This is a genomic window from Eubacterium sp. Marseille-QA0814 (assembly GCF_965119675.1).
In the GTDB taxonomy this organism is placed as follows: Bacteria; Bacillota; Clostridia; order Lachnospirales; family Lachnospiraceae; genus Eubacterium_G.
The window spans coordinates 2241029-2356371 of the sequence record NZ_CBCPMG010000001.1 but is presented as its reverse complement, the minus strand read 5'-3'; the positions used below and the strand labels follow the sequence as shown (position 1 = coordinate 2356371).

General features: G+C 33.8%; 100 protein-coding genes, 2 pseudogenes, 2 riboswitches and 1 other annotated feature (2 of these 105 running past the window's edge). Of the genes and pseudogenes, 23 read left to right on the top strand and 79 right to left on the bottom strand.

What is annotated here, in order from left to right:
• Together ACQY63_RS10870 and ACQY63_RS10865 are read right to left on the bottom strand one after the other, a co-directional pair.
• Positions 1-2, bottom strand: partial view of a MurR/RpiR family transcriptional regulator gene (locus ACQY63_RS10870; protein WP_022164874.1) — a 2-nt sliver only. 715 nt of this gene lie to the left of the window's left edge; just 2 of its 717 coding nucleotides fall inside the window; its start codon straddles the left edge of the window (only 2 of its three bases are visible, at positions 1-2); the stop codon falls past the left edge of the window.
• Positions 3-385: 383 nt separating this feature from the next.
• Entirely contained in the window at positions 386-868 is a 483-nt protein-coding gene (locus ACQY63_RS10865; RefSeq protein WP_022164873.1) for a hypothetical protein, read from the bottom strand.
• A 349-nt stretch (positions 869-1217) separates the two neighbouring features.
• Between ACQY63_RS10865 and ACQY63_RS10860 the strand changes: the two genes are divergently transcribed.
• From ACQY63_RS10860 to ACQY63_RS10845, 4 genes are all read left to right on the top strand, one after another.
• A complete protein-coding gene (locus ACQY63_RS10860; RefSeq protein ID WP_022164872.1) occupies positions 1218-2186 on the top strand; it encodes a TAXI family TRAP transporter solute-binding subunit in 969 nt (322 codons plus the stop codon).
• A gap of 67 nt (positions 2187-2253) precedes the next feature.
• Positions 2254-3441, top strand: coding sequence for a sodium/glutamate symporter (gltS, locus tag ACQY63_RS10855; protein ID WP_428245225.1), 1188 nt, complete (start codon positions 2254-2256; stop codon positions 3439-3441).
• A 20-nt stretch (positions 3442-3461) separates the two neighbouring features.
• A complete protein-coding gene (locus ACQY63_RS10850; protein WP_022164870.1) occupies positions 3462-3710 on the top strand; it encodes a hypothetical protein in 249 nt (82 codons plus the stop codon).
• Between the two features lie 43 nt (positions 3711-3753).
• A riboswitch (purine riboswitch) is annotated at positions 3754-3851 on the top strand.
• 188 nt (positions 3852-4039) lie between these two features.
• A complete protein-coding gene (locus ACQY63_RS10845) occupies positions 4040-5419 on the top strand; it encodes an NAD(P)/FAD-dependent oxidoreductase (RefSeq protein WP_022164869.1) in 1380 nt (459 codons plus the stop codon).
• A 170-nt stretch (positions 5420-5589) separates the two neighbouring features.
• On the opposite strand, the gene hcp is transcribed toward ACQY63_RS10845, so the two are convergent.
• Together hcp and ACQY63_RS10835 are read right to left on the bottom strand one after the other, a co-directional pair.
• Complete coding sequence (gene hcp, locus ACQY63_RS10840; protein ID WP_022164868.1) at positions 5590-7209, bottom strand: hydroxylamine reductase; 1620 nt, start codon at positions 7207-7209, stop codon at positions 5590-5592.
• A 276-nt stretch (positions 7210-7485) separates the two neighbouring features.
• On the bottom strand, positions 7486-8268 hold the full coding sequence (locus tag ACQY63_RS10835) for an ATP-binding protein (RefSeq protein WP_022164867.1): 783 nt from the start codon (positions 8266-8268) through the stop codon (positions 7486-7488).
• Between the two features lie 220 nt (positions 8269-8488).
• Here ACQY63_RS10835 and ACQY63_RS10830 point away from each other — a divergent pair, with 220 nt between their 5' ends.
• A complete protein-coding gene (locus tag ACQY63_RS10830; RefSeq protein ID WP_022164606.1) occupies positions 8489-9160 on the top strand; it encodes a Crp/Fnr family transcriptional regulator in 672 nt (223 codons plus the stop codon).
• A 109-nt stretch (positions 9161-9269) separates the two neighbouring features.
• Here the strand turns inward: ACQY63_RS10830 and ACQY63_RS10825 are convergent, their stop codons facing one another.
• Both ACQY63_RS10825 and ACQY63_RS10820 read right to left on the bottom strand, forming a co-directional pair.
• Positions 9270-9401, bottom strand: coding sequence for a hypothetical protein (locus ACQY63_RS10825; protein WP_412336336.1), 132 nt, complete (start codon positions 9399-9401; stop codon positions 9270-9272).
• A gap of 16 nt (positions 9402-9417) precedes the next feature.
• The gene (locus tag ACQY63_RS10820; protein WP_428245224.1) at positions 9418-11673 is read right to left on the bottom strand and encodes a glycogen/starch/alpha-glucan phosphorylase; all 2256 of its coding nucleotides are present in this window, start codon (positions 11671-11673) and stop codon (positions 9418-9420) included.
• Positions 11674-11952: 279 nt separating this feature from the next.
• Here ACQY63_RS10820 and ACQY63_RS10815 point away from each other — a divergent pair, with 279 nt between their 5' ends.
• A complete protein-coding gene (locus tag ACQY63_RS10815; protein WP_022164604.1) occupies positions 11953-12819 on the top strand; it encodes a helix-turn-helix transcriptional regulator in 867 nt (288 codons plus the stop codon).
• Between the two features lie 180 nt (positions 12820-12999).
• On the opposite strand, the gene ACQY63_RS10810 is transcribed toward ACQY63_RS10815, so the two are convergent.
• The 3 genes and pseudogenes from ACQY63_RS10810 to ACQY63_RS10800 form a co-directional block, all read right to left on the bottom strand.
• Positions 13000-13713, bottom strand: coding sequence for a hypothetical protein (locus tag ACQY63_RS10810; protein ID WP_412622654.1), 714 nt, complete (start codon positions 13711-13713; stop codon positions 13000-13002).
• A 122-nt stretch (positions 13714-13835) separates the two neighbouring features.
• Positions 13836-14003: pseudogene (locus ACQY63_RS10805) on the bottom strand (AAA family ATPase); the annotation flags it as partial.
• Positions 14004-14105: 102 nt separating this feature from the next.
• Positions 14106-14441, bottom strand: coding sequence for an HIRAN domain-containing protein (locus ACQY63_RS10800; protein WP_022164601.1), 336 nt, complete (start codon positions 14439-14441; stop codon positions 14106-14108).
• Positions 14442-14690: 249 nt separating this feature from the next.
• Here ACQY63_RS10800 and ACQY63_RS10795 point away from each other — a divergent pair, with 249 nt between their 5' ends.
• The gene (locus tag ACQY63_RS10795) at positions 14691-15998 is read left to right on the top strand and encodes an IS30 family transposase (protein ID WP_428245137.1); all 1308 of its coding nucleotides are present in this window, start codon (positions 14691-14693) and stop codon (positions 15996-15998) included.
• A 384-nt stretch (positions 15999-16382) separates the two neighbouring features.
• Here the strand turns inward: ACQY63_RS10795 and ACQY63_RS10790 are convergent, their stop codons facing one another.
• From ACQY63_RS10790 to ACQY63_RS10685, 22 genes are all read right to left on the bottom strand, one after another.
• Entirely contained in the window at positions 16383-17357 is a 975-nt protein-coding gene (locus ACQY63_RS10790) for an ATP-dependent 6-phosphofructokinase (RefSeq protein WP_022164575.1), read from the bottom strand.
• Positions 17358-17498: 141 nt separating this feature from the next.
• A complete protein-coding gene (locus tag ACQY63_RS10785) occupies positions 17499-18296 on the bottom strand; it encodes a nucleotidyl transferase AbiEii/AbiGii toxin family protein (RefSeq protein WP_412336329.1) in 798 nt (265 codons plus the stop codon).
• Positions 18296-18838: a type IV toxin-antitoxin system AbiEi family antitoxin domain-containing protein gene (locus ACQY63_RS10780; protein ID WP_022164576.1), complete on the bottom strand. Its 543-nt coding sequence runs from the start codon at positions 18836-18838 to the stop codon at positions 18296-18298. The genes ACQY63_RS10785 and ACQY63_RS10780 overlap by 1 nt, the downstream gene beginning before the upstream one ends.
• A 266-nt stretch (positions 18839-19104) precedes the next feature.
• Positions 19105-20805, bottom strand: coding sequence for a carbon starvation CstA family protein (locus ACQY63_RS10775; protein ID WP_022164577.1), 1701 nt, complete (start codon positions 20803-20805; stop codon positions 19105-19107).
• A 450-nt stretch (positions 20806-21255) separates the two neighbouring features.
• Positions 21256-21508, bottom strand: a binding site (T-box leader).
• Between the two features lie 122 nt (positions 21509-21630).
• Positions 21631-23802 (bottom strand): ATP-dependent helicase, encoded by a 2172-nt coding sequence (locus tag ACQY63_RS10770; RefSeq protein ID WP_022164578.1) that lies wholly within the window; start codon positions 23800-23802, stop codon positions 21631-21633.
• A gap of 189 nt (positions 23803-23991) precedes the next feature.
• A complete protein-coding gene (locus ACQY63_RS10765; RefSeq protein WP_022164579.1) occupies positions 23992-24552 on the bottom strand; it encodes an AAA family ATPase in 561 nt (186 codons plus the stop codon).
• Between the two features lie 191 nt (positions 24553-24743).
• Positions 24744-25436, bottom strand: coding sequence for an LrgB family protein (locus ACQY63_RS10760; protein WP_022164580.1), 693 nt, complete (start codon positions 25434-25436; stop codon positions 24744-24746).
• Positions 25417-25788, bottom strand: coding sequence for a CidA/LrgA family protein (locus tag ACQY63_RS10755; protein WP_022164581.1), 372 nt, complete (start codon positions 25786-25788; stop codon positions 25417-25419). The genes ACQY63_RS10760 and ACQY63_RS10755 overlap by 20 nt, the downstream gene beginning before the upstream one ends.
• Positions 25789-26021: 233 nt before the next feature.
• The gene (locus ACQY63_RS10750) at positions 26022-29867 is read right to left on the bottom strand and encodes a leucine-rich repeat protein (protein ID WP_428245223.1); all 3846 of its coding nucleotides are present in this window, start codon (positions 29865-29867) and stop codon (positions 26022-26024) included.
• 393 nt (positions 29868-30260) lie between these two features.
• Positions 30261-31037, bottom strand: a complete 777-nt coding sequence (locus ACQY63_RS10745) for an MFS transporter (RefSeq protein ID WP_428245222.1) — start codon at positions 31035-31037, stop codon at positions 30261-30263.
• A gap of 798 nt (positions 31038-31835) precedes the next feature.
• Positions 31836-32822 carry a diaminopimelate dehydrogenase gene (locus ACQY63_RS10740; RefSeq protein ID WP_022165339.1) on the bottom strand — a complete coding sequence of 329 codons (987 nt, stop codon included), beginning with the start codon at positions 32820-32822 and terminating at the stop codon, positions 31836-31838.
• Between the two features lie 433 nt (positions 32823-33255).
• Positions 33256-35433 carry a YhgE/Pip domain-containing protein gene (locus ACQY63_RS10735; protein WP_022165338.1) on the bottom strand — a complete coding sequence of 726 codons (2178 nt, stop codon included), beginning with the start codon at positions 35431-35433 and terminating at the stop codon, positions 33256-33258.
• A complete protein-coding gene (locus ACQY63_RS10730) occupies positions 35430-37967 on the bottom strand; it encodes a YhgE/Pip family protein (protein WP_428245221.1) in 2538 nt (845 codons plus the stop codon). The genes ACQY63_RS10735 and ACQY63_RS10730 overlap by 4 nt, the downstream gene beginning before the upstream one ends.
• Before the next feature lie 141 nt (positions 37968-38108).
• Positions 38109-39077 (bottom strand): hypothetical protein, encoded by a 969-nt coding sequence (locus ACQY63_RS10725; RefSeq protein WP_302689595.1) that lies wholly within the window; start codon positions 39075-39077, stop codon positions 38109-38111.
• 280 nt (positions 39078-39357) lie between these two features.
• On the bottom strand, positions 39358-39771 hold the full coding sequence (gene atpC, locus ACQY63_RS10720) for an ATP synthase F1 subunit epsilon (RefSeq protein ID WP_022165335.1): 414 nt from the start codon (positions 39769-39771) through the stop codon (positions 39358-39360).
• A gap of 30 nt (positions 39772-39801) precedes the next feature.
• On the bottom strand, positions 39802-41193 hold the full coding sequence (gene atpD, locus ACQY63_RS10715) for a F0F1 ATP synthase subunit beta (RefSeq protein WP_412336315.1): 1392 nt from the start codon (positions 41191-41193) through the stop codon (positions 39802-39804).
• A 16-nt stretch (positions 41194-41209) separates the two neighbouring features.
• Complete coding sequence (gene atpG / locus ACQY63_RS10710) at positions 41210-42094, bottom strand: ATP synthase F1 subunit gamma (protein ID WP_412623034.1); 885 nt, start codon at positions 42092-42094, stop codon at positions 41210-41212.
• A 21-nt stretch (positions 42095-42115) separates the two neighbouring features.
• Positions 42116-43633, bottom strand: coding sequence for a F0F1 ATP synthase subunit alpha (gene atpA / locus ACQY63_RS10705; protein WP_368074867.1), 1518 nt, complete (start codon positions 43631-43633; stop codon positions 42116-42118).
• Positions 43630-44148 (bottom strand): ATP synthase F1 subunit delta, encoded by a 519-nt coding sequence (gene atpH / locus ACQY63_RS10700; protein WP_412623032.1) that lies wholly within the window; start codon positions 44146-44148, stop codon positions 43630-43632. The genes atpA and atpH overlap by 4 nt, the downstream gene beginning before the upstream one ends.
• A complete protein-coding gene (gene atpF / locus ACQY63_RS10695; protein WP_302689599.1) occupies positions 44126-44578 on the bottom strand; it encodes a F0F1 ATP synthase subunit B in 453 nt (150 codons plus the stop codon). Before atpF ends, atpH begins: the two co-directional genes overlap by 23 nt.
• A 26-nt stretch (positions 44579-44604) precedes the next feature.
• Complete coding sequence (atpE, locus tag ACQY63_RS10690; protein ID WP_022165329.1) at positions 44605-44835, bottom strand: ATP synthase F0 subunit C; 231 nt, start codon at positions 44833-44835, stop codon at positions 44605-44607.
• A 46-nt stretch (positions 44836-44881) separates the two neighbouring features.
• Positions 44882-45568: a F0F1 ATP synthase subunit A gene (locus ACQY63_RS10685; protein ID WP_022165328.1), complete on the bottom strand. Its 687-nt coding sequence runs from the start codon at positions 45566-45568 to the stop codon at positions 44882-44884.
• A gap of 384 nt (positions 45569-45952) precedes the next feature.
• Between ACQY63_RS10685 and ACQY63_RS10680 the strand changes: the two genes are divergently transcribed.
• A complete protein-coding gene (locus ACQY63_RS10680; protein WP_412336314.1) occupies positions 45953-46843 on the top strand; it encodes a LysR family transcriptional regulator in 891 nt (296 codons plus the stop codon).
• Positions 46844-47017: 174 nt separating this feature from the next.
• On the opposite strand, the gene ACQY63_RS10675 is transcribed toward ACQY63_RS10680, so the two are convergent.
• The 3 genes from ACQY63_RS10675 to ACQY63_RS10665 form a co-directional block, all read right to left on the bottom strand.
• The gene (locus ACQY63_RS10675; RefSeq protein ID WP_428245220.1) at positions 47018-48901 is read right to left on the bottom strand and encodes a sensor histidine kinase; all 1884 of its coding nucleotides are present in this window, start codon (positions 48899-48901) and stop codon (positions 47018-47020) included.
• Positions 48902-48962: 61 nt separating this feature from the next.
• Entirely contained in the window at positions 48963-50483 is a 1521-nt protein-coding gene (locus tag ACQY63_RS10670) for a response regulator transcription factor (RefSeq protein WP_428245219.1), read from the bottom strand.
• Between the two features lie 16 nt (positions 50484-50499).
• Positions 50500-50961, bottom strand: coding sequence for a beta-galactosidase small subunit (locus ACQY63_RS10665; protein WP_428245218.1), 462 nt, complete (start codon positions 50959-50961; stop codon positions 50500-50502).
• Positions 50962-51014: 53 nt separating this feature from the next.
• Here ACQY63_RS10665 and ACQY63_RS10660 point away from each other — a divergent pair, with 53 nt between their 5' ends.
• On the top strand, positions 51015-52373 hold the full coding sequence (locus ACQY63_RS10660) for an IS3 family transposase (RefSeq protein WP_412622787.1): 1359 nt from the start codon (positions 51015-51017) through the stop codon (positions 52371-52373).
• Here the strand turns inward: ACQY63_RS10660 and ACQY63_RS10655 are convergent.
• The 5 genes from ACQY63_RS10655 to ACQY63_RS10635 form a co-directional block, all read right to left on the bottom strand.
• The gene (locus tag ACQY63_RS10655) at positions 52338-54959 is read right to left on the bottom strand and encodes a glycoside hydrolase family 2 TIM barrel-domain containing protein (RefSeq protein ID WP_428245217.1); all 2622 of its coding nucleotides are present in this window, start codon (positions 54957-54959) and stop codon (positions 52338-52340) included. The genes ACQY63_RS10660 and ACQY63_RS10655 overlap by 36 nt on opposite strands.
• 100 nt (positions 54960-55059) lie before the next feature.
• A complete protein-coding gene (locus ACQY63_RS10650) occupies positions 55060-55902 on the bottom strand; it encodes a carbohydrate ABC transporter permease (protein ID WP_022165324.1) in 843 nt (280 codons plus the stop codon).
• On the bottom strand, positions 55895-56761 hold the full coding sequence (locus tag ACQY63_RS10645; protein WP_412336437.1) for a carbohydrate ABC transporter permease: 867 nt from the start codon (positions 56759-56761) through the stop codon (positions 55895-55897). Before ACQY63_RS10645 ends, ACQY63_RS10650 begins: the two co-directional genes overlap by 8 nt.
• A 232-nt stretch (positions 56762-56993) precedes the next feature.
• A complete protein-coding gene (locus ACQY63_RS10640; RefSeq protein ID WP_428245215.1) occupies positions 56994-58289 on the bottom strand; it encodes an ABC transporter substrate-binding protein in 1296 nt (431 codons plus the stop codon).
• Between the two features lie 204 nt (positions 58290-58493).
• The gene (locus ACQY63_RS10635) at positions 58494-60857 is read right to left on the bottom strand and encodes an alpha-galactosidase (RefSeq protein WP_428245214.1); all 2364 of its coding nucleotides are present in this window, start codon (positions 60855-60857) and stop codon (positions 58494-58496) included.
• 330 nt (positions 60858-61187) lie between these two features.
• Between ACQY63_RS10635 and ACQY63_RS10630 the strand changes: the two genes are divergently transcribed.
• Together ACQY63_RS10630 and ACQY63_RS10625 are read left to right on the top strand one after the other, a co-directional pair.
• Positions 61188-61670, top strand: a complete 483-nt coding sequence (locus ACQY63_RS10630; RefSeq protein WP_022165320.1) for an RNA polymerase sigma factor — start codon at positions 61188-61190, stop codon at positions 61668-61670.
• A 1-nt stretch (position 61671) separates the two neighbouring features.
• Positions 61672-62781 carry a hypothetical protein gene (locus tag ACQY63_RS10625; RefSeq protein ID WP_022165319.1) on the top strand — a complete coding sequence of 370 codons (1110 nt, stop codon included), beginning with the start codon at positions 61672-61674 and terminating at the stop codon, positions 62779-62781.
• A 133-nt stretch (positions 62782-62914) separates the two neighbouring features.
• Here the strand turns inward: ACQY63_RS10625 and ACQY63_RS10620 are convergent, their stop codons facing one another.
• The 6 genes from ACQY63_RS10620 to ACQY63_RS10595 all read right to left on the bottom strand — a co-directional run bounded on the left by ACQY63_RS10620 (position 62915) and on the right by ACQY63_RS10595 (position 72498).
• Entirely contained in the window at positions 62915-67069 is a 4155-nt protein-coding gene (locus tag ACQY63_RS10620; protein ID WP_428245213.1) for a lectin-like protein, read from the bottom strand.
• 299 nt (positions 67070-67368) lie between these two features.
• On the bottom strand, positions 67369-68688 hold the full coding sequence (locus ACQY63_RS10615) for a sensor histidine kinase (protein WP_428245212.1): 1320 nt from the start codon (positions 68686-68688) through the stop codon (positions 67369-67371).
• Positions 68689-68693: 5 nt separating this feature from the next.
• Positions 68694-69425 (bottom strand): LytR/AlgR family response regulator transcription factor, encoded by a 732-nt coding sequence (locus ACQY63_RS10610; RefSeq protein ID WP_418261694.1) that lies wholly within the window; start codon positions 69423-69425, stop codon positions 68694-68696.
• 56 nt (positions 69426-69481) lie between these two features.
• On the bottom strand, positions 69482-69955 hold the full coding sequence (locus tag ACQY63_RS10605) for a GNAT family N-acetyltransferase (protein WP_005362851.1): 474 nt from the start codon (positions 69953-69955) through the stop codon (positions 69482-69484).
• 145 nt (positions 69956-70100) lie between these two features.
• Positions 70101-71432 carry a sodium-dependent transporter gene (locus tag ACQY63_RS10600; RefSeq protein WP_302689610.1) on the bottom strand — a complete coding sequence of 444 codons (1332 nt, stop codon included), beginning with the start codon at positions 71430-71432 and terminating at the stop codon, positions 70101-70103.
• Positions 71433-71610: 178 nt separating this feature from the next.
• On the bottom strand, positions 71611-72498 hold the full coding sequence (locus ACQY63_RS10595; RefSeq protein WP_428245210.1) for a LysR family transcriptional regulator: 888 nt from the start codon (positions 72496-72498) through the stop codon (positions 71611-71613).
• A gap of 119 nt (positions 72499-72617) precedes the next feature.
• Between ACQY63_RS10595 and ACQY63_RS10590 the strand changes: the two genes are divergently transcribed.
• The 3 genes from ACQY63_RS10590 (at position 72618) to ACQY63_RS10580 (ending at position 75492) form a co-directional block, all read left to right on the top strand.
• Positions 72618-73379, top strand: a complete 762-nt coding sequence (locus ACQY63_RS10590; protein WP_022165312.1) for a DUF4866 domain-containing protein — start codon at positions 72618-72620, stop codon at positions 73377-73379.
• A complete protein-coding gene (locus ACQY63_RS10585) occupies positions 73366-74706 on the top strand; it encodes a threonine/serine ThrE exporter family protein (RefSeq protein WP_428245208.1) in 1341 nt (446 codons plus the stop codon). Before ACQY63_RS10590 ends, ACQY63_RS10585 begins: the two co-directional genes overlap by 14 nt.
• A 105-nt stretch (positions 74707-74811) precedes the next feature.
• Complete coding sequence (locus ACQY63_RS10580; RefSeq protein WP_428245206.1) at positions 74812-75492, top strand: YoaK family protein; 681 nt, start codon at positions 74812-74814, stop codon at positions 75490-75492.
• 287 nt (positions 75493-75779) lie between these two features.
• Here the strand turns inward: ACQY63_RS10580 and ACQY63_RS10575 are convergent, their stop codons facing one another.
• Positions 75780-77108 carry a M18 family aminopeptidase gene (locus ACQY63_RS10575; protein ID WP_428245205.1) on the bottom strand — a complete coding sequence of 443 codons (1329 nt, stop codon included), beginning with the start codon at positions 77106-77108 and terminating at the stop codon, positions 75780-75782.
• A 237-nt stretch (positions 77109-77345) separates the two neighbouring features.
• Between ACQY63_RS10575 and ACQY63_RS10570 the strand changes: the two genes are divergently transcribed.
• A complete protein-coding gene (locus ACQY63_RS10570) occupies positions 77346-78176 on the top strand; it encodes a histidinol-phosphatase HisJ family protein (protein WP_428245203.1) in 831 nt (276 codons plus the stop codon).
• A gap of 39 nt (positions 78177-78215) precedes the next feature.
• Here ACQY63_RS10570 and ACQY63_RS10565 read toward each other — a convergent pair whose 3' ends face one another.
• Positions 78216-79610, bottom strand: a complete 1395-nt coding sequence (locus ACQY63_RS10565) for an IS3 family transposase (RefSeq protein ID WP_428245199.1) — start codon at positions 79608-79610, stop codon at positions 78216-78218.
• Between the two features lie 142 nt (positions 79611-79752).
• On the opposite strand from ACQY63_RS10565, the gene ACQY63_RS10560 reads away from it, so the two are divergent.
• Complete coding sequence (locus tag ACQY63_RS10560; protein ID WP_428245201.1) at positions 79753-80994, top strand: IS256 family transposase; 1242 nt, start codon at positions 79753-79755, stop codon at positions 80992-80994.
• A gap of 226 nt (positions 80995-81220) precedes the next feature.
• Positions 81221-82615 (top strand): IS3 family transposase, encoded by a 1395-nt coding sequence (locus ACQY63_RS10555; protein ID WP_428245199.1) that lies wholly within the window; start codon positions 81221-81223, stop codon positions 82613-82615.
• Between the two features lie 84 nt (positions 82616-82699).
• On the opposite strand, the gene ACQY63_RS10550 is transcribed toward ACQY63_RS10555, so the two are convergent.
• Positions 82700-82912 (bottom strand): N-acetyltransferase family protein, encoded by a 213-nt coding sequence (locus ACQY63_RS10550; RefSeq protein WP_428245197.1) that lies wholly within the window; start codon positions 82910-82912, stop codon positions 82700-82702.
• Positions 82913-82961: 49 nt separating this feature from the next.
• The gene (locus ACQY63_RS10545; RefSeq protein WP_428245195.1) at positions 82962-83546 is read right to left on the bottom strand and encodes an HD domain-containing protein; all 585 of its coding nucleotides are present in this window, start codon (positions 83544-83546) and stop codon (positions 82962-82964) included.
• Between the two features lie 296 nt (positions 83547-83842).
• Here ACQY63_RS10545 and ACQY63_RS10540 point away from each other — a divergent pair, with 296 nt between their 5' ends.
• Positions 83843-84613, top strand: a complete 771-nt coding sequence (locus tag ACQY63_RS10540) for a sulfite exporter TauE/SafE family protein (protein ID WP_022165189.1) — start codon at positions 83843-83845, stop codon at positions 84611-84613.
• Between the two features lie 327 nt (positions 84614-84940).
• Here the strand turns inward: ACQY63_RS10540 and ACQY63_RS10535 are convergent, their stop codons facing one another.
• From ACQY63_RS10535 to ACQY63_RS10455, 17 genes are all read right to left on the bottom strand, one after another.
• A complete protein-coding gene (locus ACQY63_RS10535; RefSeq protein WP_367113887.1) occupies positions 84941-85066 on the bottom strand; it encodes a hypothetical protein in 126 nt (41 codons plus the stop codon).
• Positions 85067-85092: 26 nt separating this feature from the next.
• On the bottom strand, positions 85093-86577 hold the full coding sequence (locus ACQY63_RS10530) for an AAA family ATPase (protein ID WP_428245194.1): 1485 nt from the start codon (positions 86575-86577) through the stop codon (positions 85093-85095).
• A 110-nt stretch (positions 86578-86687) separates the two neighbouring features.
• Positions 86688-86894, bottom strand: coding sequence for a hypothetical protein (locus ACQY63_RS10525; RefSeq protein ID WP_412336294.1), 207 nt, complete (start codon positions 86892-86894; stop codon positions 86688-86690).
• A 252-nt stretch (positions 86895-87146) separates the two neighbouring features.
• Positions 87147-89567, bottom strand: a complete 2421-nt coding sequence (locus ACQY63_RS10520; protein ID WP_302689620.1) for a glycoside hydrolase family 64 protein — start codon at positions 89565-89567, stop codon at positions 87147-87149.
• A gap of 63 nt (positions 89568-89630) precedes the next feature.
• Positions 89631-91940, bottom strand: a complete 2310-nt coding sequence (locus tag ACQY63_RS10515) for a glycoside hydrolase family 16 protein (protein ID WP_428245192.1) — start codon at positions 91938-91940, stop codon at positions 89631-89633.
• A 230-nt stretch (positions 91941-92170) separates the two neighbouring features.
• Positions 92171-93373 (bottom strand): deoxyguanosinetriphosphate triphosphohydrolase family protein, encoded by a 1203-nt coding sequence (locus tag ACQY63_RS10510; protein ID WP_022165061.1) that lies wholly within the window; start codon positions 93371-93373, stop codon positions 92171-92173.
• Between the two features lie 16 nt (positions 93374-93389).
• The gene (locus ACQY63_RS10505; RefSeq protein WP_412336290.1) at positions 93390-93941 is read right to left on the bottom strand and encodes a hypothetical protein; all 552 of its coding nucleotides are present in this window, start codon (positions 93939-93941) and stop codon (positions 93390-93392) included.
• A 13-nt stretch (positions 93942-93954) separates the two neighbouring features.
• Positions 93955-94245, bottom strand: a complete 291-nt coding sequence (locus tag ACQY63_RS10500; RefSeq protein ID WP_302689623.1) for a penicillin-binding Tp47 domain A-containing protein — start codon at positions 94243-94245, stop codon at positions 93955-93957.
• A gap of 65 nt (positions 94246-94310) precedes the next feature.
• Complete coding sequence (locus ACQY63_RS10495) at positions 94311-94796, bottom strand: Gx transporter family protein (RefSeq protein WP_022165392.1); 486 nt, start codon at positions 94794-94796, stop codon at positions 94311-94313.
• Positions 94797-94925: 129 nt separating this feature from the next.
• Positions 94926-95321 carry a NusG domain II-containing protein gene (locus ACQY63_RS10490; protein ID WP_022165393.1) on the bottom strand — a complete coding sequence of 132 codons (396 nt, stop codon included), beginning with the start codon at positions 95319-95321 and terminating at the stop codon, positions 94926-94928.
• A gap of 24 nt (positions 95322-95345) precedes the next feature.
• Entirely contained in the window at positions 95346-95477 is a 132-nt protein-coding gene (locus ACQY63_RS10485; protein ID WP_022165394.1) for a hypothetical protein, read from the bottom strand.
• Between the two features lie 44 nt (positions 95478-95521).
• A complete protein-coding gene (locus ACQY63_RS10480) occupies positions 95522-95788 on the bottom strand; it encodes a 4Fe-4S binding protein (RefSeq protein ID WP_022165395.1) in 267 nt (88 codons plus the stop codon).
• 160 nt (positions 95789-95948) lie between these two features.
• A complete protein-coding gene (locus ACQY63_RS10475) occupies positions 95949-97013 on the bottom strand; it encodes an FAD:protein FMN transferase (protein ID WP_022165396.1) in 1065 nt (354 codons plus the stop codon).
• A gap of 120 nt (positions 97014-97133) precedes the next feature.
• Entirely contained in the window at positions 97134-97886 is a 753-nt protein-coding gene (locus ACQY63_RS10470; RefSeq protein WP_412336436.1) for a leucine-rich repeat domain-containing protein, read from the bottom strand.
• Positions 97887-98138 carry a leucine-rich repeat protein gene (locus tag ACQY63_RS10465; RefSeq protein WP_022165398.1) on the bottom strand — a complete coding sequence of 84 codons (252 nt, stop codon included), beginning with the start codon at positions 98136-98138 and terminating at the stop codon, positions 97887-97889.
• A 105-nt stretch (positions 98139-98243) separates the two neighbouring features.
• Complete coding sequence (locus tag ACQY63_RS10460) at positions 98244-99470, bottom strand: chloride channel protein (RefSeq protein WP_412336288.1); 1227 nt, start codon at positions 99468-99470, stop codon at positions 98244-98246.
• Between the two features lie 58 nt (positions 99471-99528).
• Positions 99529-99601, bottom strand: a riboswitch (Fluoride riboswitch).
• Between the two features lie 55 nt (positions 99602-99656).
• Entirely contained in the window at positions 99657-100301 is a 645-nt protein-coding gene (locus ACQY63_RS10455) for a GDSL-type esterase/lipase family protein (protein ID WP_302689631.1), read from the bottom strand.
• A gap of 315 nt (positions 100302-100616) precedes the next feature.
• On the opposite strand from ACQY63_RS10455, the gene ACQY63_RS10450 reads away from it, so the two are divergent.
• A complete protein-coding gene (locus ACQY63_RS10450) occupies positions 100617-101462 on the top strand; it encodes a MurR/RpiR family transcriptional regulator (RefSeq protein WP_022165402.1) in 846 nt (281 codons plus the stop codon).
• Positions 101463-101632: 170 nt separating this feature from the next.
• Complete coding sequence (locus ACQY63_RS10445; RefSeq protein ID WP_022165403.1) at positions 101633-102610, top strand: Gfo/Idh/MocA family protein; 978 nt, start codon at positions 101633-101635, stop codon at positions 102608-102610.
• A gap of 46 nt (positions 102611-102656) precedes the next feature.
• Here ACQY63_RS10445 and ACQY63_RS10440 read toward each other — a convergent pair whose 3' ends face one another.
• The 4 genes from ACQY63_RS10440 to ACQY63_RS10425 all read right to left on the bottom strand — a co-directional run bounded on the left by ACQY63_RS10440 (position 102657) and on the right by ACQY63_RS10425 (position 106968).
• Positions 102657-102896, bottom strand: coding sequence for a hypothetical protein (locus ACQY63_RS10440; RefSeq protein ID WP_022165404.1), 240 nt, complete (start codon positions 102894-102896; stop codon positions 102657-102659).
• Positions 102880-103155 carry a sugar nucleotide-binding protein gene (locus tag ACQY63_RS10435; RefSeq protein WP_022165405.1) on the bottom strand — a complete coding sequence of 92 codons (276 nt, stop codon included), beginning with the start codon at positions 103153-103155 and terminating at the stop codon, positions 102880-102882. The genes ACQY63_RS10440 and ACQY63_RS10435 overlap by 17 nt, the downstream gene beginning before the upstream one ends.
• A gap of 29 nt (positions 103156-103184) precedes the next feature.
• Positions 103185-103316 (bottom strand): hypothetical protein, encoded by a 132-nt coding sequence (locus tag ACQY63_RS10430; RefSeq protein ID WP_302689635.1) that lies wholly within the window; start codon positions 103314-103316, stop codon positions 103185-103187.
• Positions 103317-103551: 235 nt separating this feature from the next.
• Positions 103552-106968, bottom strand: a complete 3417-nt coding sequence (locus ACQY63_RS10425; RefSeq protein ID WP_428245189.1) for a lectin like domain-containing protein — start codon at positions 106966-106968, stop codon at positions 103552-103554.
• Positions 106969-107114: 146 nt separating this feature from the next.
• On the opposite strand from ACQY63_RS10425, the gene ACQY63_RS10420 reads away from it, so the two are divergent.
• Complete coding sequence (locus ACQY63_RS10420) at positions 107115-108473, top strand: IS3 family transposase (RefSeq protein WP_412622787.1); 1359 nt, start codon at positions 107115-107117, stop codon at positions 108471-108473.
• An 877-nt stretch (positions 108474-109350) separates the two neighbouring features.
• On the opposite strand, the gene ACQY63_RS10415 is transcribed toward ACQY63_RS10420, so the two are convergent.
• From ACQY63_RS10415 to ACQY63_RS10390, 6 genes are all read right to left on the bottom strand, one after another.
• The gene (locus ACQY63_RS10415) at positions 109351-109593 is read right to left on the bottom strand and encodes a GrpB family protein (RefSeq protein WP_412623043.1); all 243 of its coding nucleotides are present in this window, start codon (positions 109591-109593) and stop codon (positions 109351-109353) included.
• 148 nt (positions 109594-109741) lie between these two features.
• Positions 109742-110146, bottom strand: a complete 405-nt coding sequence (locus tag ACQY63_RS10410; RefSeq protein ID WP_412336283.1) for an IS200/IS605 family transposase — start codon at positions 110144-110146, stop codon at positions 109742-109744.
• A gap of 298 nt (positions 110147-110444) precedes the next feature.
• A complete protein-coding gene (locus tag ACQY63_RS10405) occupies positions 110445-110870 on the bottom strand; it encodes a GNAT family N-acetyltransferase (RefSeq protein ID WP_428245187.1) in 426 nt (141 codons plus the stop codon).
• A gap of 33 nt (positions 110871-110903) precedes the next feature.
• Entirely contained in the window at positions 110904-111086 is a 183-nt protein-coding gene (locus ACQY63_RS10400; RefSeq protein WP_428245186.1) for a hypothetical protein, read from the bottom strand.
• Between the two features lie 45 nt (positions 111087-111131).
• Positions 111132-111737, bottom strand: coding sequence for a YczE/YyaS/YitT family protein (locus tag ACQY63_RS10395; RefSeq protein ID WP_428245185.1), 606 nt, complete (start codon positions 111735-111737; stop codon positions 111132-111134).
• Positions 111727-112041, bottom strand: coding sequence for a nitrilase-related carbon-nitrogen hydrolase (locus tag ACQY63_RS10390; protein WP_370750383.1), 315 nt, complete (start codon positions 112039-112041; stop codon positions 111727-111729). The genes ACQY63_RS10395 and ACQY63_RS10390 overlap by 11 nt, the downstream gene beginning before the upstream one ends.
• A 438-nt stretch (positions 112042-112479) precedes the next feature.
• Between ACQY63_RS10390 and ACQY63_RS10385 the strand changes: the two are divergent.
• A pseudogene (locus tag ACQY63_RS10385) lies at positions 112480-112593 on the top strand (DUF6061 family protein); the annotation flags it as partial.
• A gap of 56 nt (positions 112594-112649) precedes the next feature.
• Here the strand turns inward: ACQY63_RS10385 and ACQY63_RS10380 are convergent.
• The 3 genes from ACQY63_RS10380 to ACQY63_RS10370 are packed head-to-tail and all read right to left on the bottom strand — an operon-like array spanning position 112650 to position 114617.
• Positions 112650-113552: a TlpA family protein disulfide reductase gene (locus ACQY63_RS10380; protein ID WP_428245184.1), complete on the bottom strand. Its 903-nt coding sequence runs from the start codon at positions 113550-113552 to the stop codon at positions 112650-112652.
• A gap of 41 nt (positions 113553-113593) precedes the next feature.
• A complete protein-coding gene (locus ACQY63_RS10375; RefSeq protein ID WP_428245183.1) occupies positions 113594-114481 on the bottom strand; it encodes a 4Fe-4S binding protein in 888 nt (295 codons plus the stop codon).
• On the bottom strand, positions 114474-114617 hold the full coding sequence (locus ACQY63_RS10370) for a CD1871A family CXXC motif-containing protein (RefSeq protein ID WP_009263530.1): 144 nt from the start codon (positions 114615-114617) through the stop codon (positions 114474-114476). Before ACQY63_RS10370 ends, ACQY63_RS10375 begins: the two co-directional genes overlap by 8 nt.
• A 93-nt stretch (positions 114618-114710) precedes the next feature.
• Between ACQY63_RS10370 and ACQY63_RS10365 the strand changes: the two genes are divergently transcribed.
• Positions 114711-115343: the 5' portion of a response regulator transcription factor gene (locus tag ACQY63_RS10365; RefSeq protein WP_428245182.1), read on the top strand. 48 nt of this gene lie beyond the right edge of the window; only the first 633 of its 681 coding nucleotides appear in the window; the start codon lies at positions 114711-114713; its stop codon lies beyond the right edge, outside the window.

The window sequence follows — 115343 nt, the reverse complement described above, 5'->3', positions numbered from 1 at the left end:
ATATTGTACCTCTTTACAATCTAATTAATCGCATTTACTCTTGTATTATATCATAAACACCACTTATAAGGGATGTTTTACTCATCTAAAATTAAAAAAAAGAAAGCACCTGACCTTTTACAATCAAATGCTTTCCCTGTATGATTAAAACTTAATCTAAAGGAGATTAACTATTTTATGACTGTTCTTCCTTTCTCGTTAGTGTTCATCTATAGTGAAAAGCTATTTATATGACAAAAAATTCCATAGAAATTTTCCATAACACAAAGAAAAGAAGTTGTAGCTAAACAACTACATCATGTTTAACTACAACTTCTTCATATAAATACTAAATTATAAAATTTTAATTTGAATATTATTTTTTAATTGGATGCTTTTTTTACGTTTATGCCAGAACTTTTCCTTCAGGGAAAACTGTTCTGAAAACTTTTCTTACTAATGGTCCTGCTACGATTAACTGTAATGGCAATGCCATTATAAAGTTAAATGGTATGTTATGTAACCATATAAATAATACATTTGACCACTGACCTGTAGTAACTGAAACCTCTACAGCTCCGTATAATGACATGATGATTACCATAGGTACGACCATTGAAACTGACACACAAATTGCTGTTTTTAATGGGCCATCACCCGGCTTTACAAGAAACTTAAAGGCAAAACCCTTTGCTAATCCTGAAACAACAAACCAGTCACAACACATTGCAAAAATATAAGCAATTGGAAATCCCAACCAGGCTTCCTTTATCGACTCTGCTGACAAGCCTCCCATATTAAGTGATACGTTATAAATACTCATAACAAACACCATTGTAAAACACATCATGACTGTAAAAATCAAACTTTCTCTCTTATTATGTGGCATATTTTCCTCCTTAAACTCTGTAGCTTATTTCAGGAGCCGTTTCAGGCTTCGGGGGGGATTTTCCACAGTTTAATTATTTGTAATTACCTGCCTTGATTTCACTACTTTTCAATTATTTTTTTACCGCAAAAATGTTAGCATAATAATTTTTTGTTGTCAACTGACTTTTTTTGAATTTTTTCCTATTATAGTGTAAAATATTAATGTACTTATATGATTCAGAAACTTCTATATAATAAACGATTATATTCAGTAAGTATTTTAAACAAACACGAATATGTTTTCTTGCTTTATGTTAAATATTTCTGATGATTTTTAAGTCACTACTAAAGAACAAGGAGTAACGATTTTGAAAAAATTATTATGCATTATTTTAACCCTTGTAACCATAACGCTTACAGGTTGTGGTTTCGGGGATAGCACTATTCGTTTTGGTGCTGCAGGACTTGGTGGCATGTACTATTCTTTCAGTACGGCTTTTACGGAGCTTGCAACAAAAGAAAACAACAAGCTAAAATTTGACATTAAGACTACTGCCGGTTCAGCAGCTAACTTACGTCTTTTGTCAAAGAACTATATTGATGTAGGTATTTCACAGATGGATTTAATTGATGATGCCTACTATGGAACACCAGAATTTAACGGCAAGAAATACAACGGCTATTCAGCAATTGCCGGTCTGTACAAGGAAGCCTGCCAGATTGTAGTCCTTGATAAGTCTTCAATTAAAACCCTTGATGATTTACAAGACAAAACAGTAAGTATCGGTGCTTCTGAGTCAGGTACGGAATTAAATGCCACACAGATTCTTAAAGCCAGCGGTTTGTGGGATAATAATTTAGTAAAAACAAAAAATCTTGATTACACAGATGCGGCAAAACAATTAGAAGATGGTGAGATAGATGCTTTCTTCTGTACTTCAGGTGTGCAGACAACTGTTATTGAGGAGCTTGCAAAACATGCCAATATCCGCTTTATTGATATTGACAGCAAGTGTGCCAAGAAGCTAAAAGCATCTTACAAATTTTATGATTCATTTACTATTCCAGCCAATACATATACAGGCCAAACCAAAGATGTTTCAACACTTTGTGTTAAGTCAGTATTGTTAGCCAGAGATGACATGTCAGAAGACACTGTAAAAGAATTAACAGCCCTTCTTTTTAAGCACGCAAAAGATTTCCAGTATTCACTACAGGCTGATTTGAATTTCAACGAAAGCGATGCTACAAAGGGTATAACAATTCCTTTCCATCCGGGAGCCTGTGCTTACTATAAGGAAAAAGGAATTACAGTTTCTTCAGAAGACAAGAATTAAAAAGAAAGGAAAATTATATTGATAAATAACTTTCATAATGAATGTTATTACAGTATATGGGAATAAAATGAATATACAGTTAGATATGTATCAGACACTTGCCATAGCAGTTGTAGTGTTGATACTTGGACAATTTTTAAAAAGCAAAATTGATTTTCTTGAAAAATTTTGTATTCCTGCACCGGTTGTAGGTGGTTTACTTTTTGCAATATTCACCTGCATCTGTTATGCAACAGGTTTAGCAGAATTTTCATTTGACGATACTTTAAGAGAAGTTTGCATGGTATTTTTCTTTACGTCTGTAGGTTTTCAGGCAAACTTAAAAGTTTTAAAAAGTGGCGGAAAGTCTTTAATAATTTTCCTGGCACTTGTTGTTTTACTTATTATTTTTCAGAACGGTTTAGCCGTTGGGGTATCAAAATTATTAGGACTTGATCCATTAATTGGTTTGTGTACAGGTTCTATACCAATGGTTGGTGGTCATGGTACTGCCGGTGCCTTTGGACCGGTTCTTGAAGATTTCAACATTTCAGGTGCCACAACAATTTGTACAGCTGCTGCCACATTCGGTCTTATTGCCGGAAGTTTGGTTGGTGGTCCAATTGGTAGAAAACTTATTGAAAAGAAAAACCTTATGGATACAGTTACAACAGAAGATGACAGCCTGTTAGTTGAAGACGAAATCAAGCATGAGAGACATACAAACATGTATGCCGCAGCAGTTTTCCAAACTATTTTAGCTGTTGGTCTTGGAACTATTTTCTCTTGGTTACTTACAAAAACAGGTATGACATTCCCAATTTATATTGGTGCAATGCTTGCTGCCGCTCTTATTAGAAACTTAAGCGAATACTCAGGAAAATTCACAATTCACATGGGTGAAATTAATGACCTTGGTGGTATTTGTCTTTCATTATTTTTAGGTATAGCAATGATTACTTTGAAGTTATGGCAATTAGCTGACCTTGCGCTACCTTTAATTATTCTTTTAGGTGCACAGCTTGTACTTATTTTCTTTTTCACATACTTTGTTATTTTCAATGTTATGGGAAGAGATTACGATGCAGCAGTTTTATCTGCCGGTACATGTGGGTTCGGTATGGGTGCCACACCTAATGCCATGGCAAATATGCAGGCTATTTGCGACAGATATGCTCCATCAATTAAGGCATACCTTTTAATTCCTTTAGTAGGAAGTTTATTTGCAGACTTTATTAACAGTTTAGTTATTACATTCTTTATTAATTTTGTTTAATTTTATCGGAGGAAAAAGTCATGAAAAAAGATAACGACAAAAAAAGAAAGATTAACCTGTCATTTGATAATTTAGCAATTCCTGAAGTTCACTTACCCAGAACTCACAAGGACAATGCAAATGCAGATACAAATAACGAAAACACTGTAGAAAAATCAGTGGATTCACAATCAGTTGAAGGAAATGAGTCAACAGATTCAAAAAAGGAAAAACCATCAATTAGTTTTGATTCAGTTGCAATTCCTGAAATTCATATAAAAAAGAAATAAAGATAAATCTTATTTCGTAAAACTGTTGATTTAATAGTAGTATTTTGCTATTATATCACAGGATTATATAAGTTCATAATACGGTTGAACGTTTCTACTAACTGCCTCAAATAGTTTGCTATAATCTCTTTATTAGTGTAACTATTTGTAGCAGTTTTTTTGTGCCCTGTACTAAGGAGGGACCCGGATGCTTGCATCCGGGAGGATACCTTAGTGCTTGTACTAAGGAGGGACCCGTTCTTTTAGAATGGGAGGATACCTTAGTGCCTGTGCGCAAGTAGGTAATCAATTCTCTTCGAGAATTGGTTACATTATAAGGAGGATTTTTAATGAAGAAATATGATGTAATTATTATTGGTGCTGGTCCTGGCGGTATTTTTGCAACTTACGAGTTGTCAAAGAAAATGCCCAACCTATCCATAGCAGTTTTTGAAGCAGGTCACAAGCTCTCCGGCAGAAAATGCCCTATCGACGGAGACAAAATACCTAACTGTATTCAGTGTAAAAGCTGTTCAATTATGAGTGGTTTCGGTGGTGCCGGTGCTTTCTCTGATGGTAAGTATAATATTACCAACGATTTTGGTGGTACACTTTACGAGCACATTGGTAAAAAACACGCCATTGAATTAATGGAATATGTAGATGAAATTAATATGAAATATGGCGGTGAAGGTACTAAGTTATACTCAACTGCCGGCACAGGTTTCAAGAAAATCTGCATGCAGAATAAATTAAAACTTCTTGATGCATCAGTGCGTCATCTAGGAACTGATATTAATTATATTGTTTTGGAAAATATTTATAAAGAACTTGAAGATAAAGCAGATTTCTATTTTGATACTCCTGTTACTTCTATTGAGCATTTAGATGATGGATATTTAGTTCATACAAAAGACGAAACTTTCCACAGTGAAAAATGTGTTGTTTCCGTAGGTCGTAGCGGAAGTAAATGGATGGAACATGTTTGTAATAAAATGGATATTCCAACTAAGTCAAATCGTGTAGATATAGGTGTTCGTGTGGAACTTCCTGCTGTTATTTTCTCTCATTTAACAGACGAATTATACGAAAGCAAAATTGTTTACCGTACACAGCAGTTTGAAGATAATGTTCGTACATTCTGCATGAATCCACATGGTATTGTTGTAAACGAAAACACTAATGGTATTGTAACTGTAAATGGTCACAGCTATGAAGGTGAAGAAATGCAAACAGAAAACACTAACTTTGCCTTACTTGTAGCTAAGCATTTTTCCGAACCATTTAAGGACAGTAACGGATATGGTGAAAGCATTGCCCGCCTTTCCAACATGCTTGGTGGCGGTGTCATTGTACAGCGTTTTGGAGATTTAGTCAGAGGCCGTAGAAGTACCGAAAACAGAATTGAAGAAGGTCTTGTAACTCCTACTCTTGCTGCAACTCCAGGGGACCTTAGCTTGGTTTTACCAAAGCGTATTTTAGATGGTATTATTGAAATGATTTATGCCCTTGATAAAATTGCTCCGGGTACAGCAAATGATGATACTTTATTGTACGGTGTGGAAGTTAAATTCTACAACATGGAAGTAGACATCAACGACCATCTTGAAAGTAAATATGACGGCTTATACATTATTGGCGATGGCAGCGGTGTTACACATTCTCTTTCACATGCCTCAGCAAGCGGTGTATTTGTTGCAAGAGATATTTGCGATAAAGTACAGGCTTAATAAACAAAAAGTACAACTATTTATGAGTTTAGCCATTCCTTGGCAAATCATGTTTCATAAATAGTTGTACTTTTATTTTTAATTATCTTTCAATTATTACAAATTTATTTTTTAACCATTTTCCGGCTCTGTCTGATTTTGATTTTCAACATTTACGATTTAACTTACTTTTATCCCAAAATTTTCTTTAAGTCTTCTTCCGGTGTGCTAATTGGTGATATATTGTAATTGTCTACAAGTATTTTCAACACGTTAGGAGAAATAAATGCCGGCAATGTTGGTCCCAGGAAAATATCTTTTATGCCCAAATGAAGCAATGTTAGTAAGATACAAACTGCCTTTTGCTCATACCATGACAATACCATTGACAATGGCAATTCATTAACATCACATTCAAAAGCTTCTGCTAATGCTATTGCTACCTTGATTGCAGAATAGGCATCATTACACTGACCCATATCCATTATTCTTGGTAGCCCATCTATGTCACCTAAATCTAAATCGTTAAATCTGTATTTTCCACAAGCTAATGTCAAAATAATTGAATCCTTAGGTGTTTGTTTTACAAAATCTGTATAATAATTTCTACCAACTTTTGCACCATCACAACCACCTACCAAGAAAAAGTGACTGATTTTACCCTGCTTAACACCGTCAATTACCTTGTCAGCAACTGATAAAACAGTGTTGTGAGCAAATCCTGTTGTTACGAATTCACCGCCATTTATACCTGTCATTTTGTGGTCTTCACTATAGCCACCCAGTTCCAGAGCCTTCTCAATTACAGGTGTAAAATCTTTATCTTCACCAACGTGTACCATTTCTGGATATGACACAACCTCTGTTGTAAACACTCTGTCCCTGTAGCTTTCCTTAACAGGCATAAGGCAGTTGGTTGTAAATAAAATTGGTCCCGGTACATTATCAAACTCTTTCTGCTGGTTCTGCCATGCTGTACCAAAGTTTCCTTTTAAGTGGCTGTACTTTTTAAGTTCAGGATAACCATGTGCCGGTAACATTTCGCCATGAGTATAAATATTGATTCCCTTGCCTTCAGTCTGCTTAAGCAATAATTCTAAGTCTTTTAAATCGTGACCTGAAATTATTATAAATGGACCGGCTTCAATTGTTAGCGGTACCTTTGTAGGAACCGGAGAACCGTATGCACTTGTATTTGCCTTGTCCAAAAGTTCCATACATTTTAAATTGACTTCTCCAACTTTCAATACTGTTTCTAACAACTTGTCCCCTTCTAAGTCATAGCTTATTACTGATAAAGCTCTGTAGAAAAAGTCGTTTACTTCCTTATCTTCCATCCCAAACATTAATGCATGATATGCGTATGCTGCCATACCTCTAATTCCAAACAATATAAGGGATTTTAATGAGCGAATGTCTTCATCTGCATTCCATAATTCTTCCATATTGTAATCATCTGTATTTCCACATCTGGCTACACAGGCAACACAGCCCGGTACAATTCTGTCTTTTTCCTGATGAACTTTTTCAATCATTTCCTCTAAAGTATTGTCATTAAAGTTTACGTTTGTAACTGTTGTAAATAAACCTTCGATAATAATTCTGTCTGTATTTTGTGTTTTCTGATTATTGCCGCATGCCTTTGCCAAGCCAATCAAAGAACCTGTCAATTGGTCCTGCAAGTTGGCTGTGTTGGCTGTTTTACCGCAAACACCAATACTCTTTGTACAACCACTACAACCTGCTGTCTGCTCACACTGAAAGCAAAACATGCTATTTAAGTTTTCTAAATTTGTTTTTGTATTACTCATTTTTCTCATTCTCCTGTTTTTAATTTTATTTTTATTATTTTCTTTTTTTGTTATTATTTCTTTAGTTAAACAAATTGTGTATTCAACTTATTACACAATTTGAAATTTATCTGTTTTTATTTCTTATACGCAATTTAAGATTTTCCTGTTTTTATTACTTATATGCAATTTAGGATTTTCCTATTTTTATTTCTTATACGCAATTTAAGATTTTCCTATTTTTATTTCTTACATATAATTTTATATTCAGCTAATCAAAGTTTTCATTAATAAGTCTTAATCAAGGATTTCTCCATTAATTGATACTGTTACAACTCTCCATGGAATGAATTTTCCACTGTTTTGAAGAGCATTTTTTGCAGCCATTTCCAAGCCACCACAACATGGAACCTCCATTCTAATAATGGTTACCTCCTGAATATTGTTTTGCTTAATTATCTCTGTCAGCTTTTCGCTGTAATCCCCTTCATCAAGTTTTGGACAACCTATAAGAGTTATTTTTCCTTTCATAAATTCTTCATGGATATTAGCGTAAGCATAAGCTGTACAATCTGCTGCAATTAAAAGTTTTGCACCGTCAAAATATGGGGCATTAATAGGCACAAGCTTTATCTGGCATGGCCACTGTCCTAATCTTGACTGTGGCTTTCCGTAAGAAGTTGCAACTTCTTCATTATTTTCATTATTGTTCAATTTTCTCATTCTGCTTCCCGGACAGCCACTGTGTTTCTCAGATTGAACTTTTTCTGTATTACTATGATTCAAAACTTTCATTCTACTACCAGGGCAACCACCTTGGTTTCCAGACTGTTCTGTTTTTTTCTTCTTCATATTTTCCATAACTGCCTCATGGTCATAAGCCTTTGCCTCCCGCTCTACAAATGTTATGGCACCTGTTGGACATGATGGTAGGCAATCCCCCAATCCGTCACAATAATCATCTCTAAGCAGTTTTGCCTTTCCATTAACCATTCCAATTGCACCTTCATGGCAGGCTGTAGCACAGGCTCCGCATCCATTACATTTTTCCTCATCAATGTGTATAATCTTCCTAATCATTACGACCTCCTAATATAATTTCTGATCCTTGTTTTGTAATTAAACTTTTCTTACAAGCTCCTACACAATTTTGAATTTCCATAAGCAATTCTGTTTTGCGTTCTTTTCATTTTTGTTTTTAATGTATTTGTTGCTTTACAATGGTTATTATATTAGAATAAAATTATTATTTACGTTGTTATAACCACGTTTTTTGATTTTTTTTGAAAGGATTTATTATATGAAATTATCTAATTTAAAATTTTTAAACGATATATCAAAATTAAAATTTTTCAAAAATGTCACTATGGACGAGTTGCAGGAATTAAATAATCTTGGGGCTTTTTCTGAAAAGAATTTTCCTAAAGGCGATATTATTTTTCACACCGGTGATGTTGTTTCAAAAATGGGCATTGTAATCAAAGGACAGGTTTTTATTGAAAGTAATGATTTATGGGGCAATCGAAGTATTCTTAGTGTTGTTGAAAAAGGACAGGCTTTTGGGGAATCCTATGGTTACACTAAATCACCTATGTTGGTAGATGCGGTAGCTGCGGAAAATTCTACTGTGGTATTTTTTAATTTGAACGTTTTGCTGGGGGAAATTTATCAGTCACATTCATGGCAATTCAAAATTCAAAAAAATCTTCTTTTAATTACAACAAACAAAAATATTATTTTATCAAATAGAAGTTTTTGCACTGCACCTAAAACCATACGGGAACGGCTTTCAATCTACTTTTCCCAACAGGTTATGATTAACAAAAGTAACGAATTTTCAATTCCTTTTAACAGGCAACAGCTTGCTGATTTTCTTAATTTGGATAGAAGTGCCTTGTCTAAGGAGCTTTGCAAGATGAGAGATGAGGGTATGATTGAATTTCATAAAAATTATTTCAAGCTAAAAGAATAGGCTGTCGCTAACGCGACAGCCTATTCTTTGAATTATATCAAAAAAGATAGTCGTAGCTCCACACTACAACTATCCTTTATATTTTCTCTTATATATTCCCTGTATATTTTTACACTTCAATTACTGCTGTAGCAATTGCGTTTGGTTCCACTGCCACTTCTGCGCAATGACCATTCAGTCTTAAGTATGCAGGAATTTTTTCTTCTGTTCTGTTAAGCATTACTACTGCAATCATTTTCATTGCTTATACTCATTGTTTATTTCAACTTCCATATGTCTTCATTGTACTGTTCGATAGTTCTGTCTGATGAGAAGAAACCTGCATTTGCAATATTTACAAGCATTTTCTTAGCCCATTCCATTCTATTGTTGTAATCTGCATAAGCTTTTTCTTTTGTTTCAACGTACTGGTCAAAATCAGGGAATGTCATGAACCAGTCTTTATTTAAGAGTTCATTTTTCAATCTTTCAAGATTTTCCTGATTGCCAACCTTTAGCATCTCATCACTTGTAATGAAATCAACAGCCTCTTTTATGTTAGCATTATTTTCGTAATAATTTCTTGAAACATAATCTGCTTTTGCATAATGTTCAATAACTTCATCACTTGACTCACCGAAAATATAAATATTATCGTCTCCAACAAACTGATGAATTTCTACATTTGCCCCGTCCTCAGTTCCAAGTGTTACTGCTCCATTAAGCATAAACTTCATGTTTCCTGTACCGCTTGCTTCTTTTGATGCTAATGAAATCTGTTCTGAAATATCACAGGCAGGAATAAGTTTTTCTGCTAATGTTACATTATAATTTTCAACCATTACTACATTTAAGTAAGGGCTAACTTCCGGATCATTGTTTACGATTTTCTGTAAACATAAAATCAAATGAATAATATCCTTAGCAATAATGTAAGCAGGGGCAGCCTTCGCGCCAAAAATTACTGTAATTGGAGTTTCAGGTTTGTTACCTTTCTTTATTTCTAAATATTTGTGAATAACATATAACGCATTCATCTGCTGACGTTTGTATTCGTGTAATCTCTTAATCTGAATATCAAAAATTGAATTTTCATTTAAATTAATTCCCTGTGTGTCAGCTAAATATTTTTTCAACTGATTCTTATTATCAGCCTTAATTTCAAGCAATTTGTTTAAAGCATCCTGATTATCCATAAGGCTTTCAAGTTTCTTAAGTTCCATTGCATCCTTCTTAAATCCATCACCTATCCATGCCTGAATCTGGTCTGATAATTCACTGTTACAATGAAGAAGCCATCTTCTAAATGTAATTCCGTTTGTTTTGTTATTAAACTTCTCAGGATAAATTTTGTAGAAGTTATTAAGTTCTGAATTCTTTAAAATTTCAGTGTGAAGTGCTGCCACACCATTTACACTAAATCCATAATGAATATCGATGTGAGCCATGTGTACAGTATCATTTTTATCTATAATAACAACACTTTCATCATCAAACTGTCTTCTTACTTTATCATCTAAAATTTCAATAATTGGTACTAACTGCGGAACAACTTCCTGTAAATAACTAATTGGCCACTTTTCCAAAGCTTCTGACAAAATAGTATGGTTTGTGTATGCACATGTTTTCTTTACCACATTAATTGCATCATCTATTGACATACCTTCCTGAACTAACAAACGAATTAATTCAGGAATTACCATTGTTGGATGAGTATCATTTATTTGGATTACTGCATAATCATAAAGGTCATATAAATTGCTTCCTTTTGCCTTGCACTCATCAATTATAAGTCTTGCTCCATTACTTACCATAAAATACTGCTGGTAAATTCTTAATTTTCTTCCTGCCTCGTCGCTGTCATCAGGATATAAAAATAATGTAAGGTTCTTAGCTATGTCATTTTTATCAAAGTCAATTCCATCACCTACAATATTTTCATCTACTGTATCAATGTCAAATAATTCTAACTTGTTAGTTCTATTCTCATAACCTGTAACTGAGATTTCGTACATTCTTGATGTAACTGTAAAATCCTTAAACTGAACTGGATATGTTACGTCTGTCTTCTTGAGCCATGTATTTTCACCAATCCAAGGATTAGGTGTTTCTTTCTGCATATTGTTTTCAAAAACCTGTTTAAACAATCCTAAATGATAATTAATTCCAATACCTGAGCCCGGAAGGCCTAATGTTGCAATTGAATCTAAGAAGCAGGCTGCAAGTCTTCCAAGACCACCATTACCAAGTGATGGCTCAACTTCTATTTCTTCAATTTCTGAAATATTCTTTCCTGCCTGTGCTAACATTTCTTTTACTTCATTGTAAATGCCAAGATTAATCATGTTGTTTGAAAGCAATTTTCCAATAAGAAATTCTGCTGAAATATAGTAAACTTTTTTCTTTCCTTCGTTGCTTTCTTTTTCATCTGCTAACTGCTGTGTAATGTTTAAAAGTCCATTATAAATTTCGCTGTTACTACTTTGTGAAATATCTTTTCCTAACTGCTGCTGTAATCTTTCTTTAATATTCATATATAAAACCCTTTCCTTAAAAAGCCTTTTAATTAAAATGCATTATAAGATGTGTTTATGCACTACCATAAAAGGTGTCAATAGTTACGTTGTTGTTTTACCTACCGGCGTTAATAGTTACGTTATTGTTTTACCTGCTGGCTTTACTGTACCAGTCTTTTGTTATTAGTAATATATCATCATTTTTTAGTGTATTCTTGCAATATTATCTCATTTTATTGTACAATACTATCATCAATATATTATTTCCGTAAATACTGGTTTCAATTAGGAGTTTTTATGAATACAATAGAGTTTCAAACTTATAAAGAGCAAAAATCACATACCACAGATGAGTTTCCATACAACACTTACCTTTGTACAATTCCGCTTGATTTTCCATCTGTGCCAATTCACTGGCATGAAGAAATTGAGTTAATTGTTATCCAAAAAGGAAAGGGACTTGTCACTTTAGATTTTATTGAATATGAAGTTGAAGCCGGCAATACCATTATTGTACTCCCGGGGCACCTACACTCTATACGTGAAATTTCAGGAGAACGTATGGAATATGAGAATATTATTTTTAAGAAAGAACTTCTGTTTTCTGCAAAAGAAGATATTATAAATTCAAAATTTTTTGAGCCTTTATTTAGAGGTGAAATTAATATCCAAAATTTTATTACACCGAAACTTTCTTTTTATGATGATTTTTCTAACATTATAAAAAATATGGATTCATTAAGTGAAAAAAGAGATTTTGGTTTTCAGATTATGATAAAAAGCAATTTATTTAAACTTTTTTATATTCTTATTCAAAATATGAAAGCTGCCCAATCCAAAGATAATAAGAAATCTGAAGAGAAGGTTAAGGAAATTATTTCTTATATTCATGAACATTATTATGAAGATATTAAACTTAAAGAAGTTGCTGATTTTTGTAATTACAGCACATCTCACTTTATGCGTTTTTTTAAGGAGCATCTGCACACAAGCTTCACTAAATACTTAAATGACTATCGATTAATTCAGGCAAAGAAACTTTTAAGTGAAAGTGATTTAAGCATTCTGGAAGTAGCCGGAAGATGTGGGTTTAATAATATTTCATATTTTAATAGGCTCTTTAAGAAAAAGTATAGCTTAACGCCTAGAGAGTTGCGGAGTTAAAATAAAATCAGTTAGAGATAAGGGGAATAAGCCCATTATCTCTAACTGATTTTATTTCAAAGTTGTCATTTATCGTTTCTCAAAAATAATTTATGTTAGTTGTTAATATATTTATATTCACTAAATATTGGTTTTAACTTTTTCTCCTCACAGCATGTTGGATTATCTAACTGTTCATTGTTATTCCTTATCACTATTTTTTCCGTAAGTTCCACCTAGGATGTCGTAAACATCGTCAACTGAAAGCTCCCCAATTGTCTTATCATCATATGGAAGATTATTTTCCTTCAAATATTCGATTATTGTATCGTTAAAGGAGTAGACCTTTCCTGTTTCCTTATGTTCTTCAATAACATACGGTTTTCCATAATCTGGTGTATCATCAATATATACTGCTCTATCCGTATATGTACAAGTATTACGTCTATTTTTATTAAAAGAATCCTCACTAACGTATTCTCTAACGTAGTCACCAATTTTTTCACAAAATTCCTCATAATCTTCAAAGTCATCCAACCACACCTCATGGAAACCTTCAGTTCGTCTTACAATAATCTTCTTATCTTTCTTTTCTATATTAAATTTAGCCATCTCACCACAGTTAAAATACTCTGTTATTCCGTCAATATCATAAGATACCTTTTCACATATTTCTCTTCGTTTATCATCCTCCCCTGCCACTTCAAGAAGTTGATCCCTCACTACTTTTGCAAGTTCAATAACATCATCCACGCTGGCAAGCCAATCTTCAACAACTATCGATAAACTTTCCTTATTATAACCTACTTCCTGCCATGGCTCTGCATCAAATATGCTTTTAACTATAATCTCCACCAACTCATAGTCTGTTTTTGTTGACATACACATGATAAAATTTGTGCTTACCTCACCCATAACTTATCCTCCTTTGTTGTTTTTATGGTTTCTTTATCATTACAATAATGACAGCATAGTTCTTGTTATGCTCTAATTCTCTGATATTCTCTTGTGTTAATTATATTAAGAGAGCTCTTTTGTCATTCGAAATATCTCTCATATTTTTTGAAAAACTCGTAATAAGTCCTTGTGTTTTCAAGTTCCCACCAATTCTTTATATCTACCGGTGTTTCATCTAAATCATATATTCTTGCCCCCTGTAAAGCCGGAATAAATGGGGAATGTGTCGCAATTATAAACTGACAGCCACAATAGTGAGATAAAGTTTCAAGATACATAATAACCTCCTTCTTACATTTATCACCGCTTATTATCTTCCGTTCTCTTTAGTTTTAACTTTAAAAAATTTCTTACAAGTTGTTTTCTTTTATATTTGTGTCATCTTTGCCTGTGTCAATTATGTTGCAAACAATTCCATCATCCAATATAAATACAACTTTTCCTTTTGCCTTATCACTAATTTTGTCATATAGTCTTCCGGCACTCATAGACTCCCCTTTAACTGTAAAAGGACTGTTTGCTACATACCCTATTTTGCCAAGTCCTTTCATCTTCACCAGAATTGCTTCCTTGTCGTACTCATTATCCGGCTCTTTTTCAAGTTCTACTTCCATCGCTTTTTCCATAAAATCACTACCACAATAATGACTGCAGCCTGCTATTGTAAAATACATCTCATCTCTCATTGTTATACCTCCTCGTTTTTCTATTAAATTTAATTTTTGTTAAATGTTGGAATGTTTGTCTCTTCCTGCTTCTGTTACCATTATACTAAAAAGGGTGTCCTATAAATGGGACTTATAACTACAAATTTCAAAATTTAATTGCAATTTAAACTGCTAGTTTTTCCATGCTACTACTTTTGCAAACTAGCAGTTACCTTTGCAAAAGTGTATATTTTAAGTAGTCTTTGTTTGATCAGAAAGGAGGCTTTTATGCCAAAACAATTATCCTTATCTGAACGAATAATTATTGAACGTATGATTAGTAAAGACTACTCTTTTGCCTCTATTGGTAGAAATCTTGAACGTTCAGCTTCTACCATTTCTAGAGAAGTAATTAAATATCGATGCTTTGTTGATAGAATTCCTCTCCCTGGCGAGAATGATTGTACTCACAAAAACTCTTGCCTAAAGAATTCTATCTGCGATGATGTTGGAGTACATGGATGTTATGGATATCGTTGTAAGCGATGTCCTGAAGATCGTATATGCACAAATATTTGCGCTTCTTATGAATCTTCTCAATGTCCTCTTTTAGATAAACCTCCTTATGTCTGCACTAATTGTTCTATGCTTAAACAATGTAAACGTAACAAGGCTTACTATACAGCTCACAGAGCTGATGCTGCTCATCACAAAAGCATTCGCAATGCTCATTCCGGTGTCAGAAAAACTCCATCTGAATTAAGAGCAATTGCTGATATAATTGAACCTCTTATTGCTAAAGGTCAATCTCTAAATCACATTTGTGCTACGCACTTAGATGAATTAGGTATATCAGAGAGAACTCTCTATAATTACATTGACCAGGGTGTTTTTAAGGTTCGTAATATTGACCTTCCTAAAAAGGTTGTTTACAGGCAACGTAGGCCTAAAAAGGTTCTTACCAAGCTTGAATACCAATATAGACAAGGTCGCACCTATGAAGATTTCAAATCCTTCATGGAAGCAAACCCAGATCTACCTGTTGTAGAAATGGATACTGTAAAGGGTGGTCGTAATAAGGGAAAAGTATTTCTTACTATGATTTTTAGAAGGACAAGTTTTATGCTTATCTTTCTAATGAACGATGGAACTCAGGATAGTGTAATTCAGATTTTTGATTCCTTAACTGAGATTCTTGGAGTGTCTCTATTCAAGAGATTATTTCCTGTTATCTTGACCGATAACGGCGTTGAATTCAAAAATCCTCAAGCACTTGAACACACAAGAACAGGGCTTTCCAGAACTCGTGTATTCTTTTGTGATCCTCAAGCTTCGTGGCAAAAACCACAGGTCGAAAACAACCATCGTTTAATACGAAGAATACTTCCTAAAGGTGTTAGTTTTTCACCCCGCACTGTTGCTGACGTAACGTTAATCTGTTGTCATATAAACAGTGTTCTTCGTGAAAATTTAGATAACAAAACACCTTTTGATTTAATGGACTCCAAAGACGGGAAAAAGTTATTGTCTTTGCTACAACTTTCACCTATTCCACCCGATGAAGTTACTTTGAGTCCAAAGCTACTTAAGCGTTAATTAACATTTTAATTGATCAAACAATGACTCCCATATCTTTTAAAGAAGCGGGGTTGCAGTTATTTTTTCAAAACTAATGTTATGCCGCTTATTAACTATGCACGAAAATATAGCAAAACAATAACTTTTTTATTATTATACACCATTTAAAGCTCAATTTTCACCCCATTTAAGGTTTAAAAAATTTGGTGTCAATATGTTCGTGCAGTTACTTTTTCATTTAAAGTACAAATTTCAAAATTTAATTGCAATTTAAACTGTTAGCTTTTCCCTGCTACTATTTTCACAAACTAGTAATTATTTTTGCAAGGTACATATTTAATTACAAAATAAAAAATCTACATTTCTTTATCAGAAACGTAGATTTTTTCATTTTTTATCTTTTTAATCTGACAGCATCAAGCTCAATTCGTATTGGAATGAATCTAACATATTATTATGAATATTTATCGCTTCTGCTGTATCATAGTCGATAAGCTTGTCATTTTTAATTGCAACAATTCGGTTTTGTTTTCCCTGAGTTAAAATTTCAACAGCATAAGCACCCATTAATGAACCATACATTCTGTCCTTTGCTGTTGGATTGCCACCACGCTGTATGTAGCCTAACACAGATACTCTTGATTCTATGCCTGTTTTCTCGCAAATTATTTCTGCCAGTTTTGGTGCATCTGTAACGCCCTCTGCAACTACTACCAAGTAACTGTTTCTTCCCTCTGCGTGTCGCTGTTTTATTGCATCAGTAATTGTGTCATAATTACCATTCCATTTTTCAGGAAGTACGATAGCCTCTGCAGATGTTGCCATCCCTGCCCATAAAGCAATGTAACCTCTTTTTCTACCCATTACCTCAACAACACTACATCTTCCATGGGAAATTGAAGAATCTCTTATCTTATCAATTGCCTCTGTAGCAGTATTTGCAGCTGTATCAAAACCTAATGTGTATTCGCTACATGAAATGTCTCTGTCGATTGTTCCAGGGATGCACACAACATTGACACCCTGTTCTTTAAAATCAATTGCGCCTCTAAGAGTTCCATCCCCGCCGATTGCAACTAACGCATCTACATTGTTTGCTCTAAGATTTTCTGCTGCCTGTTCTCTATATTTTGTTTCAAGAAATCTTTCACTTCTACTTGTTAAAAGAAAAGTTCCGCCCTGACTATTAATATTTCTCACATCATCTAATGTAAGGTCTTTTGTCTCCCAATCAATTAACCCTTCATATCCTCTGTAAATTCCCACAACTTCTATATTATGATGAAATGCACTAAACACAACTGCCCTAACAGCTGAGTTCATTCCCGGTGCGTCTCCACCACTTGTTAAAACTGCAATTTTTTTAATATCTTTCATGTTTTTTCTCCTGTATCTTTTTGATTTTTAGGCTTGTTTTCATAAATCATTACATACAATTATTTTCTCCGATAATTATTCTAACAACGAGTATTTTTCATGTCAATAAATTAAAAGTATAAGCCAGATTATCCAGATTATTTATAAATTCTTAAATAATTCTATATCCGCCTCTAATACTTTCCCTGTTTCAGCTTCCAACCAATTTTTTCGAGATTTGTTTAATTCACTAATATATATTTTATCACTAAAAATAATTTCAAGACGATTAACTATGTCTTCGATATTATTTACAGCTAATGTTTCATCATCATATATGTATTTTTTTATGCATTCCTTTAACTTTTTCTTATTGATATTGCTTTTCAAAAAATATATATCAAATACATCCTTATATCGTGTACTTCTTGTCATAAATCTAACTAATGATTTTAATTTTTCAGTTATTATCTGTTCCCTTGAATTCATTAAAAGACTTGCTCCGTCTTCTTGAAAACAAATGTCAAAACAATAATCTTCTTGCTCTACATCTAAATCCTTATGAATCCCAATATCAATTTTCCCCTCTATTTGATATCCGTAAACATCTCTTATATCAACCAACACTCTTTTTCCCTTATAATCCTGATGTTTTAATTCTTTAATTGGCTTCTTTAATTCAATTACAACACCATCCACATTATTCAATTTTTGTATAAATGCATTTATAGAATCATTCGAAATGGAATATCTTATAAAATCTAAATCAATATCTTGAGTCGCTCTTCTCACACTCTTTGACAAATTTCTCATTACAACTCCACCTTTGATTGTGACATTTCTATTTAAGCTACTTTCAGATATTGCTTTTAAAATTATATCCTGACAAAGTCGTGCTTCTGCATTATTTTCACTATATCCTTCGTTTTTCATTTTCTCTATCTCTTTTTGTAAATTCACTACATTACCTCCAACTGTATAGCGTTCATTATAGATCTTTTATTTCTAAACTTGCCAGCATATGTTTCAATAGTATAAAAATCTAATTTATGAATAATATCTCTATAATTGCCTATTATCTCCTTATAAAAGTCAAATGGTAGCTTTTTTTTCATGCGAATCAAATCAACCAGCACTCTCTCTAAACTGTAAATATTTATTGTACTTCCTCTATATTGCATTGTTGATTTTCCCATATCGAAAATATCATCCTTAACAAATATCTGATGTATTTTTTCATTTTTTATTCTACTATCTGAGCGTCTTGTTGCTAAAACATATTCATCCGGAATAGTATCTGTCAAACCATAATAATAGTAAGCGCTTGCTCCTGCAAAAACTGCTCTGGGATACTTAACAGTAATGATTTCCAATTCCGAACAATTTTCTTCTTCAGAATAAACTCCTTTACTTTTTTGAAAAAGTTTTCCTTGCTCTAATTCTTTTTTTATCATGTAATCTGATCCATATTTCTTTATACAATCTTTATATGTTAATATCATTTTATCCCTCCATATTGTAGTAATTATCCACTCTATTTATTATAGTGTGTACTTTTACTTTAATTATATGTATATAAATGTATTTTGTAAAGTAAAAATACACACATTAGAATATTATGTGTATTTTTACTTTTGCATCTATTTTCCAAAAAGAAAGAAAAGCGTAAATTCTTTATACCTTTCCAAAATCAAACTATTTTAAAATTTTGAAATTGGTATAGAATTTACGCTTTCGCTTATTATTTTATTTAATTATAACTGTTGCCCTATGCAACTGCTTTTTCTGTATTCTTTTGGAATAATTTCTTAACACCCTGTACTGCAACGATTACACCAAGGATTAAAAGTAAAATTGCGAAGATTAACTGCAATGTGTTTCCAAGTGTTAATCCTGTTGAAAGGAATGCGCCACCTAATTTGTAAATTGTCATTCCAAGAGCTGTAAATGTTACTGCCATCATGAAGAACATAGGTACCCATAACATCCAACCCTGACGTTTTGTTTTCTTCAAGAATACTGCACATGCTACTAAAGCAAGAACTGATAATAACTGGTTTGCTGAACCAAATAATGGCCAAATTTCTGCGTAACCAACTTTTGCAAGTAAGAATGAAAGTACCAATGTAATGATTGTTGCAAAATATTTGTTTGTTACTACCTTCTGGAATGGTGTCATATTTTCTTCTGTTACTCCTTCATCTAAGAAGAATTCCTGGAATGAAAGACGACCAACTCTTGCTACTGAGTCAAGTGATGTTAAAGCAAATGCTGAAACTGCTAAGTTAATTAATGTAAATACTAAGCTATGTGGCAAACCAATAACTGATAAGAAGTTTGCGATTGCACCTGCAAAAATCTGAGGCTGTGTTGTTAACCCCTGTGCTGCTGCTTCGCCTTTTGCAAATGAAGCAACTGCGATTAATGCGATTACTGCAAGCATACTTTCCATAAGCATTGCACCAAATGATACTGGTAACATGTTCTTTTCATTTTTAATCTGCTTCGAAGCTGTACCTGATGAAACAAGTGAATGGAAACCTGATACAGCACCACATGCGATTGTTACAAATAAAATTGGGAACATATACTGTCCATCTACATTAAAGCTTGTAAATGCCTGTAAGTTACATGATGGATTTGAAACAAATACACCAATAACAGCACCTACAATCATAAATATTAACAAATAACTGTTTAAGTAATCTCTAGGCTGTAATAATGCCCAAACAGGAACTACGCTGGCAACAAAAATGTAAGCAAAAATTAAAATGTGCCATGTTTCTCTTGTTAAGTAAATTGGGAAGTTTAAGCCAATTACAACTGCTGCTACTAACATAACAATTGCTATTGCTGTGTTAATCCATTTATGTAATTTTCCATATTTTAAAATCATACCTAATGCAACAGCTTCAAAAATAAATAAAATTGATGTTGTTGCTACTGCACCGTTTGCTGCAACTTTCTTTACAGCTTCACCTGCTACTGTAGGTACTGTAAAGCCGTTAAATGTTCCAGCTACAACGTCTGCGAATGCTGCAACTACTAAAATACAGAATAACCAGCAGAATAATAAGAATAATTTCTTTCCTAATTTTCCAATATATTCTTCGATAATATAACCAATTGTACGACCTTTATTTTTTACTGATGCGTACATTGATGCAAAATCCTGAACAGCTCCAAAGAATACACCACCTATAAGTATCCATAATAAAACCGGTAACCATCCGAAAATTGCTGCCTGAATAGGACCGTTAATTGGGCCTGCACCTGCGATAGATGCAAACTGATGTCCAAATACTACGTTTGTATCAGCTGGCACATAGTCAACTCCATCTTCCATTTCATACGCTGGAGTTTTTGCGTTAGGATCAATTCCCCACTTTTTCTGAAGATAGCGACCGTAGAGAAGATATGCTCCTCCAAGAACTACGATTGCAATCACCATCATTAAGATTCCATTCATTTGTATTACCTCTCTTCTTTTTTATTATTTAGATTGCTTTGTGCAATCTAATATTTTTTATTACTTGGATTGCTACGTACTTCGTACTCCCGCAATCCAAATAACATACTTACATTATTTTTTATTACCTTGGATTGCTACGTACTTTGTACTCCCGCAATCCAAATAACATACTTACATTATTTTTTATTACCTTGGATTGCTACGTACTTCGTACTCCCGCAATCCAAATAACATACTTACATTATTTTTATTACCTTGGATTGCTACGTACTTCGTACTCCCGCAATCCAACCCACACATTCGCATATCGCCCGACTTCGTCGTGCTTTTATGCTCATTTGTGGGGCGTGTTGTCAATAGGTAAATGCACCTTTGTGCAAGCACAGGTGCATTTACCTATTGCAACACTGTAATAAAAAAATAAAAACGCCTTTGTTGTCCTAGGACAACAAAGGCGGATAAATCATTTCCGTGGTACCACTTTGTTTGAGATAACTATTGCTAATTATCACCACTTAATACTGTCTGTATAAACAGCTTCTTCTGTAACGTGAAGAACACGTCCCTGCCTACTAACTAAAAGCTTTAGGAGAGATGCTCCAGGGTGATGTTACAACAAGGCTTTTCTTCCGATTCTCAGCTACCTCGGTTCTCTGTAATCAAGCTACTCTTTGCAATGTATCCCTTTCAACGCAACTTGTTATTTGTTTGTCTTTTTATGTTTTATCACTTATTGTCGAATCTTGCAAGGTTAAATTTTGCACAGATTTTTTTGATATTTCTTAATATTTTTGTGACAATTTTTAAATAATGTCCCTTTATTTATCGTAGTAAATCCTTTTCCATTAAAAATTTCAGTTTCATTTTGCTTGTTTTATTTTCAAATTCAACTTCAATTGTATCCCCTGAAATCCTTTTAACTACACCTTTTCCCAAAGTTTTATGCTCTATTTTTCCTGTATTTTTTATTTCTTCATACTTATCCCAGTATTCTGACTCTGTAATAATTTTACTTGATGTTTTATAACATTTTTTTGAATTATTGTAGGCATAAGGTTTGGTTTTTCCTATATTATTCGTCCTTTTTCTTTCCGTTTTTGTAACTATTGGTGTGCTTTCGCCTTTACCAATTGGAGCTATTGGTGCTTTTGTCCCTAACAATTCACAAATAAAAGTATTACTGCCTTTTTTTGAAAAAATACAAAGATTATTTTTTGCCCTTGTTACGGCAACATAAAATAAACGTCTTTCTTCCTCATATATTTTTATTTCTTCATCTGTCGCTTTTTTCCCTGGTATATATTCAGGAAAAACACCATCTATCGCATCCATTATGTACACATTATCAAATTCCAGACCTTTGCTGGAATGCATTGTGGAGAAAATCAGATTACAGCTAGCGTCATTTTCTTTATTTCTTATAAGTTGTTCCAATTCCTTCAAACGAGCTACAAAATCAAATACTGACGTTTGATTCTGTGCTATTGTCTGCAATATTTCCAGCTTACCATCTTTTATATGATTTTTTTCAAGGTAATCTTTATAACCCATTGCATTTATAATTCTAAAAAGACCGCTGGCACCATTTTCGTTTGCGAGATTTTTCATGTGCAACTTAATCTCTTTTACGCTTTTCACCGTTCCTTTAGGTGTCTGTGGACACTGAAGAACTGCATCTAGTACGGAAATATTTTTTTCTTTGCTAATTACGCAAGCTTTTTCAGCAACGACTTTTCCCACGTAAGTATTTATTTTAAAATAAATCTGCATAAACATCTCTGTATTTGTCTGGTCTTTTGAAAAATTAATTATGTTTTCAATATCCATTACAACTTTGTTAGTAAAAAAAGTTAAATCTTTATTTTTGATTTTGTATGGTATGTTATTCTGCTCTAGCAAATCTATTACCGGCAAAATACTTTCATTATCCCTGTACAACACAGCTGTTTCATTTTCACAATCTGTTACTACTTTCTCTAAATATTTGTACTGCCCTTTTCTTGTTTTTATGTCGATTAATCTAATTTTATTATTGTTTGGTCTAAAAGCCTTCATTTTCTTTTTATGTCGCAGAGTATTTTTTTGAATAAACCTGTCTGCTGCCACAACAATTTCACCATTAGATCTAAAGTTTTCTTCCATTAAGAGAATCTTTCCGTTAGGATATGTTTTTTCAAATTCCAACAACGCTTCGGGATATGCAGCTCTGAAACCGTAAATACTTTGATCCTCATCTCCTACCATAAAGATGTTTTTGTATTTGCCACCAAGTATTCTAATGATTTTATGTTGAACTTTTGAAGTGTCCTGTGCTTCGTCAACAGAAATAAACTGATATTTTTCCTGAAAATATTCAAGAATTTCAGGTATTGATTTAAGAAGATTCAGGGCGTAAACCATTTGGTCATCATAGTCCATTAATGATTTTCTGCTTAACTCCCTGTTATACATTTCATAAATTTCTAATAATTTTATCTTCTCCTGATTTCCTAATTTCTCTATCTCTTTTTTTGATAACATCATGTTTTTTGCATAAGTAATCAGTGTTATAAGATTCTGAACATCACTTTCAAGAGGATAGCTATCCTGTATATGTTGATAGATTGCTGTTAAAAGCTTCACTTTAAAACCTTCATCTGGAATTAAATTATATGGCTTAATTCCCAGTCTTACTCCACAATAATGTATTATTTTGGCACATACACCGTTAATGGTCCTAAATTCAAGTCTTGATGCCATTTCTTCGCCAAAAATTCCAGCAAATCTTTTTCTCATTTCAATTGTAGCTGCCACTGTATATGTAAGTGTGAGAATTTTTTTCGGCATTATGTTTTTGCAATATATCATATAGCCCAATCTGTATACTAAAACAGTGGTTTTCCCACTTCCCGGCACAGCTAAAAGAAGGGTTGGCATCTCAATTGATGTAACCCCTTCAAGTTGTTGTTTTGTTAAATTTATTTGATACTTCCCGATAAATTCTTCTAATATCATATTTTCCTCTATTTATTATTAGTAAATATAAATGCCTAAAATATAATTTGGTTATCAATGCAGATTTCCTTATTTGCAATCACTTAATTGTCTATAGAAATTTTGTTATACGAACAGTCTTAATTGTCTATAGAAATTTGGTTATACAAACAAACTTAATTTCCATACCAATTGACTATACATCTGAATTTAATTATCCATATAACTTAAAATAATTTCTGCCGCTTTCTCGATTCCAATTGTGGCTGTGTCAATTGAAAGGTTGTAATCTCTTGCATCTCCCCACACTGCATCTGTACAATATTTGTGGAAAGATGCTCTTTTTTCGTCCACTTCCTTGATGTTTTTAAGTGCCTCTCTTCTGCTAACACTATCACGCTCTGCCACATAATCAACTCTCCAAGCCTCGTTTCCATGGAGAAAAACCTTCATAACTTCAGGATTATCTTTGTAAATAATGTTTGCACAGCGTCCAATTATAACTGCGTTTTTATCCTTGGTTACTTCTTTTATAAAATCAAGTGCCTTAGACATTGGCTTTTCGTTTCCAAAACTCATGGCTATTCCATACAAAAGACTGTTTACCGGTCTTTCATTAAAAAAGTCGCTAAACTCATCTTCCTTCCCAAGTTTTCTTGCTTCTTCTAATAATCTATTTTTATCAAAAAGTTCCAGACCTAATTTGTCAGCTAAAATCTGTGCCACTTCGTGACCGCCACTTCCACATTGTCTTGCTATTGTAATAATCATGTTTTACCTCCCAGAATTTGATTTTTGCATATAAATATTTTCATTTTTTTAACGTTATGTTTAGTATGTCCTGTTTTAATTTTCAAGATATTCATGCATATATTATTATTTTTTTAATATTAACATATAAATTATTGCGTAACTTTTGAGATATTCACGTATTTATTTTAATTTTAGAAATAGTCGTATGTTTACAGAAAATTAGCGAAAACTGATGCTCCTATCATTGTTAAAATTCCTGCTATTACTATGGACAAACTACTCATTGCCCCTTCTATTTCTCCCATTTCCATTGCCTTTGCTGTGCCGATGGCATGTGAGGCTGTCCCAATTCCAATTCCTTTTGCCACTGGATTAGTTATTCTGAAAATTTTACAAACCACATCTGCAAGCATGTTTCCAAGAACTCCTGTTATGATTATAACTGCCACTGTAATTGTTACATAGCCACCAAGTTCCTCTGAAACACCCATACCAATTGCTGTTGTAATTGACTTTGGAAGTAGTGTAACATACTCTTTATGGTTGAAACCAAACAATAACGCAAAAGCCAAAATACATCCCAGACTTGTTAATACCCCTGATAAAATACCAAGAAATATAGCCCAAATATTTTCTTTTAAAAGTCTAATCTGCTGATATAACGGTATAGCAAGGCATACTGTTGCCGGTGTTAATAAGTAGCCTAAATATTGGGCACTTTTATTATAACTCTCATAATCTACGTTAAATATCCCCAAACATATAATTACAAAAATAATAGAAATAAGTAGTGGGTTAAAAACGGCAAGCTTAAATTTTCTTTTTAGAAGCATACCTAATTCATAACCTAAAACACTTATAACTATCCCAATTGTTGTTGAATTAATTACTACCTGATCCATTTTTTTTGCTCCTTTTTTTAATTACAAACTGTGTAACTTTTCCAGCTACCACTATTACCAGAATTGTTGAGATAATGGTGATTACAATTAACGGAATTAACATGCCTTTTAACTGATTCCAGTAAACAACAATTCCCACACCGGAACCAATAAACATAATGGGCATGATTTCTATTAAAAATGAACCTGATTCTTTTACGCTGTCAACTTTTACAATTCCTGTTACAAGAAATAACATCATCAGACAAAGACCATATATACTTGATGGAATTGCCAATGGAATCAAATATTTTAAAACCTCTCCCAAACAGGTAACAAACATGATGATTCCAAACTGTCTCATGTACTTCATAATTTTGCTTGTCTCCTTTATTCTTTTATTTTATTATTAGCATATTTGTAGAAAATAAATTTTATGGTGAAACAGAAAAAGCCTGCATCATTGTAAAATTCTAAACTCTATTGGCAAATTGCAGATATTGCTCTGCAAAGCCACATACAATGATACAGACTTTTTTTAATTTTATCTAGTACTTAATGCAATTTGTAAATTTAATTTTTGCATTATCGAAAATAACATTACCTTTAAAATGCTCTAGCTGGGAACTTTTTTTTCAGTTTTTTACACCCTGCAAAAGCTTTTCTTCCCACTTTAATTTTTTTGTTCTTATAATACTTAACAGTCTTAAGATTGCTACATTTATAAAATGCCTTTGTGCCAATTTTTGTTAAATACTTTGATTTAATAGCAACGGTTTTTAGTTTTTTGTAACCCTTAAAGCCACTTGCATTAATTTCAGTAACTCTACATTTTTTGCCTTTAATATTTACAAATGAAGGTATAACAAGTTTCTTAATTTTCTTGTTTTTACCAGAAATTGCTACCTTTGTAATGCCCTTCTTTGTAGATTTTACTTTGTATTTAAACTTACCAACAGTATATGTTTTTCCTACTTTTATTGTCGGTTGTGCTTTTACCTTTAATGTTTTTAATGTTTTAAAGGTATTAGCATTTGTATAAAATTCTTCACCATCACTGTTAGTTACTTTTCCATACCAACTATATTCGCTATCCGCTTTCAAGCCTGAGTATGTACATGAAACTTTGCCTGTTTTCCCATTTACACTCTTAATTACGTCAGCTGTCTCCACAAAGCCATTAATTGAATTTGTTATCAGGCTTTGTTTTTTATCAACATAATTATAATTTAATTCTACAATATCCTGCTTATAAACAACTGTTCCCTGGTTGTAATTTTCCAACTTAGGATTGTCATAATAATTGAAATCCTTCTTATATGGAGAATATGAATTAACATAAATCTTGTTGTTTTTCAAATCAAAATATAACAGTTTAACGTATTCGGCTCCGCCCTGGTCGTTCGATTGATAGTCGGTACAAATTTCGTAAACAGTTCTTTCTTTTACGCCATCCTTGTCGTCATCAAATCCCATTACATTCATGCTGGCACCACTGTAATGTCCGTTTAACACTGCTATTACGTTAGGGTTCTTAGCAACAACATTAGTCTGAATCAACTTTCCTGCATAGTCTGTAATCGGTGTGTTTGCTTTTTCAGAACCTCTTGTGTAACGGTGAAGGGCAATGATTGCTTTTCTGTTAGGATATTTTTTCAACACCTTATTCATCCAGTTAATTTCATTTGTGTAAATATCCCAGCTCATATATAAAATAATAAAATCCTGTCCATTCTCAGTAATTAAATCATAATGACCTAAGTTATTCTTATATGAACCACCGTAATAATCTTTGTTTTTAAATCTGTCTGCACCAAAGTATTTTTGATAATTTGTGTAATTTTCCAAACCGGCGCCAACATCGTGATTTCCAGCCAAAACACCATATGGCATGCCTGCATCATCAAAAATCTTCATTGCAGTGTCGGCATTTTTCCACTGAGTCTCCATGTCATAATCATCGGTAATATCACCTGTATGTAGGACATACTTGATTTTCCAATCTTTCTTATTGTCCACAATCCACTGATTCATGTTTTTATAATGATATGGAAAACTTTCTGCATATATCTGTGTGTCTGTTTCCCATGCAAATGCAAAATCATAATTTTCAGGTTTTCCTGTTCCATCCCATGACGTCTGGTTAGCAACTTTTGTGACTTCACTTTGCTCTATTTCAGGATTGCCGTCTTTAGCAATTACCTGTACTGCAACTATTGCCTTACCGTCTTTTACATAGTCCTTGGCTACAAATTTACCTGTTATTTTTCCTGATTTTTCCTCGCCAATAGCTTTCCACTTGCCTGTATTTATATTTTGAACAAACATTGTAAGCTTATGGTCACTGTCAGTTCCTGTGGTTTTTCCACTCCAATTAACAACAACTTTCTCCTGAGCTTTAACACTTCCTGTGTTCACCTTAAAAATTTCATAGGGAGCTTTGCCATTGTTACCTGAAACAACCTGTCCTTTCACTATACCGTTGTTTGCCACATTTAAGGCTTTGCCCTTGTAAAAAGTTACATTAGTTTTTTTACTGCCCACATTCACTGATAATGTAGCAGTATTTTTTGTAATCTTTTCTGTTGTACTTGTAATTGCAGAGTTTTTAACATTAAAAGTTACTGTTTTTTCAGTGATATTACCTGCCACATCTTTTGCCACAACTGCCAGCTGATGTGAACCTTCTTTTAGGTCGTCAGGAGAAATCACCCCTGGAAGTTCCACGTCTTTTCCATCTAATGTTACTGCAACGCTGTCTATGCCATTTGCATCTTTTGCCACATCACCTTCAATGATTACAAGCTGTTTATTTAAAGTTGCTTTATCTTTTATGTCTATATTAATTGTAGGTTTTGTGTTATCAACTACGAAATCTACTTTTGTACTTTCCGGAATGCTGTTTGCTTCCTCCGACTGGTCATTGCTGTTTGCGATATTCGCTGTAGTTGTCTGCTGGCTACTATCCTGTGCATTCGCTGTAGTTGCCTGCTCGCTGCTTTCCTGTGCATTCGCTGTAGTTGTCTGCTGGCTGCTTTCCTGTGCATTCGCTGTAGTTGCCTGCTGGTTGCTTTCCTGTGCATTTACTGTAGTTGTTTGATTGTTGCTACTCTGATTCTCCTGGGCAACTATTGTGTACTTGCCGTCTTTTAGTTTAGTTGTATCAAGTAACCAGCCAACTGCGTCAACTTCTTTTTCAGGAATTGAAAATGAGACTGTCATTTTGCTTTCCATGCCCTTTGAGTCACCGATTGCATGAACTGCTGAAAGTTCAGTTCTTGTATTTATTTTTGAATTATCCGGTACAATCTTTGTTGGCAAATATACCGAACCATTTGGCAATTTCATCTGTAGTTGAGACACCTTGTAATCGTCCCTGTTTTCGCCAAAGACTTCCGGATACAATGTTTCTTCAAAAGAAGTTCCTGTGTTTCCTGCCCAAAGAGTAAGGTCAACATCGTAAGCCTTTGTCTGCTCATTATATTTAAAATATTTATTATCCACCCTGATTACTTTCGTCATTGTGGAATCTCGCCAAGGATTAAGCAAGGCCAAAATATCTTTTTGTCCATTACTTGTTGCTGTAACTGCATTTTTGTAGCCATTTGCTGTGTCTGCTGTCTGTACAATAAAATAGGCCCCATTTTCCAACATAGCTTTAGTGTTTTGTTCCTGATTATTTAATTTAACAGATATGTTGTTTTCTTTTCCGTCATTTACGGTAACAGTTTTGCTGCCTGAAATAACTTCTCCGTCATTAACATTTAGTCTTATTTTTCCTATATCATTTTTTAATCTGTTAATTTTTACAGTCTTTGCCGCCGACTTGCTAACGCCATAATATGTATAAGCTCTAACTTTAAAAGTAACCTGATCATGTCCAAACAAAATATCTGCCGGGATTTGCATAAAATAATGTCCCAGTCTTTTTTGAGTTTTTTCAGGAACCTTTGTCCACTTGATTGCATCATCCAACTTGTACCATATTTCAGTTCCAATTAAATATGGTCTTTTTTTAAGTCTTGCCCCACCACTTGGTGTGTTGTGTGGGTTGCTTTCGTCTACATAATCTTTAAAAGCCTTGACTCTGTTTGCTGAAGTTGCGCCCACCAGCAAATCCACGTCATACATAACCTGAAGAGTTTCTCCCTCATTAATTGCCTCTGGTATTGTGTAATTTTCATCAGGACAAATTTTGAGTGTTGGCTTCTTGCCATCATCAGCAGGATAATTTGCATTGCCATTTGCCAAGATTTCCTCGTCAATTTTGTTCCACGCATTTTTAATTTCTGCTGTTACTCCCGTAAAGCCTTCCGGTAAAACTTTTTCCACCGTTCCGGGACTTGCCTGAATTTGTATATCATTTTCCTTTGCCGGGATTTGATTTGGTGCGGTAGCTACCATTGCTACTGCCAAGGTTATTGATAAGATTCTTTTCGTTTTTAGTACCATAATAAACTTCCCCTTTTCTTTAAATATTTTCACTACCTGTCTATTATAGCACTAAAAACAATACATTTTACTTTAAATTTTTATCTCTGGAAAATCGTTCAAAAAAAATCAAACGTAAAATTTTGCGTTTGATTTTACGTTTGATTTTTAGTCGTATTTTCAGTTTTCGTTTGGTTTTACGTTTGGTTTTCTGTCGTATTCTCAGTTTTTGTTTTGCGTTTGATTTTCGGTCGTATTCTCAGTTTTTGTTTTACGTTTGATTTTCAGTCGTATTTTCAGTTTTCATTTGGTTTTGTGTTTGGTTTTCGGTCGTATTTATAATTTTTTGTTCCATATTTACTTTCAGTTACTTTACTTTTTTCTGTTTTAATATTTCCAATTTATCGTTTTACTTTACATAATCTTATTTCTTTCGTTTACACTTTTCATTTTATTAAGTCTCTCTGTACTTAACAGCATTAGTAATGTAAAAATTAAAATATACACAGGGAATAACGCTATTGTTATGTGTTGCGAAATTATACCAAATAGTGGTGGCATAAAAGTTGTTCCCACATATGCAAATGCCATTTGTATTCCAATAACCGACTGCGAATTTTCTTTTCCAAAATTGAACGGCGTTGAATGTATAATTGATGGATAAATTGGTGCGCATCCAAGTCCTACAATTATTAATGCAATAAGGGGTATCGTATCTAATCCTGTAGGAATAAACATAAGTGCTAAGCCAACTACAATTACAACAATTCCCATTCGAATCATTTTTCTGTCACCTAGTCGGTCTGCTACAAATCCGCATAAAAATCTGCCTATAGTAATTCCTATGTATACAAATGAAGCGAACTTCGCCGCCGTCTCATTGCTTATTCCACGATTGATTACAAGATAACTTACACACCACAAAAATGTTGTCTGCTCATAAGGGTGGAAATTTGACTTATTTTCTTTTTCTTGCTTTACTACTTTCCCAGGATTTACACCCCTTTGCTTGTTTCTCTGCTCATAGGGGTGGAAATTTGACTTATTTTCTTTTTCTTGTTTTACTACTTTCCCAGAATTTCCACCCCTTTGCTTGTTTCTATGCTCATAAGGGTGGAATTTTGACTTATTTTCTTTTCTTGCTTTACTACTTTCCAGGATTTCCACCCCTTTGCTTGTTTCTATGCTCATAAGGGTGGAAATTTGACTTATTTTCTTTTTCTTGCTTTACTACTTTCCCAGAATTTCCACCCCTTTGCTTGTTTCTATGCTCATAAGGGTGGAAATTTGACTTATTTTCTTTTTCTTGCTTTACTACTTTCCAAGATTTCCACCCCTTTGCTTGTTTCTATGCTCATAAGGGTGGAATTTTGACTTATTTTCTTTTTCTTGCTTTACTGCTTTCCAGGATTTCCACCCCTTTGCTTGTTTCTCTTCTCATAAGGGTGGAATTTTGACTTATTTTCTTTTCTTGCTTTACTACTTTCCCAGAATTTCCACCCCTTTGCTTGTTTCTCTTCTCATAGGGGTGGATATTTGACTTATTTTCTTTTTCTTACTTTACTACTTTCCCAGGATTTCCACCCCTTTGCTTGCTTCTCTGCTCATAGGGGTGGAATTTTGACTTATTTTCTTTTTCTTGCTTTACTACTTTCCCAGGATTTCCACCCCTTTGCTTGTTTCTCTTCTCATAGGGGTGGAATTTTGACTTGTTTTCTTTTTCTTGCTTTACTACTTTCCCAGGATTTCCACCCCTTTGCTTGTTTCTCTTCTCATAGGGGTGGAATTTTGACTTATTTTCTTGTTCTTGCTTTACTTCTTTCCAGGATTCCCACCCCTTTGCTTGTTTCTCTGCTCATAGGGGTGGAATTTTACTAAAAAGGGCATCCCCTTCGGCTTCTTACTTGCCTTTTGGGATGCCCTTTTTCTATTTTCTAATTTTTCAATTTCTATAAATGTGTGGCAGTAGCCACAAACACGCCTTACTTCTTACAATAAGTGTGCTCTTAAATCTTCATCGCTTGCTTCGCAAAGGTATGCTGGTGCAATGTCTAATACTGTCTTGCAACCTTTCTGACCTTCGTCATAAAGACGTTTAACTGCTCTTGCGTATGCGATTAAAACGCTTGTTGTAAATTCTGGATTTGAATCCAACTTTAAGCTATATTCGATAATGTGATTATGTTCTTTGTTCATTCCTGTCTTTCCTGAACGGATTACAAAACCACCATGAGCCATACCGCTGTGGTTCTTTTCTAATTCTTCTTCAGAAATGAAATGAACTGTTGTATTGTAATCTGAGAAATAGTTTGGCATTTCTTTGATTTCTTTTTCTACAGCTGCTGCGTCAGCACCTTCTTCTAATACAACAAAACATTCTCTCTCATGTTTTTCTCTTGTTGTAAGGTCTGGATTTTCTCCTGATCTAACTCTTTCTAATGCACTTTCAATTGGGATTGTGTACTGTTTAGCATTCTTAACACCTTTGATTCTACGAATAGCATCTGAATGTCCCTGGCTTACGCCCTTACCCCAGAATGTGTAATCTTTTCCATCTGGAAGAATTGCATTTGCATATACTCTGTTAAGTGAGAACATTCCAGGATCCCAACCTACTGAAATAACTGCAACTTTTCCTGCTTCTTTTGCAGCCTTGTCAACTGCTGCGAAATGTTCAGGAATTCTTGCATGTGTATCAAAACTATCAATTACATTAAACATTGATGCGAACTGTGGTGTCTGAACAGGAAGATCTGTAGCACTACCTCCACATAAAATCATAACATCAATTTTTTCTTTCCAATCTTCTACGTCTTTAACGTTACATACAGGAACATTTTCTGTAAGGATTGTTACATCCTTAGGATCTCTTCTTGTAAAAACTGCAACTAATTCCATGTCAGTGGCTTCTTTTACAGCACACTCAACACCTCTTCCAAGGTTACCATAACCTAAAATACCAATTCTTGTTTTCATTTTCAGTCTCCTTCGTTTATATATTTACCTAATCTCCTAATAAGTACATGCCACATTTACCATACAAAATTACTATCCCAAAATAAACACAACGCGTTAAATATTATATCCTGAAGCTTATAATTCTATAGATATCAAACGCTTTCTTCAATGGATATTTATTTCTGCCTTGTAAATGTATTATACTCATTGCCGATGCTCTCAAACACCAACTCTAAAAGTATATCACAATTTATTCTATTTGTTTATTACAGATTTTAATCTTTACATTCCATTTACTTATTACAGATTTTAATCTTTACATTGTATTTGACTTTTCAAACTTTTAGCCTTTACACATCTTTGATTTTTCCATTTTTTCTGCACTATGTTTTCTTTGATTTTTCCAGCTTTTTAGCACTACATTATCTTTGTCTCTTCCAGCCTTTCAGCACTACATTATCTTTGTCTCTTCCAGCTTTTCAGTGAATGCGTCATTCATCTTTATTATTGGTCTTCGCAAAACCAAACCTACAAATAAAGAAATCACAAGGAATATTCCAAGCTTTCCAAGTTCAATCCAATATGTCATTTCGTACATGCCGCCAACTGCTTCTCTTAAAGCTGTCATACTGTATGTAAATGGAAGTAGTGGATATACTGCCCTGAAAAATCCCGGTGCCACTTCAATTGGGAAGGTGCCGCCTGCGCCAGCTACCTGAACAACAAGTAAAATAACGCTTATGGCTTTTCCTATGTCCCCAAAAGATACTGTTAATGTGTAAATAATATTTACATAAACAATACTTGAAAACCAGCACGCAAATACAAATAAAAATGGATGTTCGCACTGTATTCCTAAATAATACAAATCGCCTAAAGCAATTAACGTGCTTTGCATCAAGCCAACAATTAAGAAAATAATGTATCTTCCACAGTATGCCTGATAATTCTGTAAGTTCCTAAGAGATTTTTTCATTTTTTCAGAAATATTTACTTTTAACATTGCTACCAATACAATTCCGCCTATCCATATTGATAAGGTTGAGTAAAATGGTGCCATTGAAGAACCATAGTTATCTATTGGATACAACTTGGTCGTTTTTAACTGTACAGGTGTTGCCAAAAATGAAGTTAAATCTTCTTTGTTACCCATGATTAGTGATTTCAAATCTGAATTGTCGCCATCTTTTGCATTTTTCAACTTGCCTGTTGTTTTTCTGATTTTCTTTGCTGCTTTTGATAAAAGTTTACCTGAGTCTGACAATGTTTTCTTTATCTGTGATAAATCTGAATCAACAGAATCTGATAACTTATAAATTCCTTTTGCGCTGTTATCAATTTTTGTTAAAAGACCTGAAATGTCATTTTCAACATTACCTGCTGAATCTGAAATTTTCTTTAAAGCCTCTTCCACGTCTTTTGAGTAATCTGTTTTTACTGATGATACAGATGTTTTACTTTTATCAACTAATTTCAAAATATCTGCTTTGTCCTTGTTTAACTGACTTTTCCCTGTAGTAAGATTTTTTTCAGCTTCACCTAATTTGTCATTTAATTTCTCCTGTGTTTCTAATGATGCATCTATTTTTGAAATTAAAAACTGAGTGTACTTACTTAACTCAGGGTGACGACTTTCAATTGATTCTAATGAAGACTTCAACTTGGAGTAGTCGCTAATCATTGAATTAACTTTTGATGATGTCTTGTTAAGTGTGGTCTTAACGTCTGTAGTATTCTGACTTTGACTGCTTAGTGCATCTTCAATAACATCACCCATTTCTCCGTAAAATTTCTTTCCTGAAGAAAGTGCGCTGTTAATGGCATCTGTTGTAGCAGTTAGTGTGTCTTTAATGCCACTAAACTGTTTTTTAATTCCGCTAAATTCTTTTTCGCTACTTTTTGTGTTGCTTTTTGTATCCTTAAAAAAGTCTGTAGTTGTGCTTAACATGCTTTGTGAAGCATCTGCCATGTTGCCAAAAGTTTCCAGCGTGCTTTGTGTAGCTTCAAGATCATCTGCGATTTTATCCAGATTGTTCCACAAATTATTAACAATATCGTCTGCATCTCCTGCCTGCGCAAGATTTGATACACTTTGAAGAGCTGTTAAGGCTGTATCAGATACTGTCTCAATAAATACCTGATTTACCTGCTTTTGAATTGCCGAAGCACCCTTGTCAGTAACCTTAGGTGCAATGGCATTTTCTTTAGCATTTGAATAATATATAATATTAGGCTTCTTTACATTTTTTGAAAAAATGCTCATCATTCGGTTACTAAAATTCTCAGGTATTACAATTGCTGCATAATATTTTCCGGATTTCACACCGTCAACCGCTTTTTTCTTTGACGTAAAAACCCAATCCATTTGAGTGTTTTCTCTTAATGCTGACAAAACCTGATTACCCACATTTAGTTTAATAGGAATCAAAGTTCCCTCATAACCGTCATCTACACTTGCCACAGCCACCTTAAGATTTCCAGTGTTGCTGTATGGATCCCAACTTCCTGCAATGTTAAACCATGCGTACAGGCAAGGTACAATCGTAATACCCATGATTACAATAAGGGCTATTACGTTTTTATGGATGCGAATGACATCTTTTTTGAAAATTCTTAAAATATTCTTCATGTGTCCTTCTCCTCCTTTAATACTTTTACAAAATCTTCTGAAGTGAATCCACTTACCTTAATTTGCTTTTGTATTTTGTTGTGAATATATTCCACGCAAATCAAGTAAACCGCAAGAATTATTATTGATAAAATCCACAATATTAAAAATACCAATTTGGATTCTAAACTAAACATTAATATTAAAAATACTAAAGGAATTATAATTATATTAATAAATCCGATTTTAATTTTCTTCTGATAATTCTTTTCAAACTTAGCAGACTTTTCCAGGAATTGCTTTCTTCCATATTCATCCTGCAAAATTGCTCTCGCTATCATTTGAAGTTGTTTGTTTTTATTTGTAGCTGTTGCAGTTTCACATAACATCAAATCTGTTTTTGCCAACTCTTTATCAAACATATTGTTCAAATTAAGAATTAACGGTCTGATTACCAAGCCTACAAACAAAGCTAAAATTATAAACACAACCAACGCTATCATGTTTTCCAAATAAATATGACCGTAATAGCCTGCCACACACTCACGCATAGCATTAATGCCGTATGTAAATGGCATTAACGGATGTAGCTTTTGGAAAAATTCCGGCATCATTTCAATAGGATATGTTCCTGACGAACCTGGTATCTGCAAAATAACAAGTAATACCGCAACCGCTTTTCCTATGTGCTTAAATGTTATTGACAGTGCAAAAATAATATTTACATAAACGAATGATAAAAACATACCTGTTAAAATAAATACAAAAGGATGTACGCACTGTGTTCTAAGTATTACTAAATCTCCAACGCACACTATGAATCCCTGCACAACGGCTGTGCACACATACAAAAGCCATCTTCCGAAATAGCCCTGTGTTGCTGAGAATTTTTCTTTTATTCCTTCTCTGTCAACTTCCTGTTTTAAAATAGAAACTAAAATCAAACCACCTACCCACAAAGCAAGGTTTGTGTAAAATGGTGTCATGCCAGAGCCATAATTTTTTACTTCATATAGCACTTCTGATTCCATATCAACAGGTGATGCCATAAAATCTGATATTTTTTCAGTGTCAATTCCCTTTAATGAAATTAACTCTTCGTATGTTCCCGTACTACTAATTGCCTGAAGGTCTGTTACAATTCCTTCTAACTTTTCATCAACTTTTGCTAATGTTTCTTTTGCATTATCCATTGTTGTTGAAATGTTGTTGAGACTTTTACCAAACTGTTTTAATATTTTCTTTGCTTCTTTGACTGTTGGTTTTATCCCTTTCAGAGTTGAGCTTAAATTGCCGTTAATGGTAACCATGCCATCCAAAGATGCGTATACATTAGGCAATGTTTTCTTCTGAAAATCACTTTGGTAACCGTCTAAGGATTTCTTGCCATTTGTAGCCACTGAACCAATTTGTTCTCTTGTGGATTTTGACTTAGCTATAGTCTTATCAAGTGTAGAATTACCGCTGTTTAGGGATGATTGTATTTTTCCTAAAGCTGTATCTACGTCATTAATTTCACTAATCTGCTTTTCGATTTTTGTTGTGGCACTGTCATTTCCAAGCTTACGGTTAAGCTGTGCAAGCTCCTCTAATATTTTTGAATTTCTTTTAACCAAAGAATTAACCTGGTCAATTCCTACCTCCAACTCTTCTTTTGCACTTGTCCCTTTGTTTTCAAAATTTGTTAATTTTGTTGAAGTTGCTATTGCAATATCATTAAAATCACTCTCTATATTCTGTAGTTTATTTGAAAATGTGCCGTTAAAAGTTCTTAGCTTTTCTCTTGAATTTGTAATTCGTGAAGATACACCTGCAACAGAATCTGATGTAGAATCAGCCACCTTATTAACTTCATTTAAAATATCGATTGTATCATCAATTATTTTTTCCGAACTCTTTGCTGTTTTCTTAAAATTCTTAAGAACTTTATTATATTCTTCAATATTTTTATGAACTAAAGAAATGTCATTAATGATTGTTTCGTTTGCATCATCAACATCACCCTTTATCTTTTTCGCCGCCTCACTTACCATTTTTGATATTGCTTCTGAAGCTGTTGACGAAAAAGTGTCATTTATCTGTTGCTGTATTGTTGTAGCGCCTGAATCTGTAATCTTTGGTGCAATTGCATTTTTCTTTTCATTTAGATAATAATCCAGCTCCGGCTGTTTAAGCTTGCCGGACAAAATACTAAGTAGGGATTCACTGAAATCTTTCGGAATTACTATTGCCGCATAATATTTTCCGGATTTCACCCCTTCCTTTGCCTGACTTTCACTTACAAAAGTCCAACCCAGCTTGTCATTTTTCTTTAGACTCTCTACAATATTTTCTCCCGCATTCATTGACAGAAGCTCTGTTTCTTTTCCCACATCACAATTTGCTATTGCAACTTTTACGCCCTGAGTATTTGCATAGGGATCTATGTTAGCTGCAATATTGAACCAGGCATATAATGAAGGAAGAAGACTTACTCCCACCATAATAAGAGCCGCCGCTCTGTTGCTAAACGCCCTGCGAAAATCTCTTTTAAAAATCTTTAAAACTGTTCTCATTCAACTCTCCTATTTGCCACTTTTTACTATTTTCATAATAAAATACCATAACATAATCATAGGTAAAAAACTACGTCAGATTGCACAAAAAAAGGTAATTATTTTTATTTCAATAATTACCTTTTTTCCCTACATATATATTTACTTTCTTATAATTTTTGACCATTCACTGTAGTATTTTTTTCCACCTATTTCAACATAAGATTTTATTTTCAGAAAATACTTTCCTTTTTTTATCTTTTTAATAAGCTTACTTTTCTGTTTGCCATTTACTTTTATTGTTTTTACATTCTTCTTGAACTTTTTATCTTTGCTAATCTTTATTACATAACCGGTAACATTTTTCTGTTTCTTCCAACTAATCTTCATACCTGATTTTTTTCTAGTAGCTTTAAAACCTGTTACTTTTTTAGGTCCTTTAGTTACCTTTAAACCAATTTGAACATTATAGAAATCAGCATAGTAATATGTTGTTCCCACTGGTATTTTGTTTGCATAAGCTTTGCTAAATGTAACAGTTATGATTTTCCCTTTCTGAACTATTTTATAATCTTTTGTATTAATGATTTTTCCATTGTTAAAAATATTTTTGAACAGATTCATATCAACGTTTGTCCCTAAAACTGTTGTATCAATTTGGGCTACAATTTCACCATTTTTTTCAGGCTTACTAAAATCAAAATACAAGTCCTTTATTTGCGTTTTGTTATTTACCACATATAATCTTGTTGGCACAACAACCTTTTCAAAAACAATATCAAAATTATAAGCTCCATCTTTTAATAACTTCAGATACTTTTCTTTCAATGAAACCTTAACTATTTCATTTTTTTCATTTTCTGATGTTATATCATAATTCTCTTTGTTTAAGCTTTTTCCATCTAATAGGATATCTTCAAATTCATTATAATTAACAAGATTTCTATCTTTAGTTAAGAAATCCTCTCCTATTTCAATGGTTGCATCACCTTGTCCTTCCCAAATTGAAAATAGCAAGTATGCGTCTTTAAAATTTACTTTTGTTTCACTTGCCCCTACATTGTTTGCAGATGAAAACAACACTGTCGCCATTAATAAAGCTCCTACAATTTTACATATTTTGTGTTTCATAAAATTACCTCCTAACAAAAAAAGTCCTCTTGTGAAGTATGCAAGAGAACTTTATATTTATTTTTTGTTTTTTCTTTTATTTTCTTCATACCACATTTTTATTGTATACCGTAAACTGACTTTATGCAACATTTTTTATTTTTTTTCAATTTATTCAAACTTTTTAAAATTATTTTTAAAAATCACACACGATTTTATGTAAGTTATTTTCTCCCCCAAGCTTAACAAAGAGCAAAAAAAGCAATAGTACCTCATTACAAATACTACTGCTTTTTCTTATTTATTTTCCGCTTGTAGCCTTCAGTCGAACCATTGCTCTTGCAAGAGATGCTCTTGAATGATGATATTCACGCATACTTTGCTTTTGTCGCAATTGTTCTTCGGCTCTTTCTTTTGCCTCTAAAGCTCTGGCTTTATCGATTTCCTCAGGCAACTCGGCTGTTTCTACTAAAACAGTTACTCGGTTGTTGATTATCTGGGCAAAGCCTGTACCTACAACTACTGTTGTATATTTGTCTGCGCCTTCAGGTTTAAATTTCAATTCACCATTTTCTACTGCATTGACCATGTTTTCATGGTGTGCAAGAATTTCTTCCTGCCCATCTGCAACAGGTACTATAATTGAAACACATCTTCCTGAAAAGAAAATCTTCTTAGCAGACGCTATTCTTAGATAAAATGTATTAGTCGCCATATATTACTCCAATCCTTGCAATACATGATTTTATTCCTTCATCTTGCTTGCTTTTTTAATAACATCGTCAATTGTTCCTACATTAAAGAATGCATTTTCAGGATATTCATCCATTTCACCTGAAATAATAGCCTTGAAACCTTTTATAGTTTCGCTAAGTGGAACATATTCACCCTTTACACCTGTAAAGTTCTCAGCTACATGGAATGGCTGTGATAAGAATTTCTGAATTTTTCTTGCTCTGTATACAAGTGTCTTATCTTCTTCTGATAATTCTTCCATACCAAGAATTGCGATAATATCCTGTAATTCTTTGTACTTCTGAAGAATTTCCTGAACCTTACGTGCTACTTCATAATGTTCTTTACCAACAATGTCTTCCTCAAGGATACGTGATGATGATTCAAGAGGATCTACAGCAGGATAAATACCCTGCTCAACAATCTTTCTTGATAATACTGTTGTGGCATCCAAGTGAGCAAATGTTGTTGCAGGTGCCGGGTCAGTTAAGTCATCGGCTGGTACATATACAGCCTGAACTGATGTAATTGAACCGTTCTTTGTAGATGCAATTCTTTCCTGAAGTTCACCCATTTCATTTGCAAGTGTTGGCTGATAACCTACGGCTGATGGCATACGTCCTAAAAGGGCTGATACTTCAGAACCTGCCTGTGTAAATCTGAAAATATTATCAATGAATAACAATACGTTCTGATGTTCTACATCTCTGAAATATTCTGCCATTGTAAGTCCTGTTTCAGCAACACGCATACGTGCTCCAGGTGGCTCGTTCATCTGTCCAAACACTAGGGCTGTTTTTTCAAGAACACCTGATTCTTTCATTTCAGTCCATAAGTCATTACCTTCTCTTGATCTTTCACCTACACCTGTAAATATTGAATATCCACCATGCTCAGTTGCAACGTTGCTGATAAGTTCCTGAATTAATACAGTTTTACCAACGCCGGCACCACCGAACAAACCGATTTTACCACCTTTAGCGTATGGTGCTAAAAGGTCGATTACCTTAATACCTGTTTCCAATATTTCCTGGGCTGGATTCTGCTGGTCAAAGCTTGGTGCTTCTCTGTGGATTTCCCATTTGTCTGCATCATCTAATGCTTTGCCACCATCTATTGCTTCACCTAAAACGTTAAATAAACGTCCTAATGTTTCTTTTCCTACCGGAGTTTTTATACCACTTCCTGTAGCAACAACTTCCATGTCTCTTGAAAGTCCTTCACTTGACGCAAGCATAACGCAACGAACAACGTCGTTTCCAATATGCTGTGCAACTTCCATTACGCACTTTTTATCACCATTTTGTACTTCAAGTGCGTCTTTAATTGCGGGAAGTTCACCATTTTCAAATGCAACGTCTACAACAGGACCTAAAACCTGTACTATTTTACCTGTTTTCATTTGAACTGTTCCTCCATTACTTCTTATTTTTCTGTGACTTGGCTCCAGCGATTACCTCGGTAATTTCCTGAGTAATTGCTGCCTGTCTTGCGCGGTTGTAAAGCACGCTTAACTCCTGAAGCATGTCTTTTGCACTTTTTGTTGCCGCTTCCATTGCCATCATTCTTGCATTTTGTTCACAGGAATAACTTTCTACTAAAGCACCGAAAACAAAACCTTCAATGTAGGCAGGTACAATCTTGTTCATTACCTCTTCAGGTGATGGTCTGAATGTTACCTGTTCCAATGGAATGTCTGCAGGAATTTTCATCTGAAAATCTGTTTTATAAAGTGGTAACAACTGCTTTATTTCTGCTTCTTCCTTAATTGGATTAATCATTTTTGTATATATAATATGAATTTCATCTAACTCATTGTTTATATACAATTCCAACAATTCTTCTGTAATATTTCTAGCTCTGTTTAATGTTGGATTTTGTATTGTGTAATGAAATTGTTTATCTATGTGTACTCCTCTTTTTTCAAAATAATGTCGTCCAACTTCACCTAAAACAAACAATTTATTATCTTTGTGAGCTTTAATTTCTTCTTCCGCAATTTTTAAAATATTGTGGTTATAAGAACCTGCAAGACCTTTATCTGCGGTAATTACTATGTAACCTACCTTTGGGTCTTTTTTCTCATCTCTTGATTTTTCAAAATATTTGCTTTCAATGTCAGGTACATGTCTTAGAATTCTGCTCATCTGTGTCTGCAACTCATAGAAATAAGGCTCTGTATCCTGCAACATCTTTTTGGACTTTTTTAATTTTGATGAGGATATCATGTACATTGCATTTGTAATTTTCAATGTATCATTAATACTACTCATTCTTTCCTGAATTTCTTTTGCATTTGCCATATTATTCGCTCCTGCTTAATTTTAATTCTTTGTTTCCATAAATTCATGTGCTGCATCAATTATTGCCTTTGAAATTTCTTCTGTAAGAACTTTTTCAGTTTCAATCTTTTCTGTAATTTCACCATGTTTTAAATCTATATAATTTAAAACTTCTCTACAACAATCTCTTACTTCTTTAGTTGGAACTTCATCGAATATTCCGTTATTTGCCATTGTAAGAATCATAACCTGTTCATGTAATGAATATGGATGGCATAACTTCTGTTTTAAAAGTTCCATTAATGCTTTACCATGATTTAACTGTTTCTTTGTGTTGTCATCCAAGTCTGAAGAAAACTGTGTGAATACTTCCATTTCTCTGTACTGTGCAAGGTCAATTCTTACACTACCTGCTGCCTTCTTCATGGCTTTTGTCTGTGCTGCACCACCTACACGGGATACAGAAAGTCCAACGTTTACGGCTGGTCTCATACCTGAATTAAATAAGTTACTTTCAAGGAATATCTGACCGTCTGTAATTGAAATTACGTTTGTTGGAATGTATGCTGAAACGTCGCCTGCCTGTGTTTCAATAATAGGAAGGGCTGTAATTGAACCACCGCCTAATTCATCACTTAATTTGCTTGAACGTTCCAATAATCTTGAATGTAAATAGAATACGTCACCAGGATAAGCTTCACGTCCAGGTGATCTTTCTAATAATAATGAAATAGCTCTGTATGCTACGGCGTGTTTTGACAAATCATCATATACAATTAAAACATCTTTTCCCTGATGCATGAAGAATTCTGCCATTGATGTACCTGCGTATGGTGCAATGTACTGTAATGATGCTGCATCACTGGCTGTAGCTGACATTACTATTGAGTAATCCATTGCTTTATGTTCCTGCAAAGTTGATACAATCTTTGCAACTGTTGATGCTTTCTGTCCGATTGCAACGTAGATACAAATAACATCTTTACCTCTCTGGTTAATAATTGTATCAGTTGCTATAGATGTTTTACCTGTCTGTCTGTCACCGATAATTAATTCTCTTTGTCCACGTCCAATTGGGAACATTGAGTCAATTGACAAAATACCTGTTTCCATTGGTGTATCAACAGATTTTCTGTCTACGATACCGGGAGCATCCTGTTCAACTGGTAAATATCCTTCTTCTTCAATATTTCCTTTTCCGTCAATTGGTTCACCTAAAGCATTTACTACTCTTCCGATAAATCCTTTACCTACAGGAACTCCGGCTTTCTTCTTAGTTCTTACAACTTTTGTGCCTTCCTTAATACCTGTATCTCTACCAAATAAAATACATCCTATTTCATTTTGACGGATATCCTGAACCATACCTTTTGTACCATTTTCGAAAACTACGATTTCTCCATACATGGCATGTTCAATTCCGTAAATAGTGGCGATACCATCACCAACCCATATAACTTTTCCGGTTTCTCTATCGCTTTCTTTCCACTCAAAGTTTTCAATTTCACTTTGTATAATGGAAATTATATTTTCTGCACTAATTGCACTCACTTGTTTCACCTCCCGGTTATCTTCTCCTGCAATTGTCTTAAACGTTCTTTATAACTTTTATCGTACTCATGGTTTCCAATTTTAAGTACATAGCCACCTAATAACGTGTCGTCAATTTCCTGTGTCAGAATAACCTTGTAATCTGCATATTTTTCTTTTAATATGTTGTCAGCTTCTTGTTTTTCTGCATCTGTAAATGATGAAGTACAAATCAGTTTTGCATGAATTATTTTATTCATCTGGTCGTAATATAAGTAATACTGTTCAAAAATGGCTTTCATGTCATCTGCCTGATTGTTCTTACACATTACCTGCAAAAATCTAATAAGCTTTTCTGAAATATTCTCACTTGAAAATACTTTTCCTATTATATTGACTTTAACTTCCTTTGGAATTGTAGGATTGTTAATTGTTTCCTGTAGAAGTGGTGTAAGAGAAAAAATATTCTCTACACTTTCAACTTCACTTCTATCCAAGTTTAAGCCATATAATACTTTCGCATTATTTACTGCTTGTATTGTCACTTCTATCACCTGTTTTTACGATTTTTTCTGCTGCTGCAATTGCTAATCTGGCAATATCTGCCTGAACAGCTTTTCTTGCATTTTCCTGCTCTCTTTCAATGTTGCCTCTGGCTCTTTCCATCATATCCTGAGTTTCCTGCTGTGTAGTTTCAATAGCCTTGGCTCTTTCTTTTTCAGAACGCTGTCTTGCTTCAACAATAATCTTATCGGCTTCCTCTTTAGCTACTTCAAGCTTCTTTTCATAATCTGTTTTCAACTGATTTGCATCATCTGTAACTTTTTGTGCATTATCAATTTGATCTTTTATTATGTTCTCTCTGTCCTGTATAACTTTTAGCACAGGCTGAAAAAGAAATTTTCTAAATATAGCATAAAGAACTAAGATATTAACTATTGTCCAAACAATGTTCCATATATCTAATTTAAGCATACGCTTTTCCTACCTTTCTGCTTTTATTATTTTAAAAGAAGAATGATTAATAGGGCAATTACGAATCCGTAAATAGCTGTTGCTTCGGCAAGGGCACATCCTAAAAGAAGTGACTTACTGATTTTTCCTTCTGCTTCAGGCTGTCTTGCAATTGCATCACAAGCTGATGCTGTTGCTTTACCAATACCCATACCTGCTCCAATACCTGTTAATACTGCAATACCTGCTCCAATTGCTACTAATAATGATGTTGACATAATAATTTCTCCTTTACGTTTTCAAATTTGTTTTTATTTTTTATTTTTATTCAGTTGCTTCTTTTATAAATAAGGATGTTAGGAATACAAAAACATATGCCTGAATCAATCCATCGAATATATCGAAGTAACAACTAAATACTGCCGGTAAGAATGCCGGAACTACAATTTTTAATAATTCCATGATTACAAATGAACCTAATACATTACCAAATAGTCGCATACAAAGTGAAAGTGGTTTAATAAATACCTCTAACACATTAATTGGTAAAACTATTGGCATAGGCTCTGCGAAACTTTTCAGCCATCCTTTAGTTCCTTTTTGTCTTACTCCTGCCACCTCTATAAGGACTATACTCATGACTGCCAGTGCCACTGTAACATTCATATCCTTTGTTGGTGGTTTAAACCCTATTAAACCAATAAGGTTTGCAATTCCTATGTAAAGCACAACTGACATAAGATAAGGAATATATGCTGTTCCATGTTCTCCTATGGTGCCTTTAAAGAAATTGTACAGTCCCTGAACTGCTGTTTCCAAAACAATTTGTTTTCTGCCCGGGTTTTCTACTTTTAAATTTCTAACAAGTAGAACACATATGAGCAAAACCGCCAGCATGATTATCCAAGTTACTACTACTGATTCGTAAATTGGAATGCCGCCAAAAATTGGAATCGTGAAAACAACATCGCAATTCAGCTCTTCTAATAATCTGTTAACAATGTCATTCAACAGTTTCACTTCCTTTCATGACAACTTTTTAACTGCCACGTATTATAACTCTTTTCTTGGGAATATGTAAAATATATCTTTAATATATTTACTATATCATTTTAGTATGGTATTGTATAAAAAGTACATATATATTTAGAATGATTATACATTTATGGTAATTTTATACATTAGTCAAAAAATTCCTAAAAAAATTTAATTTTACTTAATTTTTTTAGATCGTCATTTAATTAGACACTCTTAAATACTTGTATAATATGGAATGGTTATATGGTTGTTTTCCATATTCTTATAATATATATTTGTATGATATCTTTATATGCTTTGAAATATTATAAGGTTACAATTTATTTTTCATTTAGATTTTCACTTAGGAGGTTAGACATGATTACTTTTGATTATTATAGAATTTTTTATTTTGTGGCAAAATACAAAAGCTTTACTAAGGCTGCGGAAGTTTTACAAAACAGCCAGCCTAACATAAGCAGGTGCATGGGGAACTTAGAGCAGGAACTTGAATGTAAATTGTTCATGCGCTCTAATCGTGGCATTATTTTAACGCCTGAAGGAAAGAAACTGTACAAACATGTTTCCATTGCCTACAAACACCTTACTTTAGGTGAAGAGGAGCTTCATCAGGACAAGACTTTTGAAAAGGGTATTATTACAATTGGTGTTAGTGAAAACGCTTTGCGACTTTTCCTGTTAGATAAACTTGAAATTTTTCACGAACAGTTTCCTAATATTAGAATTCGTATTTTTAATCACTCTACACCGGAAGCCATACGTGCCATGAGAGCAAACTTAATTGATCTGGCAGTTGTCACCACTCCAATGTCATTAAAAAAGCCTCTTGAGAAAATTCCTTTAAGTAAATGTAAGGAAATTCTTATTTGCGGTCCTAAGTACAGTTACCTTACAGACACAGCCAAAAGTCTTAAGGACTTAACAGAAATTCCTTTAATCAGTTTATCTGAAGGTACAGGAACTTATGATTTGTACAATAAGTTCTACATAGCTCACAGCGTACCTTTTACTCCTGATATGGAAGTTGCTACTACAGACCAGATTATTCCCATGATTACACATAATCTTGGCATTGGCTTTTATCCGGAAGATTTGGCAACAGAACTAATAGAAGATAAAAAAGTCTTTCCTATTAATATTGAAGAAAAACTTCCTATTAGAGAAGTCTGTTTGGTTAAAAATAAAAGTAGTGCCATGAGCACCTCGGTTCAGAAATTTTATAACTTCCTAAGAAATTCTGTTTCATAGAGAAAAAATTTCTTAGAACAAAGAATGGTCCCTGCCACATTTTACGCGTTAGGTGCATGCCCGTTTGAAACTATTTTTTATTACACAAAAAACGCAGGTTTGTAAAAATAATTACATTCCTGCGTCTTAAGAAAGGCTTCCTATACGATGCCTTTCTATATCTTCTTATAATATTTATATTTCTTTGTGCTGTATAGGTAGGACAACTGTAACTGTTGTGCCTTCGCCTAATGAACTTTTTATTTTCAGTTCATATTGATTCTCGTATATTAATTTAAGTCTGTCACGTATGTTATTAATTCCAATTCCTGTAAAATGTTCTGACTTTCTACTGCTCTTACCGTTTTCAAGTTCATTAACCTGTCTTTCATCCATTCCAACACCGTTGTCAATAATTTCTACAATAAGTTTTTCTGCTTTTTCTCTTACACATACAAAAATTTCTCCATTTTGTCCCTCAGGAAATCCATGGAAGAATGCATTCTCAATAAACGGCTGTAAAATCATTTTAGGAATCATTAACTGGTCCGGTTCGTTTATGCTTATAAAAAACTCTGTTTTGATTTTTTCGCCATATCGGATCTCGTTAATATACATGTAGTTTTTCAGATTTTCTATTTCTTCTTCAACGGAAATATATTCATCTGACTTGCTTATTGTACTTCTAAGCAACTTAATAAATGCATCAATTGCTTTTGTTGATTTTACAGTATCACCCTGCATAATCAACCATTTTATGCTGGTTAATGTATTGTAAATATAATGAGGGTTAATCTGCATTTGAAGAGCATGTATCTCAGCCTGTCGTTTTTGCTTCTGTATCTCAATTATGCTGTCAACATAATGGTTGATATCATGAAGCATTCTGTTATATGACTTTGCAAGCTCCTGAATTTCTCCATCACCTGTCACTTCCGCATATTGATTAAAATCACCCTTTGCTACATAAGACATTTTTCTTCCAAGCTGTCTTAATGGCGACATGGTTCTTCTAATTAAAATATAAATTACTAAAAGAACTGCTCCTGTAATTATTGCAATGTACCACATCAAAGTTGAAATATTATAAAGACTTTCAATGGCCTCATTTGCATCTACCGTAAAGCACAAACTGTAATCCACGTATGGAATTTTTTTACACAAAACCATATTAGTCTTTGCGTTTTTCTCCATTTTCTCAACAGTGATTTCTTTTTCAAGCATTTCGTTTGTTATCTTTTGTAGTTCTGTATCTGTTTCTCCTATTTGATATTTATCAGTAGATGAGACAATCATGCCATTGCTGTCAATTATGCTAATACTGTTGTATTGGTTTTCACCATATCTATAGAAGTTATCCAGCTCACTATCAGGTATTAAAATCACACCATAACCATACAACTTATTATTCATATCTCTTAATGCCTTTACTCCTAAAATTATGGAGCTTGACTTAGTTGCATAAGTAAAACCTTCATCTACATAGCTGTAACATAACTTTCGGTTGTTTTTTCGTGCTTCATTAAAAACTTCATTTTGTTTAATTTCTTTCCAGTCTTTTGTAAGCACATCATTGTTATTTACAGAGATTTCTCCCTCTTTTGACACAAGCAGGACCGTTGTTCCGCTAAGCTTACTTTCGATTGCATTTTGAAAAGACTTCTGCATGTTATGCATTGCAACAAATTTATCTGCTAATGACGAATTCTTTCCTGAGTAATACATATTTATGTCATAACTTGTGGAAATATTGTCAAATGTTTTTTCAATACTGTCAAAATATTCTTCCAAATCTTCCTGTATTTTCTCAATGTTTTTTTCCTGTGAATCTCCATACACTTCACTGAAAAAGTCTTTTGAAAATTTATTTACAAGGAGAATATTAATCTGACTAATTAAAACAACACCGATAATAATTGCTGCCATTATTTTAATAATAAGGCTGCCTTTTCTCTCCTTTAAGCCTTTTTTTATACTGTCCCTTTTATGGATTTTTTCCTTACCGCTTAGCACTTTCTTGTTCTGTATCTTTTTATTCCATGCCTTCTCACTGTGCATTTTTTCATTTTCTCTATTCATATTTTATTCCCTGAATATTTATAATATATTCTTTTTATACATATTGTAATAATTTTGTTTTTTATCTGAATCGTCTTCTGTACACACTTGGTGTGTACCCTGTGGTTTTCTTAAATACACGACAAAAATAACTATGATCTGAATATCCAACCATTGTACTTACGTCTGAAATAGGTATATCTTCCTTCTTCAAAATTTCACAGGATTTTTCAATTCTGATTTTGTTTAAATAACCACTGAAACCTTCCTTATTTTTGGAATTAAAATATGATGATAAATAGTTGTAATTATAATTAAACTCTTTTGCCAGAGAATCCAAATCCAATGGTTCCATGTAATGTTCCAAAATATGCTTTGTTATTTTGTTCATTACCCTGTCGGTACCTGTCATGTTTTCAGCAAAAGCCTTTTTTATTTCATCTAAAATTTCATCCAGCTTCTTTAAAAAATCAGTAACATAAATAGTCTCTTCTATTTCTTTAAAATACTTACGTCTCATAGGTTCAACATCAATGTCATATTCTTCTAGCATAATAATAATGTTGTAAATAAAGTTTTTAGCCTTATTCTTGATTTTCTCGCAATTGTCATGAGCCTTGGCACATTTTTCAATATAGCCACGCATTTTTCCTATTGCTGTATTGTATTCACCATTTCGCAAATCATAGGAGAAATCATTATAATCAAATTTGGGAATTTCTTTCTGGATTTCCTTAGAATATTCCATATTCAATATTGATTTATTGTCATAATAAAAGCCGCTGTTTATCTGACTTTCCACCTGTAAATAAATTTCTCTTACATCCTGTATATTTTCAAATCTTTTGCTTAAAACAAAAAATCCCTTAGGCTTAACATTTTTTACCCTTTCAGCAATCCTAGATAATTTTTCCAAAACACCGATTTCGTAAACAATATCATAATTAAAAACGTATATTAAATTTCTGTTATCAATAACTGTTCTACCAAATATGATTCCTGCTTCGTTCAGTGTTTTTCGGATTTCTTTTCTGATTTTTGCTACATAATCGTTATCATTTTCAAATGCATAATTTATGTCAACTGCAAACATCCTATATGTATTTAGTTTTGCAAATTCAGGGAAATCCTGTATGTTCATGGAATCTGAATAACCTGCTATGTACCACTCTAATGCATGATTCAAATTCAAATTGCTGTTACCTGACAAACTAAATCCCGGTATGCTGTCTGCTGCTCTCTTTAAAGCTTCCAGAAAAACCTCTCCTGTTAATGTAGGCTTTAAAATATAATCCATTGCCCCGTTTTTGAGAGTTTCCTTTACATAGCAAAAGTCATCAAAACCACTTAGAACAATAATCTTTATGTCTGGATATTTTTCATGAACTTCCTTTGTAAGTTCCACTCCGTCCATTACCGGCATTACAACATCCATTACAACTATATGTGGTTTTAATTCCTCAACCATAATAAGGGCTTCCTTACCGTTGGTGGCTTCACCAACGATAAGAAATCCCTCTTTATCCCAATTAACTAAATGTTTTATTCCCTGTCTCATAATGTACTCATCATCGACAATTAATACTTTACATAAGTCTGACATTTTTCACTCACCTTTTCTAACTTCTTTGCTTTGCAGGTGATATGTTGAATTTAAATTCGTGAACTTTTGACTTAGGAATTGTATATATTTCCTGAACTGGTGCGCCCCAACTGTCGTCACCACCAACTCCCATTTGCTGTCCTAAAACACGTACCCAGGTGTAGCTGCTTTGTGGAAGTTCTTCTATATGCATTGCGTTTTCAAGTTCTGCCGCACTGTATGGTAATACACTTCCCTCAATTGGTTTATCCACATAAGAGAATCTGATTCCTTCTTGTGTTTTATCTGTAATTTCCATATATCTTATGCCTGTTCTGTTACCACATTCCTGAGGTATTAAATAGGAAGACATATTGTCTGCTGCTGTAGTTTCATAAACTCCAAGCTTTGCACCTTTGTTTCTGTCCTGATAATTTTCTTCAGGTCCATTTCCAAAATATTTTACATTAACGAATTCTTTTGGTAATTTAAATTCCATACCATATAAGGGCATGCGGACGAAAAGTTGGACTGTGTAATGCCTGATATGTTATGAGGTACACACAAGAACAAATATCGACAGCACTTGTATTGTTAAAAGCCACAGGATCACCTGATAAAGTAATCCAGATCTTAGGTTATCCATCTTCACCGATGCTTTATCATTGGCGTAAAAAATATCCTGAATATTACGATGTTCCAAATCAAAAACATTGGAGACAAGCTCCAACTGAATTGAAACATAATGTAATTAAACGTTGCCTTATTAAAGGCGAGCCTGTAAAATTAGTGGCAGAAGAAATCGGATACACACCTTCCTTGGTATATAAATGGATTAGGGAGTATCGGGAGAAGGGATGTTTTCAACCCATGAAAAAAACTACTGCCAACATTAATGTAAGTCCAAACGATATCACATCTGCAGAAGATATCAATGAGCTCAAAGCTCAGATGCTCGATATGCAGATGGAAATAGATATTCTTAAAGAAACAATCAATGTATTAAAAAAAGACCCCGGCATCGATCAGACAGCTCTCACAAATCGGGAGAAGGCAGTGATAATCGATGCCTTGAAAAATAAGTATTCACTGCTGAATCTTCTTAAAAAACTTAAACTTGCAAAAAGCAGCTATTATTATCAAGAAAAAACCATTTATGCAGAAGATAAATACTCTGATCTTCGCAAAAGAATCATACAACTGTTTCATGAAAATCGAGATATATTTGGTTATCGAAGAATTCATATGCTGCTTCATCGTGAAGGTATAAAAGTTTCTGAAAAAGTGGTTCGCCGTATTATGAAGCAGGAAAAACTAATTATCAGACGAAAACGCAGACAGAAATATAACTCCTATAAAGGTGAAATAACACCTGCGGTGGAGAATGTTATAGATAGAGATTTCCATGCTACAAAACCGAATCAGAAATGGCTTACTGATATCACAGAGTTTTCTATCAAAGCAGGGAAAGTATATCTTTCTCCGATAATTGACTGCCTCGATGGTATGCCGGTGAGTTGGACTATAGGCACTTCTCCAAACGCAGAACTTGCCAACACTATGTTAAGGAATGCTATTGCTACTCTTAAAACAAACGAAAAACCTATCGTACATTCTGACAGAGGATGCCATTATCGTTGGCCAGAATGGATACAGATAATGGAAGAAGCAAACCTTACACGATCCATGTCCAAGAAAGGTTGTTCGCCTGATAACTCTGCATGTGAGGGCTTCTTTGGTCATCTCAAAACAGAAATGTTCTATGGACATAACTGGGATGAATATAGCATTGAAGAATTTATCCAGGAGATAAATGGCTATATGCGTTGGTATTGCAAAGATAGAATTAAATCAACACTCGGAGGACTTAGTCCTCTAGATTATAGAAGGAGTATAGGCATAGCGGTCTAAAAAAATGTCCGCATGCCCTAAAGGAATTGAAAATTCGTCCTCACCTTTTAACTTGAAATCTACGTCTATTGAGCCATCTCCATATACCAAATATGAAATTGTACAGCTCTTTCCTTCTATTGGAAGAACATAGTCATATGTTATTTTTATGCCCTCTTCCAACTCATCTTTTGCAAATCCTGTACACTTTGCAGTTTTTCCTGCTTTGTCCCATATAGCATATTGGAAATCTAAGCCACAACCTTTGTCATTGTCTGTATATGCTCTTACAAATGTTGGCTTAGGTGCCCTTGTAATGTATTCCTTATCTGAATATACAAGTGAAATAATTCCTGCTTCCTGCTTTGAGAACATGGCAAAGAAATCATTTCCTCTAACACCGATATTTACATCTCCATTAATAACTTCTAAATTGTTAATGGCTGTTTTTTCAGTGTTGCAGACACCCTCAAAAACATACTGTTCCTTAGCAATTTCAAAGCCTTTTTCAGCCCACTTTTCATCACCTTTTAGCTGTATAGACATATTATAAATATAATCTTCATTTCTTGTCAAACCTATAGTTTCAGGTATGTTTAGCTGAAAACGTTTTTTCTCTCCCGGTTCCACATCAAAAGAATATTCTTTCTTACAAATGCTTGTTTCCTTTTGGATTATTTCCAATACAAAAACATATTTGTTAGTATTTGTAAACAAATTCTGGTTATCTATTTCTATTTCATTCTCAAAAATGTTCATCTTGATATTCTGATATAAATATTTTACTTCCTGAACCTTTGGTGAAGGAGTTCTGTTTGCGTAAATTATTCCATCTGTACAGAAGCAGTAATCTGTTGCCCGTTCACCAAAATCTCCGCCGTACTTTAATACCTTCTTACCGTTTTCTTCTACTTCAATTGCCTGATCAATATAATCCCAAATGAAGCCTCCCTGGTACATATCATATTTGTCTTCCAAATCTGTGTACAAATGCATGCCACCACATGAATTTCCCATGGCATGTGTGTACTCGCAGTTAATGTATGGTTTCTTTGGATTGTTTTCCAAATATTCAACTACATCCTGAGGTTTTGCGTACATTCTGCTTTCCATATCAGTAATATGGTCAAACTCTCTATTCCAAACTACACCTTCATAATGTACTAATCTTGTATTATCTTTGGCATGTAAATATTTAGATGTTGCCTCTAAAACAGTTCCTGCATAAGACTCATTTCCTAAAGACCACATAAGTATTGCAGGATGATTTTTATCTCTTTCGTACATTGACTGTGTTCTGTCGAGAATGCACTCTTTCCATTCATCGTGACTTCCCGGAACATTCCATGACGGCTCAATTACACCCATTTTCTGCCATGAGCCATGGCTTTCTAAGTTAGTTTCATCAATTAAATAAATCCCGTATTCGTCGCAAAGTCTGTACCATAAACTCTGGTTTGGATAGTGTGAAGTTCTTACAGCATTAATGTTATTTCGTTTCATAAAATTAATGTCGTAAATCATTTCTTCCTTTGTAATAGCTCTGCCTTCAGTAGCGCTAAACTCATGTCTGTTTACACCTTTGAAAATAATACGCTTGCCGTTTAGACACATAACTTTGTTGATTATTTCAAACTTTCTAAAGCCGAATTTTGTAAATGCAACTTCTACTACTTCATTATTTTCATTGTATAAATAAACAATTACTTCATATAAATTTGGTTTTTCTCCGCTCCAAGGAGCAATGTTTTCAACTTTTGAGGATAATTCAAATTTGTCCGTTGTGTTACCCTCAAATAAAGTTTCTACTTCTCCATTTGGATTTTTTAAATCTATTTTATATTTATTACCTATAGCACCTGTTATAGTAATTTTTGTGTTTAAATCGCCTGTGTGATTTTTGTAATCATAATCAGATTTCAAATCAATGTCGTATACGTGACTTTTTGGAAGTCCCTGTAAATAAACATCTCTGAATATGCCTGAGAATCTCCAAAAATCCTGATCTTCAATCCAGCTTGCGCTACTTCTTTTGTATACTTCCACTGCAAGTTTATTGTTTTTTTCCTGTACAAAATCTGTTATGTCAAATTCTGATGGTGTAAAAGTATCCTCAGAATATCCCACAAACTCTCCGTTTACCCAAACATAAAAAGCCACTTCAACACCCTGGAATGAAAGAATAATATTTTTATCCAAAAGGCTGTTATCCAGGTCAAAATATTTTACATAACTTCCAACAGGATTATATTCTTCTGATACCTGAGGTGGACGCATTTCCTCTCTGCCATCCCAAGGATACATTGTATTAATATACTGACATCTGTCGTACCCCTGAAGCTGAATGTGTCCCGGTACATTTATTTTGTCAAATTTTTCTGTGGAAAAATCCATTTTATAAAAGTCTGCCATTCGCTCTGCCGGCTTATTTGCGTAAGCAAAGTCCCACTGACCGTTCAATGACTGAAATAAACTGCTTTTATTATTCTTGTAGGCTTCTTCACTTTCATATACAAAGTGGTCAGAATGTGCATCCATTCTGTTTACACGAAAAACTTCCGGATTGCTTAGCCAGTTTAATTCCGGTTTTAATACTGATTTTTTCATTTTTACCTCCGCTCCATATTTTTATATTTATACTAATATGGATTACAGCTAAAATTTCTTTTAACCATAATCCATATTATTGTGTTTTTTATGTTCTTTTTTAACCTTTTACTGAGCCTGTCATTCCCTGTACAAAATTCTTCTGCATTAAGAAGAAGATTAATGCTGTTGGGATTGTTGCGATTACAACTGCTACCATCATCATTCCATAATCAGGTGTGTATGATGAACCTAATGCTGAAAGAATAAGTGGTAATGTTTTCTTTTCAGGTGACTGTAAAGAAATTAATGGCCACATGTAGTTGTTCCAGCTTGTCATAAATGTAACAATAATAGCTGCTGCGTATGTTGATTTCATTGTTGGAATGAAAATCTTTGTGAAAATTCCAAATTCTCCAAGTCCGTCTAATCTTGCAGCCTCAACCAAATCTTTTGGAAATGTCTGAGTGTTCTGACGGAAGAAGAAAATTAAGAATGCCGTTGCTATGGCAATAATAATTACTGATCCCGGTGTATTAATTCCAATCCAGCTTAATATTGGAATTGTATTAAAATTACCAAATAACTGGAATAATGGAATCATTAATGCTGCAAAAGGAATCATCATTGAAACAAGAATAACACTAAATACTCTGTCTCTTGCTTTTGACTTGTATACTTCAAAAGCATATCCTGCTGCAGATGAAATAATCATTGCAAGTGTTGTTGTAACTACTGCGATTATAATTGAGTTCTTAAATGCTCCAAAATAATTTAAGTCTGATGCAATTAATGACTTAAAGTTCTCTACAATATGACTTCCAATCATTAATGTGCCTTTTGATACATCTACAGACTTGTTTGTAGCTGCCACAATCATCCAATAAAATGGGAAGATTGAAATGATACTTAATATAATTAATATAACGTACTGTAAAATACTCATTATTTTTTTCTTAGTCATTCTTGTCACCTACTTTCATTTGGATAAATGACAATACAACTACCAAGATAACTATTACATAAGATATAGCTGATGCATATCCGAAGTTTGAGTTATATTTAAACATTGTATTGTAAATGTACTGTGATATTGTAATTGTTGCATTAGCCGGGCCACCGTCTGTGATGTTTACAACTTCATCGAATAACTGTAATGTACCTATTGTTGAGTTAATTGTTGTAAATAAAATAATTGGCTTAAGCATTGGTAATGTAATATATCTGAATCTTGCAAATGCTGAAGCTCCATCAATCTGAGCTGATTCGTAAATTGAATCGTCAATTCCCTGCATACCTGATAAATAGAATACCATATTGTATCCTGTCCATCTCCATGTAATGGCAATGATAATTAAAACCTTTGCCGCTATAGGATTTGTAAGCCACTGAATTGGTTCACTTACAAGATGTATGTTCATAAGTATTGAGTTAATAATTCCATCTGTTGCAAATAAACTTTTGAAAATAATGGAATATGCTACCAGTGATGTTACACATGGTAAGAAAATTGCTGTTCTGAAAAATCCTCTGAATTTTAACTTCTTATTATTTAACATTGATGAAATTGCAAGTGCTAAAAGAATCATTATTGGCACCTGAATTATCAAGTATAAAACTGTGTTAAATAATGCTTTTTTAAATGTTTCGTCTGTTAATAATCTTTTATAATTATCCAGTCCCGTAAAAGTTAAGTTACTTCCCATTCCTGTTTTTAATGATAACAGGAATGACTGTACCATTGGGTAAAATACAAATATAAGTATTAAAATAAATGCCGGAAGAACAAATGCCCATCCTTTTCTATTTAATTTGGGACTCATCCCACTGTTACGGGTAACTGCTTTATTTCGTTTTTTTAGTTTATCCATTTTAACGCAGCCTCCTTTATCTACTACCTTCTGTTTACTTCTTCACACATGTTTGTTTAATAAGTATTGGTTTCAAAAGCAAACCCGATGTCCACATAATGGGAAACATTCTTGTGAATATCGGGTCACTTCTGAGTCTTGTTTTTTAGATTTTTAAATTAGTTTATCTTAAGTACCGTAAAATTTACTGTACTGCTGATTCTACTTTGCTCTGATATGATTTTAATGTTGAATCCATGTCAGCTCCTCCAACGATTGCTGAAACAGCTTCTGTCATCATATCTTCAATTGCATAAGTATGAACTCCATAATTTACTGTTGGAACCTTTTCTGTCCATGATCCAAGGTCACCGAAAATCTTCTGGCCACCGAAGTATTTATCTTCTTCTTTGTATGCTGCACAATCTGATGATGCATTTAATGTACTTACTAAGCTAATATCTTTTGCAAGTGAGTTCATAAGATCTGTGTTGCTACCAAATGTTTTTGCTAAGAAATCAGCTGCTAACTTGCTGTTACCTGTATTCTTTAATACATACCAACCTGCACCACCAATTGATGAAGCATTAACTGATGATGAGTTTGAACCCATCTTAGGGAATGCTGCTACAGCCCATTTTCCACTCTGGTCTTCTGCTGCCTTAATTGAAGGAGCAATCCAGCAACCTGTAATAACTGAAGCTACGTCACCATTGTTAAATGCACCTACAAACTGATTCCAGTCTGAAGTCTGCTTTGTAATGCCTGCGTCTACTAAATCTTTGTAAATCTTAATTGCATCTTTTAATGCCTGATTGTTTGAAATTGTTACTTTTCCGTCCTTGTCTGTATACCAGGCACCTGCACTCTGTAACATCATACGAATCTGACCTATGTCACTAGGATCAAGTGTACACATGTACTTGCCTGTCTTTTCTTTTACTTCCTTACCAATTTCAATGTATTTTTCCCAAGTGATGTTCTGTAAATCTTTTTCTGAATATCCTGCCTGTTTTAAAATATCTGTTCTATAGAATAATCCTGCAACACCACTGTCAAATGGAACGCCATATACTTTTCCATCAAGTGTGTTTACACCTGTTTTATAATTTGCAAAATTGTCATTATTAACAACTGATGATAAATCATAAAACTCATCCTGATATGACTGTAAGTATCCCTGAATTCTGTAATCTTCAATAAGAACTACATCTGGAAGACCGTCATAAGATTTTGATGAAAGACTTGTATTTAACTTTGCAACAATGTCATCCTGTGCCATTGTAACAACTTTAATTTTTACATCCTTATCAATTCCTTTGTAAATTTCTGCTGCTTCCTTTGCTGCCTTAATGTTAAAATTCTCATCCCAAGCCCAAACTGTAATAGTTTTGCTATCCTTTGATGAGCTGCTCTTACTTCCTGAGCTACTACCACATCCTACCATTCCCAATGTCATAACTGCTGCCATTGCAAATGCTACAACTTTTTTTAGTTTCATAAAAAATTTCCTCCTTACAATTTTTTTATTCGGGTTTCTTTGTAATTCAATAGTACCATAGTAACATTTTCACAGTTAGGACATAGTTCAGTGTAATTTATACAATTTTTAAAATCTTTTAACATTTTCTTTGTGCATTTTTTAATTTTTTTGGACTATTTTCAGTTAATTTGTACTATTTTTATTTGAAACGGTTCAAAAACCCTATTCCACTTCTTCCATATAATAAAGTCTGGAGTCAAAATCTTTCATAATCCTTGTATCTCCGTTTACTCCTATACCTGCAAATCCTTCTTTCAGATTAACACCTGCTTCATTTAAAAGACTTCCGTATGCAATGTAATCTTCAGTTTCACCTTTTACAAAATTTTCTGCTACAAATGAAACTTCATCTTTTGATAAATTCTCATTACTTTTAATTTCATTATTTTCGTAGACAAAATGTCCCATATCTTTTTTGTTATGGTACACCGGGCGGTTATAGAAATGATATTCCTTATTTTCAGCCAAAGCTTTTGGTCTGAAATTTAAGAACTGATCATTTGGTTTAATAATTTTTCTAAACAACATACCAACAGCCTTTTTCTTATCTGCACTTACACAAGTCCACTGATATACATTGTTAAAGTCACTGTCCTGTGAGTTCTCGTAAGGACTCTTTCCTCTGTAGAATTCTCCAAACTGTAAGACTTTTCTCCACTTCTTATATTCTTCTATTTGCTTCTTAATTAAGAATAGGTCTTCCTTTGACATTTTTGTCAAGTCACATTCATAACCTAATACTCCAAAACAGGCAACATTATATCTTGTATCAATTGGAGTTGTTCTTAAAGTCTGGTGATTTGGACATGCTGAAACATGTGCTCCTACTGTACTCATTGGATAACCATAGCTGTATCCGTTTTGAATATTTACACGGCACACTGCGTCAGTGTCATCGCTTGCCCAAATCTGTGGAAAATAGCATAACATTCCAAGGTCGAATCTGTTTCCGCCACCGCAACAGCCTTCAAATAAAATTTCAGGGAACTTCTCTGTAAGCGCTTTTGTCATTTTGTAAAAACCTAAAACGTATCTGTGTGGCACTTCACCCTGACTTTCATAAGGCAAACCTGCTGAATAATAATCCGAGAATATTCTGTTCATGTCCCACTTAACATAAGAAATATTTGCACTACTTAAAATATTGCTAATTTCCTTAACCATATAGTCCACAACTTCATTATTTGTTAAATCAAGCATACATTGATTTCTGCCTTCTGAATGTTGTGCATTAGGATTTTCCAATACCCAGTTAGGATGTTTTTTGTAAAGTTCACTGTTTTTATTAATCATTTCAGGTTCAATCCAAATACCAAAGTCTAAACCTATTTTATTAATTTCATCAACTAAATGAGCAAGTCCATTAGAAAGCTTGTCCTTATTTACATACCAGTCTCCAAGAGAACTTGTATCATCATTACGTTTTCCGAACCAACCGTCATCCATTACAAACAATTCTATGCCAATATCTTTTCCTGCTTTTGCAAGATTAATAAGTTTCTCCTCTGTAATGTCAAAATAGTTTGCCTCCCAACTATTTAATAAAACAGGGCGTTCTTTGTATTTCCACTTGCCTCTTACAATATGCTCTCTTACAAATTTATGCATATTCTGACTCATGCCGTTATAACCTTTTTTAGAATATGTTAAAACACTTTCAGGTGCTTCGAATTTCTCTCCCGGTAAAAGTCCATAACTCATTGATTGTGGATTAATTCCTGAAACGAATCTTGTTTTATTAAAAGAACATACATCCATTGCTTCATAATGGTTTCCACTATAAATTAAATTAGTTCCAATACACTCGCCAAAATCTTCTGTAGTCTCTTCCCTTGAAATCATAACAAATGGATTTGCTCTGTTAGATGAAGTTCCGGCATATGAATAATTAGCAAATCTGCCAGCAGCTACTTTTGTATCATGTCTGTTCATTTCATTTGCCCATGAGCCGTTAAATGTTGTCATTACATAATTCATGCCAAACATATCAAGCTGCATGCTCATTAATCTTTTTATATTTACTTTTTCCTTACCTTTATTTATTAAAACTGTGCTTCTTGTAATAACATCGCAGTTTTCATAAACATAATAATGTAATTCCATTACCAAGTCATTATCCTTTAAAGTAACTGTCAAATGGTCCACATTACCATCTTCGTCATAAGAACCGGGCAATGTTTCAAATGGCTGCTTTCCCCATGATATTTCTGAATCGGCATAAGTGAAATCATTGGTGAAGCTACCGTCTGACTTAACAACTTCCACAAAAGGTTCCCTTACATCACCTTTTCCATAAGAAGACATTTCAAGTCTTATGTTTTCCAAAGAATACTCCATTGTTTCCTGATTATATGCAACCGTATTACCAGGCATAAAGTTATGCTGTTCAATTAAAGGTTCCATGTTTTCAATTGCGATTTTCTTTCCATAGTATAAATGTTCAAGATGCCCTGTTTTCAAAACTCTAAAGGCATATGTAGTGTTTTTAGTATTTAAAATAAATCCGTTTTCTAATTTTTTAATCATATCTTTTCCCTGCACTTTCCTAAGTTATATGTGTTCGTTTATTACATAGTGTCCTAAGATTATTTCATTCTTTCATATCTTTTCTCATCTGTAATATACATACTTATCTCCTTACTACTTTTACATAAATTTAGTTTGGTATCAAAATACCTCAATCTCAAATTAACCCGATTTTATTTGTTAAGGAAATTGTATCATTTGACTTTTATTTTGTTAATTTAATATCTTAAGGTGAATTTGGATTATTTTAACTTTTATATAAAATCCTTTTAGCCCAATTGACCATTTTCGTATTACAATTGTATATAAGGTGAAGGGAGATAAAAATTAATGAGTACTCAAGAATTTGAAGAGAAATATTACAGATACAAAGATACCCTTTTTAGAATTGTCTTTACATACGTTAAAAATCAAAGTGATGCTCAGGACATTCTACAGGAAGTATTTACCAAATTGTACTGTAATAAGAAAACTTTCGAAACAGACGAACACGAAAAGCGATGGCTTATTAGGATTTCCATTAACCTATCGAAGAATCATCTTAAATCTTTTTGGAATAAGAAAAGAGATTTATTTGATAATGAGATTTTTGAAACCGGCAACGTTTCACATTCAAACCATAACAAGGGGAATGAGTTGCTGGAAATGGTTCTGAACCTACCGGAAAAATGCAAGGGTCCAATGTACCTACACTATTATGAAGGATATACCTGCAGGGAAATTTCAGAAATACTTAATGTAAAGGAATCTGCAATTAAGATGAGGTTAAAAAAGGGACGTGAGCTGTTGCGAATGGATTTAGAGGAGGATTAGTATGAACATTAAAGATTACAAAAAAGTTTATAACAACTTAAAAACTTCTACCTACATGGACGAACAAATTCTTAATTCTGTAGAAGGAAATCACAAAACAAAGAAAAACTGGAGTTTTTCAAAAGCTGCTGCTGTGGCACTTGCCTGCATTGCATTATCAACAGGTACAGTTTCCGCCATTAGCTACGCACTTCACATGGATTCCCATGTAAAAGACAGCGTTGTTCAAACCGAAACAAAATCAGCTGCTGAAAAATATCTTATTGAAAATGGTTTCGACACACTTTATTCAACAGGAAAAGCTAATACTGTTGCAGATAAAAACAAAGGTATTTCCATTAAATTGCTTGAAACTGTTGCAGACCTAAATCAGATATATGTATATTTCAAAGTTGATTATGGGAAATACAAAGACCAGTTAAAATGCCCTGCTAAATATGCTAAATATAACAAGGGCATTCCAAACATAGATCCACTTTATGAAATTTATGCAATAGACAACAATGGCAAAAAACATGGGCTATCCTTTGCCACAGGTGGTAGTGACTGGCACATTGTAAATGAAGACGAGGGTACCTACGGTATAACAGTAAGCAACGAACATCATTATGATATTAAACAGATGATAATCGAATTCCAGGGATTTGATGTTAGTAGCAACACTATTGCAGAAGACACTCCTTTAATTAGAGGTAAATGGGTACTTAAATGGAATCTAAAATACGGAACAGCAGGGATTAAGAAAACTGTCAATAAAGAAATTAATCTTGGCAAAAATTATAAAAATGCTAGTTTTACTATCAAAGACATAACCATTACACCACTTTCATACGTTATTAATTACAGCTATGATAGCAGAACAAAAAGTATTAAAGCTTTATCAAAAGCTTGTGATGATCTTCTTATGGGTAGTCTTTCTACAAATTGTAAAGATATTCCTATTTATTTGCATCTAAAAAATGGGAAGAAATATTCTAATCTGATTTCCTATACATCAGATTCATATAATCCTAAAGATTCTACATTTATAGGATACACAGGTTATATTGGGGGATTTGAAAATATTGAGTCTATTGAATTACCTGGGGGAAATATTATTAATCTAAAATAATATTGAAAAAAACAGCTAGGTTGTGATATGCATAAGAAATTTTATAATTTCTGCATACCATATGCCGTAGCTGTTTTTTTCAATTTATGGTTAATTGTTTGAAGTTACTATCTAACCATGTTCTAAAATGATATTACTTCTTCATTTTAACTTTTTTAACACTACTCCACTTTCCTTTAACTTTCTTATTTGATTTCCCAATCTTGTAAGCTCTTACCTGAATGAAGTATTTTTTGCCTTTTAATTTTTTTAGTGTAAATGAAGTTTTGTTTTTGGCAATTGTTTTAATTTTTGCTTTCTTCATTTTTTTGTTTGTAGCATATCTAACCTGATAGCCTTTAACACCTTTTATTTTCTTCCACTTAACGCTAATCTTTTTACGGCTAAGTTTCTTTACAGATACTTTTTTAACCTTGCCCGGTTTTTTAACTTTTGTTGTCGGTTTGTTGCCGGTTGTAGTTACTTTGTCACCTGTAGTTGTCTTTGGTGTTGTTGTTTCAACATCTCCTGCTGTTGTTTCGCTTGTTGATGTTTCCTGGTCACCTGTTGTTGAGTCAGGTGTTGATACTTCCTGGTCATCGGTTGTTGAGTCAGGTGTTGATACTTCCTGGTCACCGGTTGTTGAGTCAGGTGTTGATACTTCCTGGTCACCTGTTGTTGAGTCAGGTGTTGATGTTTCATTGTTTCCTGTTGTCACATCTGAAGTTGCAGGTTCAGTTGTCTTTTCAACTACTGTAAATTCTTTTGTCATTTCACCTTCATATAAATCGCTGAAAGTAATTACAACTTCGTATGTACCAACCGCTTTTACTTCATCCACTGTTTTACCTGTGGCTTTGTCGCGATATGTTACTGTGTAGTATTTCTGGTCAATAGGATTATTTTCAACATCAACTACTGTAACTGTAGGTGCAATCTTTTCGCCTGATGCTTCAAATTTGTCATTTGAAATAATAAGTTCATTTGGATGGCTAATTGTTCTCTTGTTAATATAACCACAAGAACATTTTTCTTTGATTACACCGTTTTCTGTTAATGTTGCAGGTGTCATTTCTACTACTTCTGAATATTTGTGTTCATGATTTTCTTCTGAATCCTTGATAACTTCATTACCTGTTCCATTTGTTATTCCTTTTGACTTAAAAGCTTCTTCAGTAACTTTTCCTGAATTGTATACTTTTTCAAATGTTACACCATCGTCACTGGAACCACAAATTCCACCCACATATTCATATCCATCAACACTTCCATTGTTAATACAATTACTTATTGATGAGTTGGCTGTAACTGCTAGAATTCCTCCCCCAAGACTTCCAGCTTGTACATCTCCGCTATTAGTGCAATTATCAATATTACAATTATATATAATACTTACAATTCCAGCTGCTAAATCTGTAGAAGTAATTTCGCCATTGTTAGTACATCCTTGAATGATTTCTTTCTGATCATAATATCCCTCGTCATCTCTGCTATTACTATAACAAATTCCAGCTGCACAGTTATTTGCTTTTATTTTTCCATAGTTTGTGCAATTTATAATCTGTGCCTGAAGAATACTACCTACTATTCCTGATGCTACATACTCATTATCAATAATATTACCATAGTTACTACACTTTTCTACTTTAGTGTTATTTGCAGATACACAAATACCTGCTACCCCCTCTGCATTAGTAATATCCCCCTTATTTGTGCAGTTTTTAATTTCACTATTATTTATTGATGCTACAATTCCTGCAGCCTCATATGCATCTGTTATATTACCTGTATTAATACAATTCTCTATATGGCAATTTGACGCTGTGTGTACTAAACCTGCAATATTAGAATCATTCGCTGAAAAATCACCATTATTTTCACAGTCTGTAATATTACTATTGTTTGCCTTAATAGCTAAACCTGCCACATATGCATCACCGAAATTTACACAATCAACATTATTAATACATTTTGAAATGGTACATGTATCGATTGTTTGTATCGCTGCCACATCACTTCTGGAAGCTTTCACATTTCCCTCAAATGTACAATTCTCTATTGTAGAATAATACGCATATTCTGTAAGGTAATAAATACTCTGTTCACATTCACCCTGAACTTCAATTTTTAAATTTTTTAATGTACTATTACCAATACTATCATATAAACGGCATGGTATTCCTTCTATGTTTACGTTTGATATTGTGTGGTTATTTCCATCTAGCTTTGAATTTAATAAAGATGCACCCTGTAAAATATTATCATCATCTTTGTAATTATCTGGGAACTTAATATCAGCATTTAATTTTCCATTTATTCCTAAACTTCCCATCTGTAAATACATTAATAAATCTTCAAAAGAATTAATCTCAAAGCAATTATCCTTAAGCTCCTGAATTTGATTCTTTGTTAAACCACAGTTTGTACATTTATCATCCACATAATTGTGTTCTAGCTGTGGTGATTCACTACCTTTCTCAAGAACCTCATTACATATCAGGCATATTGTATCGCCTGTGTAACCTCCTTTAAAACATGTTGCGTTTGATTCGTTATAATACTTTATAATATTGCTTCCTGACAGATTACTATGAATGCTGGGAATTGTTTGTCCGGCTTCCTGATTCCCATCATTATTAATTTCGCCACATTCACTACACTTCAAGTCATAAGAATAACCTTCTTCAGTACATGTTGGCTCCTTATGATTTACCTTCACAAATACATGTTCGCCTAAACCTTTTTTTTCATTAATTTCCTTATGTACATAACCACAATATTCACATTCAGACACTATTTTTTCATAATTTGTACAAGTTTTACCAATTGTATAACGCTTTGAATAACTATGGTCTGATTGGGGTTCAATCTGTTGTCCTTCACTAATAGTTTTTCCACAATCTTTACACTGTAAATCTCCTGTATATCCACCTTCTTCACATGATTTAATAGTTCTGTTCACAAATTTCTTTCTTGAATGTGCACATTCCCAAGATATTGTATATTCTCCATATTCATCACTAAACGGTCCTACCACAAAATAATATGTATGATTTTTTTTAAGATTTCCTATAATCTTAGGTGCACTTTCCTGACCACCATCATCATTTTCCTTTATGCACCCTTCCAATCTTGCATGATTGTTATTTTCAAGTTCTTTTATTCCATTACGAATAATTTCATCATTAAAACTTTCTTCTTCAAAAAGATATCCATAGCTGTCCCAATCTGTTTTATTACTACAGGTTATTGCATAGTATCCATCTTCATCAACTTTAAATTGAAATACCTGGAAAGGATTTTGTGCTGTTGTTTTCATGCTATATTCTTTTCCATAAACTGCATTATTAACACGTCCACAATTTACACATACATCATCCTTATATTCATGAGATTTTTTTGCTATAACACTGCCTTCCTGTACCTTTTCACCACACCATTTGCAGTTGTAGTCTCCTGTATATCCATCTACATAACATGTATTTTCAGTATAATTTTCAGGTTCGTCCTCTTTTTTGTGATCTACTATATCTGTTTCTTTTCCTTCTTCTAAAACTTTTTTACATAAAGGACAGATTTTATTACCACTAAAGCCTTTGCTCTTGCAGGTTGCCTCAATAAATGTTTTCTTATCTATAACAGCCTCTGCGTGATTTCCCGGTTCTACCATGATTCCTTCATCTAAAATTTCACCACAAACACCACATGTAACTTTTCCTGTAAAACCACCTATTGAACAATCTGTTATTGTTCTATTTTCCACAATTTCTTTTTCTTCCGGATGAGAACACTTATCATATTCAATTATATATGGACGATCTAAATTCCCATAGCAGTCATTCCATGTTCCTTCAAAATATACTTCTACCCTTGTTTCACTTAATGTGCTTGGTTCACCTTTTTCCCAATTAGTATAAGTAAGTTCACTACCATCAATCCATTTAAATTTTGATATATCATTTTGATTTCTCTCTAAACCAATCCACATTCTGGTATCCCCTTGCTTTGATTTTTCCAGATAGTGTACAACGATATTATTTTCCTCTTTGGATGATATACAAATTAAATAACCACCCTTATTTTTTGCCTCTTTCTTTGCAGTGCTATAATTCACACTACTATTAACAAATTCATAACTATGACCTGTGTTTGGATCATACGCCACCTCATCCCCATAAACAATTTCCTGTTTTGTTTCAGTTCCTGTTTCCTCATCAGCATAAGCCGTCTGAGTCATTACCACATTGCTTCCTAATGCCATTATTAAAGACATTGAAATACTTATTAGCTGTTTCCATATTTTTCTCATATCGTCCTCCTTTTTGATAATTCTCCCATTCTTGTGTAAGCACAAATGGGGCATTCCTAAAGTCTACACTTCTTGTAACACGGATTGCTTCGTGCTTTGCACTCCCACAATCCGCCCAGACATTCGCATATCGTGTGGCTTACGCCACACTTTTATGCTCATGCTTGGGTGTGTCCCCAAAAAAATGATTACATAAGTTGCATCACAACATTTATGTAATCATTATCATATAAATATTCTTTTCGTTCTATATTTTGGCTTCAAACGGTCTGCTCCTGGCATCAAGTGGTTATAATATTTTAAATAAACAGTACTCCTGATACGCTAAATGTCTCTTCATCTGACTTAAATTCTATAGCTCCGTTGTATTTGTTTACAACGTACTTAACAGACTCTATTCCTATACCACTACCCTGTTCTTTTGTGCTAAGGAATTTGCCGTTTTCTAATTTTACATTGCCGTTAAAAGTATTTTTTATTGAGAAAACCAACGCTCCTTCATTTGGTCTTTTGATTTTTAAATTAATGAACTTGTTCTCTATTGTTATGGTTTTGCAACCGTCAATTGCATTTTCCAACAGATTGCCAAATAACACTGTAAGATCTGCGTCACTTATACTCAATTCCTTTGGAATTATCACATCTATATTAACATCAATTCCATAATTCTTCGCTTTTTGCACATAATATACTAACAGTGCATTTAAAGAAAAATGGCCACAATATACAAATTTTTCGTTCCAGGATGTTGCTTCCAAATATTTTTCAAGATATTGCGTTATCTCCTGACACTGATTATTTTCAGCCATGGTGCGAATCACATTCATGTGATGACGCATATCGTGCCTTGCCCGTCTGGTAGACTCCATTTGTGTTTTAAGATTTTCATAACACAAATTCTGAACTTCCAACTGTCTGTTTTCATCACGCAATTCCAGATTGTTACGAAACTCTATTATGGCATTTACAATTACACTGTATACAAGCATTGCCCCTATATTTACAAACAATGTAAAAACCACATTGGCGGGATTCATTGCCAATGCAATTGTTGACTGAGAATTAAAATAAAGCCCATGATACCAAAACAAATAAAAAGTAGCCGGGATTAACCACAAAATTCTCCAAACTTTTCTTCCTGTTTCTATGGTTGCAATTTCTTTTATGTACTTCCTAAAATATATAAATAGCATTGGAATAAATATAATCTGCGCCACAAAAGTACACAAAGAAAAAGACCAGCTATTATTGTCAAATACCATTTTAGGAAAAATCTGTGCTTCCATCCACTTTGCACAAATCACAATAAAATTAGCAAAATTAGAAACTATTAGTAATACAAAAATTAACTTTCCCGGGGTCTCTTTTACAACGAAAAAATAAAATATGCCATAACAAAGGGTACTAATAAGGGACAACATTCCCTTTTGTCCCTGTGAACAGGTTGTTGCATATATTCCAAGTGATGTTTGGAAAAATAATAAAAGAAAAATAAATAAACCGACTTTTACTTTTGAAAATCTTAATTTGTCTGCAAAAGGATATAAGGCAAGTCCCAAATAAGGTAGCAAATTAAGACATGAATATAATATAATTTCAAAAATTCTAAATGATGTCATACGCCCTACTCCTTTAAAGCTTCAATTAAAAATCTTGTGTATGCTTTCTTGATTTCAGCATACTTCCTACGACTGATTGGGACAAATGAGCCATTCTTCATTTTAAATCTGTCACTTTCAATATTATCCACCTGTGCCAAATTAACGGTGATTCCCTTAAATGAAGATATGAGCTGCGGAAAATGTTCTATTTGCTTTTCGAAATTTTTCTGAGTACAACGAACTTGAATTGATGTTTCGTCTTTTAAATATATGGTAACATAATGCCCTGAAAATGTTGTATAGACAATAGAATCTACATGAACCACTTTGTTTTCTGAAAACTTTAATATCTTGTCTTCCTTTTTCTTCTTTATCACAAGTCTCTCTAAAGTTTTTTCCAAACGTTCCTTATTAAAAGGCTTTATTAAATAATCTTCTGCCTTTACCTCATAACTTTCACTGGCAAACTCATTACTTGTGGTTATGAATATAAGCTTAACATCTTCATCTATTTTTCTAATTGCTCTTGCTGTATCAACACCAGTTATATCCTCCATGTATATATCAAGAAAAACAATATCAAATAATGAAGCATTACCTTCCTTATTATCATAAAAATATTCAAGAAGTTCTTCACCACTTTTAAAAGTAGTAATTTCTATATGATTTTTCGTTCTTCTAAAAAAAATTTCCTGTATTTCTTTTTGCAGATATTCTCTATCCTTTATACTATCATCCACTATTGCTATTTTCATAATTCTCTCCCTTATCTCAGTTTTTTTACCACTACTTTCAAATCATAATTAATTCTCTATTTTAAAATAAATTCCATCTGTGTTTCTTTTGGAACCATACCCATTTTTTCATAAAATCTGCGGGCTGTGTCGTTGCCTTCCCAAACATTAAGTGTGACTTCATAACAGCCCATTTTCTTTGCTTCTTCCTTAACATGCTCAAAAATCTTCTGCCCTACATGCTTCCCTCTAATGTTTTGGTCCACACACAAATCATCAATAAATAAAGAATCAAATGGCACCATATTAGTTGAAAATGGCTGTTTCTTCTTTATGCAAAAAGCATAGCCCATAACGCTGTCATTCTCATCCACTGCCACATACACAGGTCTGTTAGCATCATTAAAAATTTCCATTAGTTCCTCTTTTGTATATTTTGTTGTTCCACCAATAAAAATGTCCGGTCTGATTTTTGCATGTATATTTAAAACCTGTGTTAGTAATTTAATTACTGAATCTATATCTTTTTCTTCTGCTAATCTAATGTTCATTTATATTCTCCTCTGCTGTCATATAACATTTCTTCTTATATTTTTTATTAAATATATCCGTAATTATTATAGCAAATGAAATAAAAAAAGCACAGAAAAACATGATGACCACCATGGTTTCTCTGCGCTTTTAATTATATTTTTATTAACCGATTCCACCTAAAATTGCACCTGCAACTAATGCTATAAAAGCTAATGGAACTAAAACATATTTTCCAAGTGGCATAAAGCATTTGCCAATTGGCTTTTCTTTTCCTGTATTTACAGCTGTTGTAGCAAAATCTTTTCCTGCAACCCAGAAAAACATTATTGCTGCAAGCATGGCTCCCAATGGACAGATGTAAATTGACACTGCATCCATCCAACCTGAAACAATTCCCTGAATAACAAGTGCCACTGCACAACCGATAACAGCAATTATTCCAACTGAAGTTACTCTTTTAAGTCCGAATCTTTCTTCTAATGTTGCAACAGGTGCTTCATATAAGTTGATTAATGAACTCATACCTGCAAACAACACACATATGTAGAAAATAATGCCAACGATTTTTCCCCCCGGCATTCCGTTAAATACATTTACCAGATAAATAAACATAAGTCCCGGTCCACCTGATGACAACTCTGCTCCGTCAACTGCCATACCCGGAATAATAACAAATGCTGCTAACAATGCTGCTATTGTATCAAAGATTGCTACATTTCTTGCTGAGCTTACTACGTTTTCTGAATTATCCAGATAAGAACCATATATTACCGTTCCATTACCTGCAATTGAAAGCGAGAAAAATGCCTGACCAAATGCATAAATCCACAATCTTGGATCTAAAAGTCCTTTAGGATTAATTGTGAAAATATATTTGTACCCTTCCGTTGCTCCCGGTAATGTGAAAATATAAATTCCCAAACCTAAAAATAATACAAATAAAAGTGGCATCATTATTTTGTTGGCTCGCTCAATTCCTGCTGCAATACCAAATGCCATAATTACTGCTGTTACTATCATGGCAACTACAAGCCAACTATTATTACCAAACTTTGTTGCTGTACTTCCAAATGTTGCCCCTATCTTATTCATATCACCACCCATAGCTGACAACTGACCTGAAAGTGCTAAAAAGGCGTATTTAAAAATCCACCCAACAACAACTGTGTACCCAATGGCTAAAGCCAGTGAACCAAGTACAGGAAGCACACCAATGGCCTCACCTGTTTTCTTATTACCGGTTCTAATTTCCGTACATTTTCCAAATGCTTTAATCGGACCACCCTTTGCGGCTCTACCTAACGCCATTTCTTCAATAAGTCCTGTTGAAGCAATTAGAATAACAAACAAAACATAAGGTAGCAAAAATGTCATGCCTCCCCAGTCTGATACCATGTATGGGAACCTCCAAATATTTCCCATACCTACGGCTGAGCCTATGCAAGCAATGACAAAGCCGGTTCCGCTTTTAAAAGCATCCCTCTTTTTTTCCATAATTAATATATCCTTCCTTTTTGTGCTTTTCGCACTATAAGGTCTATCATACCATATTATAGAATATATATCTATTTAATCAGGAATAATAAAATGTGAATATATCTATTTAATAATAGGCATATCTTCTTAATTAAATGCAACTATTAGAGTATATCTTTTCAATAGAAGAGAAACTCTAACAGGAACATATTTCATTTTTTAATTTTCGCGCTGCAGAATTAAGTGGATGCTGGCAATCATGCACAATACATATTTCTCTATTAGGAATTTTTTCTTTTAAAGAAATCTCAACAATTTCGTTTTTCTCAATACTTTCTCTTGCCATAGGTTCAGGAACAAATGCCATTCCTAAATCTGACTTTACCAAAGGAATAATCTGGTCTGTAGTTGCCACCTCCGTGTCAGGATTAAGTTCAATACCATGTTTTAAAAATATCTTATTATAAAAATCGTATGTAGTAGTTTCCTGCCCCAAACTAATTAATGGATAGTCTTTAAGATTTTTTAAAGAAATATTGTTATCTTTTATATGCTCAAAATCAGTTCCACCTATTAATATTTCCTTAAATGAACATAAGATTGTTTTTTCTAAAGGCGACTTAACCTTTACAGGTGTTGATACAACTGCAAAATCTATCTTGCCACTTTTCACAGCCTCAATTGCCTGTGGCGTTGAATGGTTATATATTTTTAGTCTTACTTTTGGATACATTTTGTGAAAGGATTTTAGAATATCTAATAAAAATATATTTAAGGCAGTTTCGCTTGCTCCAATAGAAATACTTCCCTGAAAAATTCCTTCATTGTCAGCCAGTTCTTCCTCTGCCTCTAAAAGTTGTGCCATAGCAATTGACACATGTTCATATAAACGCTTTCCTTCCTGTGTAAGCTGCACACCTCTGTTCGTTCTAACAAATAAAGTGCTGTTAATCTGTTGTTCCAAACAATTCATTGCTCTTGTAACATTAGGCTGACTGTTACCTAATGCCTGAGCTGCTCTTGTAAAATTCTCATATTTAGCAACATAATAAAAAATTTTATAATAATCTAAATTTACATTCATGGCATTCTCCTTGGTATATCAATTACTTATTGTTATCATATCAATTATGATTTTTACTTATTTCTATAATCATAGTATAATCTAGCCGAATGAAATTTTCAAGAAAGGGTGTGAGTTGTATGAGAGAAGGAACAATTTTTCCAAGAGAAGAAAAAACAGAAGTGTTATTTCAGAAAATTCTTGATGATCCCTGGGCATGCGAAAAACTTCAGGAAACATTTTGCAATTATCTTTTTTGCGATGATGAAATCAATAGCTATTTATCTCCATTAGAATTCTCACAGGCGTTATTCAATGCATATCACAATAGAGATTTATCAGCCTTTTTGATGGCTATTTGTGAAAATACTATATTTGACTTACTTAGAAATTCATATCTGATTCCATATAGATTTAATGCTGACGGAATAGAAAATCCTGTAATTATGACCGACGATAATGGATTATTACTTCCAAAGTATAAATCAAAAGTTCACGAAAAAGACTACAATCATTTTCATGAAATATATAAAAAGTTAAATAACAATAAAAAAATATATCTTGCAAAAGCATATAGATATAATCATAAATACACTTCAGACAATATGGAAATGAAGCAGCAGATTCTTGAAAAAAATACAGGTATATTAGTTATTAGAGAATTGCCTGACACTGTAACGGCTAACAAAACTGAAGCCGAAGCCTATTCAGCAGTTTGGGACTTAATGATTGAACTTGAAAAGAATCTCCCTATGGCATTTGTTTTTTATGGTCAGGACTCACTTGTAGAAAATAATAAAAGATATGATGAAATTGGAATATTTCTTCCAAATTCCATCTTTTTAAAACATTTAGAAAAACATGTAGCGAAAGCAGAGGCGATTATATATGCCAACAAATAATTACATTGATATTATGGAAAAAAACCATATGGAAATTCCATGGCATGATTATACCGGTGATGACAGTAATACATTAATTAAAGAGTCAGGTTTGATTGAAAAAGCATCTGTTATTGGCAGAGTTGGTTTAATTATGCTTTCCTGTGGCACAGGTGCATGGCGTGTAAGAACTTCAATGAACAGACTTTCAAAGGAACTTCATGTTACATGTACAGTTGATGTTGGACTTATGTCCATTGAATTTAACTGTTTTGATGGAAAAGACTGTGTTTCACAGTCTCTTAGTATATCTAACACAGGGGTTAATACTTCAAAGCTTTACAGAATGGAACAATTTGTTGAGAACTTTCCAAAGGAAGACGCCCATTTAACCGGTGAAGAAATTCACAAACGACTTGATGAAATAGAGAAAATTCATACATTGTATTCTCCTGTTAAATTAGGTCTTGCTGCAGCTCTTGCCTGTTGTGGTTTTACATTTCTTCTTGGAGGCGGGCCAATTGAAATGCTTTTTGCGTTTATTGCAGCTGGTGTTGGAAATATTGTCCGTACAAAGCTTATAAAACATCATTTTACATTATTTTTAAATATAGCAGCATCGATTTCAATCGCATGTTTGGTTTATGCCATTTGTTTTAATGTTGCTGAGTCTGTGCTTGGTATTGCCCATGTACATGAAGCCGGATATATATGCTCCATGTTATTTATAATTCCCGGCTTTCCATTTATAACAAGCGGTATTGACCTTGCTAAGCTAGATTTACGTTCAGGTCTTGAACGATTAACATATTCAATAATAATTATATTAGTAGCAACAATGTTTGCCTGGATTATGGCACTTCTGTTAAAGCTACAGCCACAGGATTTCACAACAATACACATGAGTAAAATTTTACTATTAGTATTAAGAATAATAACAAGTTTTTGTGGTGTATTTGGTTTCTCAATTATGTTTAACAGTTCTATACCAATGGCTACAACAGCCGCCTGTATTGGTGCAGTTGCAAACACACTCCGTTTAGAACTTATAGATTTTACACACATGCCTTACTCTGTGGCAGCTTTTATTGGTGCCCTAACAGCCGGGCTTCTTGCTTCTTTTATAAAAAGCAATAATGGATATCCACGAATATCCCTTACCGTTCCTTCCATTGTAATTATGGTTCCGGGACTTTATTTATACAGAGCAATTTACAATTTTGGCATTATGTCACTTACGGAAGCTGTCTCATGGTTCTCATTAGCTATTATGATTATTATGGCTCTTCCATTAGGATTAATTTTTGCCAGAATATTAACTGATAAAACTTTCCGTTACTGCACGTAACGGTGTGTTTAAAACATAGATTGGCTTTTCCCTTTTTCAGTCAATGTTTTATTCACAAAGCTATGTGCTTTACTATATTCTATGAAACTTGTGGAGGAAATATAAATGAATTACAAAACACATGGGCAAATGTCTGAATCTATCCTAACTGCCGCGTTCCTTTCAATATCAGGCGGTTTACAGGATGCCTACACATATTTATTTAGAGGCAAAGTTTTTGCAAATGCCCAAACAGGTAACATTGTTCTTTTAAGTCAAAATATTATGGAAAGGAATTGGCACCTGGTAATTCATTATATGATTCCACTTGTTTCTTTTGCAATTGGGATTGTTGCAGCAGAAATTATTAGAACCAAGTTCCAACGAGTTCAGCAAATACATTGGCGCCAATTAGTTCTTATAATAGAAATTTTTCTACTGCTATTTGTTGGGTTCATACCTGAAAATCTCAATATGCTTGCTAACGCTGTAGTATCTTTTTCCTGTGCAATGCAGGTTCAAACATTCAGAAAAGTAAATGGCTATGCCTTCGCAAGTACAATGTGCATTGGCAATATCAGAAGCGGTATGGAATCTCTTTGCGTCTTTGGCAGAACCCGTGACAAACATATTCTATTTAAGTCACTTTGCTACTTTGCAATAATTGTTATGTTTGCATTTGGTGCAGGACTTGGTAGTGAATTAATTTCTACATTTAAATTTTATACAATCTGGTTTTCTTCCATCTTACTTTTTGTAAGTTTTCTGTTTATGTTTATTAAAGAAGAAACTTCTCCTAGAATGTAAATATATACTTAATTCCATAAGAAAATCCAACACTTTTAATTAATCAGTGTTGGATTTTTTATTTATCTTTTTTCACTTTGCTTATTTATACCACTGTGGTTTACGAGTTTTTAAATACGAAACTTTCTCCTGCCACTTTTTCGGGGGTATACAAGGCAGTTTCTCACATTTTTTCGGGGCACTTTTGGGTAATACTCTACATTTTTTCGGGGCACTTTTGGGTAAGGCTCTACACTTTTTCGGGGCACCTTAAAGCAAATCTCTACACTTTTTCCGACCAAATCTATTTATTCCAGTGTAAACACTCCGTCTCTTCCTGCTATAATAGGTGTTTCGTAAAACTCTTTTACAGCCTTTAACATATACCATGTATCCTTTATTCCTGCTGTTTCATATGGTGAGTGCATTGCCAACTGAGCAAGCCCAATATCAACAGTGTTAATTGAAACGTGGCTGTTTGAAATATTTCCAAGAGTTGAACCGCCTGCTATGTCTGAACGATTTACATAAGTTTGAGTTGGCACGTCAGCCTTTTCACATATTTCCTTAAACACTGCTGCCGAAATTCCATCAGTTGTATATTTCTGATTAGCATTGTATTTTATAACAATTCCCTGATTCATATAAGGTCTGTTTGTTGGATCTGCTTTTTCCATATAGTTAGGATGAATTCCATGGGCATTGTCTGCTGACAACATAAATGACTGGGCATAGGCTCTCATTAAATCTTCCTCATCCTTTCCAACGCACAAAGCAATTCTTGTAAGAACATCAGATAAAAATGTTGAATCGGCACCCTGTTTAGTAGTGCTACCTACTTCCTCATTATCAAAAATCGCACACACTGCCACGCTTTCTTCATTTACATCACTTCTGTTTATTAATGCACCCATACAGCTATAAGCACACATAACGTCATCAAGTCTTGGTGCAGAAATAAATTCATTATTTGCTCCCCAAACTGTTCCTTTTTCTCTGTTATACAAAAACAAATCGCTGCTTATAATTGACTCTTTGTCTGCGTTTATTGTCTCGGCAATAATACTGTTAAATACATCTTTGTTTTCGCCTTCACCTATAAGCGGTAGCATGTCCTTTTGTGGATTATATTTTACTCCGGTGTTTGCCTCCCTGTTCATGTGAATTGCAAGGTTGGGTATGGTACACAAATCTCTGTCCACATTAACAAGAATTGGTTTTAATGCTGCCCCCTCTTTTACAACTACACGACCAGCTACAGAAAGCGGTCTGTCAAACCATGGTGCCATAAGCATTCCACCGTATTTTTCAACATTAAGGGACACATAATTATTGTCCTTTATTATTTCAGGATTTTCTTTTATTTTAAAAGCCGGTGCGTCGCTGTGAGCTGCAGCGATTTGGAAATTAGTAAAATCCAATTCTTCCGGCATACAAAAAGCTATAATTGATGAGCCATTTCTTGTAACGTAGTATTTATTTCCTGAAAAAAGTTTCCACTTGTCTTTCTCATTCAGCTTAATAAAGCCTGCATCATCCAGAATTTTTGAAAAATTATCTACCACGTGAAAAGCACTTGGGCTTTTTTCTATAAACTTCATAAGGTTCTTTGCTATATCAAAATATTCGTTATCCATTTTTGTTTCCTCCGTAAATTTTTGCATTATATATTTTTCTGCCCACATTTTTTTAACTATTATTGTTATAATATTATATATTATATTGAAAGTTTTATAAACGATTGTATAATATTCTTATATTAACATTATAGTATTTATTTAAGCATATCAAAATGATTAATGCTTTAATATTTTTTTAAACAAGCAAAAAACATACGAAAGGAGAATGATGTAGAAAATACATCAGAAAATTTTATGTTTGCAGATTATCATGTACATTGTGAATACAGTGACGATTCAGTTTACCCTATGGAAACGGTTGTAAAAGATGCTATCCAAAAAGGCATAAATGAAATTTGCTTTACGGACCATGTAGATTATGGTGTTAGAGATGATTGGAATAGCGGAAAACCTATTATTTATAGAGACGGTAGTGCTATTGTCAACGTAAATTATCCATTATATGTAAAGCAAATTAGTGAATTGCAGAAAAAATATTCAAAAGATATTTCCATTAAGCTCGGCTTGGAATTCGGAATTCAAACTCACACTATTCCACAATATGAAGCTTTGTTTAAAAAATATCCTTTTGATTTTATTATTCTTTCCATTCATCAGGTTGAGGATAAAGAATTTTGGACGGGAGAATTTCAGGAAGGAAGAACTCAGCAGGAATATAATGAACGTTATTATGAGGAACTTCTTAACGTTGTAAAATCCTACAAAAACTATAGTGTCTTAGGGCATCCTGACCTTATTGTACGATATGATGAGCAGGGTGTTTATCCTTTCGAAAAAGTTAAACCTATTATTACGGAGATTCTTAAAATTGTTATAGCAGACGGCAAAGGAATAGAATTCAACACTTCATATCATAGATATGGTTTAAAAAACACAACCCCTTCTATTGATATTTTGAAATTATACAAAGAATTAGGGGGCGAAATTATTACTATTGGCAGTGACAGCCACAAGCCTGAACATTTAGGTGCTTATATTGATGAAGCGAAAGGTATTCTAAAAGAAATTGGCTTTACAAGATTTTGTACTTTTGAAAAAATGAAGCCAATTTTCTATGAGTTATAATTATAGAGAGAGGGGGGTGCGGACATTTTCTTGGACTATCTAAGTGACCAATCCAAGTCTATGTCTGTACTCTATAGGACTCAAATATCCTAATGATTTTTTTATTCTTTTTTCATTATACCAATAAAGATAATCATTTAAAATACCAATAAATTCTGAGATGTTTACCCCAGACCAATCTGCATTATAGAACATCTCATTTTTAATTCTTCCAAATACGCCCTCACAGGCAGAATTATCAGGTGAACAGCCTTTCTTTGACATTGATCGTATGAAACCATTTTTCTCCATCCTGTCAATCCAGCCTGGCCAGCGGTAGTGTACGCCTCTGTCTGAATGTATGATTGGTTTTTCTCCTACAGATAGTAATTTAGCTGCATCGTCAAGCATAGAATTGACAAGTAATGCATCTGGAGAAGTGCTTATATTCCAATTGACAAGTAAGCCATCAAAACAATCTACTATAGGCGATAAATAAACCTTTCCTGCCGGAATTGCAAACTCGGTTATATCTGTTAACCATTTTTCGTTAGGTTTAGATGCAGAAAAATTTCTGTTAATTAGATTATCTACTGCTGGAGATATTTCACCTTGATAGGAATTATATTTACGAGTTCGTTTGATTTTTACTACAAGTTGTTCTTCTTTCATAATCCTACGAATAACTTTTTCTGAGACAATTATATTTTCACGCTTAAGTAGGGCGTGAATTCGTCTGTAACCATACCGACCTTTATTCTCTGTAAATAATTCAATGACTCTAACACGTAAAAGTGTATATTTATCTTCTTTTTTTAGGGATTGTTCCTGATAATAATAACTGCTTTTTGATAATTGTAATTTCTGTAATAATAATGGCAGTGAGTATCTATTTTTCAAGACATCGATTATCACCGCCTTCTCTCTGTTGCTGAGAGCACTCTGATCGATGTCTGGGTCTTTTTTTAATACATTTATCGTTTCTTTAAGAATATCTATTTCTAATTGCATATCTTGTATTTGAGCCTTCAACTGATTTATTTCATCAGAAGAAATATCTGTACTTGAAACAGAACCTTCTACTAATGTTCCCGGAGTAATGTTTTTGTGATTCATAAGACCTAATGTACCTTCTTTTAAATAACGTTTTCGCCATTGATAAATACTAGCTCTACTATACCCAATGTCTTCTGAAACATATTTTATATTTTCTCCGAGCTCATAGCAACGGTGAATTACATCTAATTTTACTTCTAATGGAGGATTGCGAGGATGATCAGGAGGATTATTAATTACAGGATATTCTTTCCTTGTTTTGGGTGGGGTATTTTCCTCAGCAATCCATGTGTACAGATTTCTACGTGTTGGATACCCTAGAATCCTAATAGTTTCAGTTACAGACTCTGTTTGATGATATATCCGTAGTGCAATATCTTTTTGTTCTTTTGAATACATAAAAAGGCTCCTTTCGAAGCCCTATAGTAGTCCAGAATTTTGTCCGCACCCTCGAGTGTGAAAGTTTTTCTGTAAATTAAATATTTAAATATAATTAATAGGCCTTCTATGATAAAATTTATTATTATAGGAGGCCTTAATTATGGCAAGAGAAAGAAAAAAAGTACACAAGGTACAAATGACTGATGGCAAACGTGCCATCATCCACCAGCTATTGGATGAATATGACATTCAGACAGCTGAAGACATCCAGGATGCATTAAAAGATCTTCTTGGAGGCACAATCAAGGAAATGATGGAAGCTGAAATGGATGACTATTTAGGTTATTCAAAATCACAACGTTCAGAATCCGATGATTATCGAAACGGTTACAAGTCGAAGCGTGTCAACAGTAGTTATGGCTCCATGGAAATCGATGTTCCACAGGACCGTCGTTCTACTTTTGAACCACAGATTGTAAAAAAACGTCAGAAAGACATTTCAGACATTGACCAGAAAATAATCTCAATGTACGCAAAGGGAATGACAACAAGGCAGATTTCCGACACAATTGAAGATATTTATGGATTTGAAACATCAGAAGGATTTATTTCTGATGTGACTGATAAAATAATGCCACAAATCGAGGACTGGCAAAACCGACCGTTAGATGAAATTTATCCTGTTGTTTACATAGATGCCATCCATTATTCTGTAAGGGATGAGGGAATAATAAGAAAGCTTGCGGCCTATGTAATTCTCGGCATTACAGTGGACGGGAAAAAGGATGTATTAAGCATAAGTGTTGGAGATAATGAAAGTTCTAAATACTGGTTGTCTGTATTGAATGAATTAAAAAACCGAGGTGTAAAGGACATTCTTGTTATATGTGCTGATGGTTTAAGTGGCATAAAGGAAGCCATATCAGCAGCTTTTCCAAACACAGAATATCAAAGATGCATAGTTCATCAGGTGAGAAACACTCTTAAATATGTACCTGACAAGGACAGAAAAGTTTTTGCAAAAGATCTTAAAACAATATATCAGGCAGTTAACGAAGAAAAAGCTCTTGAAGCATTAGACAGGGTAACTGAGAAATGGACTCCGAAGTATCCGAACTCCATGAAAAGATGGAAGGACAACTGGGATGTGATATCGCCTATTTTTAAATTTTCAGATACTGTACGAAAAGTAATATATACAACCAATGCCATTGAAAGTTTAAATTCAACATACAGGAAACTTAATCGTCAGAGAAGTGTATTTCCAAGTGATAAGGCATTATTGAAAGCACTGTACCTTTCAACCTTTGAAGCAACGAAAAAATGGACAACGACCTTAAGAAACTGGGCTCAGGTGTATGGAGAACTGAGCATTATGTACGAAGGTCGTTTGCCTGAATAGCATAAAAAATACCCAATATCAAGGATAAATATACGCCCGTTATAAAACGGGCGTCCTTGACATGGGTATTTTTATATGCTAGTTATATAAACAAGAGCTGCAAGCTCATTTCATGAACTTACAGTTCCATCACTTATCATAGAATGTCTATTTACAGACTTTATTTCACAGACGAGGGTGCGGACAAAATTCTGGACTACTATAGGGCTTCGAAAGGAGCCTTTTTATGTATTCAAAAGAACAAAAAGATATTGCACTACGGATATATCATCAAACAGAGTCTGTAACTGAAACTATTAGGATTCTAGGGTATCCAACACGTAGAAATCTGTACACATGGATTGCTGAGGAAAATACCCCACCCAAAACAAGGAAAGAATATCCTGTAATTAATAATCCTCCTGATCATCCTCGCAATCCTCCATTAGAAGTAAAATTAGATGTAATTCACCGTTGCTATGAGCTCGGAGAAAATATAAAATATGTTTCAGAAGACATTGGGTATAGTAGAGCTAGTATTTATCAATGGCGAAAACGTTATTTAAAAGAAGGTACATTAGGTCTTATGAATCACAAAAACATTACTCCGGGAACATTAGTAGAAGGTTCTGTTTCAAGTACAGATATTTCTTCTGATGAAATAAATCAGTTGAAGGCTCAAATACAAGATATGCAATTAGAAATAGATATTCTTAAAGAAACGATAAATGTATTAAAAAAAGACCCAGACATCGATCAGAGTGCTCTCAGCAACAGAGAGAAGGCGGTGATAATCGATGTCTTGAAAAATAGATACTCACTGCCATTATTATTACAGAAATTACAATTATCAAAAAGCAGTTATTATTATCAGGAACAATCCCTAAAAAAAGAAGATAAATATACACTTTTACGTGTTAGAGTCATTGAATTATTTACAGAGAATAAAGGTCGGTATGGTTACAGACGAATTCACGCCCTACTTAAGCGTGAAAATATAATTGTCTCAGAAAAAGTTATTCGTAGGATTATGAAAGAAGAACAACTTGTAGTAAAAATCAAACGAACTCGTAAATATAATTCCTATCAAGGTGAAATATCTCCAGCAGTAGATAATCTAATTAACAGAAATTTTTCTGCATCTAAACCTAACGAAAAATGGTTAACAGATATAACCGAGTTTGCAATTCCGGCAGGAAAGGTTTATTTATCGCCTATAGTAGATTGTTTTGATGGCTTACTTGTCAATTGGAATATAAGCACTTCTCCAGATGCATTACTTGTCAATTCTATGCTTGACGATGCAGCTAAATTACTATCTGTAGGAGAAAAACCAATCATACATTCAGACAGAGGCGTACACTACCGCTGGCCAGGCTGGATTGACAGGATGGAGAAAAATGGTTTCATACGATCAATGTCAAAGAAAGGCTGTTCACCTGATAATTCTGCCTGTGAGGGCGTATTTGGAAGAATTAAAAATGAGATGTTCTATAATGCAGATTGGTCTGGGGTAAACATCTCAGAATTTATTGGTATTTTAAATGATTATCTTTATTGGTATAATGAAAAAAGAATAAAAAAATCATTAGGATATTTGAGTCCTATAGAGTACAGACATAGACTTGGATTGGTCACTTAGATAGTCCAAGAAAATGTCCGCACCCCCGACTCTAATTATAAATTTATTTCTAAATCCTTAAATTTAACAATCGGCTTCATATTATCAGCAGGTTCTCCAATATATTTCTCCATCCTTCTCTGCTACAAGATATGGTAAAATCTCCTTTATGCGAATCATTCTACTCTTAAATTCTTCAAGTGTTGGAATCTTGTACTCGTAAGTTATTGCTGTATTTTCAATGTAATATCCGTATATTTCAAGTATCTTTTCAGCATCTTCTAATGTTGCTACTCTTATGTTAATTTCTGGATTCATTGTTTTCCTCTCCCTGTAAGTTTTTTAGTCGCATTTTTTCACTTTGTTTTTATATTTCAAACATTTCTCTGCAAATTTTCTTTCCTACTTCTGTTTTAAATATTTTATTATAGGCGGTTTCCACTGCTTCTTTAGATGCTCCATCTTCATACAAATTAACTAAGAAATCTGCCTCAACTAATATCTGGTAATCTATACCGTCAATGTTATTGTATGTGTGGTGATGACCTATTAAATATTGCACCCTTTTAGAAACCTCTTCATCAACGCCTATTTTTCCAAGCAGTTCTTTTGCTAATTCCGGTCCTTCCTGCTCCTGAAGTTTTCCATTGCAGTTTCCGTACTTTTCTTCACATGTATGTATGCCAATGTCATGAGTTAATGTTGCCACATCAATTATAAAAAAAGTTTCAGGGCTAACTTGTTCTAATTCTGCAATTAACTTCCCGTAGGCATTTACCTTGGTGAAATGCTGTATACGCTTAGCGTCTCCTTTGTATAACTTAATCATTTGAATATATAATTTTTTAATTATTTCTTTTTTATTATTTTCACTATTTATATTTTCGCTACTTATGTTTTCATTATTTATGTTATTGTTATTTATCTTTTCGCTTTCTATAAATTTATTCATTTTCATGTTATATCATTTTGTAAATTTAGTTTATTCTATTTACAAAATGGCTCCTTTCTAAATTATCTTTGTTTTAAATATTTTAATGTTTTGTTTTCTAACACTTTAACTTTAAAACAATTACATTGCACAGAAATATTTTACTTTTTTATACTGTATATTATAAATTAAATCTTCCATATATAAATATAAATGTTAAAATAGAAAAGGTATTAAACTTAAATTTTACAAACAAAATAAATTTGTGGGATAATCAGATAAATAAAATACAATAACATTAAGAAAGTGAAGAAAAAATGGATATACTAATTACAATTATAGTTACTTTTTTTGCCGGCATGGGCGCCGGTCTTGGAACAGGATTTGCAGGCATGAGTGCTGCTGCAGTTATTAGTCCTATATTAATTACATTTCTTGGAATAGACCCGTATATGGCTGTTGGAATTGCCTTATCATCAGACGTTTTGGCAAGTGCTGTTTCAGCCTATACTTATGGAAAAAATAAAAACTTAGATATAAAAAACGGACTTATTATGATGGCAAGTGTTCTTGTTTTCACTGTTGTTGGTAGCTACATTTCAAGCTTAGTGCCTTCGACTACAATGGGAAATTTTTCAGTATTTATGACATTTTTACTTGGTATTAAATTCATTGTAAAACCTGTTATGACTACAAAAGAAGCCATGGCCAATGTACCTGCAAAAAAACGTGCCATCCAGTCTTTGATTTGTGGTATCATTATTGGATTTATTTGTGGTTTCATTGGTGCAGGAGGTGGCATGATGATGCTTCTTATTCTAACTTCTGTACTTGGTTATGAATTAAAAACAGCCGTTGGAACAAGTGTATTTATTATGAGTTTTACTGCCTTTACGGGAGCCGTTTCTCATTTTACCATTGGCGGTATGCCTGATTTTACAGTATGGATTCTTTGTATTGTGTTCACATTGTTGTGGGCAAGAATCGCCGCTGTATTTGCTAACAAGGCAACACCAAAGACTCTAAATCGAGCCACAGGTGTTATTCTTGTTATACTTGGCATTGTAGTTATGGCATTTTCAATATAGAAAATTTTATCCTATCAACATAAACTTTTGCAGTCTATATTGATAGGATATTTTTATAAAAACTGTCTTGCATTAGGATTTATTATTGTTCTTCCTAGCTTATAGAGACGTTCCGTTGTCATGTATTTCCTTTGGGCCATCAATTGACAAACCTATTAGAAAGTTATTCTTTTTAAAAAATTCTGCCATCTAAATACGAACATCTTAAATAATCCGGATTACTATAATATACGTTAGAATTAAAATTCGAAATTTCATCACTAATAAAAGATGAGAATACCTCTTTAATAGTTTTTTCAATTTCTACATTTGAACTCACAGACACAATTAACATTTGATATACTCTTCCTCAAAATAATTAATTACATCTTTCCTATGATTCTTTGTTTTTCTTGAAATATATTCTATTAATGTACAAAAATAAAAAATGTCATCTTTTAACTTATTGTCCATTAACCTTTTCATTCCTTTTTGCGTTTCTATGCTAGTAATTCTCTTACAATTTTTGCATCAAATGTTACTGACTTAACATGATTTACTTCAATCTGATAAAGTGTATTTGCTGTAATATGCTCTGCTGCCTGCTCTAAATCTCTAATACCACTTGTATTTTTATAAATGTCTACAACAGCATCAATAGCCTCTGGCGTCATAATACATTCATCTTCTTTAAGACCAATTCTCTTTAATGTTTTTGGTAATGCAAATTTTGAGAAAATAATTTTCTTTTCTTCTGCTGTGTAATCAGGCAATTCAATTACTGCAAATCTTGACATAAGTGGTGCACTAATCTGTGACTTGTCATTAGCTGTCGCAATTGGATAAACGCCCACTGTTGGAATCATACATTCCATATAGTTGTCTGTAAAACCAAGATTGTCAAGAAGTGTTAATAACACATCAGCCGGATTTCCTTTTCCGTTGCCTGATGTAGCTTTGTCTAATTCATTAATAATAAATACCAGATTTGACTCCCCTGCTACTGAAAAAGCATCCATAATAATACCAGGTTTTGCATTTGTGTATATACGTGAACTTCCTGTTAATTGCTCCGGATCATTAATTGAACTCATATCTAAAGTTGTCCAAGGTAATTTCAAAATACGTGCTACTGCGTAAGCTATCTGAGATTTACCTGTTCCTGCAGGTCCTACTAAAAGTAGTCCATACGCCGGAAGTGTATGTGTTCTGTTAATCTGAATAATTGTCTCGATAATTCTCTGCTTAACTTTTTCCATTCCGTAAAGTTCTTCATCAAGAATTCTTCTTGCTTCATCAGGATCAATTGATTCGAAATAATTATTTTTCCACTGAACGTTCATCATAATGGAAAGTGCTCTTTGAGCGTGATGTCTTTCTTCCTGTGAAACTTCATTAGAACGGGCTACTGCCAAATTTCTTCTCGCCCATAAACGGATATTATCAGGTAAAGTCTTTCCTGCACAATTCATAAAATCAGTAATGCTCTGAAGACTTGTCAGCTTCATGCTGTCTCCCTCTTCCTCCTGATCTTCATCTTCCACTTCTTCTGCAGGTGGATTGCTTGCTAATAGTCTTTCAATCATAAACTGAAGGAAGCCGTCCTCAGCAGAAAGCTTTGTTCCACCGCCAAATGCAGTTTCGCGAATTTTATATACCGCATAACCTTCTTCCTGATTTTCACCTGACAATCTTACATTTATATGATTTTCACCAAGCCATTTAAGTAGGCTTACAAATCTTGAATCTATTTTCAAAATATCAGCACTAACTGTTCCGTCCTCTTCATTAAATTCAAAAGAAGTTTTTTTAATAGGATTTGTGAACACACCACTGGAATGATGCTTCCACTGACGATTCTTATTATCCAAAAACATTATTGGATGTTCCTTTGAAGCTATGCTCTCACTTGAAGCAAACGTTGTGTATGTAACTTCACCTTTTTTATTTTCATCTGGTGTACTGTTAAAATCAAATACTGGCATACTTTTCTCCTTTATGTAAATACAAATTAATATTTATGTTTTTTATCCTTTGATATTTTAACATAATATTAGAAGTGCAACAATGTTATAAAACATAAAGTTAAAAAAGTTTATTTAACTACCACATGGCATTTAGCTACTTTTCCGCCTATGTTGATATACACATCTGTTTGTCCAACTCCTACAGCCTGTATATCAACTAAATCTCCCATATCATTTACAATTTGTACAACTGATTTATCTGCAACTGTCCATTTTGTGGTGTAATATTCATACCACTTATTTGGTGTTACATTTTTTATGTACTGGAAATTCAAACGAATCTTCCCATTACACAAAAAAAGAGGACAATAACATCTTTTTGTAGACGTCCTTGTCCTCTTGCCTTTTGCTTAAATGGCATTTTATGTATAAACAGTTAAAATGTCAACGAATTGCTTTTCAATATTAACAATAAAAGGTAGGTTCCTGAATTTATTAATATTTCTATTTTTTTAATAATGTTATTGCCTTACTATATATTGTCAACACATTATTAAATATCGTTACCTTTTCTGTATTTTTATGTCTTACCATCTTAAATCGATTACTAACGCATCTGCTTTATCGTACTGTAAAAGTGTACTCTGGTCATTTACATCATCATAGCAGAAGCCGTAAGCTAAACCACAAACTGAATGTTCATGGAAGAAACCTGCATAGTAGTTTGATGGGCTCTTCTTATAATATTCGCTTACTATGTACCACTTGTCAGGTTCTGTTGCAACACCTCTGTTAAATGCTGCACATAACTGTGCTTCGATAGCTTTTTCTACACCATTACCTCTATCAAAAGCTCCTCTGCCTTCTAACATATCCTGAGTAGTTGGCTTATCAATATAATATACATTAGAATCATTATCTCTTGTAAATTTCATTCTATTACCTTCTACTCTTCCTACAAAGCTTCCTGTTTCTGAGCTAAATCTTAAATCTTCATTTGAGTATTTTGTCCAGAATTCATTAATATAATTATCGAAGTAGTTTGCATACTGTTTTCCTTCACCAAATGTAAGTTTGCATGGAGCAATAATTCTATCATCTCTTACAAGTGTTTTAAATGCCTCAGGTGCATTGTTTTTAAATGCTGAGAAAATTTCATCTCTTGTTCCTATATCACCTACAGTCTTGTCATATGTACCATAAAGTGCATTTCCAACTAAACGTGTAATCATTGGGAAACAGAAATAGTCAACACGAGTTGTGTTCCCCCAATAACTCTTGCCTTCGATTGTAAATTCAGCAAATTCAAATAATGTGTTTGCATTTACATCACTTGGATTGTTAAGGTCTGGTCCTGCATAACCTGCATTGCCATTAGCATCTGTATTAAATGTAACGTAAACAGGTTTTCCATAACTTAAGTACATTCTTCCTGAACGAACTGTTGGTGCATATACATGGTCTGATTCTGCAAGTGTATGATAAATATTCGCATATTTTTTTCCATTTACGTCAATTGTATTTAAAGATTCTGATGCCGGAATCATGTTACCATACTTGTCCATATAACAAAGTTTATTATCTGAATTGTTTCCTAAGATACACCAATAAATCTGGTCATCACTATATTTTCCATTTGTTTTGTTGTTAAGTTCAATTGCGATTCTATCATCCTTCATAGGAACATTTTCCTTTAATTGTGGCTGAAGTTCAGGTGGACATGTTTCAGGCTCTGTTTCTTTTTCACCTATACCTGTAATTGCAACCTGTGCCTCAAGTTTTTCTGATTCTTTTGTTCCTACTACTGTTGTAATTGCTATTGTATGTGTTCCCTCTGTGTAAACCGGAAGTTTTAATAACTGTGCTGATACACCTGTACGTCTTCTTACTCCATCTACATATACATTATAGCAGTCAATTGTACCACGTCCCCAAACAATATTAACATATCCTTCTGATGCCTGACTTACATTTAAACCAAATGGTTTCTCAATTGAGCTATCTGTTGTAAAAGTAAGTGCTGTTGTTGGATTCTCTGATGATGGCTTAGTTGTTGTTGCTGGTTTTGTTGTTGCTGGTTTTGTTGTTGTAGGCTGTGTTGTTGATGGTTGCGTTGGTTCAGAACTGTTTGTTGTTGTCTGGTTATCTCCACTTCCACCAAGATCTACTCCAATATTTACACCTTGACTTTCTTTTCCATTAAGATATCCCTTAATAGTAATTACATGTTTTCCACCTGTAGCAAATACATGAGTAATTACTGCAGGATTTACACCCTGTTCTCCTAAAACTCCATCATAGTATATGTTGAATGTCTGACCACTACTTATAATTTCGTTATCATTTCCCCAAACAAATTGTACCGATAAACCATCTATTCCTATAATTACCTCTCCAAAAGCTTCTTTTGGTCCCGGCTTTCCATCGTCAACTATTGTTGTAGTCTTAGCTGTGGTTGGTGCCTGTGTTGTCTGTACTGGTGCTTTTGTTGTTACCGGTGTCTGTGTTGTCTGTACTGGTGCTTTTGTTGTTACCGGTGCCTGTGTTGTCTGTACTGGTGCTTTTGTTGTTACCGGTGCCTGTGTTGTCTGTACTGGTGCTTTTGTTGTTACCGGTGCCTGTGTTGTCTGCACTGGAGCTTTTGTTGTTGCAGGCACTGTTGGCTTTACAGTTGGTTTAGTAGTCTGTTTCTTTGCAACTACTTTAACCTTGCATTTTAATTTTTTCTTGCCGACTTTTGCAGTTACAACTGTTTTACCAGGTTTGATTCCCTTTATTTTTCCTTTTTTTGTAACTTTAACAATTTTCTTGTTTGCTGATTTCCACTTAACTTTTTTCTTAGCCTTATTCTTTTTAACTTTTAATTTTACTGTCTTTCCAACAGTAATTGTTACCTTTTTCTTGTTAAGTTTTGGGCTTGCGGCTGATACATTAAACACTAATCCGTTTGCCATACTTAGTGTAAGAACAAGTGTTAATAGTATCGCCATAAATTTTGATTTTCTCATTCTCTCTAAATCCTTTCTTGTTATTAAAGTTTATTGCTATGCAGTTTGACTATTTAACTTTGGTTAATTAATCTTAACTACTTTAACTTTACTCCATTTGCCGTAGCTTATAGTTCCCTTTGTCTTGCTAAAAGCTCTTGCCTTAATGTAATATTTCTTAACTACTTTGAGTTTTTTAATGTTAACTGTGTTAGTAAGTTTTTTAATAGTTTTTGTTACTGTTGTTTTTTTCTTAAATTTCTTTGACGTGGAAACTTTAACCTGATAGCCCTTTGCTCCTTTAATCTTTTTAAGTGTTAATTTAATCTTCTTAACATTCTTTTTCTTTGAAGCTTTGGCAATTTTAGTTTTTCCTAACTTAACCTTAGTTGAGTCAACCTTATTAGCTGTAGTTGTCTGCTTCACAGTTTCAGGTGCTTTTGTTGTTCCTAATGTTGTTGAAGTATTTGGTTGTTTTATTGTCGTCGTTACTTCCTGCTTGTTAGTTGTTGTCTGTTGTTTTGTTGTCGTTACTTCCTGTTTGCTAGTTGTTGTCTGTTGTTTTGTTGTCGTTACTTCCTGTTTGCTAGTTGTTGTTTGCTGTGATGTTGTTGTTACATCACTACCTTCAGACATTGACATATTTGCAATTGTGATTTTTGCAACGCCACCTGCATATGTTATTTCAACATTATTTGTCCTTTTTGTAAGCTTTGATAAATAAATCCATGTGCCTGCACCCTGAATTGCAGTTGCATCCAATGCTACACCGTTTACCTTAACATCGCTGATACCTGCCGGAACGTTCACATAAATACCAGGTTCTGTAGCATATCCTGCCTGCTGAATATTTACTACTTCTTTAACATTCTCCATTGAATCTTTATCATAGTAATATGTATTTTCTGCTCCACCTTTAATTTCTGTTAAATTAGAAGGAGTTACATTACCACCTGTTGTCTGATTTTCTTTGGACGTTGATGTTTCTTTACTTGTATCCTGTCCATCTGAAACCTCAGTTACTGTTACATTTGAGAAATTCAATGTTGTTCCTGAATCAACGTTTTGTAAGTTAAACATAAACTGCATTTTATCTGAATTTGCAGTAAATGTTCCCTTTAATGTATTCTTTCCAGCTATGAGTCCCTGATTAACGAACTCTGTTTCACTAATCTCGTCTTTCATTAAAATCGCAGGAGTCACTACGTTTGAATCTACATCTACACTAACGTTATATGTTTTTCCACTTGTTACAGCTATCTCTTTTGTAAAAACCTGAGTTCCCCAATTTTGTTTTTTGTTGTCTACAATTTTCATTTGAAAGCCGTCTAAACTTTCACCGCCTAAATACTTAGCGTAAGTTCCATCCCAAATATAGTAGCCCCAATCACCTAAGTAAGTTTTCTGATTAGAACATACTGTCATTCCATCACCCATAGTTGTTAGCTCAGGATTTGTCACACCTTCAGTTGACTTTGCTCTTCTAAACGAGCTGTCTGTTCCCTGATATACACGAACATAATCCACATACATTGTTGCATCTGTGAAACTATCGCTGATTGTTTGTCCAAGTGTAAATGGTGAATTTGTACTACCAATTGCTAAATTTAAAAGAATAAAATGATCTTTTTGGAATTCTTCCATTTCATCACTTGATATGTTAAGTGTTTCAAAGCAAGTGTCATCTACAAAAAACTTGATAACGTCTTCGTACCATTCAACAGCATATTTATGCCACTGATTCATATCGCCAATATAACCATATTGACCATTGATTTCACTACCAATATATTGGTGAGCGTAACCTGCTGATGTACCTTTTCCACTATTATAATGTAGTGTTCCAATAACATTCTGCTCTGCATTTCTGTGTTCCATAATATCTATCTCACCACAATATGGCCATGGTGCTCCACTTTCGATATCATTTCCCATCATCCAAAATGCAGGCCACACACCTGACTGCATTCCGTTTTCTGTTCTGATTTTTGCTTCTATTCTTCCATATCTTAAATATTGTTTATTTAATGATTTTAATCTACCTGATGTTATACTATCTCCAGACTTGATTGCCTTAATTGCCAATGCCCTTCCATCTGAAGAACTTGAATCACCTGACACATCTGCAATATATACATTATTTGTGCTGTTTGTATAATACTGACGTTCTGCATTTCCCCAGCCACCATTTCCTACTCCTATATCGTAAGACCATACTGACTGATCAGGTGCACCTCCAACAGTTTGATTGAATTCATCATTCCATACTAACTTCCATGTCTCGCTTCCCTGTGATGAATGTACTGCCGCGTTTACCTTTTTTGCCGGGCTAAATGCTATTCCTGAAAATAACATTGTAACGCTTGCAGCTACAGCTATAATTTTCTTAAACATAATGCTTTTACATAATACTTTCTACTAAGTATTATGCGCTCCTTCCTCTGTTAATCTATTCGGTCAAAAATGAATAAAAACAATTTTATTCGTCTACATTCTATACTAACATACCCCCATTTTTTCAACAATAGGACCTAAAATTTAGCCACCATTCTAAAATGATGACACCTGAACAGTATTATCCTTTCATAAAACCATTTTTAGTGTTCTTTTAAATTTCATATTTTTTATTCAAAATATCCAATGTATTTTACATGATGTTTCCCCTTTGGAAACAGGTATTTGTATAAGTCTACAAAGTAGTCATCTGTCATGCTTGCAATATAATCAACTACCTTTTCATTTGCCTCGTTTTCATCATAATCTTCATTTGTATAATATTTTGCTCTATCATTAATGTAATTAATGTGATGTTTATACAATACCGAATTCTTATTATGAGCCTTTGCATCCTTCAAAAGTTTCTCATAGATTTCTTCCATCATCGGATTGATTTCTTCTTCGTAAACTTTTTTAACTTTTGAATTACCATAAATTAAAGAATAGTTTTCCCTCTTTCCCTGTGAAAAAGCTTCAAAGAAATCTTCATCCATTTTCAGGTAGTCTTTTCCATAACTATTTTCCACAATGTTTACAATCATGTTGTTAATAATCTCAGAATTGGTAGTTCCGATTTTACCTTCGTAGTATTTTGGCGATGTCTCAAAAAGTCCCAACTCCTGCGCATCCTGTCTGTCTTTTCCAAGGTATGCAATAATATCTGAAATTCTCATAACACATGCCTCTAAGGTAGCTGGTATCAACTTGGTGTTAGCCTCTTTATTCACATAACACTCTTCAACTTTCTTATCGTAGATATCAAAATTTCTATAAGCAATAGGCTTATATTTTTCAAGCTCCATCTCACCATTGTGGCATAGTATTCCGTCCAGTGTTTCCATACTAAGATTCAGATTAAAAATCTGATCAAGAACTCTTACGCTATGAACATTGTGATTAAAATATCTTCCGGTGTTTCCATTGTATAATTCATTTAGTTTGTGCTCTCCTGCATGACCAAATGGTGTGTGACCAATGTCATGTCCCAGGGAAATAGCTTCTATTAAATCCGTATTCAGCCCCAGCAAACCACCAATGTTTCTGGCTATTCTTGATACCAACTGCACATGACTGGAACGCCTTGAAATATCATCATTTCTGTATAATGAAAATACCTGTGTTTTGTCAGCATAACGATTATACATTGGTAGATGTAGGATTTTCTCACAGTCACGTACAAACGCCGGTCTTAAAAGTTTGTTTTTGTCCCAGTCCATCTTTCTACGAAGAGCATCCTCGTTACGAAAGGCGTATGGATTTACCACATGATTAGCTCGATCCTGTTCTATTTTTTCCTGTAATTCTTTTGATAAGTCGTTGTATTTTGGCATAAATCCTCCATGATTCTTAATTAACTCCGAATAAGCCATACTGTTCTTTCATTACTTTAACCTTAACTTTTTTTATTATCTCTTCCAGACTTTTATCTAACCCTACCTTCTCTATTTCATTAAAAATAGGATTAATTACTTCTATATCTTCTTCCAAATCGTCTGCTATTTCTTCTACAGTTTTTCCTCTTTTCATTTTCTTATATACCATTTCAATAAGCTTTCTGCGTTCTCCAAATTCAATGCCCTGAGCTTTGCCAATTTCTATCCCCTTTTCTTTACCAACTTCAACGCCATCGTTATACGTGTTTTCCAATGTCTGCTTTTCGTTATACTCTGTCAAGAACATTTTAACCACCTCCGCCTTATTTTCCAGCAGAAATTCTCGCAACACATATTCATTTATACATTCGTCCACAGCCATTTTCACTGCTTCCTCGTCACTGAAATCCTTACCGGAATACTTACTGATATACTCTCTCATCCTAGTTGTTAGTATAACATATTCCTTTAGGACTTTACACTTTGAAATCAAACTATTATTATTTCCCGTGTTTATATTTATCATTTTTGCTGTCCATTCAAATTTTCCCTCTTCCATCTGTTAAAACGCACTGACAAGTTCCGTTTCCATTCTCACCAGTCTTCCAATATAAAACATTGTATGTATTGCCATCTACGTCATAAATTGTTGTGCTACACTGGAAACTTCCTCTGTGAATACCGTGATTTACTGTAGCTCTTGAAACTGCATCGAAAACACCTTTATCTAATTCGCCTCTACTGTCTTCTGCCTCTGAAGACTGTACGTTTCCTGCTTCATATACACCTTCACTTGCCCAATATTCCTGCCATGTAAGTCCTGCATACACATATTTGTTTGCTTTGACTTATTTTTGTTAGTTTTATCTAATCTTTAGGGGTAAAAAAATTTGTTTTATTTTTTTATGGCAACTAATACTCTTTTTGAAATTATGCCTATTATTGCACCTGTGATTAAACCGGCAACCAAAAGAACCGGTACATAATACAAAATACTTGTAGTTTCTACGACTATCATTGCTACCACAATCTGTCCAAGATTGTGGCATACTGCTCCTATCATGCTAACTCCCATGATGCTGAAACCATTAATTTTTTTCACAAGCATCATTACGATTAAGCTTACAATAGCCCCTGCCAAACTATAAATAATTGACATACCACTTCCAAACATAAAGCCGATTATCAATATTCTTAGGATTGAAATAATCCACACATCACTTAGTTTTAGTGTGTACAAGGCTATTACAATTACTAAATTTGCCAACCCTAATTTTATTCCGGGAATACCAAGATTAATAGGAATCATAAATTCTACATAGCTAAAAATTATTGCTAACGCTACCAGCATTGCCATATTTGCTATTCTTTTTGCATCCATATTAACTCCTTCCTGAAATATTAAATTACTTTTCCAACCTTACAAATTTTCGCAAAATTTAGTTCTTTTGCTTCTGTATGTGTTTTATCATTTTAGTTATTTAACTATTGTTTATGCTTTATAGCTTAGCTATTTCACTACTGCATCTATTTCATCATTTTTCTTATTGTCATTAGAATCTGTGCCTTTACTTGTCTTTTCTATTTCAACCACAACTTTATGTGGCAGACACACTATTGTCTCACCAACATTTTTGATTTTGCCCTGCTTAACACAATACTTGTCAGGGCAATCTGCCTCTTTCATCTCCACCTTTCCATCTTTAATGATAAGAATATTCTTTCCTTTTGAAGATTTAATTTCTATTGTTCTATCTTTATCTAATGAATAAGTCCCCTGCACTTTGCCATCAACTGACACCTGTGCAAAATGACCTTCGCCCGACCTCATAAAATGCATCATGCTATACGAAACTCCGGCTATTAAAAGAACAACAATCACCAGAATAATATCTTTTTTCTTCATTAAAATGCTCCTAGTTTACCAATCTTAAATACCAGCCCACTTCATTATGATTATAAGAATGGCTGCTCTTATTAAAATAAAGCCAATGCCATTTCCTTTTATTGTAGATGTTTTAACATTTTGTTTTGGGCATATATTCATACATTTTTGACACATAAAACATTCTCCTGATTGAATGTTCTCACCACTATTTGGTAGTTCTATTCCTGAAGGTAGTCGCCTAAACTGCCAAAGGCACATGCAAAGCCACAAAAGAATCTGCCAAAAACTATCGTGTATAAGCATAACACAATTAATATTGTAACAAAAGATGTTAATTCCACCTGCTGTCCATTTCCAATTTGGGTGAAAATGTACTTAACACCCGAAAAGGCTGTGGTGTAAATTGATAGCATAATTGTGAAGAATATTAGCTGAATTATCATTCTGATATATTTTTGAATTTTCCTTTTGTTTATCTTCTTCATTTGTATGTTTCCACCTTGTTTTCTATTTTGCCTTTTGTAATTTTTCAGTCCTGTTTATATTTATAAATTATTTTTATCTGTTTAGTTTCTGATTATCTGTTTATAATTATCTTTTTACAAAGTTTGATAACCATTTGTCTTTTTAATTTTATTTACTTTATTACTTATCCTTAGTAATTTTTATTACTTTATTATCAGATGAGTAATCTTTGTAAATTCCTTCTGTAACGTACTGTTTGTTATCGTCTGTTAAGAAAATCACATCGAACTTATCACTGTTTTCTCTCCAATAATTCTCGCCTTTCTCAAGCCCCATAATAAATAGTGATGTTGACAAACCATCTGCAAGTGTTCCATCCTCACTAACAATTGTCACTGATTTAAGACCTGCATTTGCCGGATACCCGGTTGCCGGATCAATTATATGGTGATAAACTTTTCCGTTTTTTTCGAAATAACGTTCATAGCCACCTGATGTAATAACTGCTTTGTTCTTTATATTAAGCACTCCAAGATAGTTTTCCTCGCTGTCAGGATTTTGAATTGCCACTTTCCAACTGCTGCCATCAACCTTGCTACCTAATGCCTGAACATTACCACCAAGACTAACCAGACCACTTGTCACACCGCAGTCCTTAAAAATCTTCATAACTGCTGCCGATGTGTAACCTTTTGCAATTCCTCCAAAGTCAATTTCCATTTTTTTATTTTCAAATGTTGCGACTCTTGAAGACTTATTATATTTGATTTTTGAAGCATCTGTATTTTTTAAAGTTGCCTGCAAATTTTCCTTTGATGGAACTTTATATTTTTTTGTATCAAATCCCCAAGCCTGCATTACAGGATAAATTGCCGGATTAAAAACACCCTTTGTACTTTTGTAGATTTCCAAAGAACGTTCCATAATGTTTCCTACATCCTCTGAAAGTGTTAAAGTTTTTTCACTGTTTAACTTGCTGACTTCACTTTCCTTCTTGCCTGTAGAAAGCATGCTGTCTAGCTGATTTATTCTTTTTTTTGCCTGTTCTACTGCCTTGTTTGCATTTTTTCCGTAAGCTGTCACCTGCATGTATGTGTCCATTGCAAAAAGATCCGCTGTAACTTTTTGTTCCTCTGATTTGGAATCAGCCGATACTCCTCCTGCATTATTTTCTGATATATTATTTTTACTGCATCCACATACAAGTAACATCGATGCTAAAAGAATTGCTAATAATTTTTTCATTTAAATGCCTCTTTGTTATTCTTTGTTTACTTGTGTTAGTTTGTACTAACTCGCGTAATCTAGCACAATGATTTTATATTGTCAATAATTGTCGTGTTGGTAATTTGTGGGATGTTATGGTTACCAATACTTCAGTATTTCCACAAGATTATCTTTTATAGCTACACCACCCATAAATAATTCCTTCTGATATGCATTGATGTACCATTCAAAATTTTTCTTTAGTCTTTCGGCCTCATCCATACTCATAACTTTGTTAATTTCAACAGAACTTGAACTTGTTTCCCATGACCAGGTTTCCCCTTTATTAATTGATAATTTTTTACACAACACATTTAAATCAATTTTTTCTTTTAATAATACAAATTTTACCCAAAGTCCACTTGCACAAATTTCCTTATTTGCTGTTAAGCTTTTTGGAATTTCGCAACAATTGCACCCATATTTCCTTGCATATAACTGTGCCTTTGAGCCATCAGGGCAACATATTGTCAAATCAATTGCTTTTTCACCATACTGTTTACCAAAAATATTTTCTTCCATAATCTCCACATTTGAATGAATAATAATTTTTTCAAGCGACGGTATATTAAATGCAAAACTACCTATTGAGTATAAATTCTGCGGAAGCTCAATTTCTTTTAACTTAGAATCCTCAAAGGCTCCATACTCAATATGCACAACACTTTCCGGTATTGTTATTTTTTCAAGTTCAGTGTTAGATAACATACCTGCTGTAATGCACTTTAAGTTATCAGGTAAAATAATATTTTCTAAAGGTGTATGTGAAAAAGCACAGTCTCCTATTACTTTCAGATTTGGTGGAATCGCTATCTCTATAATTTTTGTTTTAGCAAAAGCTCCATCTCCTATTTATAGCAAACTTTTGGGAAGAGTGACTTTTTGCAAATTACTACAATTAGTAAAAACATTCTTTCCTATATATTTGCAGCCTTCCTGAAACACTACATCCTCTAAATTAGTACATTTTTCAAAAACATTATTCCAAATACCTATTACCGTTTGACCGTTTATTTTTGACGGAATAACTATTTTTTTGCCTGCAAAGCCAATTACCAATACTGCTAATAGCATTGTAAATATTAGATATTGTACTTTTTTCATCTTACCCTTATCCTTTTGTATTTTCTGTCAATATATTATTCCTGTCATATTTTTTAGTAACATACCGTTATAACTAGACTAACACATTTATCTGCCTAATAAAACTTATTTTATTTGTAAATTACTACTTTTTTCCTGTGCACCGTAAATTGATTTATTTCCATTAACAATGTATGCAATACTGCATACCACCACAAACAATAACATATTACTTCCACCAAACACTTCGATACCAAGCATTATAGGTGCTATCAGTGTATTTGTGGCACTTCCAAAAACTGCTGCATAACCAAGTGCGCCACATAAAACAGGGGATATACCAAGTAACCCTCCAAGAACCATTCCAAGAGTTGCCCCTATTGAAAACAGTGGTGTTACTTCACCGCCCTGAAAACCAATTGATAAAGTAAGCACTGTTAGTAACAGTTTCAAAATCCAGTCAATGCCATAAACCTCTCCACCTGAAAAAACGCTGGAAATCAAGTTAGTTCCAAGTCCGCTGTATCTTCCTTGCCAAAGGGAAATCAATATTATTGCCAATGGTATTGAAATCACACCAATTCTCACATAATGATTCACAAATTTCTCTACCATAAATTTCTTTAGAATCTGAAGTAATTTTGAAAATAATCTTCCCACAATTCCAAATGCTAATCCTAAAATTATAACTATTGCTACGATTTTCATATTTGACAAATCAACTGTACTCTTCAGTTCCACAGCAAATTTTTCAAGTCCTAGTGAGTGTGATGTAAATGAAGCTACAAAGGCTCCGATTATTGCAGGTAGCAATGCCTGATAATCCATATAACCTGCAACAATTACTTCCATGGCAAAAAAAGTCGCCGCCAACGGAGTTTGAAACAAGCCACCAAAACCTGCTGCCATACCTGTTATTAGCATAACTTTGCTGTTGTCTGGTGTTTTCATTTTTCGGCCCAAATAATGTGAAAGTGTTGCCCCTATCTGAACAGCTACACCTTCCCTGCCGGCACTACCTCCAAAAAGATGTGTTATCCATGTTCCAACCATAACCAGTGGTACTAGCGCAAGTGGTATTGAATCCCTTTTCTCCTGCCCAACTTCAAATACAAGTGTCATACCTTTTAAACTTAATTTGCTAAAACGTAGGTACAGCCATGTAATTAAAAGTCCTGCTACCGGTAAAAACGGAATAAGATATTTGTAATTGGCTGTTCTGAAATCAGATATTGCAATTAAGCCTCTTCCAAAAACTGTGTCTACTATTCCCACAACAACACCGATTATAATTGCAAGGATAATATATTTGATCGTTAGAATTGCTTTTTCGTATATTTGTTGTTTGTTCATTTGTTGTCTCCTTATGTGGAATTTATATTACATAAAAAAAGCTGATTCACCTGTGCATTGTTACACAGAAGTCATCAGCTTTACTAGCGGTTTTGATAAAATCAAGGGAGAACCTCATTCCCTTTATTTAATTTTTTAACTATGAAAAAGATAGCATATATAAAGGTATGTGTCAATTTAAGTTTATTACAAATACTTTTTCATATTATCTAAAATAATTTTATATGCATTGGCATACATATGTATTCCGTCCATAGTGTATTCTTTCTTTAACATTCCTCTAGGGTTCGTTAACCCCTGATTCACATCAATATAATAACATCCCATTCTCTGTGCTAATTTCTTCACCTCTTCATTAGCTACTGGCACCGTTTCATTATTTCTATGATAAAAAACAGTTTGCTCAAAAGGGCAATCTGGAAGCATATCAACACTATTTACCGGATAAAAAGCCATTGTATACACAGATGTCTTTGGTAATTTATCTTTTATCTGACCTAATATTTCTTCATAATTTTTCAACATTTCTTTTAAAAGAATGTCAAAATCTGTATTAGGATCACTAATATCATTAGTTCCAATATTTATAAAAATCTTGGAAGGTTTGACTCCAAAAATTTGCTCATCCATACATTGAAGCATATCAGAAGTTGTAAATCCGCCAATCCCTCTATTGTAAATAATTTCCTTAATTCCAAAATCCATTTGTAATTCATTAATTGGAAATTGTTCCATTAGAGAAGAACCTGTAAATAAAATCTGTCCTTCTTTTACCATTGTATTAAGTACACGATACTTATCTACTTTTACCATTTGTTCTCCGTTTATCATAACTATATTCCTTTCAATTTCTCATACCATTATACACAATTTTACACTTTTATGAGGATATTTCTTAACATTTTTACACTTTTATGAGCGTATTTTTCCACAGTTTTCACACTTTTATGAGGATATTGTACTATAGTTTTTACATTTTCATGAGGCTATTGCATTTTTTTCATTATTAAAGTAAAGTTACTTATGAAACTTTGTTTACTAAGTGTTTTGTACGAAGAAATACTATTTCACTAAATCTTACAAGCAAGCTCGAATTGAAGTAAATTTCTAGCAACCCATAAAATTTTTATTAAAAGGACTTTATATATGGAAAAATCAGTTATTAATCAAATATGTGCTTCTATGGATACTTTTTTTGAAACCGAAAAGAAGATTGGCAATTTCATCATTCATCATCCAAAAGAAATCGTGGATATGACCGTTGGCGAACTGGCAAAAGAATGTCAGGTAAGTGAAGCTTCCGTTTCACGTTTTTGTAAAAAAATTGATATGAAGGGATTTCACCATCTTAAAATTTCTATTGCAAAAGAAATGGTTTCCCAGTCGGAAGACGATGAATTGTCTAATCATATTTCAGTAGATGATTTGGAACAATCATTGAAAAACATATTGGCAAATAAAGTTGCCGAACTTACTCAAACAGTTTCAATGATGAATTCTGAAAATCTGCAGGACATTTTAAAAAGAATAAATAATGCCCAAAATGTTCTTTTTGCTGCTGTTGGCAACACTGTTCCTGTAGCAATGGATGGAGCCTACAAGCTTAACCAGATTGGGATTTCCGCAGTTTCAACTCCTGTTTGGGAAACCCAGCTTGCCTACAGTTACAACCTTTCACCTGATGACGTAGTTATTGCAATTTCAAATTCAGGGGAGTCAACCGGTGTCATTAATATTTTAGAAGCTGCAAAACAAAAGAAGGCAACTACAATTTCAATAACCAATAGCGAGAAATCGACTATTGCTAAAATCAGTGATTATCATATAACAACAGCAACCCGCGAGAAATTATTTCTTGATGAATATCGTTTTTCGAGAGTTTCTGCCACAATGGTAATCGAAGTGCTTTATCTTTTCCTTACATCTATGAGAAAAGAAGCTTATGATTCCATTATTCAGCATGAATCATCTATAGCTTTCACAAAAGAATAATTTTTCTATTGACGAAATTTATATGTCATGGTATCTTTGTGTTATGAAATTGATTTTCACAGTGTATTTATTCGTAAAATTAATTTTTATGCGTGTTTATCTATTAAACCGCTTTTTACAATATGCTTTGTGAAATTTTACGTGTTTATCTAACCACAAGGAGGTTTATTATGAAGGAAATTAAATGGGCTGTATTAGGTACCGGAGTTATTGCCAACCAAATGGCACAGGCATTAATCAAAAATGGAAAAAATATTTATTCTGTTGCAAACCGCACACACCAAAAGGCTGTTGATTTTGCCCAAAAATATAATATCGGAAAAGTATATGACAATATGAATGATGTGTTTACTGATCCAGAAGTTAATGTTGTTTACATCTCAACTCCACATAACACACATCTTGAATTTATGAAGAAAGCAATTGAGAACGGAAAACATATACTTGTTGAAAAAGCCATAACACTTAACAGCGATGAATTAAACGAAGCAATTTCTTTGGCAAAAGAAAAAGGTGTTATTATCGGTGAAGCAATGACAATTTTCCACATGCCAATTTACAAAAAATTAAACGAGATTTTGGAATCCGGAGCACTTGGAAAAGTGAACCTTATTACCATGAACTTTGGAAGTTTTAAAGAATATGATATGACAAACAGATTTTTCAACAGAAACCTTGCCGGAGGTGCAATGCTCGATATCGGTGTATACGCACTTTCATTTATCCGCTGGTTTATGGATTCAAAACCTAACAACCTTGTATCTCAGGTAAAACCTGCCCCAACAGGTGTTGACGAGCAGGCTGGTTTGCTTCTAACAAACGAAGAAGGTCAGATGGCAAGCGTTATGCTTTCACTTCATTCTAAACAGCCAAAACGTGGTATGGTTTCATGCGAAAAAGGTTATATTGAAATAATGGAATATCCTAGAGCTTGGGAAGCTACCATAACATACACTGACTCTGGCAAAACTGAATTAATCAAAGCCGGCGAAAATGCAGACGCTCTCGCCTACGAACTTGCTGATATGGAAAAAGCAATTAACGGCGATGTTGACTGCATGCACTTTGACTATACAAAAGACGTTATGGATATGATGACTGAATTTAGAAAATCATGGGGCTTTAAATATCCTGAAGAAGAAAAATAGAAATTAACAGAGCTGTAAGTTTTAAAATCTACTTACAGCTCTATTTTTATATAATCTTATAATCCTTTGCACATCTAACTACTCCGGCAAGTGCATCACTGAATTCTATACCATATTTTCTTGCCTTGTCACAATTCATCCACAAATTATAATCTGCCGGTCTGTCATGTAACTCCACTTCTCTATGCAAAATATTTATGTATTCTTTGGTTATATCATACATAGACTGCTTTGTTTCACTTCCATAATTGTAAGCACCACCAGGTAAATCAATTACCTTTTCCATGTTTTCTTCCCTTTGCCGCCTTTGCCAAATACATCGGTACCTGCACATTTGCAAAATAAGATTCCTCTGGATTGTTTTCACAAATTCCCATATCTGCAATGGCTGCCGTATGAATAATAATATCTGCGTTGCTCTCCTCAACAATTCTCTTCACATCATCCTCAGACACATTTCTAAGAGATGGTGCCGCAACTGTATCTTTTAAAGATTTCATCAATTTATTTCCAACAAAACCCGTAGCTCCTGTAATAAGAATCATTTTTCTCTCTTTTCTAATATATTTTTATATTACTTTTGCTGTTCTTTTCTATATTTAAGAAAAGACTCAACTAATAAGCCAACTAAAATTATAACGCAGAAAATTGTTAAAGGTACACCGTATGTTGACTTATTAGTTACTGCGCCTATTATTAATCCCAATGCAACCGCCAAAAACTATCAGAAATCCCAGTATTCCAACACAGCTTAGAATTACATTTCTTATAATCTGACCTATACTTGAAAATACACGTTTTGGCTTAATGAATTTTAATTGATTTTTGCTTGAAAAGAAATGAGCCACTCCAACGATTACCTGAATTACCATTCCAAGCACTGATGCAAGTGCTGCAAGGGCGTTAGCCCCAACTCCCTGTCCAATTACTTATAAAACCGCTTACCTCACTTTAAAAGATTTTACACTACTCCATTTGCCTTTGTCTTTTCCAACTATTGCTCTCACTCTTACATAATATCTTTTTCTAACACGTAATTTTCTTAACAGATATGTATTCTTTCTTGTACGTTTTGTTCTTACGTTTTTCTTAAATTTTCTGTCAGTTGAATACTGTATCCGATATATTTTAGCCTTACTTATCTTTTTAAAAGTAATTCTCACTTTTCTATTTTTAAGTTTTTTTACTTTTAGAATTTTTGTTTGCTTTAAACTCTTTTTATTTACACCGTCAACACGAGTTGTAGTTTTTCCGTTAGTTGTTGGTTCATTTTCCTTTGTTACAACCTGTCCCAAAGTTGTAGTTGGTTCATTTTCCTTTGTTACAACCTGTCCCAAAGTTGTAGTTGTTTCTTTTTCTGATGTTGTTTCATCAGTTGTTTGATTTTCTACAGTAGTTTCTGATGTTGTATTTTCTGTAGTCAATATTTCAGCTGTGGGTTCTACTGTGACAGTTGTCTCAGTTTGTTTCTCAGTTGTTGGTTCTAATGTAGTTGTCACTTCCGTTGTTGGCTTTGGTGTTATTGTCACTGATGTGGTTGGTGCTTCTGCTGTTGGTTCTAATGTAGTTGTCACTTCCGTTGTTGGCTTTGGTGTTGTTGTCACTGATGTAGTTGTCACCTCCGTTGTTGGCTTTGGTGTTGTTGTCACTGATGTGGTTGGTGCTTCTGTTGTTGGCTCTGATGTTGTTGTCACTGATGTGGTTGGTGCTTCCGTTGTAGGCACTTCAGTTGTGGTTTGTGCTTCCGTTGTAGGCACTTCTATAGTTGGATTCTCCACTTTGTTCTTCAATTTTGTGTATACCTTTATTCTTCCTACATAATTTTTAAGTTGTGTCCATCCACTACCGTTGTTTATATATGACATTTCTCTGCCATTTTTATATGAAGTCATTATTTTGGCGTCGCCATTTTCATTTGAAACACTTACTATTGCAGAGAACCATTGGTCTTTTTCAATCTTTACCGGCTGATTCAGTTCTATTGTTACATATCCACTGTTTTCAAAATACGCCGTTGTAGTATTTGCCAGGTAACCACCTGAAACTGGTACATTGTCCTGTCCGCCATAAGGATAATCTACATTTTTGTATATCTCCACTTTAGCGGTTACATTTTCACCACCAATAGCCACATTTACTGCTTTTATATATTCATCTTTTAAATCATCAGATTTTTTTGCTTTAAACACATTTGCCACTGACTTATCTTTTCTTAATGGGAAATCGTCCATGCTTCCATCATAGTAATAATTAAAGTCATACTTGTCCTTTGGTGCAAATGAAAATGCATAAGAACAACTGCTTGTATTGTCATATGACAGCCAAAAATACTCCAATGATTTGTAACTGTTTTTTACAAGCCAGCCACCCTTTTGGGTAGCACCATTTGGCACAAATTTGTCTGATGGAATATTGTCATCCCAGCCAATGATTGTGCATGCATGTGGAGAAATTGTACTGCCCTGTTCATTCTTTGGATTGTAGTATAATGTTTCTCTTGCATTGTTGTACTGAAATGTTACTGCCCCATATTTTGCTATGGCTTTTTTTATTGACCTAATGTATTCTTCCGGATTTGATTTGTTTTCAGGTATATGAATTGCATTTTCAAATCTATATGATGGATTTTCATATGGGTTTGTGGTAACCACATTACCCGATACCGGTGCCCACCACATTGAATATAACTTGGCAATTTTTAGTGGGTCTCCTGACTGCGTCAAATAATTTACTGATTGCCAGTCTCCATCTGTATTTCCCAATGGATCGCTTTCTCTCTTAAAAACTCTATAAGCTGCCGCCATCGGATTTAATGATAATGTATCTTTCGTTACTGTAGGATCAATTCCACTTTTCAAAATGGATGATTCTGCTGCTGCAATGCTTGAATATGCCCAACACAAATTGGTATCTCCCTGATCTTTTACCGGTGTTACTATGCCATCGTCCCTTCCATCATATTTTTCCCTGTCTGAGATTTCTTTAATTTCAGTCTGTTGTTCTTCAAAATCACCTTCTATTTTAAATGTTAATTGATTATCAGTTATGTTTGTGACTTCAACATACATATCATCGGTTATTTCCAAGCTCTGATTCAGTTTTAATGGTGCATCAGATTTTGTTGCATATGTGCCACCTAATGTTTCATAATTCCACTTTCCTGCAACGCATCCCATATTGTTTGGGAATTTTGTGTCTTTGTCCACCAAATAACAAACAAGTCCTGAACCAATTGTCAATCCTTTTAGCTTCGTTCCATCTGTTTTATACAATTCTTTTGACTGACAATCATACTTATTACCACCTGTGCCAAAATTTCTATATTCTAAGTACAGTGTTTTATTGGTTCCTTTTAAATTTAATTTGTATCCTACTATCTGTGAATCTCCTCTAGTCGATGCTTCCTTTAAGGTATACTGTCCATTTTGATAAATTGTTTTAACATTGTCAGATGTAAGCCACCCCTTTGCTTCTCTTTCTTTTACAGATATAAACTGTGGCACAGGTGACATATGCTTTGCCATTGCAGACATATAATATACCGGCGAACTATTTGAACTATTGTACAAGTCCTTAAATCCTAAAATGTGCCCCATTTCATGAGTTGCCACTGACATAGGCAAAGTCACGTTTTCCCGATTATCCTTGTATAAATAATTATAGGAATTTGTCACCTGTACATAGTTTTTACTTGTAATTGTTTTTCCATCTGCATTTATTTTTACGTAATCTGCATAATCCCTATAATTCCACAAAGGTGAGGACCAACCCACAGAGATACTCTGAGTTGTATTTTTATAAATAATGGTGATTGCATCGATTACCCCATCATTGTTTTTATCAAGTTCAGAAAAGTTGTACTTTTTTGTACCATCATAATTTGTAATCACATTGCCCGCTGATATAGCTCTGTTTATAGATTCAGACCAGTCTGTTTTTAATTCGTACATACGCTCTGCTCTCTCTCCGTTATCCCTGTAACCTTCAGGATTCTCTTCACTATACTCTGCATAGTATCCTCTTGGATGAGATAACTGCACTGAACCACCTTTATTAAACAAATACACGCTATTTATCTTAAGACTTCCCCTTGACGCAATTTCATAATAATCCGAAACATTAAAATATGCACTGTTATAAGTATTATCTGTAATTTTTCTAACAGATTCCCCATTATAAGAATTATCTATAAATTCATCTTCATCTGAAAATCTTGCAAATACTATAAGATTTGTAAAATTACTTTCTTTTGTTTTATTTTCTGTATTTTCATTCGTATCATCAGCAAAAGTTACGCCACTAAAAAGCATTGTCATAACCGTAACAAACACCATGATTATACTAAACCCTTTTTTCATAAAATCTCCTTTTCATCATTTATTCTTTTAAACCTTAATTATATATTCATTATAGCATTTACCAGATTAATTTTGTGTTCTAATTTTTTAGAATTATAGGCTGGGCATGCGGACGAAAAGTTGGACTGTGTAATGCCTGATATGTTATGAGGTACACACAAGAACAAATATCGACAGCACTTGTATTGTTAAAAGCCACAGGATCACCTGATAAAGTAATCCAGATCTTAGGTTATCCATCTTCACCGATGCTTTATCATTGGCGTAAAAAATATCCTGAATATTACGATGTTCCAAATCAAAAACATTGGAGACAAGCTCCAACTGAATTGAAACATAATGTAATTAAACGTTGCCTTATTAAAGGCGAGCCTGTAAAATTAGTGGCAGAAGAAATCGGATACACACCTTCCTTGGTATATAAATGGATTAGGGAGTATCGGGAGAAGGGATGTTTTCAACCCATGAAAAAAACTACTGCCAACATTAATGTAAGTCCAAACGATATCACATCTGCAGAAGATATCAATGAGCTCAAAGCTCAGATGCTCGATATGCAGATGGAAATAGATATTCTTAAAGAAACAATCAATGTATTAAAAAAAGACCCCGGCATCGATCAGACAGCTCTCACAAATCGGGAGAAGGCAGTGATAATCGATGCCTTGAAAAATAAGTATTCACTGCTGAATCTTCTTAAAAAACTTAAACTTGCAAAAAGCAGCTATTATTATCAAGAAAAAACCATTTATGCAGAAGATAAATACTCTGATCTTCGCAAAAGAATCATACAACTGTTTCATGAAAATCGAGATATATTTGGTTATCGAAGAATTCATATGCTGCTTCATCGTGAAGGTATAAAAGTTTCTGAAAAAGTGGTTCGCCGTATTATGAAGCAGGAAAAACTAATTATCAGACGAAAACGCAGACAGAAATATAACTCCTATAAAGGTGAAATAACACCTGCGGTGGAGAATGTTATAGATAGAGATTTCCATGCTACAAAACCGAATCAGAAATGGCTTACTGATATCACAGAGTTTTCTATCAAAGCAGGGAAAGTATATCTTTCTCCGATAATTGACTGCCTCGATGGTATGCCGGTGAGTTGGACTATAGGCACTTCTCCAAACGCAGAACTTGCCAACACTATGTTAAGGAATGCTATTGCTACTCTTAAAACAAACGAAAAACCTATCGTACATTCTGACAGAGGATGCCATTATCGTTGGCCAGAATGGATACAGATAATGGAAGAAGCAAACCTTACACGATCCATGTCCAAGAAAGGTTGTTCGCCTGATAACTCTGCATGTGAGGGCTTCTTTGGTCATCTCAAAACAGAAATGTTCTATGGACATAACTGGGATGAATATAGCATTGAAGAATTTATCCAGGAGATAAATGGCTATATGCGTTGGTATTGCAAAGATAGAATTAAATCAACACTCGGAGGACTTAGTCCTCTAGATTATAGAAGGAGTATAGGCATAGCGGTCTAAAAAAATGTCCGCATGCCCCACCGACCTGTGGAATTTAATCTTTCACACGGAATTTACTTTTACAAGTCAGCTATTGTATGATTTTTTTACATAAATTAATTATGTTAAGTTGTTGAAACATTTTTATACAAGTGGCACATATAAAGCAGCCTTCACTCAGATTTACCTATTACAAAAAAGAAGAACTCACTCCACATGAATTCTTCTTTTTTCATTTTTATTAAATTAATATTTCTATTGTAACTTCTACAATATTTAATTTTTTACATTATCTTAAATACTACTACTTTTGAGTTTTCAGTATACTAATCTTTACATGGTGCTATGTCAAGATTTAGCACCATTTTTATTCAAATTAATTTCTCCTTCCTAATTGTGTCACCACTGGTGACACAATTAGTATTACTTATAACCACTCATTTACCAATTTCTATGTATTTATATTTTCTGAAGCTCTCCTATTTTTATAGTTTAAGTAATCTGTTGCATATCCTTTTTTTCAATAATCTGCGTGTGTTACTACATTCTCCATAAAAGCATATGCTCGAGCATTTCTTGTAAGATTAGAAATAACCACGCATACACATGATATAACTATCTCTTCATTAAACCCACAAACAATCAAATGATAATTTTATCATTAATAACCTTTCCTTGTACTCCTTAAATTCTCATATTCCCCTGTCATCTCTTTTCGTGAAAGTACAGATATAAATGCAGTATTTCAATTAAATCTTCACTTTTAGTTTATCTTACATTTCCACAATTTAAAATACTATTTATCATTCCCTGTTTTTCTCTTGTATAAATTTTTCAATCAGTTGTATATTTGCTTTTCGTTTTTTTCCTTCACCTTCTGATACTTCAAAACCATATTTTAATTAGCATTTAGATAAGCTCTTAAATAAATATGGTGTGTTCGGGTATCCTTTTCCATATTACCCATTACATAAAGAAGTGGGTGTTCAACATCTGAACCGCGATAAAAAATATCTTTCATCTGTAACTGTTCATTATGTGACATTATTCTCTCAATATCAGTTAACTCAACAGAAATATCAATAATCAGTTGCGCTTTAATTTCAGGTATTGCTGTACTTCCAATATACTGTATATCAATAGCATCATCTGATATGGATTTTAGTGCTTTTATTTTTTGAATAGCATTATCATCCCATTATTTTCATACGATTCCAGTTGTATGGTTCCTCTTTTTTATCCTAATATCATAATAACATTTTTCTCTTTTCGTTATACAATAAACTTGTTTATATCTTTGTGTTATCCGGTTGATGTCTTCTAATATATGAAATGCAATTATCAAGGTGTTTTTTATCAACGATAGGTTCAAATGACTTACCACCCCATAAACCTTTTGGTATTTGTTCTACAAGAACAGGAAATTCTTTTCTCAATAATCTTGACGAAGCCCCAAATAGAAGTTGTCCTACTTTAGAAGGATCTAATTGCGTTTTTACTAAAACATGAATATGATTATATGCAACTGTACTTTCAACTATCTCTATTTCTTTTTTTTTATTAAAAATGTCTGCTATAATGCAACTTAATCTATGACGAATCTCATTGTCATAAAAAAGAGGTTTTCTATATTTTGTAGCACCTACAAATTGGTAATAATTCTCATATGCATCATCCTCGGATAATTGTTTCATTGTTATCTCCCTTCCAATCAATTATTCTCTCCATAAATATATCCAACCTAGAGCCATTTAATAAAGTAAATGCCGAAAATCCGCATAAATACAGGCTTTCGGCATTTTAATCCATTATTCAAACTCATACTCATAAAAATTTACTCCTTTATAAAGCAGGATATTTATTGTATTTAACAGTTCATTTCTGTACTGTTTTAGTATTTTTGCATATAGTCTAAGACGAAAATATTGTCATTTTATTGTCACGAGTCAATACCGTTGTAGTCGTTCTTGCATGTATGACAAACTTGAATTTCTATTTGTGTTGCCATGTCATTACATAATCTTTTTCTCCGGTAGCCTCATCTAAGCCACTATGCTGAATCTCAAATCCTTCTCTCTTATAAAAAGATATTGCCCGTGCGTTCTTTTGGTATACGTTCAAGTGCAACTTATTCCTTTTATCCTTTGCATAATTCAGCAGAATTTTACCTATACCCTGCGATTGCATTTCACCAGAAACAAAAATGCCCTCAACATATTCATCATTTAACCCTATAAAACCCTGTATTTCTGTATCATACTCATACACATAAACCTCTGCTAGTAACAACGCTTCTTTTACTGATTTGAAATTGCTTTTCCAGTATTCGGCGGGGATAAAATTATGTGCCTTTATATTCGTATCCAACCATATATCTGCAACTTTATTTATAACATCCCTTTGAAATTCTCTAATCATAACGGTGACCCTCCATAAACTTGAAGTTAGAAGTTACTTTTTGACTTCCTTTGTGATTTCAGTTGTCTTTAATTGTACCTGATAAGTGTTTTCTTCTCCGCTAAATGAATATACCTTTAAGGGCTGTTCTTCATTGCTTTCGGAGGAAGTGTTGGACCCTGCAAGCAAAACCGTACAAGCAAGCAACCATAGCACAACTGCCATTATCTTTTTCATAATATCACCATCCCATCAAATTCTAAATTGTAAGTTTCTTTACTATCATATCTTTAAAACTTGTTTTGCTTTCGCATTAACAAATTGGATAATTGGGCCTGAAATGATAACTGTAATAAGCGTGCATACACCAAACTTTCCACCAAACAAAACACCTGTAACAACAACCAAAATATCCAATGACATTCGGACAAATTTAATCTGCCAGTGATTTTTTTCTGCTAAAGCAAAAGTGACTGCCTCATAGGAGCCTCTACCAAGGGATGCCGACGCATATAATCCTGTTCCGACAGCAAACAAAACCACTCCTAACAACATAATTAAAAAATTGATCCACTTATAGGTACTGTAAATATGGCAGTTAGCAAACAAATCTACACAGGTACTGTATACAATCTGGTACAACACAGTTCCTATATGAATCTGACTTTTATCGTAAATGAGCGCAAACAAAATCATTCCCAATGCTACAACAAAAGATGCTGTGCCAATGCTTATGTGAAATGTTCTTGCAATCCCCTGCCACAGCACCGCAAGCGTAGCTCCGCCAAATCCAGCATACAGTGCAAGTGTAATTCCATAAGCCGCAATTATAGAACCTATTACAAGGATTGCCAATTTCTTTAGTGTTTTTTTATTGTTATTTTTCATTGACTTTTAATTCAAGTACATCCGGACGGGCATAATGTCCGATTGTATCATGCTCCATTTTGCAGGCGGCAGGCAAATTCATATCAAGTTCTGCGTAAATGATAGTTTCTTTATCCCAGACAGGTTTTGTCAAATAATGCCCATATGAATCAATAATGCAGCTTCCTCCTCTGCACACAAGTCCTGGAAGTTTAGATACGATATTATACTCCTGCAGATCAGAATGGTATGAACTGCGTCTGATAATCATATCAGTATTGATAAAGAAACATTTTCCTTCGATTGCAATATTCTGAACTTTCATGCTAATAATTCACTCCTCGTATAATTTTCTTTGGGTTTAAAGCATCTGAAATCTATATCACAGTATATCCGGCATTTAATAATACAGCTAATGATTTTTCAAAATCCCCATCTTTCACTAAAATATAATCTGTGTTGAATGTAGATACCGCACAAATTCCAATTGAGATTTCACCTGTTTAAAGAAATTTAATAACTGTTATATTTTGTTATTAAATTCTCCGCAAGCCATTGAAAACACTGGATTTGTCGCAGGTGAGCTTTCCCTTATTGTTTTCCTTGTGTTATATCGTCCCATCAGTGTTTACGAACTCTGATAAGGGAAAATACAAGGGCACAAGAGGTCCGGTGGACCTCTGCTCTGTGCCGACCGAAGCGGCAGCGGAGACCAAAAAAATTATATAAAACAGTATAACACAAAATAAAAGTAACATGGTGAACTGATTGTGCATTAAACACACTTGCCATTGATGAACCACTAGAATATGCGAGACTGTATCTTGATGGGAATTTACAGATGTGGGTAGATGCAGAAGATTCCTTTACATTATAGTAATGTTCAAAAAAAGCTCTCTGTGCAATGCACAGGAGCTTTCTATATGCAGACCTCTATTTATTTGTGCTGTCTGCATCAATTACAGACTGAATCTGCTTCATAAGGGCATCATAGTTGTCCTTGTTATCAATTCCGCCGAGCATTGGTTTGCCTACAATATTGCCATTTCTGTCAACAAGTATAGTTGTTGGAAAGGCCATGATTTCTGAGGCATATTTACCGGCAGCACTAGAGGAGTCAATTGACAGATTACGATATTTGACACCCTGGCTTTCAAGAACAGAGGCAGCCTCTTTGATAGCTGTTTTATTGCCATCGAAGGTCTCAGTGTTGATGCCAACAACTTCTCCGCCCATTGATTTGATAGCATCATTTAATTCGTTAAGCTTGGATAATTCAGCGACACATGGTTTGCAGCCGGTAAACCAGAAATTGACGACTGTTACTGCATTACCGGAAAACAGGCTGTCATCAACCTTATTGTCATCAAAATCCTCACCGGAAAAATCACTGAATACAGATGAGGCTTTAGAGCTGTCCTTCTTGTTATCGTCTGATGATGTATTTTTGTTTTCAAGCTCTGCTATCTGTTTCTCGATTTTTCGTATGGTTTCAATATCCTCATTAAGTGTTTTAAGCTCATCGTCTGTGAATGAATTCTTGTTTGATTCTACGGTACCGGCAAGATAATCAGCATAATTTCCGTTTGGATCTGCGTCACTTTTGTTCATCATGCCAAATGCCTTGTTCCACACATCAGCGTGATCTGCAAAAAGCTGATTTTCCTGCTGATATAAATCATCACGCCTGGAATCTGATTTGCCGGATGCTTCTGAGCCGGCTTCAGTCTGAGTGTTCTTAGAACCTGTTGTGGAAGACTGCTTTACACCACATGCTGTAAGTGATAATGCTATGCAGAGTAAAAAAATAGAAATAAATGATAATTTGTTTTTCATGAGTAATTTCTCCTTTAAAATAATAGTAAAATGTTTAATAGCTATCTGTTGTCATTTTTTTGACATGATTTTCCCATAAACCGGTAGCAGACGGCGTCCTTCGGACAGGCCTTTATGCAGGCACCGCAGCGTATGCACTCGGGGTGATCCGGTGTCTTACACACATCCACATCCATCTTACATGCTTTTGAGCATTGACCGCATCCGACACATTTGCTGCTATCAACGGTGATTTTGAGCAGGCTGACCTTATTAAATAATGAGTAGATTGCTCCAAGCGGACAAATCCATTTACAGAAGGGCCTGTAAAATAAAATACTTAGTACAATCACTGCAATTAAAATCATACACTTGAAAGAAAAAAGCTTTCCCAGCGCAGAACGGATAGCAGCATTTCCAATAGATAACGGTATAGCACCCTCTAAAACACCCTGAGGACAAATATATTTGCAAAAGAACGGGTCTCCCATTCCTATAGCGTTCGTTACAAGCATCGGAAGAAGTATAACGAAAACAATAAGAATGACATATTTTAGGTACCTAAGAGGCTTTAGTTTGGCTGTGGATAATTTCTTTCCGGGGATTTTATGAAGTAAATCCTGAAACCATCCAAATGGGCACAAAAAACCACATATAAATCTGCCGAGAGTTACACCGAGTAAAATAAAAAATCCGGTTATGTAGTATGAAAACTTAAATTTTGATGATCCCACAACTGCCTGAAATGCCCCTATTGGACAGGCTCCTGTCGCGGCAGGGCAGGAGTAGCAGTTTAATCCGGGTACGCATACTGTTTTTGCATTGCCCTGATATATTTTACCCTTAAATAAATTTGGAATATGAATATTGGTCAGCAGCGTTGCTGCGGCCTGTATCCAGCCACGTATTTTTGCCAGTTTTCTTGATAGTAATTTCTTTTTCTTATCCAATTCCGACACACTCCAGACATAGTTTTATTGCTTTACCAAGCACTGTAGCCGCCTCACCTCTGACTGCACCATAGCTTATCATGGATACACCAAGGATAAGCAGAATGATTTGACATGTTTTTTGGTATTTCAACATAATGTTGCTCCTTTTTGTTGTATTGTTGACCAGCTGACTTTGGTATTATACAATATAGGTTGTAAAATTATTGTTAAGAAGCAGGAGAACATTTTGAGATTATTAATTGTTGAGGATGAGAAACAAATATGTGATATGGTTGCAAAGAGTCTGTATGCTGCCGGTTATGAGGTGGATACCTGTTATGATGGGAAGGAGGCTCTTGAATGTATACTGTCGGAGAATTATGATCTGATAGTTTTGGATTTGAATCTGCCGGGGATGGATGGCATGGAGCTTCTTAAGGAGCTTAGAAAATACAATGATGAAACTAAGGTTTTGATATTATCTGCAAGAGGTCAGATTGCTGATAAGGTAGAGGGACTGGATGCAGGAGCAAATGATTACATGGAAAAACCATTCCATCTGCAGGAGCTTGAGGCACGTATCAGAAGCCTGACAAGAAGGAAATTTGTACAGAATGATATATGTCTTAAATACGGAGAAATAAAGTTTGATACGATTAAACGCGAGGCATATGCAAAGGAAGAGCCGGTTCCACTGACAAGAAAAGAGAATGGTATTTTGGAATATTTACTTATCAATATAGGCAGACCGGTGAGTCAGGAGGAGCTGATAGAGCATGTGTGGGATGCCACGGCAGACAGCTTTAGCGGAGCAATCAGGGTACATATGTCTTCACTTAGAAAAAAGCTTAAGGCGAAGCTGGGATATGATCCCATTCAG

Bases quoted from the DNA above. Each gene is read 5' to 3' on its own strand.
- atpC (WP_022165335.1), bottom strand. From the start codon at position 39,771: ATGGCGACTAATACATTTTATCTAAGAATAGCGTCTGCTAAGAAGATT.
- ACQY63_RS10555 (WP_428245199.1), top strand. From the start codon at position 81,221: ATGTATTCAAAAGAACAAAAAGATATTGCACTACGGATATATCATCAA.
- ACQY63_RS10585 (WP_428245208.1), top strand. From the start codon at position 73,366: ATGCCAACAAATAATTACATTGATATTATGGAAAAAAACCATATGGAA.
- ACQY63_RS10765 (WP_022164579.1), bottom strand. From the start codon at position 24,552: ATGATTATTACAATAGCAAGACAATGTGGAAGTGGCGGTCACGAAGTG.
- atpD (WP_412336315.1), bottom strand. From the start codon at position 41,193: ATGAAAACAGGTAAAATAGTACAGGTTTTAGGTCCTGTTGTAGACGTT.
- ACQY63_RS10845 (WP_022164869.1), top strand. From the start codon at position 4,040: ATGAAGAAATATGATGTAATTATTATTGGTGCTGGTCCTGGCGGTATT.
- ACQY63_RS10810 (WP_412622654.1), bottom strand. From the start codon at position 13,713: ATGGGTGAGGTAAGCACAAATTTTATCATGTGTATGTCAACAAAAACA.
- ACQY63_RS10830 (WP_022164606.1), top strand. From the start codon at position 8,489: ATGAAATTATCTAATTTAAAATTTTTAAACGATATATCAAAATTAAAA.
- ACQY63_RS10750 (WP_428245223.1), bottom strand. From the start codon at position 29,867: ATGGTACTAAAAACGAAAAGAATCTTATCAATAACCTTGGCAGTAGCA.
- hcp (WP_022164868.1), bottom strand. From the start codon at position 7,209: ATGAGTAATACAAAAACAAATTTAGAAAACTTAAATAGCATGTTTTGC.
- ACQY63_RS10575 (WP_428245205.1), bottom strand. From the start codon at position 77,108: ATGGATAACGAATATTTTGATATAGCAAAGAACCTTATGAAGTTTATA.
- ACQY63_RS10725 (WP_302689595.1), bottom strand. From the start codon at position 39,077: ATGAAACACAAAATATGTAAAATTGTAGGAGCTTTATTAATGGCGACA.
- ACQY63_RS10630 (WP_022165320.1), top strand. From the start codon at position 61,188: ATGAGTACTCAAGAATTTGAAGAGAAATATTACAGATACAAAGATACC.
- ACQY63_RS10635 (WP_428245214.1), bottom strand. From the start codon at position 60,857: ATGATTAAAAAATTAGAAAACGGATTTATTTTAAATACTAAAAACACT.
- ACQY63_RS10835 (WP_022164867.1), bottom strand. From the start codon at position 8,268: ATGATTAGGAAGATTATACACATTGATGAGGAAAAATGTAATGGATGC.
- ACQY63_RS10490 (WP_022165393.1), bottom strand. From the start codon at position 95,321: ATGAAGAAAAAAGATATTATTCTGGTGATTGTTGTTCTTTTAATAGCC.
- ACQY63_RS10640 (WP_428245215.1), bottom strand. From the start codon at position 58,289: ATGAAACTAAAAAAAGTTGTAGCATTTGCAATGGCAGCAGTTATGACA.
- ACQY63_RS10520 (WP_302689620.1), bottom strand. From the start codon at position 89,567: ATGAGAAAATCAAAATTTATGGCGATACTATTAACACTTGTTCTTACA.
- ACQY63_RS10510 (WP_022165061.1), bottom strand. From the start codon at position 93,373: ATGCCAAAATACAACGACTTATCAAAAGAATTACAGGAAAAAATAGAA.
- ACQY63_RS10480 (WP_022165395.1), bottom strand. From the start codon at position 95,788: ATGAAGAAGATAAACAAAAGGAAAATTCAAAAATATATCAGAATGATA.
- ACQY63_RS10610 (WP_418261694.1), bottom strand. From the start codon at position 69,425: ATGAAAATAGCAATAGTGGATGATAGTATAAAGGATAGAGAATATCTG.
- ACQY63_RS10655 (WP_428245217.1), bottom strand. From the start codon at position 54,959: ATGAAAAAATCAGTATTAAAACCGGAATTAAACTGGCTAAGCAATCCG.
- ACQY63_RS10445 (WP_022165403.1), top strand. From the start codon at position 101,633: ATGAAGGAAATTAAATGGGCTGTATTAGGTACCGGAGTTATTGCCAAC.
- ACQY63_RS10865 (WP_022164873.1), bottom strand. From the start codon at position 868: ATGCCACATAATAAGAGAGAAAGTTTGATTTTTACAGTCATGATGTGT.
- ACQY63_RS10815 (WP_022164604.1), top strand. From the start codon at position 11,953: ATGAATACAATAGAGTTTCAAACTTATAAAGAGCAAAAATCACATACC.
- ACQY63_RS10485 (WP_022165394.1), bottom strand. From the start codon at position 95,477: ATGTGTCAAAAATGTATGAATATATGCCCAAAACAAAATGTTAAAACA.
- ACQY63_RS10560 (WP_428245201.1), top strand. From the start codon at position 79,753: ATGGCAAGAGAAAGAAAAAAAGTACACAAGGTACAAATGACTGATGGC.
- ACQY63_RS10665 (WP_428245218.1), bottom strand. From the start codon at position 50,961: ATGGAATTTAAATTACCAAAAGAATTCGTTAATGTAAAATATTTTGGA.
- ACQY63_RS10660 (WP_412622787.1), top strand. From the start codon at position 51,015: ATGAGGTACACACAAGAACAAATATCGACAGCACTTGTATTGTTAAAA.
- ACQY63_RS10580 (WP_428245206.1), top strand. From the start codon at position 74,812: ATGAATTACAAAACACATGGGCAAATGTCTGAATCTATCCTAACTGCC.
- ACQY63_RS10410 (WP_412336283.1), bottom strand. From the start codon at position 110,146: ATGAAACAATTATCCGAGGATGATGCATATGAGAATTATTACCAATTT.
- ACQY63_RS10605 (WP_005362851.1), bottom strand. From the start codon at position 69,955: ATGAACATTAGATTAGCAGAAGAAAAAGATATAGATTCAGTAATTAAA.
- atpE (WP_022165329.1), bottom strand. From the start codon at position 44,835: ATGTCAACATCATTATTAGTAGCAATTGGAGCAGGTATTGCAGTATTA.
- ACQY63_RS10540 (WP_022165189.1), top strand. From the start codon at position 83,843: ATGGATATACTAATTACAATTATAGTTACTTTTTTTGCCGGCATGGGC.
- ACQY63_RS10850 (WP_022164870.1), top strand. From the start codon at position 3,462: ATGAAAAAAGATAACGACAAAAAAAGAAAGATTAACCTGTCATTTGAT.
- ACQY63_RS10550 (WP_428245197.1), bottom strand. From the start codon at position 82,912: ATGAATCCAGAAATTAACATAAGAGTAGCAACATTAGAAGATGCTGAA.
- ACQY63_RS10530 (WP_428245194.1), bottom strand. From the start codon at position 86,577: ATGCCAGTATTTGATTTTAACAGTACACCAGATGAAAATAAAAAAGGT.
- ACQY63_RS10425 (WP_428245189.1), bottom strand. From the start codon at position 106,968: ATGAAAAAAGGGTTTAGTATAATCATGGTGTTTGTTACGGTTATGACA.
- ACQY63_RS10495 (WP_022165392.1), bottom strand. From the start codon at position 94,796: ATGGATGCAAAAAGAATAGCAAATATGGCAATGCTGGTAGCGTTAGCA.
- ACQY63_RS10625 (WP_022165319.1), top strand. From the start codon at position 61,672: ATGAACATTAAAGATTACAAAAAAGTTTATAACAACTTAAAAACTTCT.
- ACQY63_RS10370 (WP_009263530.1), bottom strand. From the start codon at position 114,617: ATGTTGAAATACCAAAAAACATGTCAAATCATTCTGCTTATCCTTGGT.
- ACQY63_RS10590 (WP_022165312.1), top strand. From the start codon at position 72,618: ATGAGAGAAGGAACAATTTTTCCAAGAGAAGAAAAAACAGAAGTGTTA.
- ACQY63_RS10680 (WP_412336314.1), top strand. From the start codon at position 45,953: ATGATTACTTTTGATTATTATAGAATTTTTTATTTTGTGGCAAAATAC.
- ACQY63_RS10570 (WP_428245203.1), top strand. From the start codon at position 77,346: ATGTTTGCAGATTATCATGTACATTGTGAATACAGTGACGATTCAGTT.
- ACQY63_RS10735 (WP_022165338.1), bottom strand. From the start codon at position 35,433: ATGAAGAATATTTTAAGAATTTTCAAAAAAGATGTCATTCGCATCCAT.
- ACQY63_RS10770 (WP_022164578.1), bottom strand. From the start codon at position 23,802: ATGATATTAGAAGAATTTATCGGGAAGTATCAAATAAATTTAACAAAA.
- ACQY63_RS10565 (WP_428245199.1), bottom strand. From the start codon at position 79,610: ATGTATTCAAAAGAACAAAAAGATATTGCACTACGGATATATCATCAA.
- ACQY63_RS10420 (WP_412622787.1), top strand. From the start codon at position 107,115: ATGAGGTACACACAAGAACAAATATCGACAGCACTTGTATTGTTAAAA.
- gltS (WP_428245225.1), top strand. From the start codon at position 2,254: ATGAATATACAGTTAGATATGTATCAGACACTTGCCATAGCAGTTGTA.
- ACQY63_RS10675 (WP_428245220.1), bottom strand. From the start codon at position 48,901: ATGAATAGAGAAAATGAAAAAATGCACAGTGAGAAGGCATGGAATAAA.
- ACQY63_RS10450 (WP_022165402.1), top strand. From the start codon at position 100,617: ATGGAAAAATCAGTTATTAATCAAATATGTGCTTCTATGGATACTTTT.
- ACQY63_RS10535 (WP_367113887.1), bottom strand. From the start codon at position 85,066: ATGGACAATAAGTTAAAAGATGACATTTTTTATTTTTGTACATTAATA.
- ACQY63_RS10755 (WP_022164581.1), bottom strand. From the start codon at position 25,788: ATGAAGTACATGAGACAGTTTGGAATCATCATGTTTGTTACCTGTTTG.
- ACQY63_RS10515 (WP_428245192.1), bottom strand. From the start codon at position 91,940: ATGTTTAAGAAAATTATAGCTGTAGCTGCAAGCGTTACAATGTTATTT.
- ACQY63_RS10790 (WP_022164575.1), bottom strand. From the start codon at position 17,357: ATGAAAGATATTAAAAAAATTGCAGTTTTAACAAGTGGTGGAGACGCA.
- ACQY63_RS10670 (WP_428245219.1), bottom strand. From the start codon at position 50,483: ATGTCAGACTTATGTAAAGTATTAATTGTCGATGATGAGTACATTATG.
- ACQY63_RS10795 (WP_428245137.1), top strand. From the start codon at position 14,691: ATGCCAAAACAATTATCCTTATCTGAACGAATAATTATTGAACGTATG.
- ACQY63_RS10400 (WP_428245186.1), bottom strand. From the start codon at position 111,086: ATGAAAAAGATAATGGCAGTTGTGCTATGGTTGCTTGCTTGTACGGTT.
- atpF (WP_302689599.1), bottom strand. From the start codon at position 44,578: ATGCTTAAATTAGATATATGGAACATTGTTTGGACAATAGTTAATATC.
- ACQY63_RS10740 (WP_022165339.1), bottom strand. From the start codon at position 32,822: ATGAAAACAAGAATTGGTATTTTAGGTTATGGTAACCTTGGAAGAGGT.
- ACQY63_RS10745 (WP_428245222.1), bottom strand. From the start codon at position 31,037: ATGAGCATAGAAACAAGCAAAGGGGTGGAAATCCTGGAAAGTAGTAAA.
- ACQY63_RS10455 (WP_302689631.1), bottom strand. From the start codon at position 100,301: ATGATAAACGGAGAACAAATGGTAAAAGTAGATAAGTATCGTGTACTT.
- ACQY63_RS10395 (WP_428245185.1), bottom strand. From the start codon at position 111,737: ATGAAAAATAACAATAAAAAAACACTAAAGAAATTGGCAATCCTTGTA.
- ACQY63_RS10390 (WP_370750383.1), bottom strand. From the start codon at position 112,041: ATGAAAGTTCAGAATATTGCAATCGAAGGAAAATGTTTCTTTATCAAT.
- ACQY63_RS10825 (WP_412336336.1), bottom strand. From the start codon at position 9,401: ATGAAAATGATTGCAGTAGTAATGCTTAACAGAACAGAAGAAAAAATT.
- ACQY63_RS10760 (WP_022164580.1), bottom strand. From the start codon at position 25,436: ATGGATCAGGTAGTAATTAATTCAACAACAATTGGGATAGTTATAAGT.
- ACQY63_RS10475 (WP_022165396.1), bottom strand. From the start codon at position 97,013: ATGAAAAAATTATTAGCAATTCTTTTAGCATCGATGTTACTTGTATGT.
- ACQY63_RS10465 (WP_022165398.1), bottom strand. From the start codon at position 98,138: ATGAAAAAAGTACAATATCTAATATTTACAATGCTATTAGCAGTATTG.
- ACQY63_RS10780 (WP_022164576.1), bottom strand. From the start codon at position 18,838: ATGATATTAACATATAAAGATTGTATAAAGAAATATGGATCAGATTAC.
- ACQY63_RS10595 (WP_428245210.1), bottom strand. From the start codon at position 72,498: ATGAATGTAAATTTAGATTATTATAAAATTTTTTATTATGTTGCTAAA.
- ACQY63_RS10800 (WP_022164601.1), bottom strand. From the start codon at position 14,441: ATGAGAGATGAGATGTATTTTACAATAGCAGGCTGCAGTCATTATTGT.
- ACQY63_RS10645 (WP_412336437.1), bottom strand. From the start codon at position 56,761: ATGAGTCCCAAATTAAATAGAAAAGGATGGGCATTTGTTCTTCCGGCA.
- ACQY63_RS10405 (WP_428245187.1), bottom strand. From the start codon at position 110,870: ATGATTAGAGAATTTCAAAGGGATGTTATAAATAAAGTTGCAGATATA.
- ACQY63_RS10775 (WP_022164577.1), bottom strand. From the start codon at position 20,805: ATGAATGGAATCTTAATGATGGTGATTGCAATCGTAGTTCTTGGAGGA.
- ACQY63_RS10545 (WP_428245195.1), bottom strand. From the start codon at position 83,546: ATGAATAAATTTATAGAAAGCGAAAAGATAAATAACAATAACATAAAT.
- ACQY63_RS10440 (WP_022165404.1), bottom strand. From the start codon at position 102,896: ATGGAAAAGGTAATTGATTTACCTGGTGGTGCTTACAATTATGGAAGT.
- ACQY63_RS10650 (WP_022165324.1), bottom strand. From the start codon at position 55,902: ATGACTAAGAAAAAAATAATGAGTATTTTACAGTACGTTATATTAATT.
- ACQY63_RS10505 (WP_412336290.1), bottom strand. From the start codon at position 93,941: ATGATAAATATAAACACGGGAAATAATAATAGTTTGATTTCAAAGTGT.
- ACQY63_RS10460 (WP_412336288.1), bottom strand. From the start codon at position 99,470: ATGAACAAACAACAAATATACGAAAAAGCAATTCTAACGATCAAATAT.
- ACQY63_RS10615 (WP_428245212.1), bottom strand. From the start codon at position 68,688: ATGACATCATTTAGAATTTTTGAAATTATATTATATTCATGTCTTAAT.
- ACQY63_RS10730 (WP_428245221.1), bottom strand. From the start codon at position 37,967: ATGAGAACAGTTTTAAAGATTTTTAAAAGAGATTTTCGCAGGGCGTTT.
- ACQY63_RS10380 (WP_428245184.1), bottom strand. From the start codon at position 113,552: ATGAAAAACAAATTATCATTTATTTCTATTTTTTTACTCTGCATAGCA.
- atpG (WP_412623034.1), bottom strand. From the start codon at position 42,094: ATGGCAAATGCAAAAGAAATTCAGGAAAGAATGAGTAGTATTAATGAT.
- ACQY63_RS10600 (WP_302689610.1), bottom strand. From the start codon at position 71,432: ATGGAAAAAAAGAGGGATGCTTTTAAAAGCGGAACCGGCTTTGTCATT.
- ACQY63_RS10435 (WP_022165405.1), bottom strand. From the start codon at position 103,155: ATGATTCTTATTACAGGAGCTACGGGTTTTGTTGGAAATAAATTGATG.
- ACQY63_RS10620 (WP_428245213.1), bottom strand. From the start codon at position 67,069: ATGAGAAAAATATGGAAACAGCTAATAAGTATTTCAATGTCTTTAATA.
- ACQY63_RS10820 (WP_428245224.1), bottom strand. From the start codon at position 11,673: ATGAATATTAAAGAAAGATTACAGCAGCAGTTAGGAAAAGATATTTCA.